General features: G+C 57.4%; 109 protein-coding genes and 1 tRNA gene (1 of these 110 only partly in view). 51 read left to right on the top strand and 59 right to left on the bottom strand.

The window, feature by feature from the left end; all coding sequences use genetic code 11:
* On the bottom strand, positions 1–272 hold the start of the coding sequence (locus RRF56_RS07810) for a hypothetical protein (RefSeq protein ID WP_317037074.1). 367 nt of this gene lie to the left of the window's left edge; the window shows 272 of its 639 coding nt (coding positions 1–272); it begins with the start codon at positions 270–272; the stop codon falls past the left edge of the window.
* A gap of 223 nt (positions 273–495) precedes the next feature.
* Positions 496–1149, bottom strand: a complete 654-nt coding sequence (locus tag RRF56_RS07805; RefSeq protein ID WP_410510547.1) for a sigma-70 family RNA polymerase sigma factor — start codon at positions 1147–1149, stop codon at positions 496–498.
* A gap of 288 nt (positions 1150–1437) precedes the next feature.
* On the opposite strand from RRF56_RS07805, the gene RRF56_RS07800 reads away from it, so the two are divergent.
* Positions 1438–1520 (top strand) — tRNA-Ser (locus RRF56_RS07800).
* Between the two features lie 48 nt (positions 1521–1568).
* Here the strand turns inward: RRF56_RS07800 and RRF56_RS07795 are convergent.
* Positions 1569–3005, bottom strand: a complete 1437-nt coding sequence (locus RRF56_RS07795) for an ion transporter (protein ID WP_317037072.1) — start codon at positions 3003–3005, stop codon at positions 1569–1571.
* Positions 3006–3155: 150 nt separating this feature from the next.
* A complete protein-coding gene (locus RRF56_RS07790; protein ID WP_317037071.1) occupies positions 3156–3344 on the bottom strand; it encodes a CPXCG motif-containing cysteine-rich protein in 189 nt (62 codons plus the stop codon).
* A 218-nt stretch (positions 3345–3562) separates the two neighbouring features.
* Between RRF56_RS07790 and RRF56_RS07785 the strand changes: the two genes are divergently transcribed.
* Entirely contained in the window at positions 3563–4114 is a 552-nt protein-coding gene (locus RRF56_RS07785) for a hypothetical protein (RefSeq protein ID WP_317037070.1), read from the top strand.
* A gap of 333 nt (positions 4115–4447) precedes the next feature.
* Here RRF56_RS07785 and RRF56_RS07780 read toward each other — a convergent pair whose 3' ends face one another.
* Positions 4448–5452 (bottom strand): phosphoribulokinase, encoded by a 1005-nt coding sequence (locus RRF56_RS07780; protein WP_317037069.1) that lies wholly within the window; start codon positions 5450–5452, stop codon positions 4448–4450.
* 747 nt (positions 5453–6199) lie between these two features.
* Between RRF56_RS07780 and petH the strand changes: the two genes are divergently transcribed.
* The 4 genes from petH (at position 6200) to RRF56_RS07760 (ending at position 12116) form a co-directional block, all read left to right on the top strand.
* A complete protein-coding gene (petH, locus tag RRF56_RS07775; protein WP_317037068.1) occupies positions 6200–7462 on the top strand; it encodes a ferredoxin--NADP reductase in 1263 nt (420 codons plus the stop codon).
* 181 nt (positions 7463–7643) lie between these two features.
* Entirely contained in the window at positions 7644–8954 is a 1311-nt protein-coding gene (locus RRF56_RS07770) for a homoserine dehydrogenase (protein WP_317037067.1), read from the top strand.
* Between the two features lie 521 nt (positions 8955–9475).
* A complete protein-coding gene (locus RRF56_RS07765; RefSeq protein WP_317037066.1) occupies positions 9476–11254 on the top strand; it encodes an ABC transporter ATP-binding protein in 1779 nt (592 codons plus the stop codon).
* A gap of 142 nt (positions 11255–11396) precedes the next feature.
* Positions 11397–12116: an ABC transporter ATP-binding protein gene (locus RRF56_RS07760; protein WP_317037065.1), complete on the top strand. Its 720-nt coding sequence runs from the start codon at positions 11397–11399 to the stop codon at positions 12114–12116.
* A gap of 99 nt (positions 12117–12215) precedes the next feature.
* On the opposite strand, the gene RRF56_RS07755 is transcribed toward RRF56_RS07760, so the two are convergent.
* A complete protein-coding gene (locus tag RRF56_RS07755; protein ID WP_317037064.1) occupies positions 12216–13112 on the bottom strand; it encodes a LysR family transcriptional regulator in 897 nt (298 codons plus the stop codon).
* Positions 13113–13281: 169 nt separating this feature from the next.
* On the opposite strand from RRF56_RS07755, the gene RRF56_RS07750 reads away from it, so the two are divergent.
* Entirely contained in the window at positions 13282–13986 is a 705-nt protein-coding gene (locus RRF56_RS07750; protein ID WP_317037063.1) for a pirin family protein, read from the top strand.
* A 202-nt stretch (positions 13987–14188) separates the two neighbouring features.
* Positions 14189–14425, top strand: coding sequence for a CDGSH iron-sulfur domain-containing protein (locus RRF56_RS07745; RefSeq protein WP_317037062.1), 237 nt, complete (start codon positions 14189–14191; stop codon positions 14423–14425).
* 142 nt (positions 14426–14567) lie between these two features.
* Here the strand turns inward: RRF56_RS07745 and RRF56_RS07740 are convergent, their stop codons facing one another.
* From RRF56_RS07740 to RRF56_RS07730, 3 genes are all read right to left on the bottom strand, one after another.
* Positions 14568–14753 carry a hypothetical protein gene (locus RRF56_RS07740; protein ID WP_275334725.1) on the bottom strand — a complete coding sequence of 62 codons (186 nt, stop codon included), beginning with the start codon at positions 14751–14753 and terminating at the stop codon, positions 14568–14570.
* A 383-nt stretch (positions 14754–15136) separates the two neighbouring features.
* Positions 15137–15604 carry a hypothetical protein gene (locus RRF56_RS07735; protein WP_317037061.1) on the bottom strand — a complete coding sequence of 156 codons (468 nt, stop codon included), beginning with the start codon at positions 15602–15604 and terminating at the stop codon, positions 15137–15139.
* 528 nt (positions 15605–16132) lie between these two features.
* Entirely contained in the window at positions 16133–16648 is a 516-nt protein-coding gene (locus tag RRF56_RS07730) for a hypothetical protein (protein WP_317037060.1), read from the bottom strand.
* Between the two features lie 562 nt (positions 16649–17210).
* Between RRF56_RS07730 and RRF56_RS07725 the strand changes: the two genes are divergently transcribed.
* Positions 17211–18125, top strand: coding sequence for a branched-chain amino acid transaminase (locus tag RRF56_RS07725; RefSeq protein ID WP_317037059.1), 915 nt, complete (start codon positions 17211–17213; stop codon positions 18123–18125).
* 79 nt (positions 18126–18204) lie between these two features.
* On the opposite strand, the gene RRF56_RS07720 is transcribed toward RRF56_RS07725, so the two are convergent.
* The 4 genes from RRF56_RS07720 to RRF56_RS07705 form a co-directional block, all read right to left on the bottom strand.
* Positions 18205–19533: a phosphatidylserine/phosphatidylglycerophosphate/cardiolipin synthase family protein gene (locus RRF56_RS07720; RefSeq protein WP_317037058.1), complete on the bottom strand. Its 1329-nt coding sequence runs from the start codon at positions 19531–19533 to the stop codon at positions 18205–18207.
* A gap of 114 nt (positions 19534–19647) precedes the next feature.
* Positions 19648–20934, bottom strand: a complete 1287-nt coding sequence (gene codB / locus RRF56_RS07715) for a cytosine permease (RefSeq protein WP_317037057.1) — start codon at positions 20932–20934, stop codon at positions 19648–19650.
* Between the two features lie 164 nt (positions 20935–21098).
* Positions 21099–21794, bottom strand: coding sequence for a PspA/IM30 family protein (locus RRF56_RS07710; protein ID WP_317037056.1), 696 nt, complete (start codon positions 21792–21794; stop codon positions 21099–21101).
* Positions 21795–21946: 152 nt separating this feature from the next.
* Positions 21947–23413: an SPOR domain-containing protein gene (locus RRF56_RS07705; protein WP_317037055.1), complete on the bottom strand. Its 1467-nt coding sequence runs from the start codon at positions 23411–23413 to the stop codon at positions 21947–21949.
* Between the two features lie 230 nt (positions 23414–23643).
* Between RRF56_RS07705 and RRF56_RS07700 the strand changes: the two genes are divergently transcribed.
* Positions 23644–25971 (top strand): ComEC/Rec2 family competence protein, encoded by a 2328-nt coding sequence (locus tag RRF56_RS07700; RefSeq protein ID WP_317037054.1) that lies wholly within the window; start codon positions 23644–23646, stop codon positions 25969–25971.
* Between the two features lie 85 nt (positions 25972–26056).
* On the opposite strand, the gene RRF56_RS07695 is transcribed toward RRF56_RS07700, so the two are convergent.
* The 3 genes from RRF56_RS07695 to hisH all read right to left on the bottom strand — a co-directional run bounded on the left by RRF56_RS07695 (position 26057) and on the right by hisH (position 27999).
* Entirely contained in the window at positions 26057–26551 is a 495-nt protein-coding gene (locus tag RRF56_RS07695; protein ID WP_317037053.1) for a hypothetical protein, read from the bottom strand.
* A gap of 236 nt (positions 26552–26787) precedes the next feature.
* Positions 26788–27351, bottom strand: a complete 564-nt coding sequence (gene rsmD, locus RRF56_RS07690; RefSeq protein ID WP_317037052.1) for a 16S rRNA (guanine(966)-N(2))-methyltransferase RsmD — start codon at positions 27349–27351, stop codon at positions 26788–26790.
* Positions 27352–27354: 3 nt separating this feature from the next.
* Positions 27355–27999, bottom strand: a complete 645-nt coding sequence (gene hisH, locus RRF56_RS07685; RefSeq protein WP_317037051.1) for an imidazole glycerol phosphate synthase subunit HisH — start codon at positions 27997–27999, stop codon at positions 27355–27357.
* A gap of 64 nt (positions 28000–28063) precedes the next feature.
* Here hisH and RRF56_RS07680 point away from each other — a divergent pair, with 64 nt between their 5' ends.
* Positions 28064–28570 carry a hypothetical protein gene (locus RRF56_RS07680; RefSeq protein WP_317037050.1) on the top strand — a complete coding sequence of 169 codons (507 nt, stop codon included), beginning with the start codon at positions 28064–28066 and terminating at the stop codon, positions 28568–28570.
* A gap of 50 nt (positions 28571–28620) precedes the next feature.
* Here RRF56_RS07680 and trxA read toward each other — a convergent pair whose 3' ends face one another.
* The 3 genes from trxA to RRF56_RS07665 form a co-directional block, all read right to left on the bottom strand.
* The gene (gene trxA, locus RRF56_RS07675; protein ID WP_317037049.1) at positions 28621–28968 is read right to left on the bottom strand and encodes a thioredoxin; all 348 of its coding nucleotides are present in this window, start codon (positions 28966–28968) and stop codon (positions 28621–28623) included.
* A gap of 119 nt (positions 28969–29087) precedes the next feature.
* On the bottom strand, positions 29088–29459 hold the full coding sequence (locus tag RRF56_RS07670) for an alr0857 family protein (protein ID WP_317037048.1): 372 nt from the start codon (positions 29457–29459) through the stop codon (positions 29088–29090).
* A 340-nt stretch (positions 29460–29799) separates the two neighbouring features.
* Positions 29800–30111, bottom strand: a complete 312-nt coding sequence (locus tag RRF56_RS07665) for a hypothetical protein (RefSeq protein WP_317037047.1) — start codon at positions 30109–30111, stop codon at positions 29800–29802.
* 327 nt (positions 30112–30438) lie between these two features.
* On the opposite strand from RRF56_RS07665, the gene RRF56_RS07660 reads away from it, so the two are divergent.
* From RRF56_RS07660 to RRF56_RS07645, 4 genes are all read left to right on the top strand, one after another.
* Entirely contained in the window at positions 30439–30768 is a 330-nt protein-coding gene (locus tag RRF56_RS07660; protein ID WP_317037046.1) for a hypothetical protein, read from the top strand.
* A 147-nt stretch (positions 30769–30915) separates the two neighbouring features.
* Positions 30916–31353: a secondary thiamine-phosphate synthase enzyme YjbQ gene (locus RRF56_RS07655; RefSeq protein WP_317037045.1), complete on the top strand. Its 438-nt coding sequence runs from the start codon at positions 30916–30918 to the stop codon at positions 31351–31353.
* Positions 31337–32308 carry a GTPase Era gene (gene era, locus RRF56_RS07650; protein WP_317037044.1) on the top strand — a complete coding sequence of 324 codons (972 nt, stop codon included), beginning with the start codon at positions 31337–31339 and terminating at the stop codon, positions 32306–32308. The genes RRF56_RS07655 and era overlap by 17 nt, the downstream gene beginning before the upstream one ends.
* 298 nt (positions 32309–32606) lie before the next feature.
* A complete protein-coding gene (locus RRF56_RS07645; protein ID WP_317037043.1) occupies positions 32607–33122 on the top strand; it encodes an NAD(P)H-dependent oxidoreductase in 516 nt (171 codons plus the stop codon).
* A 5-nt stretch (positions 33123–33127) separates the two neighbouring features.
* Here RRF56_RS07645 and RRF56_RS07640 read toward each other — a convergent pair whose 3' ends face one another.
* The 3 genes from RRF56_RS07640 to RRF56_RS07630 form a co-directional block, all read right to left on the bottom strand.
* Positions 33128–34372 carry a DUF445 domain-containing protein gene (locus tag RRF56_RS07640; RefSeq protein WP_317037042.1) on the bottom strand — a complete coding sequence of 415 codons (1245 nt, stop codon included), beginning with the start codon at positions 34370–34372 and terminating at the stop codon, positions 33128–33130.
* Positions 34359–35114, bottom strand: a complete 756-nt coding sequence (gene ubiE, locus RRF56_RS07635; RefSeq protein WP_317037041.1) for a bifunctional demethylmenaquinone methyltransferase/2-methoxy-6-polyprenyl-1,4-benzoquinol methylase UbiE — start codon at positions 35112–35114, stop codon at positions 34359–34361. Before ubiE ends, RRF56_RS07640 begins: the two co-directional genes overlap by 14 nt.
* Before the next feature lie 77 nt (positions 35115–35191).
* The gene (locus RRF56_RS07630) at positions 35192–35710 is read right to left on the bottom strand and encodes a type IV pilin protein (protein ID WP_317037040.1); all 519 of its coding nucleotides are present in this window, start codon (positions 35708–35710) and stop codon (positions 35192–35194) included.
* A 387-nt stretch (positions 35711–36097) separates the two neighbouring features.
* Here RRF56_RS07630 and RRF56_RS07625 point away from each other — a divergent pair, with 387 nt between their 5' ends.
* Entirely contained in the window at positions 36098–37099 is a 1002-nt protein-coding gene (locus RRF56_RS07625) for an NAD(P)-dependent oxidoreductase (protein ID WP_317037039.1), read from the top strand.
* A 4-nt stretch (positions 37100–37103) separates the two neighbouring features.
* Here RRF56_RS07625 and sppA read toward each other — a convergent pair whose 3' ends face one another.
* From sppA to RRF56_RS07600, 5 genes are all read right to left on the bottom strand, one after another.
* Complete coding sequence (gene sppA / locus RRF56_RS07620) at positions 37104–38930, bottom strand: signal peptide peptidase SppA (RefSeq protein WP_317037038.1); 1827 nt, start codon at positions 38928–38930, stop codon at positions 37104–37106.
* A 44-nt stretch (positions 38931–38974) separates the two neighbouring features.
* Entirely contained in the window at positions 38975–39172 is a 198-nt protein-coding gene (gene tatA / locus RRF56_RS07615; RefSeq protein ID WP_317037037.1) for a twin-arginine translocase TatA/TatE family subunit, read from the bottom strand.
* 123 nt (positions 39173–39295) lie between these two features.
* Positions 39296–40498 (bottom strand): aspartate aminotransferase, encoded by a 1203-nt coding sequence (locus RRF56_RS07610; RefSeq protein WP_317037036.1) that lies wholly within the window; start codon positions 40496–40498, stop codon positions 39296–39298.
* The gene (locus tag RRF56_RS07605; protein WP_317037035.1) at positions 40495–41658 is read right to left on the bottom strand and encodes an iron-containing alcohol dehydrogenase family protein; all 1164 of its coding nucleotides are present in this window, start codon (positions 41656–41658) and stop codon (positions 40495–40497) included. Before RRF56_RS07605 ends, RRF56_RS07610 begins: the two co-directional genes overlap by 4 nt.
* Positions 41659–41747: 89 nt before the next feature.
* Positions 41748–42260 (bottom strand): Ycf51 family protein, encoded by a 513-nt coding sequence (locus RRF56_RS07600; protein ID WP_317037034.1) that lies wholly within the window; start codon positions 42258–42260, stop codon positions 41748–41750.
* Positions 42261–42746: 486 nt separating this feature from the next.
* Between RRF56_RS07600 and RRF56_RS07595 the strand changes: the two genes are divergently transcribed.
* From RRF56_RS07595 to RRF56_RS07570, 6 genes are all read left to right on the top strand, one after another.
* On the top strand, positions 42747–43328 hold the full coding sequence (locus RRF56_RS07595; RefSeq protein ID WP_317037033.1) for a hypothetical protein: 582 nt from the start codon (positions 42747–42749) through the stop codon (positions 43326–43328).
* Positions 43329–43370: 42 nt separating this feature from the next.
* Positions 43371–43511 (top strand): hypothetical protein, encoded by a 141-nt coding sequence (locus RRF56_RS07590; RefSeq protein WP_317037032.1) that lies wholly within the window; start codon positions 43371–43373, stop codon positions 43509–43511.
* Between the two features lie 510 nt (positions 43512–44021).
* Positions 44022–44951: a heterocyst differentiation control protein gene (hetR, locus tag RRF56_RS07585; protein ID WP_317037031.1), complete on the top strand. Its 930-nt coding sequence runs from the start codon at positions 44022–44024 to the stop codon at positions 44949–44951.
* 84 nt (positions 44952–45035) lie between these two features.
* Positions 45036–46571, top strand: a complete 1536-nt coding sequence (gene crtD / locus RRF56_RS07580) for a C-3',4' desaturase CrtD (RefSeq protein WP_317037030.1) — start codon at positions 45036–45038, stop codon at positions 46569–46571.
* Positions 46572–46836: 265 nt separating this feature from the next.
* Positions 46837–48099, top strand: a complete 1263-nt coding sequence (locus RRF56_RS07575) for a hypothetical protein (protein ID WP_317037029.1) — start codon at positions 46837–46839, stop codon at positions 48097–48099.
* Positions 48100–48337: 238 nt separating this feature from the next.
* Positions 48338–49909: a glycosyltransferase family 39 protein gene (locus RRF56_RS07570; RefSeq protein WP_317037028.1), complete on the top strand. Its 1572-nt coding sequence runs from the start codon at positions 48338–48340 to the stop codon at positions 49907–49909.
* Between the two features lie 2 nt (positions 49910–49911).
* On the opposite strand, the gene RRF56_RS07565 is transcribed toward RRF56_RS07570, so the two are convergent.
* On the bottom strand, positions 49912–50952 hold the full coding sequence (locus RRF56_RS07565; RefSeq protein WP_317037027.1) for an LD-carboxypeptidase: 1041 nt from the start codon (positions 50950–50952) through the stop codon (positions 49912–49914).
* 57 nt (positions 50953–51009) lie between these two features.
* On the opposite strand from RRF56_RS07565, the gene RRF56_RS07560 reads away from it, so the two are divergent.
* Together RRF56_RS07560 and RRF56_RS07555 are read left to right on the top strand one after the other, a co-directional pair.
* Positions 51010–51639 carry a methyltransferase domain-containing protein gene (locus RRF56_RS07560; RefSeq protein WP_317037026.1) on the top strand — a complete coding sequence of 210 codons (630 nt, stop codon included), beginning with the start codon at positions 51010–51012 and terminating at the stop codon, positions 51637–51639.
* 100 nt (positions 51640–51739) lie between these two features.
* On the top strand, positions 51740–52408 hold the full coding sequence (locus RRF56_RS07555; RefSeq protein WP_317037025.1) for a HEAT repeat domain-containing protein: 669 nt from the start codon (positions 51740–51742) through the stop codon (positions 52406–52408).
* Positions 52409–52516: 108 nt separating this feature from the next.
* On the opposite strand, the gene RRF56_RS07550 is transcribed toward RRF56_RS07555, so the two are convergent.
* From RRF56_RS07550 to RRF56_RS07525, 6 genes are all read right to left on the bottom strand, one after another.
* Positions 52517–53311, bottom strand: coding sequence for an amino acid ABC transporter ATP-binding protein (locus RRF56_RS07550; protein WP_317037024.1), 795 nt, complete (start codon positions 53309–53311; stop codon positions 52517–52519).
* A 117-nt stretch (positions 53312–53428) separates the two neighbouring features.
* Entirely contained in the window at positions 53429–54352 is a 924-nt protein-coding gene (locus RRF56_RS07545) for a transporter substrate-binding domain-containing protein (RefSeq protein WP_317037023.1), read from the bottom strand.
* Positions 54353–54466: 114 nt separating this feature from the next.
* On the bottom strand, positions 54467–55117 hold the full coding sequence (locus tag RRF56_RS07540) for an amino acid ABC transporter permease (protein ID WP_317037022.1): 651 nt from the start codon (positions 55115–55117) through the stop codon (positions 54467–54469).
* 45 nt (positions 55118–55162) lie between these two features.
* Positions 55163–55837 (bottom strand): amino acid ABC transporter permease, encoded by a 675-nt coding sequence (locus tag RRF56_RS07535; RefSeq protein WP_317037021.1) that lies wholly within the window; start codon positions 55835–55837, stop codon positions 55163–55165.
* A 70-nt stretch (positions 55838–55907) separates the two neighbouring features.
* Positions 55908–56108, bottom strand: coding sequence for a hypothetical protein (locus RRF56_RS07530; protein ID WP_317037020.1), 201 nt, complete (start codon positions 56106–56108; stop codon positions 55908–55910).
* Positions 56101–56427: a hypothetical protein gene (locus RRF56_RS07525; protein WP_317037019.1), complete on the bottom strand. Its 327-nt coding sequence runs from the start codon at positions 56425–56427 to the stop codon at positions 56101–56103. Before RRF56_RS07525 ends, RRF56_RS07530 begins: the two co-directional genes overlap by 8 nt.
* A gap of 277 nt (positions 56428–56704) precedes the next feature.
* On the opposite strand from RRF56_RS07525, the gene RRF56_RS07520 reads away from it, so the two are divergent.
* The 7 genes from RRF56_RS07520 (at position 56705) to RRF56_RS07490 (ending at position 62508) form a co-directional block, all read left to right on the top strand.
* Positions 56705–58318 carry an RNA-directed DNA polymerase gene (locus tag RRF56_RS07520; protein WP_317037018.1) on the top strand — a complete coding sequence of 538 codons (1614 nt, stop codon included), beginning with the start codon at positions 56705–56707 and terminating at the stop codon, positions 58316–58318.
* A gap of 327 nt (positions 58319–58645) precedes the next feature.
* Complete coding sequence (locus RRF56_RS07515; protein ID WP_410510546.1) at positions 58646–58810, top strand: DUF2442 domain-containing protein; 165 nt, start codon at positions 58646–58648, stop codon at positions 58808–58810.
* Between the two features lie 103 nt (positions 58811–58913).
* On the top strand, positions 58914–59144 hold the full coding sequence (locus tag RRF56_RS07510; RefSeq protein WP_317037017.1) for a DUF433 domain-containing protein: 231 nt from the start codon (positions 58914–58916) through the stop codon (positions 59142–59144).
* Positions 59141–59473, top strand: coding sequence for a DUF5615 family PIN-like protein (locus RRF56_RS07505; protein WP_317037016.1), 333 nt, complete (start codon positions 59141–59143; stop codon positions 59471–59473). Before RRF56_RS07510 ends, RRF56_RS07505 begins: the two co-directional genes overlap by 4 nt.
* Before the next feature lie 137 nt (positions 59474–59610).
* Positions 59611–61263, top strand: coding sequence for a SpoIID/LytB domain-containing protein (locus RRF56_RS07500; protein WP_317037015.1), 1653 nt, complete (start codon positions 59611–59613; stop codon positions 61261–61263).
* 273 nt (positions 61264–61536) lie between these two features.
* Positions 61537–62130 (top strand): hypothetical protein, encoded by a 594-nt coding sequence (locus RRF56_RS07495; RefSeq protein ID WP_317037014.1) that lies wholly within the window; start codon positions 61537–61539, stop codon positions 62128–62130.
* Between the two features lie 39 nt (positions 62131–62169).
* The gene (locus RRF56_RS07490; protein ID WP_317037013.1) at positions 62170–62508 is read left to right on the top strand and encodes a hypothetical protein; all 339 of its coding nucleotides are present in this window, start codon (positions 62170–62172) and stop codon (positions 62506–62508) included.
* Between the two features lie 172 nt (positions 62509–62680).
* Here the strand turns inward: RRF56_RS07490 and RRF56_RS07485 are convergent, their stop codons facing one another.
* From RRF56_RS07485 to RRF56_RS07475, 3 genes are all read right to left on the bottom strand, one after another.
* Positions 62681–63655, bottom strand: coding sequence for an IS110 family transposase (locus RRF56_RS07485; protein ID WP_317033747.1), 975 nt, complete (start codon positions 63653–63655; stop codon positions 62681–62683).
* Positions 63656–63893: 238 nt separating this feature from the next.
* Positions 63894–65432 (bottom strand): NAD(P)/FAD-dependent oxidoreductase, encoded by a 1539-nt coding sequence (locus tag RRF56_RS07480; protein WP_317037012.1) that lies wholly within the window; start codon positions 65430–65432, stop codon positions 63894–63896.
* 128 nt (positions 65433–65560) lie between these two features.
* A complete protein-coding gene (locus RRF56_RS07475; RefSeq protein ID WP_317037011.1) occupies positions 65561–66064 on the bottom strand; it encodes a hypothetical protein in 504 nt (167 codons plus the stop codon).
* 166 nt (positions 66065–66230) lie between these two features.
* On the opposite strand from RRF56_RS07475, the gene cbiT reads away from it, so the two are divergent.
* Positions 66231–66830, top strand: coding sequence for a precorrin-6Y C5,15-methyltransferase subunit CbiT (gene cbiT / locus RRF56_RS07470; protein WP_317037010.1), 600 nt, complete (start codon positions 66231–66233; stop codon positions 66828–66830).
* Between the two features lie 471 nt (positions 66831–67301).
* Positions 67302–68339, top strand: coding sequence for a ParA family protein (locus RRF56_RS07465; RefSeq protein WP_317037009.1), 1038 nt, complete (start codon positions 67302–67304; stop codon positions 68337–68339).
* A 209-nt stretch (positions 68340–68548) separates the two neighbouring features.
* On the opposite strand, the gene RRF56_RS07460 is transcribed toward RRF56_RS07465, so the two are convergent.
* Complete coding sequence (locus RRF56_RS07460) at positions 68549–68905, bottom strand: hypothetical protein (protein ID WP_317037008.1); 357 nt, start codon at positions 68903–68905, stop codon at positions 68549–68551.
* A gap of 239 nt (positions 68906–69144) precedes the next feature.
* On the opposite strand from RRF56_RS07460, the gene RRF56_RS07455 reads away from it, so the two are divergent.
* From RRF56_RS07455 to RRF56_RS07410, 10 genes are all read left to right on the top strand, one after another.
* Positions 69145–70155, top strand: a complete 1011-nt coding sequence (locus tag RRF56_RS07455) for a beta-fructosidase (RefSeq protein ID WP_317037007.1) — start codon at positions 69145–69147, stop codon at positions 70153–70155.
* 119 nt (positions 70156–70274) lie between these two features.
* Complete coding sequence (locus tag RRF56_RS07450; protein WP_317037006.1) at positions 70275–71693, top strand: proton extrusion protein PcxA; 1419 nt, start codon at positions 70275–70277, stop codon at positions 71691–71693.
* A gap of 600 nt (positions 71694–72293) precedes the next feature.
* Positions 72294–72791 carry a DUF2231 domain-containing protein gene (locus RRF56_RS07445; protein ID WP_317037005.1) on the top strand — a complete coding sequence of 166 codons (498 nt, stop codon included), beginning with the start codon at positions 72294–72296 and terminating at the stop codon, positions 72789–72791.
* Complete coding sequence (locus RRF56_RS07440) at positions 72791–73375, top strand: DUF2231 domain-containing protein (protein WP_317037004.1); 585 nt, start codon at positions 72791–72793, stop codon at positions 73373–73375. Before RRF56_RS07445 ends, RRF56_RS07440 begins: the two co-directional genes overlap by 1 nt.
* A 15-nt stretch (positions 73376–73390) precedes the next feature.
* Positions 73391–74353, top strand: a complete 963-nt coding sequence (locus RRF56_RS07435) for a cytochrome c oxidase subunit II (protein ID WP_317037003.1) — start codon at positions 73391–73393, stop codon at positions 74351–74353.
* Positions 74346–76031 (top strand): cytochrome c oxidase subunit I, encoded by a 1686-nt coding sequence (gene ctaD / locus RRF56_RS07430; protein ID WP_317037002.1) that lies wholly within the window; start codon positions 74346–74348, stop codon positions 76029–76031. Before RRF56_RS07435 ends, ctaD begins: the two co-directional genes overlap by 8 nt.
* Complete coding sequence (locus RRF56_RS07425) at positions 76018–76623, top strand: heme-copper oxidase subunit III (RefSeq protein WP_317037001.1); 606 nt, start codon at positions 76018–76020, stop codon at positions 76621–76623. Before ctaD ends, RRF56_RS07425 begins: the two co-directional genes overlap by 14 nt.
* Before the next feature lie 106 nt (positions 76624–76729).
* A complete protein-coding gene (locus RRF56_RS07420) occupies positions 76730–77146 on the top strand; it encodes a XisH family protein (protein ID WP_317037000.1) in 417 nt (138 codons plus the stop codon).
* A complete protein-coding gene (locus tag RRF56_RS07415; RefSeq protein WP_317036999.1) occupies positions 77134–77469 on the top strand; it encodes a XisI protein in 336 nt (111 codons plus the stop codon). The genes RRF56_RS07420 and RRF56_RS07415 overlap by 13 nt, the downstream gene beginning before the upstream one ends.
* An 82-nt stretch (positions 77470–77551) precedes the next feature.
* Positions 77552–79063, top strand: a complete 1512-nt coding sequence (locus tag RRF56_RS07410) for a GMC family oxidoreductase (protein ID WP_317036998.1) — start codon at positions 77552–77554, stop codon at positions 79061–79063.
* Positions 79064–79076: 13 nt separating this feature from the next.
* Here the strand turns inward: RRF56_RS07410 and RRF56_RS07405 are convergent, their stop codons facing one another.
* The 13 genes from RRF56_RS07405 to RRF56_RS07345 all read right to left on the bottom strand — a co-directional run bounded on the left by RRF56_RS07405 (position 79077) and on the right by RRF56_RS07345 (position 91892).
* Complete coding sequence (locus RRF56_RS07405) at positions 79077–79796, bottom strand: carbonic anhydrase (RefSeq protein WP_410510545.1); 720 nt, start codon at positions 79794–79796, stop codon at positions 79077–79079.
* A gap of 11 nt (positions 79797–79807) precedes the next feature.
* Positions 79808–80119 (bottom strand): P-II family nitrogen regulator, encoded by a 312-nt coding sequence (locus tag RRF56_RS07400; protein WP_317036996.1) that lies wholly within the window; start codon positions 80117–80119, stop codon positions 79808–79810.
* 4 nt (positions 80120–80123) lie between these two features.
* Positions 80124–81092 (bottom strand): sodium-dependent bicarbonate transport family permease, encoded by a 969-nt coding sequence (locus RRF56_RS07395; protein WP_317036995.1) that lies wholly within the window; start codon positions 81090–81092, stop codon positions 80124–80126.
* 507 nt (positions 81093–81599) lie between these two features.
* Positions 81600–82286 carry an isochorismatase family cysteine hydrolase gene (locus RRF56_RS07390; protein ID WP_317036994.1) on the bottom strand — a complete coding sequence of 229 codons (687 nt, stop codon included), beginning with the start codon at positions 82284–82286 and terminating at the stop codon, positions 81600–81602.
* Positions 82287–82387: 101 nt separating this feature from the next.
* Entirely contained in the window at positions 82388–82732 is a 345-nt protein-coding gene (locus RRF56_RS07385; RefSeq protein WP_317036993.1) for a cupin domain-containing protein, read from the bottom strand.
* A 93-nt stretch (positions 82733–82825) separates the two neighbouring features.
* Positions 82826–84370: an ABC transporter ATP-binding protein gene (locus RRF56_RS07380; protein ID WP_317036992.1), complete on the bottom strand. Its 1545-nt coding sequence runs from the start codon at positions 84368–84370 to the stop codon at positions 82826–82828.
* Positions 84371–84409: 39 nt separating this feature from the next.
* Positions 84410–85225, bottom strand: coding sequence for an ABC transporter permease (locus tag RRF56_RS07375; protein ID WP_317036991.1), 816 nt, complete (start codon positions 85223–85225; stop codon positions 84410–84412).
* Positions 85222–86013, bottom strand: a complete 792-nt coding sequence (locus tag RRF56_RS07370) for an ABC transporter ATP-binding protein (protein WP_317036990.1) — start codon at positions 86011–86013, stop codon at positions 85222–85224. The genes RRF56_RS07375 and RRF56_RS07370 overlap by 4 nt, the downstream gene beginning before the upstream one ends.
* Positions 86014–86156: 143 nt before the next feature.
* On the bottom strand, positions 86157–87191 hold the full coding sequence (locus tag RRF56_RS07365; RefSeq protein ID WP_317036989.1) for an ABC transporter substrate-binding protein: 1035 nt from the start codon (positions 87189–87191) through the stop codon (positions 86157–86159).
* 122 nt (positions 87192–87313) lie between these two features.
* On the bottom strand, positions 87314–87994 hold the full coding sequence (locus RRF56_RS07360; protein ID WP_317036988.1) for an isochorismatase family cysteine hydrolase: 681 nt from the start codon (positions 87992–87994) through the stop codon (positions 87314–87316).
* Positions 87995–88205: 211 nt separating this feature from the next.
* Positions 88206–89135 carry an ABC transporter permease gene (locus RRF56_RS07355; RefSeq protein ID WP_317036987.1) on the bottom strand — a complete coding sequence of 310 codons (930 nt, stop codon included), beginning with the start codon at positions 89133–89135 and terminating at the stop codon, positions 88206–88208.
* A gap of 103 nt (positions 89136–89238) precedes the next feature.
* Positions 89239–90336: an ABC transporter permease gene (locus tag RRF56_RS07350; protein WP_317036986.1), complete on the bottom strand. Its 1098-nt coding sequence runs from the start codon at positions 90334–90336 to the stop codon at positions 89239–89241.
* A 395-nt stretch (positions 90337–90731) separates the two neighbouring features.
* A complete protein-coding gene (locus RRF56_RS07345; protein ID WP_317036985.1) occupies positions 90732–91892 on the bottom strand; it encodes a BMP family ABC transporter substrate-binding protein in 1161 nt (386 codons plus the stop codon).
* Positions 91893–92296: 404 nt separating this feature from the next.
* On the opposite strand from RRF56_RS07345, the gene RRF56_RS07340 reads away from it, so the two are divergent.
* Together RRF56_RS07340 and sipA are read left to right on the top strand one after the other, a co-directional pair.
* Complete coding sequence (locus tag RRF56_RS07340; RefSeq protein ID WP_317036984.1) at positions 92297–96052, top strand: NB-ARC domain-containing protein; 3756 nt, start codon at positions 92297–92299, stop codon at positions 96050–96052.
* 113 nt (positions 96053–96165) lie between these two features.
* Entirely contained in the window at positions 96166–96417 is a 252-nt protein-coding gene (gene sipA / locus RRF56_RS07335; RefSeq protein WP_317036983.1) for a regulatory protein SipA, read from the top strand.
* Positions 96418–96446: 29 nt separating this feature from the next.
* On the opposite strand, the gene RRF56_RS07330 is transcribed toward sipA, so the two are convergent.
* Entirely contained in the window at positions 96447–96803 is a 357-nt protein-coding gene (locus tag RRF56_RS07330) for a hypothetical protein (RefSeq protein WP_317036982.1), read from the bottom strand.
* 254 nt (positions 96804–97057) lie between these two features.
* Complete coding sequence (locus RRF56_RS07325) at positions 97058–97234, bottom strand: hypothetical protein (RefSeq protein WP_317036981.1); 177 nt, start codon at positions 97232–97234, stop codon at positions 97058–97060.
* Between the two features lie 301 nt (positions 97235–97535).
* On the opposite strand from RRF56_RS07325, the gene RRF56_RS07320 reads away from it, so the two are divergent.
* The 4 genes from RRF56_RS07320 (at position 97536) to guaD (ending at position 102154) form a co-directional block, all read left to right on the top strand.
* Positions 97536–98009 carry a hypothetical protein gene (locus RRF56_RS07320; protein WP_317036980.1) on the top strand — a complete coding sequence of 158 codons (474 nt, stop codon included), beginning with the start codon at positions 97536–97538 and terminating at the stop codon, positions 98007–98009.
* Between the two features lie 162 nt (positions 98010–98171).
* A complete protein-coding gene (gene glgA / locus RRF56_RS07315) occupies positions 98172–99647 on the top strand; it encodes a glycogen synthase GlgA (protein WP_317036979.1) in 1476 nt (491 codons plus the stop codon).
* Positions 99648–99850: 203 nt separating this feature from the next.
* Positions 99851–100705, top strand: coding sequence for a tetratricopeptide repeat protein (locus RRF56_RS07310; protein ID WP_317036978.1), 855 nt, complete (start codon positions 99851–99853; stop codon positions 100703–100705).
* 87 nt (positions 100706–100792) lie between these two features.
* On the top strand, positions 100793–102154 hold the full coding sequence (gene guaD, locus RRF56_RS07305; RefSeq protein WP_317036977.1) for a guanine deaminase: 1362 nt from the start codon (positions 100793–100795) through the stop codon (positions 102152–102154).
* 79 nt (positions 102155–102233) lie between these two features.
* Here guaD and kaiC read toward each other — a convergent pair whose 3' ends face one another.
* The 3 genes from kaiC to RRF56_RS07290 form a co-directional block, all read right to left on the bottom strand.
* Positions 102234–103790 carry a circadian clock protein KaiC gene (gene kaiC / locus RRF56_RS07300; RefSeq protein ID WP_317036976.1) on the bottom strand — a complete coding sequence of 519 codons (1557 nt, stop codon included), beginning with the start codon at positions 103788–103790 and terminating at the stop codon, positions 102234–102236.
* Between the two features lie 234 nt (positions 103791–104024).
* Entirely contained in the window at positions 104025–104339 is a 315-nt protein-coding gene (gene kaiB / locus RRF56_RS07295; RefSeq protein ID WP_017301921.1) for a circadian clock protein KaiB, read from the bottom strand.
* Between the two features lie 75 nt (positions 104340–104414).
* Positions 104415–105305, bottom strand: coding sequence for a circadian clock protein KaiA (locus RRF56_RS07290; RefSeq protein ID WP_317036975.1), 891 nt, complete (start codon positions 105303–105305; stop codon positions 104415–104417).
* Positions 105306–105486: 181 nt separating this feature from the next.
* On the opposite strand from RRF56_RS07290, the gene RRF56_RS07285 reads away from it, so the two are divergent.
* Both RRF56_RS07285 and RRF56_RS07280 read left to right on the top strand, forming a co-directional pair.
* Positions 105487–107574 (top strand): HAMP domain-containing sensor histidine kinase, encoded by a 2088-nt coding sequence (locus tag RRF56_RS07285; protein ID WP_317036974.1) that lies wholly within the window; start codon positions 105487–105489, stop codon positions 107572–107574.
* Positions 107575–107711: 137 nt separating this feature from the next.
* Positions 107712–111389, top strand: coding sequence for an EAL domain-containing protein (locus RRF56_RS07280; RefSeq protein ID WP_317036973.1), 3678 nt, complete (start codon positions 107712–107714; stop codon positions 111387–111389).
* A gap of 73 nt (positions 111390–111462) precedes the next feature.
* Here RRF56_RS07280 and trpA read toward each other — a convergent pair whose 3' ends face one another.
* From trpA to ndhL, 3 genes are all read right to left on the bottom strand, one after another.
* Complete coding sequence (gene trpA, locus RRF56_RS07275; RefSeq protein WP_317036972.1) at positions 111463–112257, bottom strand: tryptophan synthase subunit alpha; 795 nt, start codon at positions 112255–112257, stop codon at positions 111463–111465.
* 132 nt (positions 112258–112389) lie between these two features.
* Complete coding sequence (locus RRF56_RS07270) at positions 112390–112695, bottom strand: DUF3007 family protein (RefSeq protein ID WP_317036971.1); 306 nt, start codon at positions 112693–112695, stop codon at positions 112390–112392.
* A 6-nt stretch (positions 112696–112701) separates the two neighbouring features.
* Positions 112702–112944 carry an NAD(P)H-quinone oxidoreductase subunit L gene (gene ndhL, locus RRF56_RS07265; protein ID WP_410510544.1) on the bottom strand — a complete coding sequence of 81 codons (243 nt, stop codon included), beginning with the start codon at positions 112942–112944 and terminating at the stop codon, positions 112702–112704.
* Positions 112945–113017 lie beyond the last annotated feature (73 nt).

The following is a 113017-nucleotide window of genomic DNA, read 5'->3' as shown; positions in this document are numbered from 1 at the left end:
TCCTTTAACCAGCACAACACTTGCTGGCGCTCGTCAGGAGTGACTTCACCGTCTAAGTAGGCGCTCAAAAGTTCGAAGCGATCGCGCTTAGTCGCATCTAAGTCACGATCCCGAGGCGCAACAGGCCGAAATACTTCGCCGTTGTCCTTAAAATGTTCAGAAGAAAATTGCTGAACCTGATTAGGCGTGTAAGGAAAGGTAGTCATACCAGAAACAACACCTGAGTAAGCAACTAAACAACGACCGAGGCAGCCAATGGCCTGATCGGGCAATCGCTAGATCAGGTATTTTCACTGCCGCTACTGATCATAATGCCAACGCCTTAAAATCGGTATCCTCTTAGGGGTATTTATAATCAATAAAACATACGTCCCCTGAGAGAGGCTCAAGGATTTACACAAAGGGGCGATTCAGCACAAAATTTCTGAGTCACTTGGTTCATTCCCCCTATGTAGGGTTGGCAGAGCACCCTCTGTATGACTTTTACCTAGCGCTTTAGTGGCCCAAATAGGGTTGGAGGTCGGTCTGCAAGCGTTGTCGAGCACGGGCAATTCGAGACTTGACCGTACCCAAAGAGACGCCGGTCATATCGGCAATCTCCTCGTAGGACAGCCCTTGAATCTCGCGCAACACAATAGTGGTGCGAAAGACTTCCGGGAGGTCTGCAATAGCGCGATGGAGTTGATCGTAAAACTCCCGAGTCATCATGGTGTCTACCGGACCGGGAGCATTGGCCGGAACATCCCAATCAATGGTGCCATCCTCTAGGGTCAGAGGGGCATCGAGAGACAGGGTGGCGCGGTTGCGCTTGCGTCGCCGCAGTTCATCGTAGAACAGGTTGGTGGTGATGCGCCCTAGCCAGCCTTTGAATTTAGCGGGGTCGTTTAAACGACGCATGTTGCGATAGACCCGAATCCACACCTCTTGGGCCAGATCGGCGCGATCGGGCCAGTCGGGAGCCAGGTGGTAGAGCAGTTTATCTACATGGCTTTGGTAGCGACGCAGAAGTTCAGCAAACATTATTCGCTCAGGCCGTAGCCGTTGCTGGCAAAGGGCTACCAGTTCTGTGCTGGTCAACTGTTCAGGCTTGACAGCAGACTTAGGGGCACTAAGGGAAACAGGCCAGGTCGAGAACATGGATTGACTCATAACTTCTATGTAGTAGGCCGATATCTCATGACCACCAACAAACCTCTGAGGCAACCCTCAAAAACTTGTATAGAGGTGGCGCTGTGGCTCCAAAGAAACGCGTGGTTAATGTGAAACATTGTGACGAAGAGCCTTACCTTCTTTGCTCCCCCTTGTGCCTGTGAATTGTCTGGCACACCGTCAGCGGGCAGGTGGTCTAGCTATAGGCAGGTAGATCCCCTGTCAGGTGGGGTCGCTGGGGTGATATAACAGTGAAGGACGCTGCTGCTATGGCAGTCATCCCCCTTTGGAGAGGTGGCAGAGTGGTCGAATGCGCCCGACTTGAAATCGGGTGTGCGCAAGCACCGAGGGTTCGAATCCCTCCCTCTCCGTATCGTGATTTCAGGCTTTCAGGGCTACCTATCCGAGATCTGGCTCATTCAGTTTTCGGTAATTTTTGGCATCCTTCGTGCGATTACCACGAGCTGATCTTTACTGGCCAACCGGTAGTCGGATGGGGGGTTAACCAGGGTACGACGCTGGGGCTGACCCACTTCCACCGCGATGGGCAAGGCGTCTTGCTGTTGCTTAAGGCGATCGACTGCTTGCCAAAAAGGCAGATCGACCCAGCTGGGCGGTATCGGTATTTTGTAGATCTGGTTGCCTACCTGCACCGTTAGCAACTCGGCCAGCACCTCAATCGATCCCTGGGTGCGGGCCGAGGCGGCGATCATGTGGCTGGTGATCTCATCGGCTACGATCACATCGTCGACTCCGGCTACCTTGAGCTGCACGTCATTGAGGCGATCGAGCAGTTGGGCGCAGGTGTATACCGCCGGATTGAGCTTTTCTATGGTGAGGGCTGCCAGCACCGTGCGGGCATCGATGTCTTGGTCGCTACGGGGGCGCGAGGTGTCAGCTAGTAAGATGGCCCGGGCAGCGTGCACAATATTGATAGTTTGCAGCACATCAATGCGAGTGTAGTCGGCGGTGTGAAAGTATAGATTTGATAGATTGAGGTGGTGTAAGGCCTGCTCAGGAGTTTCAGTAAACTCTGCCACAACGACTATGGGGTGGTTTTGCATGTCAGGATCAAGCAGCATCTCTTCTACCACGTGGGCACCGTTGCGGTTCCAGCCGCAGATCACCGTGTGGCCCGATAATTCATCTAATTCCATTGAGCGAAACTCCCTTGTAGAACCCAGCCGCTGCACCATAATGGCAGAGACTAGACCGGTCACTACTGCAAACAGCGTCAATCCTCCCAACATCAACATTAGGGTTAAGCCACGCCCAATCGGGGTTTCAGGCTCAGCCCCAATGGGTTCGGCTGCTACTAAGGTCAACAGACTCCACCAAAAGGTTTTCGTCAGGGTATCGGCATCGGGGTTCTCACTGCCTTCAATGAGGTAAAGCCCTAGGGTTCCGGTGAGAACAATGACCCCTAGGCTCGACAGCAGGCCGATTTGGGCCCTCACCCCCAGGGCCAGAGCGGGTGAAAACCGCGCTAGGTTACGGTTCATCAGCGTGCTAACTCGCAGCAGTCGCAGCAGCCGCAGCAGCCGCAGCACCGTCAACTGTGATGGAAACGGCACTACCGACAAAATATCGACCCAGTACAGACTCAAAAATCGTCGTCGGTTGCTGGCGACCCAGCAGCGGGCCGCTAGCTCTAGCCAAAAAATCGTGGTGAGTCCTGTTTGCAGATGCAGTATTCGCTGGTGAAAAAGGCGATCGCTACTAGTACCCACCTCCATAAAAATCAGCAGCACCGACAGCAAAATCAGCCCAATCAGCACAAATTCTGTGGTTGGAGCATAGAGCAATTTGCTCAATTGGGCTTTAAAGGCGGGCCGAGATGGGGAAGAATCAGGCATGGGTCACAAGCCAAGACTTTGAGCAGAGAAAAGCCCCAAGGCTGTCCAGGGAAGCTAGCTCCCGACAGCTCAGATTTTTTTCATACCCCGTAGTTTACTGAGACTACGAGATAGAAGTGCCCAAGAAAAAACAGACTATGATGGCAGTATTTACTCCAGATAGTCAGTGGCAATTTCAATATCAAGAGAAATGTCATCGATCGCGATGTAGAGCTGGTTAGGGCGACAGCATACCTGGCAGTCTTCGATGTAGGTCTGGGTTAGCCCGGCTGAAATATCAATGAATGTGGTGCTGGTTTCGCCACAAAACGCACAGGTGTAGTCAGCGGTAGATTGCATAGTAGTGCCCAACTCAGGCAGGAACATTCAAATACTCAGCCCGTCTTCATCTTTGATGGGTGAAAGCTGGAGAGCGGCTCTGAGTAGGCGAAACTCTAGAGTAGGCGTATTAGGCCAGTACATCACCATTGACGACAAGCTTGGCTTGCGCCTTTACCCTAACCCTCAGATTAGCTCTGTTCCTTCGAACAGCTGATTGTATCCCTCCGGAGGTCGTGATGAAAGTAACTCCTTTGGCCGCTCTAGCCATCACCCTGATGCCGACGGCTGGCTTTGCCCTGGCCCCTAGTGCTCAGGCTCAGCTGTTTGTGTCGTTGCCGATTCAGGCTATTACTCCCAATAGCGAAACGCTGTACCTTAACACGGACGCTACCGTGGAGCAGACGCTTCAAGTGGGGGCCGCCACCAACCTCAATGGTCGGAGTATTCCTGCTGGGGCTGTGTTGCGAGGTCGATTTGAGCCTGCAGAGGGCGGTATACGCTATGTGGCTACGGCTGTTGAAGTCGGTAACCAAGTCTATGCAGTTAATGCCGTATCCGAGTTGCTGCGCGACATTAAAGATCCTCGCCAAACTACCACAGGGGCTATTCTGACCGATGCTGGCATTGGGGCTGCGGGGGGCGCGGCTATAGACGGCATTTTACGAGGTCGCGTTTCGGTGGGTAGTATTATCGGCGGGGCCGCAGCTGGGGCCATTATTGGCAATACGACGGCCCAGCGGGTGGTCGTGGTTGAGCCTAACCAAACCCTGACGTTGACCTCTCGCTAACGCTGCCCTCTGGGTGTCTCTGGATGCATGACTGCGCTGGCGAGAACTTGTTCTATCTCCCTGGCGTGGTCTTTGAGAGGGTGCGTGTGCGGCAAGGTTGGCCAGTTTTGCTGCGATCGCCGGATTGCCGGCGTCACATTTATCAAATGATGTTAGCCGTAGCCTCGTCAGCAGCTGCGATAAGTATTGCCACAAAAAAGAGAGAATATCTAACTCGATACCCTCTCCCTGGTTAAGCCAGATAGATTTGATGGAACCGGGGTTTGACTTCAGGTTTTGAATTCAGGCCTAGCTCGAATTCAAAACCTGAAGTCTTAATGCCGGCTTTGTTCCCTAGGCTGTGGTTGCCACTTCGCGATCGGCAGAGATTAGCCGCTCATAGGTAGCGCGCATTTTGAGGCCCACCAATACCTGGAACAAGCCACTACCGTTGGTAGAGCCGGGATACTCACGGTGCTTGAGCAGTAGCTCGGTCATTTCACCGTAGTACTTGGTGGAGGTGTTGCTGAGGTGGCTTTCGATGTAGATCAGCTCTTCGAGGCGATCGAACTGACCGTCAACCTCTAGTACTGAGACCTCATGGCCATAGTAAGAATCGGGGCCGTAGTGCATGCGAATGCCGGGGTAAGAGCAGGTAAGCTTCCGACCACAGGGAATCCAGTCGATGGTGGAGCCTTCGTCGAAGAGGTAGACGGGATCGAAGCCTTCGATGCCCTCCCGCTGCATGAGGCGCACTCGTAGCACCTTTTTCTCTTCGTCGTTGGGGATTAGCTGGGTGGGCAGAATTTGAATAACGACATCGGCGTACTGCTTTTGGATGTCGATATAGGCTTCAAAGTCGGGCCGGCGGGCGTTGATGGAAGCCAGCACATCTTCGTAGGTGTGGCCACGCTCGGCCATATCGCGCTGAATTTTCCAGGCAATTTTGACTTCGTCACTGATATCGAGATAGACGCTGAAGTCAAGCAGGCCACGTACGCGCTCGTCGTAGAGGGGGTGTAGCCCTTCGATCACAATGATGCGGTTGGGGTCAACGCGTTCGGGAGGGTCGAGCTCGCCAGTTTCGTGGTTGTAGATTGGCTTATCGATGCTGTTGCCTTCCTTCAAAGCCTTGATCTGTTCGTACATCAGATCAAAGTTGTTGGCCTTGGGGTTGAGGGCCGTGACTCCGGCAACCTTACGCTGCTTGCGATCGAGGCTGTGGTAGTCATCTAGACAGATAACGGTCATGAATTCAGCGCCGAACAAGTCGCTCAGTCGCCGTAGAAATGTCGATTTGCCACACCCAGAGTCGCCGGCGACACCAATTAGAACTACCTTATCTGGCTTGCTGATCATAGGTTCCCTCTTAACAACTTTCTGTAAACACAACCCAGCGCTGCAACGCAGCAGGAGAGGGCCATTCCAAGACCTTTAACCTGGTCTGACCGTGCCCCAGCACCCTAGAATAAAACCCCTCTAAGGTGAATAACTTGCGAATGTCGCGCCGATGAAGCCGGAGATGCTCTAGCGTGGGAGAACACCTACAGCCTCCCCTAGCATCTTGCATACTACCGCTCGCCCGTCGGAAAGTTGGCTTTCCAGATAAGCATCGACTCTTCTTATACTCCTCTCAAGCGGCTGAATGGCCGAAGGCACAAAGCTGCCTAAGAGGATAAGTATTTCTACCGCAATTAGCCCCATCCTATCAGAAGCTAGTATCCTTCACAACAGTTTTTGGTGGGGGATCGCTCAAGCGTTTATGTTCCGATTATTTACCAAGAGAGAGATTTTAGATTAACTTAACGCCTGCTGCTGCAACGGACACAGTCTTTCCCGCAGGATATGACTAGAGTGCAGACATTCACTGGGGTATAGGTCAGGTTGGGCATGGAGTGAAATGGGCTGCACAGCCTGTGATCTCTCTTAGCCATCGGCATTACATCGTCTTACAGTGATACCCTAAGCTAAAAGTATTTCTAGTGCTGCCGCCTTTAGATTGGCCATGGGCCATCTGAGTTGGATCATTAGGAGGTAATGCGACGGGTCATGACGGTGTGCCTCCGTCGCACTTAGTTGGGTCTAGAGAGTCAAAAGATTTTAGATATGTACAATCCAAGTGTGAGCGGCGGCAACGCCAGTACTGAGGCCGGAAGCCGTTTGTTTTTATACGAGGTGCAGGGTCTGCGCCAGAGCGCGGAAACCGACAATATGGCCAATCCCATTCGCAAGAGTGGCAGTGTGTTCATTGCGGTGCCCTATACCCGTATGAATCAGGAGATGCAGCGGATCACCCGTATGGGCGGCAAGATTGTGAGCATTCGACCCATGGAAGACGTGGGTACCGTGAGCAATGCCGAGCCTACGCCGATCACTGCGCCTGTGGTTGTGTCTGCCGAAGCTGCTACCCCAGCAGGAACCGCACCCACCCAAACCACTGAAAAGCCCATGACTCAAGCCGCACCTAAAAAGGCCGCTGCTAGCGTGCCTGTTAACCTCTATAAGCCTAACAGCCCCTACGTCGGCAAGGTGTTGTCGAATGAGCCCCTGGTTCGAGAAGGCGGGACGGGTATTGTGCAGCACATTACCTTCGACCTGTCTGAGGGCAATCTGCACTACGTAGAAGGCCAGAGTATTGGCATTATTCCCGACGGCACTGACGATAAGGGCAAGCCCCATAAGCTGCGCCTGTACTCTATTGCCTCGACTCGCCATGGCGACAATATGGACGACAAAACCGTGTCGCTCTGTGTGCGCCAGCTAGAGTACAAGCATCCTGAGTCGGGGGAGACTGTCTATGGCACCTGCTCGACGTTTCTATGCGGCATTGAACCTGGGGCCGATGTAAAGATCACCGGGCCAGTTGGCAAAGAAATGCTACTGCCCGATGATCCTGATGCCACCATCATCATGTTGGCAACAGGCACTGGTATTGCTCCCTTCCGCGCTTATCTCTGGCGTATGTTCAAGGATGCCGAGCGTCAGGCCAACCCTGACTATCAGTTCAAGGGCTTAGCCTGGCTGATCTTTGGGGTGCCCTATACGGGCAACGTCCTCTACAAAGAGGAATTGGAGCAAATGCAGGATCAGTATGCTGATCACTTTAAGCTCACCTACGCCATCAGCCGCGAACAGCAAAATGCTGAGGGAGGACGCATGTACATTCAGCACCGGGTGGGTGAGCATGCCGCCGAACTATGGGAGCTGATGCAGAAGCCCAACACCCACACTTACATGTGTGGTCTGAAGGGGATGGAAGATGGTATCGACGAGGCAATGGCGGCAGAAGCTAGCAAGCACGGTGTCGACTGGACCGAATTCCGTAAGCAAATGAAGAAAGACCACCGCTGGCACGTAGAGACCTACTAAGGTTGAGCTGCTGACGGAAAATATCGGGTCAGAGCGGGCTATTGTTCGCTCTGACGTTTAGAGAAGGAAGGGTTTTGGCCCTTCCTTTTTTGTAGCCATCGGTATCGGTGACTGGGGTGAGCAACAATACCCTTTACAATTGGGCATAGCGATCGCAGTTAAGGAAGTCAGGCCATTGTTTATGCGTGTCGGTTTGCTGGGGCTGGGAACGGTGGGGTCGGGGACGGCTAAGATTTTGCTCGATCCGGCCCATCGCCACCCGCTGGTGGGGCAGATTGAGTTGGCTCGGGTGGGGGTGCGCAGTTTAGATAAGCCCCGATCGATCGCCATTGAGCCGGATCGCCTCACTACCGATCTAGAAAGCATTGTGGCTGACCCCACCATTGACGCGGTGGTGGAGGTGATGGGAGGGCTAGAGCCGGCGCGATCGCTGATTCTCAAGGCGATCGCCCACGGCAAGCACGTGGTTACCGCTAATAAAGCGGTGATCGCCCGCTACGGCGACGAGATCTTTACCGCTGCCAATGAGGCGGGGGTCTATGTGCTGCTGGAGGCGGCGGTGGCAGGGGGCATTCCGGTGATTCAGCCGCTAAAGCAGGCCCTGGGGGTGAATCGCATCCATGCGGTGACGGGGATTATCAACGGCACCACCAACTACATCCTGACTCGCATGCAGCGGGAGGGGGGCGACTTTGAGCCGATTTTGGCCGATGCCCAGCGGTTGGGCTACGCCGAGGCTGACCCCAGTGCCGATGTGGACGGACTGGATGCGGCTGATAAGATTGCAATTTTGGCGTCGCTGGCCTTTGGTGGCCGGATAAAACTCTCTGAGGTCTATAGCGAGGGGATTCGCCAGGTGACGGCGGCGGATATTGCCTATGCCGATCGCCTCGGGTTTGTGATTAAGCTGCTGGCGATCGCCCGTCGTGAGGGGGAGTTTGACGAGACCTCCGACCAGGCGCTGGATCAGCTTCAACTGCGGGTACATCCCACCCTGGTGCCGGTGAGCCATCCGTTGGCTTCGGTGAACGATGTTTACAACGCGATTTTGATTGAGGGCGACCCGATTGGCCAGGTGATGTTCTTTGGGCCGGGGGCTGGGGAAGGGCCGACAGCAAGCGCGGTGGTGTCTGACCTGCTGAATTTGGCGGCGAATCTGCAAGCAGGGACGACGCCTCAAGCTACCAACCCACTGCTAGCCTGTAGTCATCAGCACTACTGCAAGGTTAGCCCCATGGCCGACATCGTCAGTCGGTTCTACGTGCGGCTGCTGGCGGAGGATGCACCGGGGGTGATTGGCAAGCTGGGTACCTGTTTTGGCCGTCACCAGGTGAGTTTGGAGTCGATGGTGCAGATTGGCCAGCATGGGACGCGGGCGGAGATTGTGATTGTGAGCCACGAGGTGACGGAGGCGAATTTTCAGACGGCGCTGGATGAGCTGCGGGAGTATGCGGAGATTCACAGCGTGGCTAGCGTGCTGCGAGTGCTGTAGGGCGCATAGCGCCAAGGGCGCGGCTTTGCCTACGCGGCTGGAATCCTGCCCAGGCGCTGACCTAAGATTTGGGGCCGCAATTCACCATCCACGATATCGGGTATCTCGCATAGGCTAAGCGGCGCACAATTGAGGTCAAGGCCAAATCTGCTGCTGGGGCCATTTCGCTGGCCCCAGACCCCCATCGACCAGGGACGTTCCGCCGCCCTGGACCCGACGGAAAGGATTGGCTGATCATCGGTTTAAACCTCTGTTCTGCAAATTGACTGGTTGGCGGCTTTGATCAAGCGCCTTGGCTGATCGTAGGGTGGGCATTGCCCACCTTATTTACGGCATTGCCCACCAGTCAAGGGGTATGGCCTTGAGCTTAGCCACATGGGCATTTCGTTGCGCCGTTGAATTTTCCCCTTCACCCTACGACCTGTGATCAGCACAGGGGACATGGCCTACCCGATAGGCGGCACAGTCTTTAACCTGAGATCATCAGGCTGCTGATTTTTTGTCCTTTGTGCTTTTGCTTTATGGCCAGTATTCAATCGGCGCGGCATCCCCTACAGAGGCTCTTGCGCTATGGGCGCAACTATCGACCGCAGATCGGGGGGGCGATCGCCAATTCCATTCTCAATACCATCTTCGACCTGGCTCCGCCCTACCTGATTGGGATCGCCATTGACGTGGTGACCAATAACGAAAGCTCACTGATTGCTCGGGTGGGCATCACCAGCATTGCGGGGCAGTTGGGGGTGTTGTCGGCGCTGACGTTTTTAATCTGGAGTCTGGAGTCGCTGAGTGAGTATATCTATGCCAAGCTGTGGCGCAACCTGGCTCAGAATCTTCAGCACGACCTGCGGCTTGACACCTACAGCCATCTGCAAAGCCAGGATCTGAGCTATTTTGAGGACCGCAGCACGGGCAGTTTGCTGTCGATTCTCAACGATGACATTAACCAGCTAGAGCGGTTTTTGAATACGGGTGCCCACAACCTGCTGCGGTTTTTTACCACGGTGCTTTGGGTGGGGGCGACGTTCTTGATCCTGGCACCGGGGGTGTCGTGGATGGCGATGCTGCCAATTCCCTTTGTGCTGGGGGGATCGATCGCCTTTCAGCGGCGGCTGGCCCCGCGCTACGCTGAGGTACGCGATAAGGCGGGGTTGATCAGCGGGCGGCTGGCCAATAACCTATCGGGTATTGCCACGATTAAGAGCTTTACGGCAGAGGGCTATGAGCGCGATCGCGTCTCCCAAGACAGCGATGCCTACCGCCGCAGCAACCGTCGGGCGATCGCCCTCAGCGCCGCTTTCATTCCGCTGATTCGAATTTTCATTTTGGTGGGCTTTACCGCCATGCTATTTTTGGGCGGCATGGCGGTGGCCGACGGCACCCTGTCGGCGGGCACCTACGGCTTTATGGTGTTTATCATTCAGCGACTGCTGTGGCCCTTTACCCAGCTGAGCGAAATTATGGATGAGTACCAGCGGGCGATGGCCTCGGTGCGGCGGGTGCTGGGCCTGCTGGATGAGCCGATTGAGCTAGTGCCGGGGCGCAACTCGCTACCGGTGGAGCAGGTGAGGGGGGATGTCCGCTACGAGAATGTCAGCTTTGCCTACGCCAACCGCCAGCCAGTGCTGAAAAATCTCTCGCTGCATATTCCGGCTGGGCAGAGTATTGGCGTGGTGGGGGCCACCGGCTCGGGCAAGAGCACCCTGGTGAAGCTGCTGCTGCGCTTTTATCAGCCCCAGCAGGGTCGCATTTTGGTCGATGGGCAAGCCATTCAAGACTTGCTGCCCCAAGACTTACGCCGCTGCATTGGCCTGGTTAGCCAGGATGTATTTTTGTTCTCAGGTACGGTGGCGGAGAATATTGCCTACGGCAGCTTTGACGCCACCTTCGACGAAATCCTCCACGCGGCCAAACTAGCGGAGGCCCACGAGTTTATTGTGCAGATGCCGGAGGGCTACGACACCATTGTGGGCGAGCGGGGGCAGAAGCTCTCGGGCGGGCAGCGGCAGCGACTGGCGATCGCCCGCGCCATTCTCAAAGACCCGCCAATTTTGGTGCTGGACGAAGCGACCTCGGCGGTAGATAACGAAACCGAAGCGGCGATCCAGCGATCGCTAGCGGTGATTACCCAAAACCGCACGACCCTGGCGATCGCCCACCGCCTTTCTACCATTCGCCACTGTCACTGTATCTACGTGATGGCCCAGGGCGAAATCGTCGAGCGGGGCCGCCATGAAGAATTGCTAGCGAAAAACGGTATCTACGCCAGCCTGTGGCGGGTGCAGTCAGGCCTGCGGTAGGGCATCCCAACTCCTAGGTCAGTGTCATCGCCTGCATTTACGCTGGACGCCTACGCTAACCTGGACTTAAGCTCACCCCTTCACCCCTCCACCCTTCACCCCTCCACCCTTCACCCCTCCACCCATCCACCCTTCATCCCTCATGCCCACTCCCCTGATCGAATTTCGCCAGCTGCAAAAGGTCTACGGCTCAGGCAACACCGAGGTGCGGGCGCTGTGGAACGTGGATCTATCCATTTACCCCGGTGAGTACTGCGCCATTATGGGGCCATCAGGCTCGGGCAAATCGACCGCCATGAATATGATCGGCTGTCTCGATCGCCCCACCGCTGGAGAATATTTCTTCGACAGCCAGAATGTTGCCAGCTTAGAGGACGACGCCCTGGCCCACATCCGCAATCAAAAAATTGGCTTTGTCTTCCAGCAGTTTCACCTGCTGCCCCAACTCACCGCGCGGGAGAATGTAGAACTGCCGATGATCTACGCGGGGGTGCGCAGCGACCTGCGCCGCCAGCGAGCTACTGAAGCGCTAGAGCGGGTGGGACTGGGCGATCGCATCAACAACAAGCCCACCCAGCTCTCGGGCGGCCAGCAGCAGCGGGTGGCGATCGCCCGCGCGATCGTCAACCAGCCCTTGCTGTTGCTGGCCGATGAACCAACGGGCGCACTCGATACCCACACGACCGACGACGTACTCGGTATCTTTGCCGACCTTCACGCTGCGGGCATTACGGTGGTGATGGTCACCCACGAGCCCGACGTGGCTCGCGCCAGTCAGCGCATCATTTGGTTCAAAGATGGCGAAATTCTCAATGACCACCTCAGCCCCGAAGATTTGGCCCAGTCCATCGCCGTTCGGTAAATGCCTAGCCCCTCTCTGATATGGCCCTAGGCCAAGGCCAGTTGCGCCTACAGTTGACCCTGATGGCCAGGGTTGTGTGGTTTAGCTGTGTGGCTTCAGTTAGGTATTAGCCTGCACCGCAATTTTCTCCGTTAAAAACTCTACTAGCCGCGTCACCTTGGCTGACAGATGGCGATTGACGGGGTATAGGGCATAGATAGTGATCGCTGGAGGCGGATAGTCAGCGAGGATGGGATGCAAGCGCTCTGCCGCTAAATCTTTTGCCACCATGAAATTGGGCAGGATGACAATACCTAGGCCCGCGATCGCCGCTGCCCTTAGCACTTCGCCGTTGTTGCAGCACAGCGGCCCTTTAACCGTAACGGTGTGCGGTTCATCGCCCACCAAAGTCCATCTGTTGTCTTGGGCACGGTGGCCGTAGTGCAGGCAGGCGTGGTGGGTGAGCTGGTCGGGATGGGTGGGGGTGCCTTGGCGCTGTAGATAAGCGGGAGCCGCGCACACCACCAGCGGGCAGGGGGCCAGGGGGTGGGCAATGAGCCCTTGGCCAGAGGTCTCAGCGGCAATGCGAAGGGTGAGATCAAAGCCTTCTTCAATGGGGTCGATGAGGCGATCGTTGAGCACTAGCTCGACGTAGAGATCGCGATACTGGGCCATAAACTCCACCACCAGGGGAGCCAGATGCAGGGTGCCAAAGGTCATCGGCGCGTTAATTCGCAGGCTGCCGCGCGGCTCTTGCTGGAGGCGGGTGAGGGCTAGCTCGGCCTCTTCGAGATCGGCCAGGATGGCCAGGCAGCGATCGTAGTAGGCCCGGCCCGCATCGGTGGGGGAGACTTTGCGGGTAGTGCGGTGCAAGAGCTGGGTTTGCAGATGATCTTCGAGAGTCAACACCAGCTTGTTGACCTGCGATCGCGACAGACCCATCTGGCGGGCGGCGGCGGCAAAGCCCCCAGCTTCCACCACCTGGGTAAAGGCACGCATACTTTCGAGTTTGTCCATAGTGAGGGGGCTGGGGAGAAGGGGGCGCTTTCCGGGCATCGCCACAGTACTGTCTTTATTTGGGCGACAATGTGTCTATTAAACTGATTATTGTCGTTTTATTCAAGCCAGTATATCGTGAGTGTATTCGGATGTTTCTCATCCACCGACACTTCAGGAGGTGTCTCTAATGATTACGATTCGTCCTGCCCATGAACGCGGTGCCGCCAACTTTGGCTGGCTCGATTCTCGTCACACCTTTTCGTTTGGCAACTACTATGACCCTCGCCACATGGGCTTTGCCAGCCTGCGGGTGATCAACGAAGACAAAGTGACACCGAGTGCAGGGTTTGGCACCCACGGCCACCGCGATATGGAAATCATCACCTACGTGCTGGATGGCGCACTGGAGCACAAAGACAGCCTGGGCACGGGGTCGGTAATTCGCTCTGGCGATGTGCAGCGAATGACAGCGGGTACGGGCATTCGTCACAGCGAGTTCAATGCTTCAGAGCAAGACTCGGTGCACTTTCTGCAAATTTGGATTTTGCCTGAGGCTGAAGGCCTTGAACCTGGCTATGAACAAATTGCGATCGCAGCAGCGGCCAAGCAGGGGCAACTGCGCCTGGTGGGCTCTCGCGATGGCCGAGATGGCTCGGTCACCATCCACCAGGATGTGAGTCTCTACACCACAAGTTTGGCTGCTGGCGATCGCGTTGAACACACCCTGGCCGCTAGCCGGGTGGCCTGGGTGCAGGTGGTGCGGGGTGCTGTTGACCTCAATGGCCATGCCCTCACCGCTGGCGACGGGGCCGCTATTCGCGATCTCGATACCCTGAGCCTACGCGGGACTGCCGATGCCGCCGAGGTGCTGGTGTTCGACATGGCGGCTTAAGCCAGAGATAGCTAACACTGAATCCTGTTTGATGACCCCTGAGGGAAATGGGGGGATGTGATGCGGATTTGACGGCTACGGTATATCCGTGCAGCAATGCACGTTAGCCGCCAATATCAACTACACAAGCTTGCGGCGGCAGGTGTTGTCCTGCCGCCGCTGGATGTCCGTGCTACGAAATAACCTAAGAGAGGATCGATCGATGGCTGAACCGATAATTGCCGATACCAAGCCCGTGGTGATGGAGTTGGAGGCGGGCGACCACTACTGGTGCACCTGCGGTCAGTCAACCAACCAGCCCTTCTGTAATGGTGCCCACAAAGGCACCGAATTTGTGCCGTTGAAATTTACTTTGGAGGAGAACAAACAGGTAGCCCTATGCGCCTGCAAGTACACCCAAAACGCCCCCTTCTGCGACGGTAGCCACACCAAGCTGTAGAGGTAGGTGCTAGGGTCTCCCCCTAATTAATGAGGTCTAGGTAGGTTGAATAGAGCGATCGCAAAAGTCACGGACTTGGGCCTGCCCGGTTCTGCGATCGCTCCATCTGACATGAAAGGCCGTGGGGGCCAAACCGGGGAATCTAATAGTTTTGCCGGAGTCGACCTCGGGTGCGGCCACTGAGTCGCTCAGACACCAGGTCGCGGTCTTTGTCGCTGAGGCCGCTGATACGCTGTTGGGCCTGGTTAAGCTGATGGTTATCAGACAGACGGTTAATCAAGTCAGCTTCGTAAGAACGCTGACGCGGGCTGAGACGAGACTTTCCCATGGGTGAGGTGCTCTGGATTGAACTTAAAGCGAGTATGTCTTCTCAGTGTAAATTTAAACCGAGCTGCTGGAAACGTTGGAAAGCCTTAGCAAGGAATTGTTACTAGGAGCTGTAACCGCTGAGAGCCCAAGCAGCAGTCGTTACAGCCCCTAGCCTAGGTTTTAAGTTGAGCGTGGCAACGCTCAACATATAACGCCCATGGAATATATAGCGTGGCCATTGTGCTAGGACGAACCCTGGCTACGGTTGAAAATTGAGACAGCGCAACGGCGTATAGCTATCGCTTCAAGCGTATCAGTCATGTCCTCACCGTTCTGGCGGTGGCTATAAGATGATCGCCAGGCTTAATCCCACGCTTTAGGGTAGGCGATCGCGCTAAAGCCCTAAAGACCGGTATCGAGGGCTTCAGTTAACTTGTCGAGATAGATCATCATCAAGTTGCTCTGGTCGCTAGGTAGGGTGGTGCGCACTTCTTCTTTGAGCATGCGATAGGCGGCGACGCAGGCATTTTGGTGATGAAAGGCCCGAATGATATTTTGCATCCACACCAGGTACTCTTCCATAAACCCATCTTCGTCTTGGAGCAAGATGCCCTTAGACACGTATTCCAGGGTAAACAGCATGTCGCGCTGACATTGCTGGCCATGCTCTTGCACCACTTGCCGGTGGGGGGTTTGCATTAGCCGCCGCAGCGCATTGAGCACCAACTCTTTGCCGTGATCCCTAATCTGGTTGTAGAGGGTCATGCGAACCTGAAACGCATCCATCATGGTGTTGAAGGGGCGCAGTTCGGCATCGGTTAGGTAGCGACCGTCGGCTTCGCGGATAGAAGCGAGTAGAGCGTTGTTCATAGCAATTAAGGGCGCGATCGCGCGGCCTGAATGGGTTCTTCTCCAAGGTTCCCAGACGATTTGGTGTGATCTACGATACCTCAATAATTCTTCGCACTTAGAGTTGTAGCCAGTCTGGGTAAGACATTTTCCCGGAAAACGTTTGAACGTTTCTAAGGTATCTGGATGTCCTAACCCAAGTGACTATGGCTATAGAAGCTCGGGGTCGGTGAAGAGAGCTGTAAACGGCTTACTGTTCGCGGCCCAGCCCAGCTGGTCTGCCCTATCTTGAGCTGCCCGAGGTACAGTCTGGCCACGCCGACAACCCGATCGCGATGCTGCGCACCCTCCACACCGAGGCCCAGACTACTAGCCGTCGTTTCGCTAGAGCATGCCCAGCTAGCTATCGGTGCTCCAGCAAGATGCAGCCATGTGGTTGCCTAAGGCTGTTTAGCTTGAGGACCTGGTCCTTAAACCCCAAAAAAGTGCACCATGTGCTCTACGGCAGTTTGGCTACGCGGCTTAGAGATGGCCGAGCCGCAGCGATCGCTAGGGAGATGTCAGCGAGCCGCCAGTAAGACCGGAACTTGGTGAATCTTCATTGACCTGTTGGGATCCGCAATACTGCTCAAATTGCCCAACCACCTCAGATATTTCGTAAGACATCACCTGCATATTGCCATAGGCCGTCTCTGCTGCTGCCTGATCTCCTCGCTCGGTTGCCTCCAGATAGTCAACCATACTGTCACGAGTAAATATGATGCTACCCAGCGCCTGCTGGTAGAGAGCTTGGAGCGTCGTATCTGCAAAGCTCTGCTCTTCTAACTGCTGAATTTCCTGATCGAAAACTGCAACCAGATTTTCTACTATCGCCTGCTGACTATCGCGATCATTTTCCCGTGCCGTAAAACGCTCGTTAAAGCTTGTCAGGCCAGCGTTAAACCGTTGGCATTGAGCTTGGGTGGATTCGCTACTGAGAGAAGACTGATTATCTGCGGCAGTATTTTGCCCAGCACAACTCACCATCACCAAAGCTAAAATCAGTAAATAAAAACGAGTTTTCATAAGGAATTAGCGAAAGCAACACTAAACTTAGATCAGGCTTGTAGAAAATTTAACCACCCATTTCAACCCTTAATCTTGCCTGTCAGTCAGTTTTTTAACTGGTCTATAATAATCTGGCATGATCGGTCAGAAAGCCGCCCTAGGGCATCAAGACTTTGAGCCTGAGAATGCTGATAACGGAGGGCAATTCTCAGCTAGATCAAATTTCTGGTATAGATTTTACTGCGTACTTGATGAAGTTTTGGGGTTCGTAGAGGGTAAGGTTGCTAGCTGCTGATCCCTATTTTGATGCCGCAAGAACGATGGCATGATTATTACTTAGTAAACACTTGTGATACACATCGCTTCGTCGAGAGGAGCTATAGGTGCCACAAGGCAAGTCTTTTTGGAGGTGGTAAAAACAGGAGATTTCGCCCCAAACGGCGATCGCCAACGAGCGAACCACCCAACGGCCCCCGGCCTCTGTCAACGTCATCGACAGCTAACTTGAAGATCGTTAACTTAATAAGGCTGTCTATTCGGTCTATTCTTGTAGGATGCCGTGTTCAGCCCAGCCGTAGCCATGCACAACTTTTTACCCGTCGCCTACTTCGAAGGCCAGTTTTGCGACTTTAGCGACGCCAAACTCTCCATTGCCACCCACGCGCTGCACTACGGCACCGGGGCGTTTGGCGGGCTGCGGGGGATTCCCGACCCGGCGGGGGGCGATCGCGTGTTGCTGTTTCGCCTCGATCGCCACTGCCAGCGGCTTAGCACCAGCGCCCGCTTACTCAACTATGACCTGCCCGCCGACAAAATTCAGGCAGTGATCACTGACTTTGTGCGTAAAAACAGCCCCGATAAGTCGTTTTACATTCGCCCCTTTGTCTATACCTCAGACCTGGGTATTTCGCCCCGGCTGCACAACGTTGAGAAAAGCTTTTTTGTCTATGGGCTAGAACTAGGCGACTACCTCTCGCCCGAGGGCGTCACCTGCCGCTTTAGCTCGTGGTACCGACAAGAAGACCGCAGCTTGCCCCTGCGCGGCAAAATCAGCGGCGCTTACATCACCTCATCGCTGGCCAAAACCGAGGCGGTGGAGTCGGGCTTTGACGAATCGATTCTGATGAATGCCCAGGGCAAGGTCAGCGAAGCCTCGGGCATGAACGTGTTTATTGTCCGCAACGGCAAACTGATCACCCCCGGCTACGAGCAAGACATTCTTGAAGGCATCACCCGCGACAGCATTCTTACCCTGGCCCGCGATCTGGGAATTGAGGTAGTTGAGCGTCCGGTTGATAAGTCAGAGCTGCTGATCGCCGATGAGGTGTTCCTCAGCGGCACAGCGGCCAAAATTACCCCGGTGCGCCGGGTTGAGTCGTACAGCCTGCCCGCCCATCGTCCGGTGACTGACCAACTGCGTGACCGGCTCACCGCCATCACCGAAGGCCGCGACGCCGTCTACAAAGACTGGGTGTTTGCGATCGAGCTTGGCTAGCCTAGATCCCTGGGGTCTGCACCAACTCTGGCCCTAGGCAGCGGGCTACCGCTAGACCCCTGGGATCGGTCTATGCCATCTACAGCAAATTCTTAAATAGCAGTGCGGCGCGACCTTTGACGGTTTCGAGCCAGGGGCGATTTTGCCAATCCTCGTAGGTGAGGCAGTTGCTGTCAGCTAGGGCATCGGTAAAGAACTGTTCGATCTCTTGGGCCAGTTCGGGGTAGGACCCAGAAATATTTAGCTCGTCGTTGTGGAAGTAGCTGCGGGGATCAAAGTTGGCGCTGCCGGTGCTCACCCAGGCGTCATCGACCAGCACCAGCTTGGCGTGCATCATGCTGGGCTGGTATTCGCAAATGGCAATGCCTGCCTCTAGCAAGTCGCCGTACAGCTCGCGGCTGGCCCTGTGCACCATGCGCTTGTCGGTGGCGGCGCTCATGGTGAGCACTCGTACGTCCACGCCGTTTCCGTGGGCGGTGAGCAGGGCCCGAGTGGTGTTGGCGTCGGGCACAAAGTAGGGGCTGCCAATCCACAGGCGCTCTTGGGCAGTCAGCATACTGAGCTGCATCAGCAGCCGAATGGAGGATTCATTCAGGCTGGAGGTATCGTCGGTAATGTAGAGGTCAACCGGGGCGTCGGATTGCACCAGCCGAATTTCGTCTGAGAGGTTGAGCTGCCCCCCTGAGTAGGCCCAGTTTTGCAAAAATTTGCCCTGGAGCAGGTTTACCACTTCACCTTCGTAGGCCACTTCAAACTCCAGCCAGGGGGCGGTGTCGTGGTCAAACTCGGTACCATCCCAATAGTCAGAGGTGCCTGCGCCGCCGATCAGCGCCTGTTTTCCGTCAATGATCAGTAGTTTGCGATGCGATCGCGAATTGTACTCCAGCGGCCTGCGCCAGTTGGGTTTGCGAAAAAACTGAAGCTCAATCCCCAGATCGCGCAGCCGCTGCCAATAGTCGTCGGGCATGGCCTCGGTACCATGGTGGTCGAGCAGTAGCTGCACCCGTACCCCAACCTGGGCTCGCCGGGCCAGCGCCTCGGCAAAATCGTCGGCCCGGCGGCCTGGGGTCATAAAGTAAGTTTCGTACTGAATCAGTCGCTCGGCCCCGTCGATGGCGGCTTGGCGGGCCGCATAAACTGCATCGACCTCGCGCCAAAAGCCGATCATGTGTCCGCTAGTCGCGATGGAGCTAGTCAACCCCACCAGGGTGAGGTCAAATCCCGGTTCGTCGAAGGCAGGAACGTTGGCGATCGCATAGTCAGCTTCGGCTCGAAATACCCCCCGCAGGTAGAGAAAGCCGCCGATGCCCAGAACCAGCCCCACCAGCCCGGCCAGCCCCACCAACCAGGGCACCGGAGAAGCCTGGCGCTTATTAGCTTTGTCTTGAGGCAGAAAAGAACGACCCATGGGCGGCAGAGGAGAGAACAAGCAAGCGCCCCAGCATAGCTCTCAACCGGGTTAAAGGTATCCATCTGGAGGGAGGGATGACACTAGGCCATGATTGTGCCTAGCGTCTGCCCCTTATCCCCGCGCTGGTAGCACCCGGCTTAGCCCCACGTAGAGCACCAGGGCCGACACCACGCCGTTGATCGGCACAATGCCCCAATCGGCTTCGCCGGTAAAGTATGCGATCGCCGAGGCCCCCACGTAGGCGATTACCCCCGCCCAGTTAAAAGCGGGCTGCGAATCTACCAGGGCTGGAAACTGCCCCCGGCGATTGATCCAGTAGTCGGCCATGATGATGCCGCCAATAGGTGGAATAAAGGTGCCGAGCAAAATCAGGTACTGCACCAGCCCTTCGTAAATGCCGCCCCAGGCCATAAACAGCGCGATCGTCGCGCCGCCCAAGACGAACAGGGTGCGGCGGCTAGAGCGAAACATGTTGGACCCGGCGATCGAGAAAGCGTAGATGGTGTTATCTTGAGTGGTCCACATATTCAAGAAGAACAACACCAGACCGCCGACCAACAGTCCCTGTTGGGCCATCACCTGCACGATGTCGGCTTCGCCGTAGACCTTGGCGCAAAACGCCCCCGAAAAAATTAAAAACCCGTTGCCCAAAAAGAAGGCAATCAGCGTAGCAACAAACCCAACCTTCCCATTCTTGGCAAAGCGGCTCCAATTGGTGGCCTGGGTCCCCCCCGATACAAAGGTGCCAACGATGATGGTGATGGCGGCACCCAGAGGCAGCGGATCGGCGATCGTCGCCGCCTGCAAGCCCGCAAAGCCGCCAATATCGCGCGAAGCTACCGTCAGGCTCATGGCCATCAGTAGCACCATGGCGGGCACGGCCACCCGGCTCAGCCAATCCATGGCCTGGTAGCCAAAGTAGGCGGTCGAGCAAAAAGCGTAGGTAAAGAAGAGAATAATCAGCCAATTCCACGACTCGGGCACCCCGGCTAGGGTATTGAGCAACTGCGCCATCAGTGCCGAACCCCACGCATACCACCCAATTTGGGTAAAGCCTAGAATAAAATCGACCCAGCGCGACCCCACATTGCCAAAGCTGAACCGCGCCATGAGTACCGTAGTCAGCCCGGTTTCTCCGGCGATGTAGCCTAGCAGTGCCGCATACAATCCCAAGATCAAGTTGCCAACTACAATCAGACCCATCAGGTTCGGCCAAAACTGAAACGACGGCCCCACTAGCCCCCCTGCAAAGAGAGTCCCAGAGTAGAGGGTGAAACCCACTAGAATGGGAGCCAGGGAAATCAGCGATCGCCGCGCCGCCTCGGGTACCGGACTGAGTGGATAGTCTTCGGAGCCACGACTTGGGGTGTCGATGGGAGATTCGGTAGTGGTAGACATGGGTTCAAAAAGCGCATTGGGCCGATTGTAAGGATACGCTAACCAGCAAAAAGTGTTCCTTAAAACATTCAAACGAACCCCTAACCCCTAGATAGCGCTTTCCCCCAGGTTCCCTGCTTGAATGGGAAGCGCGCCTAGCGGCTGCCATGACCGTACCCCCCCAGCTAGGAGGGCGGCAGGCGATCTTGGCTACCGCCCTGGCCCGCCAGCCGGTTTTTCATCGCGGCCAGCTCGCTATCTACTGTGGCTGAGCCCCCTTCTAGGGCAGCAAACTGGCGCTCTAGGGGGTCGCCGCTGAGTTCTTCGAGGGCTTCTGACTGCGCCTCTAGCTCCATCACCCGCTGCTCCATTTGCTCAAAGGCGGCAATAGAGCCCCCTGTACCGGTTTGGCCCAGCATAGTTTGAATGCGCTGGGAGGCCTCAGCCGAGCGAGCGCGGGCAATGTAGAGATCCTTTTTGGTGCGAGCATCGGAAATTTTGGCCTCTAGCCGCCGCATGTTGTCTTTGAGCCCTGTGACCACATCCCGCTGCTGGTTCAGCTGGGCATCCATGGCCTGGGCCGATTGCAGATAGGTTTGGCGGCGGGTTAGAGCCTGGCGGGCTAGATCTTCTTCGCCCTTTTGAATGGCCAGCTCAGCCCGGTTATACCACTCGTTAGCGGTGGCTTTGGCCTGGGCGCTCTGGCGCTCGGTGCGCTTTTGGGTGGCGATCGCCTGGGCTACCGCCTGCCTGAGCTGAATCAGGTTGGCCTGCATATCGGCCATGGCCTGCTCCAGCACTTTTTCAGGATCTTCAGCCTGGTTAACCGCACTACTGAGGTTAGCTCGCAGAACTCGCCAAGTCCGATCAAACAGCCCCATTGAGTGATCTCCAAATACTGTGCCCTGCTTCAGCATAACAGGCGGCTAGGGAGGTGTTGAGGCCCATGGGGGCGGTAGAGACCACAAGAGGCAGGGCACAGCCCTCGATTGAATGTCCCAGGCGCTCGGTTCTCCCTCCCCTCGGCTTGCCCCTAGGGCGAAATCACCTGTGCCGGAATTCCCTGTCCCTGGAGCTGGTTGACCAGGTTTTGAGCGGCTGACTGCTGGGAAAATGCGCCCATTTGGATGCGGGTGCCGCTCGAAAAATTGCGCACGTAGGCGTCGCCCACGGCACTGCGAGCCGACTCTAGCGACTGAGCCCCATTGTAGTCAGTCACTACGTAGTAGCTGGGGGCTGCCTGGGGCGGGGCCTGGGTGATAGGGGCCGGGGGAGCAACGGCGGCGGGGGGAGCGATGGGGCGGGGCGGAGCGGGGGCGCGATCGAGGGCCAGGGGCTGGGGCGGCTGAGCGTTGGCGGCGGGCGGAGCCATTTGCAACGCCGGGGGAGCTGCCATCGGGGACGCTGGGGTAGGCGCTGGGGCGCGGGTGGCTGCCGGAGCTGGGGTGGGTGTAGCTGAGCTGGGGTTGGGTGCGGGCCGGGTTGCCGAGCTAGGGGTGGGCGCGGGCCGCACGGCTGGGTTAGGGGCGGCGACTATCTCGGCCCTGAGAACGGCGGAGCTGCTGTTGCCTGCCGCCGTTGGCACGCCGGGCCGGCTTGGGGGAGGAGTGGCGTCGTCGGGGCGATCGCCCGTCAGGGCAGGGCTTTGCCCGTCACCGGCTGGAACCTGAGCCGGTACGACCCGACCCTGGCCCGCCCTGGCAGCATTGGTTGAGGGCAAGGTGCTGATGTTGTTCAAGTCTAAGGACATGAACTCTTTTTCGGACAGGTCTGGCCCCTGGGGCCTAAACCCAGAACTGGCCTGGGCACCCCCGTCCTCTAGGGCGATGGCCCCTTCAATATCGCCTTCGGCAGGGAGGGGATCACCCTTCAAGCGCCGGACAATGGGGTTGTCGGTGAGGTGGCGCACAGACTGCGGCGAGGTGACCAAATAGCCAAAGCTGGCGCTACCGACCAGCAACAGCAGCAGCGCCCCTACCCCCAGGGGGGTAGAGAGGCGCTCAACCAAAGTTGGTGCATAAGCTGGATCGGCGGGGACTTTCGCTCCCTTGGGCAGACTGCCCAGTAAGGCCTCGGTGCTTTCTAAATAGTCTTCTGGGGCGGAGCGGTAGGTGGTGAGGGTGCCGCCATGGCTGAGGCGCACCTGGTTAATGGCGGCAGGCGGGTAGGTCTGATGGTTGGGCAACGCCGCTTGACCGGTCAGCTCTTGCCGCCGGGCGTTGGGCGGTGGTGGCGGCGCAGCGGTCGCGGTGGTGGCGGCGGCGGCAGCAGCGGGCTTAATGGAGATTAAATCGATGGGTTTGCGGGGGGTGCGCAGCTGTAGCCGCGCCGGCGTGACCGGCAGCGGGTTTTGACCAGAGCGACTTTGACGATAGCGGTAGAGCTCGTCATCCAGGTTGAGGTTGAGACTTTCTATCGCCCGTTGCAGGCGTAGGCTGGACTCACCTGAGGGGGCAAAACTCTCAGGCCTGGTGGATAGACCAGAGGGCAATTGCGTCATGGTTATCATCTCCCTGGATGTAGCACTGATTAATACTACTGATTTCTTGCAAGTTGGCAACTGTTCACTGGGTAGATCGGTAGAAAATGCAACCTACCAAAGGCTAGGGTGACTAGGCAGAGCCGCCGTTGATAGGGCTCGTCGCCGGGGTGATTGCTGGGATGGAGTGCTGTGATTTAGGCGTTGATATCGGGCTTTCTAAGCTTAATCACAGGGTGTAGAAAACTGGTATGGGTGCGATCGCGGGCTCGTTATGGGCGGGTGCCTACTGCGCTGGGCTGCTTTGGGTCAGTATTTTGGTTCGTCATCTGGGGCTGAGCCCTTGGGTGGGGGTGGCTGTCGCTAGTGTCGGAGTGCTGGTGGTGGCAGGGTTGGCCGCTGGGCTGCTGCCCCGACGGTGGCCCAGGGGACCGAGCGCGGCGCTTTGTCTGGGGGCCGGGGCGATCGCCGTCGTTGCTGCCCTCAACTATGGCCTGCGCTACCCCACCCCTGGCCCCCTCGACCTCAGCCATCGACTGGCCCAGCCCGAGATCGCGGGGGCGCACCAGGTGGTCTGGGGCGAGGTGCAAGCACTACCTCGCCTCACCCGCAATGGCCGAGGCCAACTGTGGCTCACTACCAGCCAAGTGCGTCTGCTCGATGCCAATCACCATCCGCTGGGTGCGCCCAGCCTGGCGCGGGGCAAACTCTATGTCACCCTGCCTGCCGACCAGATTGCCGGTCTGTTTCCGGGGCAGCGGGTGCAGGTGCAGGGCCAACTCTATGTCCCAGCGCTGCCCAAAAACCCCAACGCTTTCAACTTTCGGGCTTATCTGGCCAGCCAGCGCTGTTTTGTCGGACTTGCCGGTGAAACAGTCACTCCAGACCGAGGGCAGTCTCCGCCACGGTTTGCCCTGTGGCAGCTGAGAGAACGCATTGCCCAGGCCCAGGCTCAGCGCTTGGGCACCCCGGCAGGGCCGCTGGTGAGCGCTATGGCCCTGGGCCGTAAAGCGGTCAACCTACCCTACGAGATTCAGGATGCCTTTGTGCAGGCGGGGATGGCCCATACTCTGGCAGCCAGTGGGTTTCATGTGTCGCTGGTGTTGGGGGTGGTGCTGGCGGCGATGGGGCAGCAGGCGATCGCCGCCCGATTCGCCAACCCGGTGAGAGCCAAGGTGATCGCTGGAGCGCTGGCCCTGGGGGGGTATGTGCTGATCACCGGAGGGCAGCCCAGTGTGATGCGGGCCGCCGTCATGGGGGCGGCGGTGCTGATCGGGCTAGCCCTAGAGCGCAGTGTCAAACCCCTGGGTTGTCTACTGTTGGCGGTGACCCTGCTGCTGCTGTTGCACCCCGACTGGGTTGACGACGTGGGCTTTCGCCTCAGCGTGATGGCCACCCTGGGGCTGATGGTGGCGGTAAAGCCGATTGCCGAACGGCTAGAGTGGCTGCCGACCACGGTGGCGGCGATCGCCGCAGTGCCCTTGGCCGCCTACCTGTGGACCATTCCTTTGTCGCTTTACTATTTCAATACCCTCACCACCTACAGCATTCTGCTCAACATCGCGGCCACCCCGCTGGTGCTGGTGCTCAGCCTGGGGGGCATGGTCAGCGGGGCGATCGCGGCGGTCTGGCCCTGGCTGGGGGCTCAGGCGGCATGGCTTCTCTGGCTGCCTGCCCACCTGCTGATTGCCCTGGTGAAATGGGAAGTTGGCCTGCCCGGCAGCGCCCTGGCCACGGGGCATATTTCCCTGGGGCAGATGCTGGGCCTCTACGGTCTCTACGGTTTGTGGGGCTGGGGCGAGCAGATCTGGCGACCGTTGCGGCGGCGCGGCATGGTGACGCTGCTGATCGTGGCTCTCGCCCTGGGGCCGTTGCTGTATCGCGGGGCCACGCTGTCGCAGGTTACCGTGCTGGCTGCTGGGCAAGATGCGGTGATGGTGGTGCAAGATCGCCGATCGCCCCTGGTCGTCAACAGCGGTACCGACAAAACTGCGTTCTATACCGTGGTGCCCTTTTTGCGTCAGGCGGGCATCAACCAACTCCCCCACGCCATCCACGGCGACGACAGCGATCGCGACAACTGGCACACCATTGCTGAGAAATCGCCAATTCGCACGTTCTATGGGGCCAGTTCGGCTTTGGGGGTACTGCCTCCCGGTGGCCGGTTTCAACCGCTGACGCCGGGCCAAAGCCAGCCGGTGGGTCGGCAACAGGTGCACTATTTGCAGGAGGGGGCTCGGGGGCTGCACCTGAGCCTGCTGCATCGTGACCACTGGCTGCTGTTACCGAGGCTGACGCCCGCGCAGCAAGAACCCTGGGTGCAGGCTCAGCCGGGGTTGCCCAATGATGTGCTGTGGTGGCACGGCGAAGAACTGACGACAGAGGTCCTAGATGCGATCGCGCCTACAGTAGCGATCGCATCAGGGCAGCGCATTCATCCTGCCACCGAGGCCCTGCTCAAGCAGCGCGGCATTGAGGTTTTTTGCACCGAACGCGATGGAGCCGTGACCTGGACCCCTGGGCAGGGGTATCGGGCTCATCTGAGGGGCCGACAGTCATCCCTTGCGTTCCTCGAATAGCAGCCGTTCAGAACCAGGGTTTGGGCAACCAGTCTGGGGTCAACAGGGAACGACTCGCCACCTCTAGCTGGTTGACTGCACCAACTTACTGCACCAACAAATTGAGCTGGTAGTTAATGCGGCCGGTACCGACGGTCTGTTGCTGTACTACCGTATTAGGGCCGTTGAAGGCGATCGCTACCGAGGCCGAGGGAGGCGAATAGCTGCCCATGATGGTCACCTGGGTAATTGACTCATTCAGGTAGGGGCTGACATCCACAAATTCTGACGTGCTGCTCAAGGGCACGCGGGTATGGCCATCGATCTCAATATATCCCTGGAGAGTTGCCCCCGCAGGTACACTCACCGACAGCAGATGGGGCTCGTCCAAATTGGCGCGCTCTAGACTAATGGTGTTGGTCTGGCGTTGGTACGAATCCATAACATCCTTAGCGCTGGCCTGAGACAAAATTGTGCTGAGGGCCTGATAGGTGACCCCAAACGCCTGATTACCGTTGGCCGAGGAAGGCCCCACTGCCGCAGTAACGGCTACCAAAATCAATAGAGCAACCCCAAGGGCCGATGGATGTTTCATAGCCATGACGACATCTCCAGGAAAATGGGGTGAACTGCACCACAGTTGAATCGCTACCTCCAGCGGAGGTTTAGGGTGCTGACGCCATTACTATCAAGTTGTCGATAGCGTGACCCTGACGATCCACTTGGGCAACCCCAACAAACATGGCTACAGGACACCCCCTGGGGTCAGCAAGTTCCCCCCAGCCGCCAAAAAATTACTCTGCCAATGGTGCTGAAGGTCTCCAGGGCAGTTGAGCCCTAGGGAGTAACGGCGATCGCCTGGGGGGCCAGCTGGTAAAAAGCCAAATGGCTAATGCCGTACTGCTTTTGACGCACCAACTCTAGGCCAGAGATGGAAGCCGCTACCCAGGACTCAGGGCGGTGCTCGACGGCAATTTCGCCCGATTCGGCCAGCAGATTGAGGCTCACCACCCGCTCCAGCACTGGCTTGTAGAGCTCACTGTCGTAGGGCGGGTCGAAGTAGATGCAGTCGAAGGGTTGCCCGCGCAATCGTGAGAGTTGTTTGACCACATCGCCTCTGAACAGGCTAAAGTCCTGGTCGGGCTGGGCTACCTGCTGCCAGTTTTCGCGGGTAATTTTGTAGGCATCGGGGGAAAGTTCTATGCCCACGACCTCTGCGGCTCCTCGACATAGGGCTTCGGCCCCCATGGCCCCGCTGCCCGTGCATAGGTCGAGCCAGCGGCAGTCAACGATGCGCCCCTGCCAAATGTTGAACAGCGCCTCGCGTACCCGCGCCGAGGTGGGCCGAGTCTCTAAACCGGGCAGAGTTTTGAGCGCGCGGTTGCCGTAAATACGCAGCATAGGCTAGGCCACAGCCACGGGAGATTGGGCGTTGACCAAATTGACAAAGTTGGCCAGCATGGTCAGGCCAGCGGGAGCCGATTTTTCGGGGTGGTACTGCATGGCCATAATGTGATCGCATGCGATCGCTGCGGTGACGGTCTGAGACCCGTGGGTCGTCGTGGCGGCATTCACCGCTGGGTCGCTGGGTTCAGCATAGTAAGAATGCACAAAGTACACCCAATCGCCATCGGCAATGCCCTGCCACAGGAGGCAGTCTGGCTGGGTCAGCGTCAGCTGATTCCACCCCATGTGGGGAATGGCGATATCGGGTTCTTTCCGAAATTTTTTGATGCGTCCGGGAATGAGTCCCAGCCCTGGCTCGATGCCTTCGTCGCTCCCCTCAAAGAGCAGCTGAAGACCCAGACAAATACCCAAAAAGGGCTTGCCCGCCGCAATCTCTCGCTTGATCGGTTCGATCAGCCCTTTTTCGCGTAGGTGTCGCATCGCCGGGTCAAAGGCTCCATCACCGGGCAGCACCAGGGCATCGGCGGCGTGCAGGTCGGCCACCACATCGGTAATGGTGGGCGTAGCCCCGGCCAGGGCTAACCCCTTGCAGGCTGAGTGCAAGTTGCCCATGTCGTAGTCAATCACGGCGATGTTGGCCATACGCGCTCCAGCCCTCTAGCATCGGAATTCATCCAGACTTTATCCTACTTCCTCCTGCGTTCCCATGCTGCTTACCACCTTTGCTCCCTGGCGTGCCCACCAGATCTCTAATGCTGCCGATGACTTGATTGTTCATCTTCAGCGACAGCAGCAAATTCCGGCTGGCACCACTGTGCTGCGTCAGATTCCGGTCAGCTTTGAGCTGGCTCCGCTGCGGGTGATGGCTAAGCTGGTTGAGCTGCGGCCCCCAGTAGTGGTGTGCTGCGGTATGGCCGAAAAGCGCTCGTATCTGCACCTAGAGCGCTACGGCAAAGGCGAGGATGGGGCTTTAGAGACGTCTTTACCCCTAGACTCACTGCTAGTAGATACGCACGTGACGGCCATCAGTGACTGTGCAGGCACCTACGTCTGCAACCACTTGTATTACCGGCTGCTGGGGGCGATCGCCCAGTACCACTGGCCTACCCAGGCGCTATTTGTGCACATTCCCCCGCTAACCCCGGTGACCCAGCCCCTACTGGCCCACGACCTAGCCTTGATTTTGCAGCGTCTGGGGTCGCTCAAACCCTAAACCAAAAAATTGGGCCTCAGCGGTGCCAAGGCCCAGAAAAGAACCGTCGTCTATGCGGCTGAGTTGGCCGTCACCAGCGACTCTAGCCGGGCCACCAGGTCGTCTTTGGCGACAACGCCTTCAATGGTGTCAACCCGCTCCCCATGCTGAAAAAAGATCAGGGTGGGAATGGCCATAACGTGGAACTGAAGCGCCAGAGCGTCTTCTTCGTCAACGTTGAGCTTGGCGACCTTGGCTCGACCCGCAAAGGTTTCAGCCAGTTCTTCGACAATCGGGTTCATGATGCGGCAGGGGCCACACCAGGCCGCCCAAAAATCGACTAGCACTGGCACATCACTTTGCAGCACCTCGGCCTCAAAGTTGTCGGCGGTAAGGGTGAGGTAGGTTGCATCAGCCATGGTGAATGTCTCCTTGTCTAGTCGAGGTTTAGGTTGCAAAAAAGATTGAGAAAAGCGATTGGCCCCTGATGTCTACGGTACTGCAAAGGCTGGGCGATAGAGACATCAGGAACCCAAATTCAACCTCCCTGGGAGCAGGGAGCCGCTACCCAACTGAGGCTTCGTTGCCAAAGGGCCGCGATTTGCCGCTCTAGGGCAGCGCCTAGCTCAACGACCAAAATGCCCTCGGCACAGGCGCTGTCGTCGCTGAGCCAGGTGCCTTGCAACGTGATCTCTAGCCAGCCATAGTCGCAGGGGGCCATCTCTAGCCCGCTCTCGGCCAGGGGCGAGGCCAGGATAGCCGGGAGCGCAAACGACCCCGCGCCGGGTTGCACCATCAGGGGCCGCCCGGCCCGCAGAGCCACAATGCTGCGCTGGGCTACCATCGCTTCTACGCTGAGGTTTAATTGTTCAATTAATAAATCTGCATCGGAATAGGTCAGTTTCAACATGATCCCTCATGCCTTGAGTACTTGTGAATGAGTTGCGAATGAGTTGCGAATTAAATTAGCGTTGCGTTTAAGTGCGGTTGTGCCGGGGCGGCGATCGCCCCCAGGGTGGGTCTAGCGCTGCGCTAGGCGGCGCTCGGGCTAGAGGTGCGATCGGGCCTGCTGTCGGCGATCGTTGCCGCCTGCCCTTGGTTTTCTGACAAGACACCAATGGCAGCGGCCAGACCGCTGTCAACCCAAACCTAGAGCCTCTAAATAGCGGGATCGGCCAACAATGGCCGTCCCCAGGCGGCAACCCTTGAGGCTTTAACCTCCAAGGCCGTAGACCAGTGCGGCTGTCGGGTTAACCCTGAGACACAAAATGCTGGCAAAAGGGGTGAAAATACTGCCCCACAAAGTCGATTCTGAAGCCGATTCTGCGGTCGCCTAGCCACCCCAACCGATCTCGCCCCAGGAGATGATCGCTCCTACGGGCGTTATTCCGGGCTCGATCAGGGGTGAGAAAACTGCCTAGGGCAATTCCACGTCTAAAGTGAATTAGTCGACTAATTCGGCCCATCAACCCATCGAACCCCGCCACCATGCTTAGCTGGCCAGCATTGCCGGAAGCGGCGGCAGTATTAAATGCGGTGCCAGTAGACATGTTCCGTACCATGGCGGAGTTCCTCAAGCGTAAAACAGCAAGGCTTAGGGAGAAATCGAGGGTATGGTCTAGCTCAGCAGCGTTTAACAGTCACATGTTGGTTTTAAGACGATCCAACGCTGAGGCTTGACGGATACGCTCGAATAACGTTAATACTACACTCGTAATACAAACGTGTCTAGTCTGTCTAAACTGTTAGTTAGTGACTGAGCGGGTTCCGTTGTGATAGGTCCAAAGATGACAGGCTGTAAGCAATCGTGAGTTCAATTCGTCGTCACGACCCGCAATGACCGACTCGGCCCCCGTTGTTCCCCGTTCTTTTTGGAGGTGTGCCCGCCGATGCCAACCCTAACTCGCGTATCAACCACTGAAATGGAAGTTACCAGCATTCGCCTAGAGCGATCGCTGAAGGAAAAACTTAAAGCCCTGGCCGGTAGCCGGGGCTATCAGGCGTTGATTCGCGATGTGCTTTGGCAGTATGTCGAGCACAGCCCCACCGAAGGCGAAACCCAGCTTCAGCCCAGCGATATCTGCGCTAGCTTTGGGGCCGTAGCCGAACAAGACCAGGTCTGTGCGCTGACGGGCCAGCCCATTCCCCTTCATGCCCCTATGCGCTTAGGGCTGACCACCCAGGGCCGCCTGGTGCCGCTGAGCGTAGATAATCTGTAGAGAGCGTTAGGGGCCGGTCTGGGGGTGTGGTGTTGGACAGTCTGACTTTGCCCTCAGATCCCCCTTAGGTGTAGAAACATCAGGTAATTTTTCATAGAGGGATTAATTCTGACAGAATAGAAACCGGTCTATTCTGAGCGTTGGTCAATGACACCTCCTACCGCTACCACCCGCCACTATCAGCAGCAGCTGACCCTGCGATCGCGGGGCAAGTCGCTCCAGCGCTTCACTGCCGAGGTAGAGCAGGTCGTGCGGGCTTCGGGGGTTGAAACTGGCCTCTGTACGGTGTTTTTGCGCCACACCTCCGCCAGTTTGATCATTCAAGAAAACGCCGATCCCGACGTGCTGGTCGATCTGGAAAACTTCTTGGCTAAGCTGGTGCCTGAGGGCAACCACTACATCCACAGCACCGAAGGCCCCGACGATATGCCTGCCCATATTCGCACGGTGCTAACCCACACCAGCGAAACGATTCCGGTGGTGGGGGGGCGGCTGGGCCTGGGCACCTGGCAGGGCCTTTACCTGTGGGAACACCGGGCGCGGGGTTCGGCCCGCGAGGTCATTGTTCATGTCACGGGCTATTAGTATGGTGGATTCCTTTGACCCGGTTGGCTACAGCGCTATTCCTACCCCGCCGGAGGGGTTTAAGTCGGGATTTGTGGGCATTGTGGGCCGTCCCAACGTGGGTAAATCGACCCTGATGAATGCCCTGGTGGGCCAAAAGGTGGCGATTACTTCCCCCACCGCCCAGACCACCCGCAACCGTCTGCGCGGCATTTTGACGAATGACCAGGCGCAAATTATCTTTGTCGATACCCCCGGCATTCACAAGCCCCACCACGAGCTGGGCAAAATTTTGGTCAAAAACGCCCGTATGGCGATCGACTCGGTGGATGCCACCCTGCTCGTGGTCGATGGCAGCGTAGACATGGGGCGCGGCGACCAGTTTGTGGCGGAGCTGCTGGCCCACACCAGCCGCCCGGTGATCTTGGGCATGAACAAAGTGGATCAGCAGCCAGAGGATGAGGATGCGATCGCAGCCCTTGACGCCAGCTACCAGGGGTTAGCTGACGCCCACGGCTGGCCCCTGGTCAAATTTTCGGCCCTGCACGAAACCAGCCTCGACACCCTGCTGGCCACCCTGATCGACCAGCTCGACCCCGGCCCCTACTACTACCCGCCCGATCTGGTCACCGATCAGCCCGAGCGCTTCATTATGGGCGAACTCATCCGTGAGCAAATTTTGCTGAATACGCGGGAAGAAGTGCCGCACTCGGTGGCGATCGCCGTCGATCGCGTGGAAGAAGACACCAACATCACCCGCATTCTCGCCACCATCCACGTCGAGCGCGAGTCGCAAAAAGGCATTCTGATCGGCAAAAAGGGCAGCATGCTCAAGGTGATCGGCTCCGACGCCCGCCAGCAGATTCAAAAGCTGGTGATGGGCCAGGTTTACCTAGAACTCTTTGTCAAAGTCGTACCCAAGTGGCGACAATCCCGCAGCCGCCTCGAAGACTTCGGCTACCGGGTCGAAGAGTAGGCGCGCGAAGACGAGAAAATCAGGCTGTCGTAGGGTGCACCCGCGCAGCGATGCACCATCACGAAGACCATAGGTAGCAGTGCGGTGCGGCTAGCAAAGGGGTTTGCAAAAGGCTGGGCGATGTGGGGCCGCGACGGCACCCCTACGATTGAATGCGTTGCAGCCAAAAGCTTAGGCCAACAAGGCTACCGTGGGGTGTATCTGTGCATCGATGCACCGTCACCCCGCACCAAAGCAGTATCGATGTTAGATTGAAGGCATGACCCGTTTGTAAACTAACGTTAACTTTTGCTTCCCAATGCTGATTCTCTCTGCCACCAACGGCACCAACCTCGACCTGGCCAACGCCTTTGCCGCTGAAGCCACCAAACAGGGCCTAGCCGCCGAGGTGATGAGCCTACCCGATCTGCAATTGCCTCTCTACGACTCGCTAGTGAGCGAAGCTGGCCCAGGGTTGGCCAAGCTAGAGCAGGCGCTCAAGCAGCACCGGGGCCTGGTGATCTGCGCGCCCGAGTACAATGGCTCCATTCCGCCAGTGGTCAGCAATGCGATCGCCTGGTTGTCGGTCAGCACCGATGACTTTCGTGCCCTGTTCAACGGTCGCCCGGTGGCCTTGGCTAGCCACAGCGGCGGCGGCGGCAACAAAGTGACCCTGGCCATGCGGCAGCAGCTCTCGCACCTGGGCAGCATCGTACTGGGGCGCGAAGTAATTGCCACCTCGCAGAAGGCGGCCAATCCCGATGCGATCGCCGCTCTCGTCACTCAACTCACTGCCCTCGAACCCAGCTATGCAGGCGTTCCGGCCAAGGTCTAACGCTTTTACACCCCGCCCGCCCGCTGCCAATAAAAAATCGCCGCCTGAAACACCCCGATCGTAAACCCTAAAATGCCGCCTAGGTTGACGATCGCCTGCAGTTCGTTGCGCACAATCCCTTGAATGGCCATCTCTAGCTCACGGGGCGACGTGCCGCGCACCCGGTCGATAATCACCTGATCGATATTGAGAATAGGGATGATTTGGGCGACGAGAGATTCTAAATCACGCTCCAGGTAGCGCTCTAAAATTAGCGCCAGTTCTTCGCTCACCGGGTCTAAGGATTGAGTAATTACATCTGAATTTTGTAGACGGTTAAGCAGCTGAGTGGCCAGCATTTCCCAATTGATCGAAGCCCCCATGCCGCGCACAAACTCTGGCCCCAGGGTGCGAATGTAGCCCTGCACTGACTCGCGCAGATTGCCGCGCACCTGACGCACCGTCGACACCGGCAGGTTTTGCAGCGACACCCGTTGCAGTGACTCTTGCATGCGTTTTTTAAGCTGTAGCGCCACAATCAATTCTGAAATGCGGGCATTGCTCACCTCGCGCTCGTCTAGGCAAAAGGCCCGCAGGCGGCTCAGAGCATTGCGCACCCCAAACAGGTTGGCCACTACCCAGTAGGTGCCGCTGGTGCGCTCCCGAAAGATCGTGTCGATCACTTGAATGTTGCGATCGGTGAGAAAATCGACCACCAGCTGCCGCATTTTATCGGGCGGAAACACGCCGCTGAGTAGCCAGGTGGCAATCTGGTCGGCCTGCTCGGGGGTGAGCTTAAAGTCGATCAGCACCTGGTCAAACAGCTGGTTTAGCTGGGGTTCGAGAAAGTCGTCGCGTCGCGCCCAGACGCGAATCAGCCGAGGCAGCGACTTGCCAAACAGGTCTTTTAGAATGGCCCCAGCAATTTTAGCGGTGCGATCTTGGGCGCGGCTCTGCACCTGGTCAAGGGCCAGCTGCAACAGCCACTTGATCGCCGCTTGGGTGCGATCGGTCTGCAACAGCCGTCGGGCCAGATTTTGCAGCTCTTCGGGGGTGAGCAGCGACCCCATAATGGTGTCAGAGATGCGTTGGGCCAACCGCTCCTGGTTGCTAGGTATTAGCCCTGGGGTAAAGGGCAGCCGCCGCTTGCCCAGATATAGCGCCCGATAGGGGCGAAACAGCATTTTGATGGCGATGTCATTGGTGAAATAGCCAATCACACCCCCCACCACAGGTGGAGCCAGCAGTAGCCACAGATCAGACCCGGTCATGGCAGCCAACCACAAGCACGCCCATCAGCCCACCGGCAATGGGGTAGTGAATGGCCCGCGCAAACCCAGCCTGATGGGCCAGCTCAACCTGCTCAGGCCCAGTGGGGAACCGCTCAACGCTGGGGCCAATGTAGGCATATTCATCGGAGAGACCCATCGACTGGGCCGTAGGCACGACCAGCGTATCGAGGTACCAGCGCTGAAATTGCTGGGCTAGCCCTCCTTGGGGACGATGAAAGTCGAGAATAGCAGCACTGGCCCCAGACTTGAGCACTCGCCGTAACTCGGCTAGCCCCTGGGGAATATCGGTGAGGTTGCGCAGACCATACCCCATGGTAGCGGCATCGATACTGCTGTCCTCAAAGGGCAGGGCCAGAGCATCTCCCCGCACCCAGTGGATCTGGTTGGGGAGCTGGGTTGGGTGCTCAAGCCCCGGTGGGCAGATTTTGGACCACCGCTTCGCCGCCACCCCCAGCAGCTCTGCTGAAAAATCTAGACCATAAACGGTACCGGTGGACCCCACTGCCCGGGCTAGCATGAGTGCCAGATCGCCACTGCCGCAGCATAGGTCTAGGGTTGTGTGCCCTGGGGCTGCGCCGCTCCAGCGCACGGCCATCCGCTTCCAGACGCGGTGTAAGCCAAAGCTCAGGCGTTCGTTCAAGCTGTCATAGACCGGGGCAATGCGATCAAACAGGCCCTGAATATCGGTGGCAGTTGGCGATGATGGTTGGGCAAGTCCCACGGCAGTACAGCTAAAGAAGATCAACCTTTACTGTAACGCTGCCCCTGACCCTCAGCTACGGTATACCGTAGGGTTTGTTACATCTGCTGGCAATTGGTAATCTGTACCTCATTCCCCACCGTCTCCGGTGTTGGCGTTGGCGCGGTGTCTGCCGTACCCTGGCAAATCATCGCCGCTAACTGAGCCTCGCCTGTGGAGTTGAGGGTCGTAAACACGACCCCCGCATAGCCTCGCAACGCCGGATTAGTCGGTATGGCCCGGGTGCTGGTGCTGGCTAAACCGGTGGTCGTAGACGTGACGATGTAGGTATAGTCGGCTGGGACTGGGTTGGCGGCCAAGCCCAGTTCATTGGTGGATGTGGCAAAGCGGGCATGCTCGACAAAAAAGGCTTGCTGGGCGCGGTTAACCATGCCAATGTATTTCAGCGCTCCAGCCTGCTTAGCCCGAGCCACCTGATTTAAAAAACTGGGTAGAGCAATGAGCGACAACGCGCCTAAAATCACGATCACCACCAACAACTCTATCAGCGTGAACCCCTGCGAGTTGGGGACGGCAGAGATAAGACTGGGCCTGAGCCAGGAGCGGTGATTAGCCATAGCAATGGAAAATCCGATGGAAAGTCGCCCTTCCTTCTACGCAGTTTTACGGGTAAACCCGGATCGCTCGGGGTTAGCTTCACCGGGACTTTAAATACATCCAATACACCCTGCATCAGCTCAGTCGGGAGGCCCATATCGCTAGAGACTTGTTGTCCTATGAGCGCACAGCCAACGCAGCGTAACCCACCCTAGACCTTGCTTTACTCGATCACGGCTAGGCCTAGCAGGGCCTAAATTAGCTACCCTGGTCTTACTGATGACGATCGCTTTAGGGGGCGCACGTCAGTCTTGGCCCTGGCCTTAGCACCTGATGAACCGCTTAGCTCGGCCAAAACGGTCTAAACTGACAGACTATACCTATTGAACCTGAACGATTTGGACACCGTGCCCTCTCTCCCCCACAGCCCTACTCCCCTACGTGTCTTTATGACCGGGGCCAGCGGCTGTATTGGCCACTACATTCTCGAACTGCTGCTAGAAAGCGATCGCTACGAGCTGTTTTTGCTGCTGCGCCACCCCGAGAAGCTGCGGTTGCCGGTGCAAGACAACCCTAGAGTGCACATTCTGCTCGGCGGGCTAGAAGATATCACCCCGTTTGAGGCGCTACTGGACACCATCGATATCGCTATTTTTACTGCCGCCGCCTGGGGGGGCGATCCGGGCTACGTAGACGCGATCAATGTGGGGGCCAATTTGGGATTGATGGGCTACCTCAACCCCGATCGCTGCCAGCAGGTGATTTATTTCTCCACCGCCAGCATTCTGAACCAGCGCTGTGACCCTCTACCGGAAGCCGGGGAGATTGGCACGGATTACATTCGCACTAAATATGACTGCCACCACCGGCTGCGCGATCTGCCGGTGTATGACAAAATCACCACGGTATTTCCTACCCTGGTGTTTGGCGGCGACAAAGACAAACCCGCCTCGTTTATTTCGGCTGGGTTGCAAGACGTCACCCGCTGGATGTGGCTAGTGCGATTCTTTAAAGCCGACGCAGGGTTTCACTTTGCCCATGCCCAAGACATTGCCACGGTGGTTAACCATCTAGTCGAGCACCCTTCTACCCAAGGCTACCGCGAGTATGTGGTGGGCAACCCGCCGCTGACGGTGAACCAGGCAGTCGAGCAACTGAGCGACTACTTTGGCCAGCGCATCTGGTTTCGCGTGCCGCTGTCGATGTGGCTGGCGGATGTGCTGATCAAGGTGTTTCGCGTGCAGATGGCCCCGTGGGACTATTTTTGTCTGCGCTACCGCCACTTTGTCTATGCTGGGGCGGTTAACCCTGGCAGCTTTGGCATGGAGCCCTACTGCTCAACCCTGGCAGACCTGATGCGGGTGCACGGCATTGACGGGGTGAAGCGAAGCAAGAAAATCAGATCCTGATTTGCTACTTCACCTCAAACCGATAGGGCATTAGGGTATAGATACCCCGGGGGTCGTTGAGGGTGCGAATTAGCTGGGTGTCGTCGAAGAAGCGCAGCACCTGAGTGGTGAGGGGGTCTTGGGCGGTGGCCTGGGTGGTTTCGGTGCTCAGGAAAATTCGCAAAAACCGCTGCCATTCCCCTGGCTCGGGGTACTCTTTTAGCCGCCAGTCATCGCCGAGGTTGGCTAGCTCGGCAGCGGTGGCGATCGCCGGGCTTAACCCCCCCAATTCATCTACCAGTCCTAGTTCTAGGGCCGACTGCCCCGACCACACGCGCCCCTGGGCCAACTCTGCCACGACGGGGCGGTCTAGGTCGCGCCCTGTGGCCACCCGGTCGAGAAAGCTGTCATAAATGGTGTCAACGGCCCGCTGCAAAATGGCTAGTTCAGCCTCGGTTTTAGGACGGGTGGTAGAAAAAATATCGGCCAGCTCAGCGGTTTTGACTCCCTCCCAGTTGACCCCTACCTTGGTGCCCAAGTTTTCGAGGTTGAGAAAGATGCCGTAGACGCCAATGGAGCCGGTAATTGTGGTGGGCTGGGCCAAAATGGCATCGGCTTGGGAGGCGATCCAGTAGCCGCCGGAGGCCGCCACATTGCCCATCGACACCACCACGGGTTTGCCCGCTTGCTGCACCAGCTGCATCTCTCGCAAGATTACCTCTGAGGCGGTGGCGCTGCCACCGGGGCTGTTGACCCGCAGCACCACGGCTTTGACATCGTCATCCTGGCGCAGTTGGCGCAGCTGACCAGCTAGGGCATTGGCGGCAATCACACTGCTGGGGCCAAAGTCGCCGTCACCACCGTCGACAATGGGGCCTTCGGCATAGACCAGGGCCACCTCGTTGCCAGAGCGGCGGCTGAGCAGGGGGTCGTCAACGGTGGTGGCGTAGCGGCCCAGGCTAATCTGGCGAAAGTCGAGGCTGTCGTCGCTGTCTTCTAGCTCGCCCGTGATGTCGCGCAGGGCGGCGATCACTTCATCTTCGTAGGCGATCGCATCGGCCAGGTTCTGATCCTTCGCCTCGCTCCCGAATAAAAACCCCTGAGTGTTGGCAATGGTTTGTAGCTGCTGGGGCGATAGCTCTCGCGGTTCAGCGGCGCTGGTTAGCAGGGTTTGCCACACCTCCCCTAGCAGCCGCTGGGTTTGCTCCCGCTCTTCGGGGCTCATGGTGTTGCGGGTGAGGGGCTCAACCGCCGACTTGTATCGGCCCACCCGCGTCACCTGTACCCCCACTCCCAGCTTCTCCAGCGCCTCGGCCTGGAACATGGTTTCGGCGTAGAGGCCATTCATCTCCACTTCGCCAAAGGGGTTGAGGTAGATCGTGTCGGCCAAAGCGGCCAGGGCATACTCCCGCTCGCTCCAAGACAGGTTGTAGGCCAGGATGGGTTTATCGGTGGCGCGAAAGGCCTCCAACGCCTGCTGAATTTCCCCTTGGCTGGCCAGGCCGGTGCCTAGGCCGCCGCCACCTTTGAGATAGAGAGCCACAATGCGATCGTCGGTGGCGGCATGTTCTAGCGCCAGCACCGCCTGGCGCAGGGTCAGGGCACTGGGAGTGTTGCCACCCAAGACGATCGCGCCGGGGTCAATGGCCTGGGGCGAATCGGGAATAACCGTAGACAGGTCGTAGACCAGCACTGTGTCGCGTTCGACGGTGGGGGCATCGTCCCGCGACAGGCCCGCCATGAGCACCCCTACTAGCCCCACAGCCCCCAGGGCGAGCAAAAACCCCACCAGCAAAAAGAACAAAATCGACCCGGTCAAACTGGCCAGGGTGTACTTCAGAAATTGCCGCATGGGAGTTATTTAGGGTTAGGGCGTGAGGAGATTAGGTTGCCAGTCTAGCGGTACACGTCGGCATCTTCGGCATCGTCGTAGGTGTCGATCGCCCCTTCATCGGGGGTCTGGCTCATTTCTTCTTTAAAGCCGCGCAGGGTTTTACCCAAAGCGCTGCCCAGCTCAGGAATTTTTTTGGGGCCGAAAATCAGCACGGCGACCCCAATGACGAGAGCAACTTCAGTCCAGCCGAGGTTAAACATGGCGTTACGGGGTTGGAGGTTTGTTTAACTATACAGCCTGGGGCGAAAGCAGCAGAGCGCCAGGTCGTTGGTTAGTCAACAACTTGAATGGTCCTAGCCCAAGACCTGATTCTGCTGCTTTGGCTATACCACGGCTGTTTCGGGGGCAAAGCGAAAGCCTGCCTGGCGAATGCGATCCATGGCGACGGCTAGGCGATCGCAGTCGGCAATTAGGCTGACGCGAATGTAGCCCTCGCCACCGGGGCCGAAGGCGTTGCCGGGGGTGACCACGACTCCGGTTTCTTGCAGCACCCCTAGGGCAAAGTCAGTGGAGGTGGTGTCGGGGGGGCAGGGCACCCATAGGTACATGGTGGCCTGGGGTTTCTCCACCGTCCAGCCCAGGGTGGCAAACTCGTCGATTAGAAAATCGCGCCGCGACGAGTAGCGCCGCTGCACCTCTTCTAGATAGTGATCGGGTAGCGACAGGGCCTTTTCGGCGGCCCGCTGCAGTGCCGCAAAGATGCCGTAGTCGAGGTTGGTTTTGAGGGTGCGCAGCCCCTGAATAATATGGGAGTTGCCCACCACAAAACCCACCCGCCAGCCTGCCATGTTGTAGGTCTTTGACAAGGTGTGAAACTCGACGCCGACCTCTTTGCCACCGGGAATCTCGAGCAGACTGGTGGGCTGGTAGCCATCAAAGGCCAGCTCGGCGTAGCAGAGATCGTGCACCAGCAAAATCTGGTGCTGGTGGGCAAACTCTACCGCCCGCTCAAAAAACTCGCGGGGAGCGGTGGCGGCGGTGGGGTTGTTGGGGTAGTTGAAAAACAGCGCCTTGGCCCGCTGGGCGACCTCGACCGGAATGGCGTCGAAGTCAATTAGCCAGTTGTTGGCGGCGGTGAGGTGCAGGTTGTAGATCTCAGCGCCTGCGATCGCCGGACCGCGAAAGTGGGCCGGGTAGGCTGGGGTCGGCACTAGCACCAGGTCGCCGGGGTTGATAAAGGCCATTGCTAGGTGGGTAATGCCCTCTTTACTGCCCAGCAGCGGCAGAGCCTCGGCAGTGGGGTCGAGCGCAACGCCGTAGCGCCGGCCGTACCAGTCGGTAATGGCGGTGCGAAAGCTAGCGGTGCCCTCAAAGGGGGGGTAGCCGTGGGTAGACACATCGCCGATCGCCTCGCGGGCGGCTTCTACCACAGGCGACGGAGTGGGGCCATCGGGGTTTCCCATGCCCAGGTCAATCAGATCGAGCCCCTGCTCCCGCGCCCGCGCCTTGAGTTCATCGAGGCGGGCAAAGACGTAGGGGGGTAGGGCACTGAGGCGATCGGCAGTGGGCATCCAGTCGAGGGTCATGGCTGCACCTCCGGGGCAACGCGAGAAGAAGGACGAACGGGGAGAGCTGAGCGCGATTTCTCGCGCAGCTCGGGACAGAGCGGTGACACCATCGCCGCCATTACCGCCTCGGGGGCCACAGTAAAGGGCAGATGATGAATATCAGACCCCTCGCGGCAGGCAAATTCTGCCGCCTGGGCTAACTGGTTTAGGGTGATGTCTCCCAGACCCAGATCGGCTAAGGTTTGGGGTAACCCCACCGTCTGATAAAACGGCAACAGCTGCTGGCGGGCCGCTCGGGCCAGGGCCGCATTGCCCCCCATTTCTTCGAGCCGTAGCTGCACCAAAATGCCGTAGGCCACCTTCTCCCCGTGGAGAATGCCGTGGCAGGCAGGCAGCTGGGTGAGGCCGTTGTGTACCGCGTGGGCGGCTACGGTGCGGCACTGGGCTCCGCCAATGCCGCCAATCACCCCAGCCAGCAGCACGGTGGCATCGACGACTTCTTGCCACTCGGGGCCGCCCCACTGACTGAGGGCGGCGGGGGTCTTTTGCAAGAGAATGTCGCGCAGCACGCGAGCCTGCTGCACCGCTGCCACTAGCAACGTTTGCTGGCTGGTGCCGCTGCTAATGGCCGCCTCGTACCACTTGGCTAAACCATCGCCAATCCCCGCCACCAGGGTGCGCCGGGGGGCGGTACGCAGCAGGTCGTAGTCCAAAATCAAAAGACTGGGGCAGTTGTCTAGGGCGACATCGTAGAGAAAGGCCCCCTGGTCAGAATAGACATTGGACAGAGCAGTCCAGGCGGCGCAGGTCGCCCCCGAGGTGGGCACGGTGACCACCGGGCAGCGGAGTTGGTGGGCCAGCAGCTTTGCCGCATCGAGGGCTTTGCCGCCGCCCAGGCCAATCACGACATCGGCCCGATGCTCGGTGGCGGCAGTCCGCAAATGCTCCAACGCTGCTTCGCTACAGTCGCTGCCGTAGTTTGCTGTCTGCGTTGCCAACCCCTGCTGCTCTAGAGCGGCCATTAGCGGATCGGCTAGCTTTAGGCTGCTGGAGCCGCCCACGACCAGCGGGCGCTGCCCCAAACGGGCGATCGCACTGCCCTGGCCGACTAAAATACCATCGCCGCGAACGACCTGGGCCGGGGCGATGGCAAGGGTAGGTAGTTGAGAAAGGGTCATAGAAATGGGGAGGAGATAGGGAATAGGTGGGGAATCCGGTGGCAGAGCGGAGTCGTGGCCTAGCCTCTTAGCGGCCTACCATGAGGCGCTTAGCTCTCGGTAGGCAGAGTTGGCCAATGATCGCGCTCAATCTTGACGATAAACCCTTCCTCTGAACCCTTGGGGGCGGGCTGAATTTGGCCCAGGTAGAGGAGCCGAGAGACGCCGTTGGGCTCGTGGGCAATAGTGCGGGCGCGAATGGTGGCGATTTGCCCCGGCAGGCCCAGACGGTAGGGCTTAAACAGGTTACTGGCGGCCTGGTTCAGGGTGGCGTCTAGGGTTTCGGGGGTAATGGTCGGAGGTACCGTAATCACGATCTGGCTGGCCCCCGAGTCGTAGACCGTGGCGTAGGGAATAGCACCGGGCACCGCCGTGCGGCTGAACGGTTCAAAGCTGAGACCCAGCAGGCCCACCGTCAGTACCCCGGCGAACCCTGTGGCTCCCACCAGTCGAAACCGAATGCCCCACTTGAGCACGAAGGCGAGCACAGTCAGAGCCGCCAGGGCCAGGGTACCAATACCGCCCCACTGGGTGGCCACTAAAAAATCACTTGGGCTGAGCATAGGGCAATGACAGGGTTATAAACTCAAAGACTCAGGCAGCTAGACTACTCAAGATATCGCAGAAGCCCTTTGCTAATCAGGCTCACTCAAACTGAATGGCCCGAAACAGAGAGGCACTTGCCCCGGTGACTCAGGCCCCGAGTTAACGTGCTCCCTGGGTGCAGATGCCCCTGGTATCTAGCAATACTCTTTGCTAATTGATCCTATCAGCAGTTTTCCTGTCTTTGCGCGAGGCCGTCACAACTGAGGTGAATTCTGGCGCAAACTTGTCTGCCTATTTGTCTCAAACTTGGAGACAAATAGGCAGACAGACGTTGGCGATCGCAACGTTTGCCAACAGCACTGGGGCCTCAGCGCGCGATCGTCCCGCCTCGCAGCCGTCTCTACCCCCGGCTACAGCCCGATCAAAACTCAATAAATTTAGGTTGTAAACCTAACCAAGACACGGTAAAACTTGAAGCCGTAGCAATAACAACGGCGGCAGTAATGACACAGGTAGCGGAGACAGGCAAGGGTAGATTCCGACTGCGGCATGGTGCTCGTACGGCAGGGCTTTTGCTGCCGCTGCTGTTGCTTGGTTGCGGATCCTCTAAGGTCGCCCAGTGCAATCAGCTGGCCGAGGTGGTCAACCAGACCCAGGGCTTCATGCAAGAATTCGAGACCGAGATTCAAACCTTTAGCGAGAGTGCTGCCCAAGTCAAAAACCTAGACGATATTAAGCTAGCTGCCAGCCAATACACCACCGCCGTCGATAAGGTCGTCGCCAACCTCGATGGTCTCGTGGGCGACCTCCAGGCCACCACCCTACGCGATGACGATTTAAACCAGTTTAGAGATAGCTACGTCGGCGTGGTTCAGGGGTTTAGCAGCGCCCTCACCGACGCCCGCGAAGCCATGGAACTCGTGGTTCAAGTCGAGTCTGAGGCCGAACTGCCCGCCAAAATTGAGGAGTCGCAGCAGCAGACCATGACCGCCGTAGCTGCCATTGAAAATCTCTCCCAAACCGAATCTCAGCTGATCAACGAGGTGAACGGCTACTGCGGCGCGGCCCAACCGACTGACCCCTAAGGCTGAGCGGCCCTAAGGCGACTTCTGGAAAATAGTTGCCCCATGGCGGGCATTGCCCACCCTACAGCCGCTACAGTCGCTGGATTAGAGGCGGTATCTGCTTGCCTAGAAATCTCCTCAATTTGCTCTCCGGGGGGCACCCCAGAACAGACCGTGTGCCGCCCCGATCGCCACTGCCGCTAGTGCCTACTAGAAACGGAGTGAAACCCCCAAAACCCTATTTTCAAACAGTTGACTGGTTTTGGCGGGCTGCAAGGGGCGATCGCAAGTTGTTTGATTATTCTTAAAAACTGCGCTGAGATCAACAAGACAATCCTCTGAAAATCAACAGGTTGGGTAAATATCCGGCAATGTGGAGCATTTTTTAGAACTAAACCTATACTTTTAATCTGTAAGAGCCGCTCGGCCTCAAACCTTTCAAGCTTCTGGCGCTTAGACTATCTCCATGACGTAGTCGTTTGCCGTAGCCAGGTTTTATGCGCCGAGATGCCGGTTGTTCTGAGGTTTAGATCTAAGTGCCGAGCCCCTGGTCTGACTAATCCTCGGCGGGTCTTTGATGGCTTGAGGCAGTACGTTGAATTAGCTTCAGTAACCCGTTTCCGTAGTGCTGCCACCGTGTTTAAGTTAGTTCCACCCTTCGTTGCTGAAGCTTAAATAGCTCGTAATTTACCTAGCCTGAGATCTCTCTACCCCGTGTCCTACCAGTCCCAAGTTCCGCCCGATTTGAAACAAGACCTGCTGCGAGCCGTAGACAATAGCCCCGCAGATTGGATTTTGCTAAACCTAGCTCTCAGCACGATGAAAATGGGGGGGCATCGCTACGGGGCATTTCTAGATGCAGCGACCACCGCTGCCAAGCTAGCGATTTACAGCACCTTTATTGAGCAAGGCAACAACATTCGCAAAACCGGCTTTTTGTATCACGTTGAGCCCAAGCGAGTGAAGGCTATCGTGCATGAAATTCAAGACGCCTTGGCAGAAGGGCAAAGCCTCAAGGTCCTCAACTCCAAGGAACCCTATTACCTGATTGCCCTACCCTTTCTCTGGCAAGAGCACTTTCCCTGTCGGCTGGGGGAAGCTCGAGTCCGCATTCAGGGGCTCACCCCTGGCGAACGCAAAAGCATTGAGGAGAGCTTGCCCGCCGGTACTCCCCAAGCCCGGATTTTGGACCAGGTGGAGTTTAACGAACTGATGGAACTCCTCCATCAAACCTCCCAAGAAGAACTGCCGGAGAGCCAGCGGATGCCCTTCAGCGACGCGCTGATGTCTCACATTAAGTTTCGGCTGCTGCACTCGGATACGGTCATTCAGATCGATTCTCCTCTGGTGGATATTCCGCTCTATGCCCTGGCCAGCGAATCCTATTCGCCCAAAGGGGAGCAGGAACGGGTCTTTGCCATGATCGACGACGTAGCTCGCTACTTTGCCCTTCTGCAAGCCTGGGTGCGAGAAGAAGTCGGGGTGCTGCGGGGGGTCGAGGTCTTTGACGTCGCGCCCCATCTCCGCCAGGAAGCGCTCCAAGAACTCGACGAAATGCTGCGGGTCTGGGCCGACAAATACCACCAGGATGGCGGCTTGCCCATGGTGCTTCAGTTTGCGGCAGGTCGCCGAGAGTACGACTGATACCAAAACGCTAGCGCTCTACTCCGCCGCTCGGTTCTCCCGGTTTGGGCTAAGCTGAGAATGATGTAACGAAATGTAACTTGCATGGGCCGTGCTGCTTCATCCGTTGGGCGCAGGGTAGTGGTGATTGGCGCTGGTATTGGCGGCTTGACCGCTGCTGCGTTACTGGCTCGCCGGGGCTATGGGGTCAAGGTGTTTGACCAGGCTGGGGTGGCTGGGGGCTGTGCGTCAACCTTTAAGCGTCGGGGGTTTACCTTTGATGTCGGCGCTACCCAGGTGGCGGGCCTAGAGCCTGGGGGCATTCACCACCAACTTTTTGCTGAGCTAGAGCTGCCCCTGCCTGAGGCCACGCCCTGCGATCCAGCCTGTGCCGTATTTTTGCCGGGCGAAACCAAACCCATTCAGGTGTGGCGCGATCCCATGGCGTGGCAGGCCGAACGCCAGCGTCAGTTTCCTGGCAGTGAGCCATTTTGGCAGCTGATGCAAACGCTGTTTCAGCCGAGCTGGCGATTTCAGGGGCGGGAGCCGGTGCTGCCCCCCCGTAACCCCTGGGATCTGTGGCAACTGGTGCAGGCCCTGCGCCCCGACACCCTGGTGACAGTGCCCTACACCTTTGCCACCGTAGGGCAGGTGCTAGAGCGGCTGGGCCTGGGAGGCGATCGCCGCCTAAAGACCTTTCTCGACCTTCAGCTTAAGCTTTATTCTCAGGTGAGTGCCGACGAAACCGCCCTGCTCTATGCGGCCACGGCGTTGAGTATGGCCCAAGCACCCCAGGGGTTATGGCATCTCCACGGCAGCATGCAGGTGCTCAGCGACAGTCTTGCAACAGCGCTGGTGCGTGATGGGGGAGTGGTAGCGCTCAACCACGGGGTGCAGCAGGTGCACCGCGATCGCCGTGGCGTGACTGGGGTAACGGTGCAGAACCAAAAGACGGGGGAGGTCTGGCTAGAACCCGCCGACCACGTGGTCGCCAACGTGACGGTGCAGAATTTGGTGCAGCTGCTGGGCGATCGCGCTACCGCACCAGGGGCCAACTCTGGCGGGCTGGGGGGGTATCGTCGCCGGGTGGCGGCGCTGCCCCAGGGCAGCGGTGCGTTTGTGCTGTATCTGGGGGTTGAAGCGGCGGCAATTCCGCCTGACTGCCCGCCCCATCTACAATTTTTCTACGACTACGATGGCCCGATTGCCGAAAACAACACGCTATTTGTGTCGGTTAGCCGCCCCGGCGACGGACGAGCCCCCGAGGGGCGGGCCACGATCATTGCGTCTTCGTTTACTGACCTGAGCCCCTGGTGGCAAACCGATGACTATAACGCGATGAAGCAGGCCTACACCGATAGCGCATTGCAGCGGCTGGCGGGCTACTTTGATCTGCGCCGCGACCATCTAATTCATGTGGAGGCGGCAACCCCTCGCACCTTTGCTCGGTTTACAGGCCGCGATCGCGGCACTGTGGGTGGGCTGGGTATGCGGGTCAGCACCTTTGGCCCCTTTGGCTTTGCCAACCGCACGCCGATCGCGGGCCTGTGGCTGGTGGGCGACTGTACCCATCCTGGCGAAGGCACCGCAGGGGTAAGCTACTCGGCGCAGACGGTGGTGAAACAGATTGAGGCCGCTTAGCACACGGTATACAGACCAAAATCACAAAAAATCTATAAAAACTTTAAAAATTGCATTTTAAATAGCGGAGAAAACCAGCCCTTACCTAGGTATTATTGACAGAACTATGACCGTACTACGGAATAGTCTAAGTAGTATTCACTACTGGTGGACTGCTTAGGCGATCGGAGTCGGGCTCCTTTCCAGGGTCTGGCTTTTAGTGCGTAGCATGGTCTCTCGGATATGGTGTCTCCGGTTCCTCCGCCTCTACAATCAGGTCAGCAGCATGAGTCCCTGGGATTCTCTAGATTCGTGGTCAAACTACTCTAGTCGTCCGCCGGCTAGCCTAGAAGATCAGCTCTACCAGCACTGGCAATATTGGCGCAAGCAAGAGTCTCCCCAAGCGCTAATCCAGCGCTTTCGCCAGCTATTTTTGGATGTGGCTAACTACCCCGACGGTGCGATCGCCAACGCGCTGCTGCTCTTATCTGAGCAAGACACCGCCGAGCGCGAGTTTAAGTATGTTCTCAACCGCTGCTGCTATACCCTAATCAATCTCTGGTACACCCAACCTCGCGACCACTGGGCCATTCCAGAACTGGTGCAGTTGTTTAACGACTTGCCCCCGGCCCCTCTCTCTAACCCTAGGGCTAAGCAGGTCTACAGTCTGGTTCAAGACTTTGCCCAGACCGAGCAGTATGCGTCGCTGGTGCGGCTTCAGCAGATTATGACCCCCCAGCGTGAGCCGGGTGCCCCGGTCAGCGTGGTGATTGAAGAGCAGCCCCTGGCCCATCGCATTCGCCACTACCCATTTCTCTACGACAGCAGTTTGCTCACTAAGGACAGTGGGCAAGAGCAAAAGCAGAATATCAGTGATCTGCGCCGCCGGGCCGAAACCGATCTGGGTATTCGGCTAGCGCGCTACCATGCGCAACACCACGTTCTCGATAAAGCGGGCCAGGCCATCAACCCGACGCTGTTAGATGCGGCAGGGCTGAACGAGGCGCTCAGCTTTTACACCGGCAAAATTGATGGCCGTACCCACCGTGACCAGGCCCGCTGGTTTGCCACCTATAGCAAAACCGTGCGATCGTTCCGCGACTTTAAAGATGAGTTTGTCGACTATCTGATTCACCCAATCGCGGCGGCAGAACCCAAGTACAGCGGCAACCACTTTACCCGCAACCTGCGCCAGTATCTGCGCGAAACCCTGACGGAGTTTGACAATCAGCCTCTAAACAGCTTTATTTTGGTGGAAACCTGTCGCCGCCTGCTCAACTTTTTAGTGGTCGATAGTCCCCAAAAGCCAGTGTTTCGCAATTTTCGCCACCTGGTTAACGATGTTGGCCACACCCTGACCATGGGGCTATTGCTGCGGCTAGTGCTGTTTTGCTCGGCGGCTAAACCCTGGCTAGAGCGCTGCTTTTCGGTGCTGTTTAACGTGCATGAGCGCCGCACCTGTAAAGAGGTGCCCTGGCTGGTGACCAGCTTAGAGCATGCCAACGTGGCGCTGATCACCAACTTTGGTGACGTGGGCTATCAGTTCTAGCGATCGCAGGGGCGATCGCTCGGCAGACTTGGGCGACTGCTGGAAAATTGTTTCCTTAATGGTTAATGGTGGGCAGTGCTTACCCTACGGTCGCCATTACGGTGGCTATAGTTGCTGGATGAAAGGGAATCTGCTTGTCTACAAGTCTGCTTAGCCATTGGCTGCGCTGGACATTAGCCGTGCTAGGCAACAGAGGTTTTCCTGGGTGTTAGCGCTTAGGGCCAGGGAGAGGGCAGGGTTGGCACAGAACTGGAGTTGGGTTAAGCGGGTTGCGATCGCCGCTGTAGCGATCGGCCTGGTGTTGCGCTTTGCCAACCTAGATCGCAAGGTCTATTGGCACGACGAGGTCTACACCAGTCTGCGGGTGGCGGGGTATGTTGGCCCGGCGGTGGCGGCGGCTGTGAGCGATCGCCCTGACCTGACGGCGGCAGACCTACTGCGCTATCAGCAGATGCCCCCGGCCCCTTCGCTCACCGACTGCTGGGACTCGCTGTCGGCCAACCCCGAGCACCCGCCCCTTTACTACCTGCTAGCCCACGGCTGGGGTCGGCTGTTTGGCGCATCGGTGGGGGGCTACCGGGCGATCGCGGCGGTGTTTGGGGCGATCGCCCTGCCGGTGATGTTTTGGCTGGCGCGGCAGCTGTTTCCGCTACCGTCGCCGATTCCCTGGGTGGCGACCGCCCTGCTGGCTCTGTCGCCTGTGCAGCTGATCTACAGCCAGGAGGCGCGGGAATATACCCTCTGGATCGTCGGTCTGCTGCTGGCCCACGGCACCCTGGTGCGGGCGCTACAGCAAAAAACGGCCTGGGCCTGGGTGGCCTACGGGTGGGCGATGGGGCTGACCTGGTATGGGTCATTGATGACGGTGCTGCTGGGGCTGAGTCACCTGGTGTTTGTCGCGCTCAGCCAGCGATCGCGGCGATCGTGGCTGGGGTTTGGGCTGGCCCATGGCCTGGGCCTGGGCCTGTTTTTGCCCTGGATCGTGACCATTGTGAGCCAGTGGGGACGACTGCAAGCGGTGACGGCCTGGACCCGTGAACCCAGGCCCCTAGGGTTTTTGGCGCAGTTGTGGGGTCTGCACTACAGTGCCGCCGTGGTCGATTTTAATCTTCCCCTAGACCACCCCTTTACGGTGGCGGGGCCGACTTTGGTCTTGGGGCTGGGGGCGGTGGGGCTGGGCTATCTGTGGCGCAACTATCCGCGATCGACGGTGTTATTTTTGGCCTGTGGGCTGCTGGTGCCGCCGCTGGTGCTGATCGGCAGCGACATCGTGAGGGCGGGGCAACTCTCGCGCAACACCCGCTACTTTTTGCCGTCGCTGGTGCTGATGCCCCTGGCGATCGCCCCCCTGATCACCCATGGGCTGACCAGCCCCCAGCGGTGGATGAAGGGGGTGGGAGCCACCCTACTGGCCCTTCTGCTCGCTCTAGGCTTAGCCTCGGGCATGGTCAACAACCGCGCCTCCACCTGGTGGAGCAAGGCATTTAGCTCCTCTAATCACTCTATAGCTGCCTACCTAAACCAGGTGGAGGCCCCGGTGTTGATGCTTGAAGAAACCGGTATTGCCCTGGGGGAGGCGATTTCTCTAAGTCACTACCTCCGACCCGAAACGACTATTTGGCTACTGCCAGATCGGTCGTTGCCCACTTCAACCCAGCTTCAGGCGGCCTACCCCCAGGGCACGCTGATCTTGCTTAGGCCCACCCCCACCCTGCTCGAAACGGTGCCGCCAGGGTGGCAGACCGCCCCGGCCACCGATGCCACCCAGTTTGCCCCCACCGACTTAGTCAGGCTAACGCCACCCGGCTAGCTCTAAAGGACGGCCGCCGCCTGCATTTGCAGCGTGCCCGCCGCCGCATCCATCGTCACTACGCCACCGATGGGCAGCGTCCAGATCGGCTCCACATGGCCAATCCACGCGCCCGCGTAGGCGGGAATGCCCAGGGGACGAATGTGGTCTTGCAGAATCTCTTCGAGGGTGAGCGAACCATAGCCCGCGCCGGGGCCGCAGGCGGTGCACTGGCCAAACACAAACCCCGCCAGCCCGTCGAGCACCCCCGCCAGCTTTAGCTGGGTCAGCATGCGATCGATGCTGTAGGGCGGCTCACCCACGTCTTCTAAAAACAAAATTGCCCCGGTGGTGTCGGGCATATAGGGCGACCCGACAATGCCCGAAATCACCGAAAGATTACCCCCCAGCAGTGGCCCTGTCACCCGCCCCGGCGCAATGGTGTGAATGCGGCCCTGGTCGCGCATTAGCCGATCTTGGTCGGCCCCCAGCAGCGGGTTGCGGTAGGTCAGCGCGGCCCCCTCCATCAGAATTTGGCGCAGCGGCTCCACCTGCCCTTCTCGCCAGGAGGTAATGCCGTGGGGGCCGTGAAACGTGACCAGACCCGTCTGGGCATAGACCCCCAGCAGCAGGGCCGAAATATCGCTGAACCCAATCACCACCTTGGGGTTGGCGCGAATCAGATCGTAGTCGAGGTAGGGCAAAATGCGGGCGCTGCCCCAGTCGCCGCGAATCGGCAGCAGCGCCTTCACCGTCGGGTCGGCGAACATGGCGTTGACATCGGCGGCCCGCTCAGTGTCGGTGCCTGCCAGGTAGCCGTAGCGGGCCAGGGCGTGGGGGGCAACGCGGGGCACAAAACCCAAGGCTCTGACGGCGTCGATCACGAGATCGAGGCGATCGCGTTCAAAGGTCGCCCCTGCCGGGCTGACAATCCCAACTACATCCCCCTCCCGCAGCCGTGGCGGCAGTAGCCTAGGCCGATCTTGAGCTGGGACAGACTGCTGCCCCAGCGCCATTCCCGCCGTCGCCACCCCCAGCCCGCCCAATAGCTGTCGCCGCCGCATACGCGCTACCTTTTGAAAAGATCAAAACACCACGCCGAGCATACACCGGAGCCACCTGTGACCGCACAAACCCCCTCTGCTCAAAATTCTGGCCAAGATTCTGCCCTGAGCGCTGTCGCCTGGGAACAGCGCTACCAATCGGGCACCCCCCTCTGGGATCTGGGCCAGCCCGCCCCCGCCTTTGCCTCGCTGCTGGCGGCGGAGCCTGCGCCCCAGGCCGGATCGGCCATTGTCCTCGGTGCCGGACGCGGCCACGACGCTCTATTGTTTGCCCAGCAGGGGTTTGCCGTCACCGCCGTAGACTTTGCCCCCTCCGCTATTCAGGCCCTAGAGGCCCAGGCCCAGGCTCTACCGATACAGCTGTTGCAGAGAGATATTTTTGAGCTGGTACCCGAGTTTGCTGGGCAGTTTGACTATGCGATCGAACACACCTGTTTTTGTGCGATCGATCCCTCCTTGCGCCCTGGCTATGTTGCTTTGGTGGCCGAGTTGCTCATTCCTGGGGGCGAACTGCTGGCCGTATTCTTCACCCACTCGCGCTCCGGTGGCCCGCCCTTCGGTACCACCCCAGCAGAAGTGCGCCAGCGGTTTGAACCCCACTTTGAGATCGTCACCCTAGAACCTGTGGCCAATTCTGTCTCATCCCGGCGGGGGGAGGAGCATTTTGGGCGACTGCGGAAGCGGTAGGTGGGTAGGTGGGTAGATGGGTGGATGCCCCTGTCCACACATCCACCCGCCCACTCCATCTCCTTATACTGAAGAAGATTGTTCACACCGCACCTTTCCCATGGATCTAGAGCAGATTTCTGCCCAGCTCAAAAGCGAAGACTCGAAAGACCGCATGCTGGCTTTGGCCTCTTTGCGCGATGTGCCAGCGGCCCAGGCAGCACCGCTGATTCGGCAGGCCCTCAACGATGAAAATCTGCAAATTCGCTCGATGGCAGTGTTTGCCCTGGGCATTAAGCCTGACGAAGAGTCCTTCGACATTTTGATCAATCTGCTCACCTCTGACCCTGACTACGGCATACGCGCCGACGCAGCAGGGGCGCTGGGCTATCTTGAAGATCCCCGCGCCTTTGAGACGTTGGTGCGGGCGTTTTACGAAGATACTGACTGGCTGGTGCGCTTTAGTGCGGCGGTTTCCCTGGGCAATCTCAAAGACCCCCGCGCCCACGATGTGCTGATGCAGGCGCTGCAAAGTGACGAGGCCGTGATGCAGCAGGCGGCGATCGCAGCGGTCGGCGAGATCGGTGACATTGAAGCGGTGGACGAAATTCTCAAGTTTGCCCAATCGGAAGACTGGCTGGTGCGCCAGCGCTTGGCCGAAGCTCTGGGCTATTTGCCCACGCCCAAGACCGAGCCCGCCCTGCGCTACCTAGAGAAAGATTCCCAGTTTCAAGTAGCTGAGTCGGCGAGAATTTCGCTCACCCGCCTGCACAAGCGTAAGGATGGGTAGGGGCACTTGGGGGCAGTCTAGAATCTAACCCAGCCCCAAAAAACAACCCAGCTGACGTAGGCCAGGCGCTCCCAGCATCTCAAGTTTTGGGCAACTGGTCTTAGTGCATCAGTGCAAGATCTGGGAGAGAAACTGACGGGTACGATCGCTCTGAGGGTTCTTGAAGAACTGATTGGGCGTGCCCTCTTCGACAATCAGCCCGTCGGCCATCAGCACGGCGCGATCGGCCACCTCGCGGGCAAAGCCCACCTCGTGGGTGACGCACACCATGGTCATGCCGTCGGCAGCCAGAGTTCGCATTACGTCTAGCACCTCCCGCACCATCTCGGGGTCGAGGGCGCTGGTGGGTTCGTCAAACAGCATTACTTTGGGCTGCATGGCCAAAGCACGGGCGATCGCCACCCGCTGCTGCTGCCCTCCCGAGAGCTGACCGGGGTACTTCTGGGCCTGACTGAGAATGCCCACCCGCTCCAGCAGTTCGCCCGCTTTGTCTTTGGCCTGGGCCTTTTTCCAGCCCCGCACCTCCATCGGGGCCAGCATCACATTTTCGAGCACCGTCAGGTGGGGGAACAGGTTGAACTGCTGAAACACCATGCCCACCTCCCGCCGGATGGCCTCGACGTTGCGCATCTTGGGGGTGAGCACAGTGCCGTCGATTTCAATGCGGCCCTTCTGGTAGGGCTCAAGGGCGTTGAAGGTGCGAATGAAGGTGGACTTGCCGGAGCCCGACGGCCCCATGATCACCACCACCTCGCCCCGGCGCACCGTCAGGTCAACGCCCTTGAGCACGTGGAAGTTATTGGCGTACCACTTTTCAACCCCCTCAGCGATGATGATGGCATCGGAGGCAGAACCAACGGTCTGGGCGGCAGCGGTGGCCGGGTCAAGATAGGGAGAGGTCATAGCTCAGGATGAATGAACGGCTAGATGTAGGGTGCATTCGCGGCTCCTCAACCCAAGCCAACCGCACTAGACTGTAGCTTGAAGCCGCAATGCACCGCTTTTGTAGAAGGTATGTCCCTACACGCTGGGCAGCTCCAGGGGTTCGCCAAACCACTTCTCCGACAGTTCGTCGAGGGAGCCATCTAGAATCTTGGTCGTGACAAACACATTCAGCCACTGAACCATGTCGAGGTCACCGCGCCGCACACCGATGTAGCAGGGTGAGTTGCGCATCACAAATTTGTTCTCCAGGTTGCGGCCTGGATTTTCCTGAATCACCTGGGCGGCGATGGTGTTGCCCACGGCGATCAGATCCACCTGGCCCGCCAGCAGGGCCGACACTGTGGTGCTGTTGTCGTCGTAGCGCTGAATGGTCATGCCCTCTGGCCCCCGGCCCGACAGATCTAGATCTTCGATCGCCCCCTGGGTAACGCCTACCCTGAACCCTGCTAGGTCATCGTAGGAAGAGACATCTAAATTGGTCGCCCCGTAGATGCCAGAGAAAAACGGGGCGTAGGGCCGCGAGAAGTGGATCGACTTGGCCCGCTCCGGGGTAGCCCCCAGGCTGGAGATCACCACATCTACCCGATCAGTTTGTAGGTAGGGAATGCGGTTGGTGCTGGTGACCGGCACCAGTTCTAGATCCACCTCTAGGGCTTCAGCTAAGAGGCCCGCCACATCGACGTCGTAGCCCTGGGGCTGCATATCGGCCCCGACAAAGCCAAAGGGCGACGAGTCTTGGGGCACCGCCACCCGCACCGTGCCCCGGCTGAGAATATTGTCGAGGGTAGCGCCAGCGGTCACCGGGGCACTACCCTCGGCTGGGGCCTGGGCAGTGACATCCCCCGCTACCGACTGGCCGGTGATTGAGCCGCCACCCCCGCAGGCGACCACGCCGATGACCATGAGGAGGGAGATCGCGATCGCAGCCCAGGGCCGTCGCCAAGCTGCCCAAAACCGCTTGGGTCTGAGATTTTCAGGGGAATTGCGCTTAACAGTCATCGTCTATGTCCTTGTATTCTGTGTACAAAAGTTGTGCAAGGAGAAGCTTTTTTCTGCGAGGATCCTTGATGGTGCATTGCTGCGCGAATGCACCCTACGCCCCCGACGGGAGGGCTACTGGAAGGCAAACTGGCGCTCTAGGCGCTTGCTGAGCAGCGACAGGGGAAAGCAGAGGCAGAAGTAGATCACCGCCGCCATGGAAAACACCAAAAACGGCTGAAAGGTGACATTGCTGATCGAGGCCGCCGATCGCGTCAGCTCTACAAAACCAATCACCGAGGCCAGCGACGTGCCCTTCACCACCTGCACTGCAAACCCGACCGTCGGCGGCACCGACATCTTCACCGCCTGGGGCAGAATGATCTGCTTCATTTGCTTACCGTAGTTCAGCCCCAGGGCGCGGGCTGCCTCCCACTGGCCCTGGGGGATCGCCTCAATGGAACCGCGCCAGATATCGGCTAAAAAGGCGCTGGTGTAGGTGGTCAGGGCGATGGTGGCAGCTTCCCAGGCCGACAGGTTGACCTGAAACAGTACCGAAATGCCAAAGAACACGAGAAACAGCTGCATGATCAGCGGCGTTCCCTGAAAAAACTCGATGTAGACCACGCTGGGCAGCCGCACCCAGGCCAGGGGCGAAATTCGCATCAGCATCAGCAAAAAGCCCACCAGGCCACCCCCTACAAAGGCAATCAGCGACAGCACAATCGTCCAACGGGTGGCCATCAGCAGGCTGTAGGTAATGTTAGTGAGGGTGAAATCTTGCATAGAGCAGAACCCAAGATTGGTGAGAGCAATAAACCTACAAAACCCTCAGCGCACGTAGCGCATGAAGCCAAAAAAGCGGCGCTGAACCAGGTAGGCGGCCAGCTTCACGATCCACACCATGGCCAGGTACAGCAGCGAGATAAAGAAGTAGATCTCAAAGCTGCGGAAGGTGCGCGATTGTAGGTAGCTGCCCACAAAGGTCAGCTCCTCGGCAGAAATCTGCGACACCACGCTGGTAAACAGAATGGCGATCACAATCTGGCTTACCAGGGAAGGGTAAATATTCCCCAGGGCGGGCACCAGGATAATGCGCCGAAAGATCTGCATTTTTTTCAGGCCCAGGGCCATCCCCGCCTCCACCTGGCCTTTGCCGATGCCCTCGATGCCTGCCCGCACAATCTCGGTGGAGTAGGCCCCAAAGTTGATCGCCAGTGCCAGCACCGCCGCCTGCCAGGCGCTCATGCGCAGGCCCACGCTGGAAAAGCCAAAGTAAAAGAAAAACAACTGAATCAGAAACGGCGTGTTGCGAAAAAATTCCACGTAGGCGACGGCGATACCGTTCAAAATGCGGTTGCCGGAGGTGCGGCCCAGGGCACCTAAAATACCCAGCACCAGACCCAGCGCGATGGAGGTCATGGCTAGTTGCAGCGTTGCGATCGCCCCCTGGATGAAAAAGCCCAGGTTATTAAAAATGACAGAATAGTTGGGCGTGTATCCCATGGGTTGAACCGCTCTTGAGGACTGGAATGCAACGGGGTGTTAAGGCAAAACCGCTAAATTTACCCACGGTTTATACCCCGTCAGCCCAGGGCTGTTTGTTGTCCTCGGCACATTTGGTTATGGATAGTAGGGGTGCGATCGCACTGGGGTTGTGAAAAAACTGGTTGGGTGGGGCCGTTTCGTCAGTCCATCCGTCGGCCATCAGCAAATTACTTCGCAGCCCCCGACGGCAATGGGTAGGCCGTCGGGGGCGGGCGGGGGCGTTACTCAATCAGCACGGTTTTGGTGGCGATTGCCATCCAGATTGTTCCTGCTGGGGAGGTTGGGCCAGGGGTGCTGCTGGTGGGCGGCACGGGGATGGGGTCGCTCCAATCGTTGGGGTCGGTGTAGCCGAGGGCGTGGAGGATTTTGATGGTGCGGTCTATGGCGGCCAGGCTGCCGTAGAGCATGTGGCGCACTTTCTCGGGGCTGAGGGGTTTTAGGGACCGGGTCCCTCGGTCGTTGCCCCCTGTCCCATGCGATCGCGGCAGGGACCCGGTCCCTGGGTTGTCTTGGTCGTCGCTGGCATCGGGTTCGAGATATTCAAACATCGGTTCTGTCTCCATGTGTGGTTGAGGAAGACAGAACGCGAAAACCCTAGCTACCCGCAGTTTAAGTGCAAACTGAGGTGGCTAGGGTACCATGACCTTAGCCTCGCAATCTGCTGGTTAGATTTGCGGGGTTAGCTGTCTGTTGGTGGTGACACACCTTCAGGCAGCGCCAAGATTTTCGAGTTCTGCGTGACCACCGTTCTGCTGAACGGCTTAATGTAAAAGAGTACTGATACAGACGCTTGGCGTCAACTGTGGGTGGCAGTAAAGACTTTATATGGTAAAGCAGACACATATCCGGAACTTACTTCTCAACAAGGGCTTTTTCCCTGAAGTCTTACCACCTTGCTTCGATAGTGAGAATTTAGCTTCAAGCTTTAAGGGAAAGATACAAGATATAGATAAGCGAAAGTTCCACAAACGGACAACAGATTACGTTCGCTACAGTGGTACAAAGCATGATGGACATCGGAGAGCTTATGGAACAGTGAATCCTATTCCATATTTCAACACTTGCCAGTTTATCTCCAGCAATTGGGAAATATTTGAAACCAAATTTAAGTCTTCGAAACTGTCCTTGGACAGGATCAGGTTGGGCCGTGATACGGAAGATCGAGCTATCATTGTTCCAGCTTTAAGCGAACTAACGGAACGAATATCTTCTCAACTTCGTTTTTCACCGTACATATTAAAGGCTGACATTTCGCAATTTTTTCCAAGCATCTATACTCATGCGGTATCTTGGGTAGCTCATGGTCGTGACGTTGCCAAAGCCAATCTTACGCATAACTCTACTGTTGCAACATTCAATGCTTTTGATTGGTTCACTCAACAGTGCCAAAGCGGTCAAACTAGAGGAGTAACAATTGGCCCTGACGCGTTCAGAATTTTTGCTGAATTTATAAGTTGTGAAATCGACAATCAACTCCTCAGTCGGACAGGTGAAATAGATCCAAAAATAATTATCGGGGGTGTTCGTCACGTCGATGACTTCTATATTGGAGTAAGAAGTGAGGTCGATGCGTCAGTAGTTTTGTCAGTTCTACGCGATGTTTTGCAAACATATGAACTCCAGATCAACGATACTAAAACGAAAGTAATTAGCGGCCTTGAGGCCTTTGACGACGTATGGGCCCAAGAACTTAGAGCTATATCTCTTGAAGTATGGTCATCAGACAAATTCTCGTATGCAATTGACAAAGCGCATGAAATTTCAAAGCTGGTCAAATCGCAGAGCCCGATAAAGCTAATTCTACGTCGTCTTGATACAGCAAAATGTTATAAATCAAATTCATGGGAAAGCATTGAAGCTATGCTTCAACGTGTTTTATGGCATTATGATCATTGCACTGACTATGTTTGCCTTCTACTAACTAAGAGATTCGCGATACAAGAGGGCTATGATCGACAGGGCTGGTCAGAGACAGTATCTATGTTGATAAAAAGACACCTAGCATTTAATCAGCATCATGAAATAGCCTGGCTTTTGTGGACAGCTTTTGTGTGTGATTTGCAGCTTGATGAAGACCTCATATCCCAAGTGAGTAAAATGCAAAATTCACACCTACGTGCGCTGATAATAGCTGCTTATCAAAAAGGCAAGCTAAATAAAAAACCACCAATTCAACTAGGCATTAGTCTTTCGACGTCTGATTCAAACTGGCTTCACAACCTTGTTGGAAGATCATCAGGTTATTCTAAAGCCAAATTCTCGGGTACTTTTGCAGATGAATTTGAACATCTAGCAGAGAAAAATGTCGATCTTATAAACTTTGATAAGCATATGAAATCTGTCTCGAAGTTCAACAAAGCAGCGATAAGTTCGTCGAAGTATGGCTATGATGCTCAGGAGGATGCAAGCGAAGACAATGAGTATATTATTCCATTCTAGTGCGATCACAGAGAGTGATCGCAGATCTTTTGTAGGTTGGGTTGACAAAGGAAACCCAACTCCCCTGATATTTTTATTGCCCAGTAACCTAACCCTAAACGCACAAATTCCTTCACCCATCCATGCGCGGTCGCTGCGCCCAAACCCCAAGAGCCACCTACTTCTTCACCGTCGTCACCTGCGACCAGCAACCCCTACTCCATATTGGAGGCATGGCATGACTACTTTGGTACTTGAGACAGAACCCCTAGCAGCACAAATCAGAACGACAGATGAAAGATTAATCGTAGATTTGGTGGATGGACGAAGCTTAGTTGTTCCTCTATCTTGGTATCCCGTTTACTCCACGCCTCTCAAGAAGAACGGCAGAACTGGCAACTTTTAGGCGATGGTTACGCCATTGAGTGGGCCGATTTAGACGAACATATTGGCATCGAAGGCCTGTTAGCCGGTAGACAGAGTGGCGAAAGCCATCAGTCTTTTGAACGCTAACTAGCAACACGAGACACAGTAGCGTAGTAGTAAGCACTATCATCTGTAAAAAAGTTGAAAATGCAACCTCAATGTTGAAAATACAACCTCAATAATTTCAACCATGGACTACCGAAACTACATTACAATTGAACCAAACAAGCGCAGCGGCAAACCCTGCGTACGCGGTTTGCGAATCACCGTCTACGAAGTCCTTGAGTACCTAGCTTCCGAGATGACCGAAGCCGAAATTCTCGACGACTTTCCCGACCTAACGCGAGAAGACCTAAAAGCCTGCATCGCCTATGCCGCTGATCGCGAGCGTCGGTTTATGACCGCTCCTCTATCTGCATGAAATTACTTTTTGACGAAAACCTGTCGCCCAAACTATCAAGCCGATTGAGCGACCTTTTCCCAAATTCGCTTCACGTTCGCGACGTAGACATGAAAGCAACGATTGACCCAATAGTCTGGGATTTTGCCAAAGACAACAATTTGATGATTGTCTCAAAAGATGCAGATATGCACGATCTGAGCCTCGTACTTGGCAATCCACCAAAGGTCATTTGGCTTCGCCTTGGCAACTGCTCAACACGGCAAGTTGAAAACGTGTTGCGTCGAGATTTTGACGCGATCAAATTGTTTTATGAAGATGAGAGCTTGTCACTGCTTGCCTTATCATAATGCGCGAAAACCCGAGCCAGAAAAAGTGCGATCGCAGCTCTTTTGTTAGGGTTAGGTCATAAAGGGTCTGAAGCCGCTAGAATCTCTTTGACCCGATCGCACAAACGGCGGGCAGTACCCTACTTCGTTAGAGCGCTATGGCTACGCTTTCCCTGCCCCGACTTCAGTTTCGGCCCTTGGGCAATCGGCGATCGCGATGGTTGGGTACCGTAGGCGGCATGGCGATCGCCCTCACCACCACCCTGTCCGCCCCCGCCCCCGCCGCCCTCAACCCGGTGATTCAGGTGGGCATCGTTCAGCGATTCGGGGAAGACATGCAGGATCGCATCGTCCTAGAAGCGCTCCAGGGCGAACAACTCACCCTCAGCTTTGACACCAACGGCCAACCCCAAACCGTCACCGCCACCCGCGTGGTAATTGGTCTGGCCCCTGAGCAACTGCCCGAGGCCGCCCTGAACGAGCGCATTGTGCTCGGCAACCACCGCAGCTTTGAAACCGCCGAATACAATGCCCAAGAGTGGCGCGATCGCGGCATTGAGCCCGAGATCGCCCAGCCCGGCAGTTGGGAAGTGTGGGCCAACCGCGAGACCTACGACAACCCCCTGGTGCGCCGCCTACTGGTCAAAAATCTCCAAGACCAGGGCTTTAGCGAAGTCTTTCTCGACAGCCAGGTGATCGGCCAAATTCCGCGCACCTACTTTGAAGCCAACGGCTACCGCTACAACCGCAACAGCTTTGACATTCGCGCCAGCGGGGGTCGGGTGCGGGTGACCCAGCCCGGCGAACCCCCCGTCACCCGCGTCTATGGCGGCACTCTGCGGGTACAGCCCAACACCTACGGCACCTACACCCTGGTCAACAGCGTGCCGATCGAAACCTATTTGCGCGGCGTGGTACCCCACGAGATTGGGGCCGGTGCCCCGGTACCCGCCATTCAGGCCCAGGCGGTGCTGGCCCGCACCTACGCCTTGCGCAACCTGCGTCGCTTTGCGATCGACGACTACGAACTCTGTGCCGACACCCAGTGCCAGGTGTACCGGGGGCTGACGGGCACAGCGACGGTGACGGACCAAGCGATTACCGCCACCCAGGGGCAGGTGCTCACCTACCAAAACGAGCTGGTAGACGCGCTTTACTCCTCCACCAGCGGGGGCATTACCGCCGCCTTTAGCGACGTGTGGGATGGGCCAGATCGCCCCTACCTGCGCCCCGTAGTTGATTCGGTACACGGCTTGTGGAATATCAACCAGTACCCGCTGAATTCTGAAGAAGCCTTTCGGCGATTTATCTCGCTTAACGAGGGTTTTAACGAGGTGGGCTGGCAGCTATTTCGCTGGCGCAACGAAGGTGCTCTGAGCGAGATTACCGCCGACCTCAAGGGCTATCTGGGGCGCAGGCAGCACCCGCTGGCGGGGTTCACCCAGGTGAAGTCACTGCGGGTGGCTGAGCGGGCCAACTCAGGCCGGGTGCAGCTAGTCGAGGTAGAAACCGACATCGGCACGGTAGAACTCCGTAAGGATGAAATCGTTCGCGTGCTGCGCCCCCCCCGTAGCCTGCTGTTTTACATCGAACCGATCTACAGCGCCGGGGCCGAGGGGGCATCGGGACAGCTCACCGGCTATCGCTTTGTCGGCGGCGGCTGGGGCCACGCCGTGGGGCTGAGCCAGGCGGGGTCTTACCGTCTAGGCAACCTGGGCTGGAACCATGGGCGAATTCTTCAGTTTTACTACCCCGGCACGATGCTACAGCCGATCAGCGAGAATCTAACGTTTTGGCGCGAGCCAAGCTGAGACTAGATGGGTGGATGGGGTTGGTAGGGGCAAACGGTGGTTTTCCCTCAATCAGTGCGACATCGCCGCACCATCCATAAAGGGGGGTAGACGTAGCGTGGGTCAGGGCCGAAGCTCTAGACCTTGCCACCCACCAATTTCCAGACCCACGTTTCCACTCATGGGAAAGCGATCTCAGTGCCAACTGGTAATGATTGATCTGTCTGCGGGCGAGAACGTTTCGGGAATCCTAGCTTTGGCCTTGTAGTCATAATCGGATTCCTACGCTCTCTAATGCCTGCACTATTGGACAAGCTGCTTCATTTTGCCGTAGGTATTGCTACTGGCGTTGGTTTTTGGTGGGTGCTAGAGCGCAATCACCGGGGCGCAGCGGCGACCATCAACCCAATCTGCTTTTTAGTCATGGTGATCTGGGGGGCTAGCGGCCTGTTTTTCTTTCGCAAGCTAGGGGTGCCGCTGCTCAGCGGTACCTTCTTTTATATGGCCTTCCCCGATTGGGATATTCCCCTCTACAAGGCCACCGGGCTACGGTTTCTAATTCACCGGAGCTGGTTGTTTCACTCGGTACTCATACCGATGGGGTTGCTCAGCGGATGGATTTGGTTTGTCCAGCATCCGGCCCTGGCCGCCTGGCAAAAAACAGCGGCTAACCTGGTGCGAGACGGGGCCATGGGCCTGTCGGTGGGCGTCAGCGCCCATTTGATTTGGGATACGCTACTGTCGTCAACCCGCCGAGGTTTCTATATTCACGGGTTTGGTGGCCCTGCCTCCTATGGGTGGCTGCTGCTGAATTTGGCGATTGGGCTGGGAGTGCCGCTGCTGATTGCCTGGAGCTTGAACCGGGCTGGAGGACCCCTCGAAGACTAAAGAATTTGGGTGTGCTGAACTGTACTGACGAGGTTAACTATGCGGCTATTGACTCCCCTGATTGGGTTTGCCCTAATGATTTTAGGGATTTACTTTTTGGGTAAGAATATTTTCTTTACTACGTCGGCTTATCCCTGGTGGCGCGGCATTGCGGCTGATTTGTCAGTGCTGTCGCTAGCGGTTGGGGTGTTTATGCTGGTGTTTTTGCCCTCTGGGGCGAAGTCGGCGGGCTGGGTGGCGATCGCATTCGGCATTCTCTGTGTCTTTGCCAGTAGTCGTGCCATTCTCAACCCCACCAGCCTGTGGCAATTTCTGGTATCGCTGCTGGCCATGGGCTATGGCTACCAAATGCTCACCACCCGCAGGCTACCGTTTTGAACCCAGCCCGCTTGGTTAACTTAGGGTGGACTGTCACTGAAATAAGCTATTAAGCTGCCGTAGCGATTATCTTCTTTGTCAAGCTCATCCTGCTATGCGATTAGCCTCGGCGGGATGGCAGCGGAAATCAAGCCAGGAGCCCTGCCTGCATCAGACAGAGTCTTGCTGTTCCTTATGTGGCGGCGGGCAGGGAGCAAGCCGGAGCCTGCCAGAGGGTGTCATGTTCTACCATGGCATTGAGAATAATCACCAGTTTGTGCATGCAGGCCACCAGGGCAACCTTTTTGAGTTTTCCCCGCTGCAGCAGGCGCTGGTAGTAATCGCGAATGACCGGATTATGGCGAGTGGCGACTAACGCGGCCATGTAGAGGCCTGTGCGCACGGTGGCTCGACCGCCGCTAATCATCCGCTTACCCCGCATCTGGCCGCTATCGCGGTTGAACGGGGCGAGGCCACACAAGCTGGCTAGGCGCTTCGCTGAGATCTGTCCTAACTCGGGGAGTGAGGCCAAGAGGAGCCCCGTCGTCACAGCCCCAATACCCGGCACACTGGTGAGGATCTCGCGGGTGCGCTGCCACTGATCGCTCTGGGCGATGAGCTGCTCAATCTGGGTATCGAGGTCTTGGATCTGTTGCTTGAGCCAGTCAATATGCTGCTCAATGCTCTGACCCGTCCTGGCTCGTGCTGAGCGTTGCCGGGCTTTTTCGGCACTCATCATCTCGACGAGTTGCTGCCGTCGCGTGACGAGGTCTTGAAGGTGTTGACTGGCCTCACTCGCCATCGCCCGTACCTCTGGACGGATGGCATCGGCAAAGTGAGCCAACACCTCGGCATCAATTTTGTCTGTTTTAGCCATGCGCCCCGTGGCCCGGGCAAAATCACGCACTTGACGTGGATTCACCACAACGGCGGGCCAGCCCTCCGCCATCAACGTTCGCGCCGCCAGGGCTTGATAGCCCCCGGTCGCTTCCAGCACAATCAGACTCGTCTCGCGACGAAACGCCGTTAACGCCTGTAGCAACTCTCTTAAACCAGAGTCACTGTTGGCCACCTGAACGCTTAATCCAAGTGGACGGACGTACACATCTAAGGTGCGCTTGGATACGTCAATGCCAACCCATTGATGCGCTTGTGATAGTTCAGTCATGGTTGTATCCACCCGTGTAGGAGGTTAATCTGACATCACTCGTCCTTGCTCGATACGGAGTCTAAGCTCCTGGCGATTTTGCGAGTTAACTTCAGAGGTGTGCAGCGACCCATGCTACGTTCGGTTTTGGACAACCTAGGGTGGGACGGTCTGCCACACACCTCTAAAGATACAAGGGTGGGCACTGCCCACCAGCCTGAGTTTAGGGCACTGCTCACCAGCCTGAATGTAATGACATTCATCCCAGGGCATCTCTGAGCATCGCCCGGTGCTGGCTGACAGAGGCCAGGGTGTTGGCGGTGATCAGCCCGCAAGCCGCCACCGCTGGCAGACCAATTCCCGGAAACGTGGAGCCGCCTACGCAGAGTAACCCCTCAAGCGGGGTCTTTGGCCCTGGGAACAGACCATCCTGAACCGAGATGGCGGGGCCGTAGCTGCCCCGGTGGCAGCGCAAAAAGCGCTCGTGGGTGAGAGGTGTGCCCACCAGTTCGACCTCTACTCGCTGGCGCACGTCGGGGATGATGCGCTCTAGGGCCTGCCAGAGGGGTTCTGCCCGCGTTTTCTTCAAGTCTGCATACTCAGCACTGCGGCGATCTAACCCCTCCCACAGGTCGTAGGGCTCGGTGGCGGGGGTATAGACATGGATCGTATGTTTGCCCGGTGGAGCCAGCGACGGGTCGAGCACCGTGGGAATTGACATGACAATCAAGTTTTGGGGGGCATCAATGCCCCGTTCCCAGTCTTCCACGGTGATGTAGTGGCAGGCTAGGTCGGGCGGCAATCCTTCGCCGTCAATACCCAGGTGCAGGTGTAGAAAACTGGGGCAGGGGGTAGTGGCCTGACGTTCTGTGACGAAGTCTTGAGGCAATGCGCCCTCCGGCACCAGCTTGAGCGTGTCCCAAATCGAGGCGTTGGCGATTATGGTGCTGGCTCTGAGCACTTCTCCAGACCGGAGGGTAACTCCGGTGGCGCGCCCGTGGTCTACCAAAATTTTTTTCACGTGAGTGCCCAGCCGCAGGGTGCCGCCAAAATTTTTCAGGCCCCGCACCAGGGCATCAACCAGGGCCGCGCTGCCGCCGATGGGGTAGTCGAGGGTGACGCCGGGACGGTACCACTCGGCAAACATAAAGGCCATTTCGGCAGTGCTGGTGCCCTCGGCGGGTAGGCCCGAGAGTAAAAAGCAGAGCAGATTCATCCAGTGGCGAATGAAGGAGTCAGTAGTGGTGCGATCGAGCACCGAGCTGAAGGGATTGCTCGACTGAGCTAGGGCCGGGGCGTTGCGCAGCAGGTTCCAGGCGTAGGGGGCAACGGTTTGCCATGCGCCCCCGTCTAGCCGCAGGGCGGCGGCAGGTAGAGCGGTGGCGGCTTTGCCTAGGGGCACCATCGCGGCTTGTAGACGACGCCATTCTTCCACGGCGGCCTCGCCCCGTAGGCGGTGCAGCACCTCGGCAAACTGGTCATTGCCCACGGTGGTGTCAAAGTCGCCTTCGGGCAGGCGCACACCCCAGGTATCGTAGTTGGCCCAGGTAACGGTGTCGCCTTCGCCTACCGCATCGAGCACGTGGCGCAGGGGGTTGGTAGACCCTCGGTAGGACATACCCGAATAGAGCGACGGCCCCGAATCGAAGGTATAGCCCTCGCGCTCAAAGCCGTGGGCGGCTCCGCCTGCAATCGTGTGGCTCTCACAAACCGTGACGCGGTAGCCGTAGCGGGCCAGCAAGGCTCCACAGCAGAGGCCACCAATGCCGCTGCCGATGATAATGACGTCTTTGCTCATGGGGGACATTGGAGACACCTAGCCATTGTCCTATAGAGGAGCGGATGAGGGGCGCAATCGAGTAAACAGCCCTTGGCCCCTGGGGTAGAACGACCCGCTGAGCGAGAGGTTTTGAGCGGTAGATTACCCTAGCGTCCTGCATAGCCCTGAATGTTTTCGGGGCGAAACTTGCGCAGAATGGGGGTGGCCTGGCGCACCACTGCCTCGGAGCCGCGCACCACGACTAAAAATTTGCCATCGTTGAGCCGGTTGCGGTAGGAGAGCGCATCGCCACTGCCGAGAATGCCCATGCCGCCACCGATAAAGTAGGCTCCCATGGCTCCGCCGCCAGCGCCTAACAGCCCGCCGAGAATCTGGTTGCCCAGCCGGCCCGTAAAGGCGAAGGTGTCTAACCCGGTGATTAGGTTGAAGCTAAACCCGGCAATAAAGCCAAAGGGCACTAGCCAGATCATCATGAGGCGAATTTGCTTCCAGGCCTGGTCGGCGGGGTCGATCAGACCAAATTCATCGGCGGTTTTAAAGCCTTTGCCCAAAATGTCGATGTTGTCTTTGGGCAGGCTGGCCTCTTCTAGGGCGCTATAGGCTTCTTCGGCTTTGATGCGGTTGTCTAAGACAGCTACCAGGTAATTCATTGAAGGGGCACGATGGGGCAAGACAGGCTAGGGACCGTTGGCTTAATCAGCCAACCTGAATCTTTACCCATTATGCCTTGTTGGTGAGCCTGTCTGGCTTTGCACTGTTGCCGCGATCGCTTGACGCCATAGCGATAATAGAGCCAGCGCTGTTCTTTCACGTCCTATGGTTAACCTTTGGCCCTACGCTACCCCTGGCATTCCTGACCATTTGTTTGAGCAGTTGCCCGGCATTCCTCTCAGCTGTCGGGAGGTGCGGATGCTGCTGCTGGGCTACCTGCGGCTCAAGCCCAAAGACGTGCTGTGGGATATCGGCGCGGGCACTGGCACCCTGGCGATCGAGGCGGCGCTGATGATTCCTGGGGGCCGGGTGGTGGCGGTCGAACGCGACGGCGATGTGGCGGATTTGATTCGGCGCAACTGCGATCGCTTTGGCCTCTCCAACGTGCAGGTGATTCAGGGCAGCGCCCCCGACTGCCTAGACGAACTGCCCCACCACCCTGACTGCATTTTTGTGGAGGGTGGGCGCAACCTCAAAGACATTTTGCTCGCCGCCTGGGACTACCTGCCCTCGCTGGGCCGAGTGGTCGTTACCGCCGGTAACCTCGAAACCCTTTACACGGTATCTGAAACCTTTGCCCACCTGCGCGTGCGCAACATTGAGGCGGCGCAACCCGCCGTCAATCGACTGGAGACCAAGGGCAACTACCAGGTGTTTACGGCGGTCGATCCGATCTTCATTCTCAGCGGCGAAAAGTACGAGTAAGGCTCCACTTGCACCAACTGAGACTGTCATGAGTTTTCTGCACCACTAAGTTGTCAGTCTCGGAAGCACTGACAGATAGCACTAAGATTTTCGAATTCTACATGGCCACCGTTCGAGAAGAAGGGCGTAATGATAAAAAATACCGGTATAGGGCTCCCCGTCAACCCTGGGAAATCATAGAGGTAAGGTGATAAAAAATGCTGAAAATAACTACATATATTTCTGAACTAGAGAAATAGATTAATTATTGGGATGAATAGATCCTGCTAAGTAAAAATTTCCCTCGAAGTTATCATTTTAGGATTTTCACAGAAGACATCATTTTATTCCATTCTTAAAGAATAAGAATGTTCTTTACAAGGAATTCACTGTAATTCAGTCATACAAAAAGAAATTTAAGTAAACAAGGTTCGTTTGATTTATTGATATAAAATATATTTAAGGTAGCTCGAACGAATTTACAGGTATATCATGACAAAAATCATCTCTTTATTTAATCATAAAGGTGGCGTAAGTAAAACAACTACCGCTTTTAATTTAGGATGGGCTCTTGCCGATTTAGGCTACAAAACCTTAATCGTAGATGCAGACCCACAATGCAATCTAACAGGTTTGGTTTTAGATTATAACGCGGTCGAGGATTTTGAGGTATTTTATTCAGAGCATCCAGGATGTGATTTATACACTGCGGTTCAACCAGTTTTAGATGGTCAACAACGTCCATTAGAAGCAGCTTCTCCCATACCCACTCAAAATCCAAATTTGCATCTTTTGGCGGGAAACATCAAGCTGTCAGAGTCAGAAACCCAGATATCAGTTTCATTAGGCACTGGAAAAACAATACCTGCACTTAGGAACATTCCTGGAAGTTTTGGATTTTTGCTTCGCGAAACAGCAAGAAAACATGGTTTTCACTATGTACTTATTGATATGAGCCCAAGTATTGGAGCTCTTAACGAGTGTCTATTGATGGCAAGCGACTACTTTATTGTCCCAACTTTTCCAGACTTCTTTTGCCAGCAAGCAATAAAGTCGTTATCCGCTGTATTACCTCGTTGGAATAGCACTATCAAAGAATTTCGTGATTCCTCCTTGCTGTATCCAATTCCAGCTTCTCCACCAGTTTTCATAGGTTTTATATCTCAAAAGTATCGTCCACGTAGTGGAGCACCAGCAAGTTCATTTCAAAGATGGATTGATCGCATTAAAGAGACTGTAGATAGTCAGCTAGTTCCTGCTCTATCAAAAGAGAATATGGTGATTCAAAAACAAGAGTTTCAAGAGCATGTTTCTGCCGACACGCCATATAACTTGGCAAATATTGCTGATTTCAATTCATTGATGGCTCAGTCACAGAAGCACAATGTTCCTATCTTCGCTTTATCGAAAGAGCAAATTGAACAGCAAGGGATTATTCTCGAGAGTATGATAGAAAGTCGAGATAATTTTTTAAAGATCATCAGCGACTTCGCAAAAAGTGTTATTGCTTTAACTCCAGAAAGGATCTAGAAATTGCAGCTTTATGGTGAATTGAAAATTGACTTCATTCTCCATAAAGCTGCATTCAGCGCACTACTTAAAGCGCGAAATTTTTACCAAAACTAGAGTTTTAGACGCTTTCATCTTTTACTCAATTCTGAACACGACCATTCTACTCATGAAGCGATCGCCTATCATTCAGCCTAAACAAAAATTTCTCTTGTCAATTATTGCCGTTATCACGCCTCCAGCACCCGCTGAATCCGGTGCTCGAGCTGGTCGAGATCGAGGCCGCCCTCGTCACGGCTGATGCGGCGCACCGTCGAGTTGACCTTTGACAAATCCTCTAGCAGGTCGGTCAAAATCTCCTGCTGCTGCCGCGACTGAATCACCTCGCGGGGCTCCTGCACCAAATCGCGCACGATGGTGTCCTCGGCCCGCGAGGCCACAATGGGGTCAGTCTGCCCTTCTAGATACACAAACGTCCGCCGTCCGGGGCCGCGCTCCTCCTCAACCGGCTGTAGTGAGGTCACCTGGTCCGATCGCACATATTTTCCAAAGCCTAAATGAACCAATACCGAGGATTGAATCTTCATACTGCCTGTGTCTGTACCTCATAGTACCCATCATAAAGGGTGGTCAGAAGGGCTAAAAGCAAGGCCAGGAGAGGATTCTACGGCATTTGAGGTAGAGGTTTACGCCGATGTTTTGGGCGGTGGCAATCGGGTCAAAGTGGCTTCGGTAGAATGGAACCGTTCCGGCGATCGCTGACCCCGCCTTTGAGCAAACCTTAGCTATGGCCGTTCCTGCCGCATTCCCTCTGGCCTCCTTTCCAATGCCCCCTGCTGTACGCCATCCCAGCCGCCACGTGTGGGATTTTTGGTACCACTTTGACCACGAGACTCAGCTGTTTCATCTTTTTTACTTAAATGCTGATCACGGTTTAGTTTCAACGGCTCAGCATCACTATGCCGCCTGCGTGGGCCATGCCACCACATCAGACTTTGTCACCATCGACTGGGGCGACGACCAGAGCTACGACGTGCTCCACCCGCCTGCCAACCACTGGGCCAACACCTGCCTCTGGAGTGGCGATGTAATTCAGCTCCACAACGGCTATCTGATGTTTTACACGTCACGCGATCGCCACCAAGACGATGGCCTAACCCAGAGCATAGGAGTGGCCTACACCGACGATTTGTGGTCTCACCAGTGGCAGTTTTTTGACACCCAGCTCAAGCCAAACTTTGGCTATCAAACCAAAGGGGTTGCCGACGATCTGACCATTCATGCCTGGCGCGATCCATTTTTGTTTCGCCACCGCGACCGGGGCCAAATTTTTATGCTGGTGTCGGCTAAGGCGCTGAATGGCCCCCTCGGCCAGAGCGGTGTGGTTGGCCTTTTGCAAGTGGCCGATGACCACTTTACTGAGGTAGTGCGCGGAGCCCGCGAATGGGAGTATCTCACCCCTCTCCTAGAGCCCTGTGGCTACGCCGAGATGGAAGTCCCCCAGCTCTATCGGCAGGCCCAGGGCCGTTATGAGCTGGTGTTCTCCTGCTGGGCCAAGTACGATTTTTCTCCGGGAACCGGGGGGGCTGGTGGGCTTCACGGCGTCACGCTGCCCCAGTTGTGGACCGCAAATTGCGATCGCGCTAAGGTGCTGCGATCGCACCCCGCCAACTACGTGCTCTCCCCCGAGGCTCAGGGGCTCTACGCCTGCCGCATCGTGCCTGAGCTGGGCGGTGAGATCATTGGCTTCGACAGTCAGCAGGGCGGCATTCGTCGCAGTGGTCTGCAAACGGGGTGGGCTGCAATGGATCGTAACTTTTCTGATTTGGCGGTTTAGACCGGGTGCGATCGCCTTCTAGGTTTGGCTGGAGTTAGACCTGACCTACTTCTCTGTGCTCCCCCTCGCCCCAGCCGACTGTAGTAGGATCTGGACTATCCAGCGCCAACCCCCATCTAATGCAGAACTCCGGCTTTTTTCGCAGTGCCCAGCGGTGGTTTTTTCGCACGCCCGATCGCGCCCTCAACCAAGCCTACGAAGCGGCCCAAATGATTGTGGCGATCGAGCGCGAGTATTTTGGCGGCAACCCAATTTCGGCCCGCTACGGCAGCTACGGCGACAGCGCCATGGAGTATTTTCAGAGCGAGCTGAAGAAATACCTCAACTTGATCAAGGTGCGCATGGTCGAGTTTCGGACCAGTCGCTCAATAGTGCGAGTGAGCGATCCACGCATTCTAGAGGTGCAGGTACCCGTGACGGAGGCTGACGAACTGGCGGTCAATGTGATTGACCAGCAGGCGTTGTTTTTTCGTAAGCTGCGGCTGATCGATGAGGTGCAAGCCCGCTATGCCAGCCTAGAGGCCAGCCCCGAGCGAGTGATTACCCTAGCCAACGGAGCCAGCGGTGGCCTAGAGCCTGCCCCCTCGGCCCAGGTCTTGAGAAGTCGAGCCAACCAGGCGCGTAGTGATCAACCTGGGTCGGGGCAGCCTAATGGCGCGTTGCGCGGCCCTAACCCAGGGGGGCTGGCGGCTAACACCAACGCCTCCGACCCCGACGGCACGCGGGCTGCTGGGCTCTCTGAGCGGGTCAATGTGCTACCCCGCTCCATTCTGCGTACCGTCGATCGCATTCGCCAAGACCTCGACCCCAACGCCGAACAGGAGGTAGTCAAAGAGTTTCGTAGCTCTAAATCTAAAACCACCGCCGCCATTCGGTTTTTGCTGCTGCTAGTGATTGTGCCGCTGCTGACCCAGCAATTTACCAAGGCGTTTTTAGTCGGGCCGGTAGTTGACCGGGTGCGGGCCGGAGCCGAACCCGCCGACGTGTTTCTCAATATTGAAATGGAGGAAGAAGCCCTCCACGAACTTCAGCAGTTTGAAGAACGGCTGCGGTTTGAGGTGCTAATTGGTAAAGCCCCACCCCTCTCAGAGCTAAGTATTGAGCAGCGAGTGCGCACCAAAGCCACCGAAATTGAGGACGAATACCGCGATCGCAGCGCCAGCGCCGTCAAGAATGTCTTTGCCGACATCGCCGCCGTCGTCGCCTTTGTGCTGCTGCTGCTCTACCGCAAACAGGACGTAGCCACCCTCAAATCCTTCATGGATGAGATTGTCTACGGCCTCAGCGACAGCGCCAAAGCCTTCATCATCATTCTGTTCACCGACATCTTCGTCGGCTTTCACTCTCCTCACGGCTGGGAAATCTTGCTAGAAGGCCTGTCGCGCCACCTGGGCTTCCCCGCCAACCGCGACTTTATCTTTCTATTCATCGCCACCTTCCCCGTGATCCTCGACACCATCTTCAAATACTGGATCTTCCGCTACCTAAACCGAATCTCGCCCTCGGCAGTCGCCACCTACAAGAATATGAATGAGTAAGGGAGTGGATGGGTAGATGAGTGGATGGGTAGATGGGGGACTGGGAGAGTGTGAAGGGTGAAAGCCTTAGAAGATCAGGGCTTTGGGCATTAACCTCACCGCAGCTCCCAAACGGCCCATTGGCAGAACGAAGGTTTAAACCGATGATCGGCCAATCCTTTCCGTGAGGTGCAGGACGACGGAACGTCCTGCTCGATGGGGGTCTGGGGCCAGCGAAATGGCCCCAGCGGTAGATCTGGCTTTTGACCAAAATTGTGCGCCGCGTCGCCCGTGGGGTATCCCTGATTTATCGCGACAGATATTGCCCTAGGTGCATGCCATGCGCCCCTACAGAGGTGCGATCGCGCCCACCCCAACCCGCAAACCACCATTCTCCCCCCAGGAATTAACATTTCATAAAAATCCGCCCGGAACCCGCTTCACCAGTGAGAGAATCTGCCCACACCTAAGCTGGCCCTAGCCATTGCTAGCTGTGATACCTACCCTATAGAGAGCCGCTTGTTATGCTCAGCCTGCTGCCAGCACAAGAACGGCCTAGACGCTAGACTCTAACCGTGTTGTTCTCTCAGCTCAAGCCCCCTACCCCCCAAGGAAAGCTCTGTGTTTGAGTATCTGCCCCCACTCAACGACCATAATCTGCCCTACCCCGACACCATTCACCCCATCGTGGTGCACTTCGTCATCGCCATGGTGCTGTTTGCCGTCGTCTGCGACCTAGTGGGCTACCTCACCAAAAACACCCGCCTGTTTGAGGTGGGCTGGTGGAACATGGTGTTTGCCACGGTCTCTATCTTCATCGCCATCATCTTTGGCCAGATCGAAGCCGGTCTATCCGAGCCCTACCCCGCCGCCGTCAGTGACTTGAACCTACACACCCTGATTGGCTGGTCACTCTCCGGCATCATCGCCGCCCTGACCGGCTGGCGCTATATCATTCGCATTCGCACGCCAGAACAACTGCCCATCCCTTACCTGGGCCTAAACGCTCTGCTGACGGTGATTGTGCTATTTCAGGTGTATCTGGGCGACAAGCTGGTGTGGGTCTACGGGCTGCACAGCGAACCGGTGGTCGAAGCCACCCGAGGAGGGCTGCTGTAATGATGAGTCCTCTGATTGCGGCGGGAGCCAACAACCTGCCCTACAGCATTCCCATTCATCCCAACCTGGTGCATTTGACCCTCGGTCTGTTTATTGTGGCGATCGGCTTTGATATCGTCGGGGCACTGTTTCCCTTAGAAAAGCGGGTGTTTAAGTTTTTGGCGATTCCGGCCACCCGCTCCAATTTGTTTGACGTGGGTTGGTACAACATGGTGGCCGCCGCCATCATCACCTTCTTTACCGTAGCGGCGGGCTTCTACGAGATTTTGATGGCCGATATGGCCGTCGATGGGGTCAGCGACTGGGGCCTGGGGTTCAAAGACACGATGATCTGGCACGGCTTGGGCGGCGTGTTGATTTTGACCATGATCGTAGGGATGACCATCTGGCGAGGGTTTCAGCGCTACCTGTGGCGGCAAGACCGCGCTCGTCAGGTGCAGTGGAGCTATCTGCTGGTGGGGCTGGCGGTCTTTGGGCTGATGTTTGCCCAGGGCACCCTGGGCGCTCACCTGGGCGGTGAGTTTGGAGTGCATGTAACGGCGGATCAACTGCTGCGATCGGGGGGCAACCCCAACCAGCTCTAGAGGAACTACAGCGATATGACCACACCGACAACATCAAGAGAACCTCGCAGTCTTTCGTTTCGTACCGTTGCCCAGCTGATCGCCCTGGCGATCGCCGATGCCGCCGTCAGCCTCTGGGTCGGTCGCCAGGCCTACCTCTGGATGCCGCCCCAGGCCTCCGCTGAGGCCCTACTGGTGGATGACCTATTTGGCTTTTTGACCACCATCGGCAGCTTTATCTTTATCGGGGTGTCGGCGGCGCTGCTGTACTCGGTGCTGTTTCAGCGGGCCGACAAGTACGACACCAGCGACGGCCCTCCGGTGGAAGGCAACCTGCTGGTCGAAATTCTCTGGACCACCATTCCCCTGGGGCTGGTGATCTGGATTGCCACCTACAGCTACCAGATCTACGACCAGATGGCCATTCTCGGCCCGATGGAGCACATGAACCACGTGCCCAGCCTGGGCCTGATGCCCGCTGCCGAAGCGGCGACTCTGCCGGCGGTGCCCGAGAAAACCCCGATCGAAGTCCATGCCCGCCAGTGGGCCTGGGAGTTTTACTACCCCGACCAAAACATCACCAGCACCGAGCTGCACCTGCCGGTCAACGAGCGAGCTAGGCTGGTGCTGACTTCTGAGGACGTGCTGCACGGGTTCTACGTGCCCGCCTTTCGGGTCAAGCAGGATATCATTCCCGGCAGCTCCATTGACTTTGGCTTTACCCCCATCCGCGAGGGGCGCTACCGGCTGCGCGACTCCGACTACAGCGGCACCTACTTTGCCGCCAACCAGGGCACCGTGGTGGTTGAGTCGGCGGAGGCTTACCAGCAGTGGCTGGCTGATGCCGCCGCCCGGCCCCTCACCGAGGCCAGCAACCGCGCCTTCCGTGAGTTCACTAAAGCGAGCGATCGCCCCATTAGTCCGGGCTGGAAAACCGTCGAGCCGGCCTCGCCCCCCCGTGTAAACTTCGCCAGCGCTGAGGAAGATAGCTATGAGTAATGCGTCGCTCGATGCGATCGCCGCCAAGAGCGGTCAGCCATTCCCCGGTGCTCCCAACAACTGGCAGCGGTTTTTCAGTTTCAGCACCGACCACAAAGTGATCGGCATTCAGTACATCGTCACCGCCTTTGTATTCTTTCTCATTGGCGGGCTGCTGGCCATGGTGATGCGGGGCGAGCTGATCACCCCCGAAGCCGACCTGGTCGATCGCACCGTCTACAACGCCCTATTCACCATGCACGGCACCATCATGCTGTTCATGTGGACATTTCCGGTACTCAACGGCCTGGCCAACTACCTGGTGCCCCTGCAAATTGGGGCGCGAGATATGGCATTCCCAAGGCTCAACGCCGCCGCTTTTTGGCTAGTGCCGGTGTTTGGCACCCTGCTGATGGTCAGCTTTTTTATACCCGGCGGGCCGTCACAGTCGGGTTGGTGGGCCTACCCCCCAGTCAGCCTGCAAAACCCCACCGGCAATTTAATTAACGGTCAGGTGCTGTGGTTGATAGCGGTGGCCCTCTCGGGGGTGTCGTCAATTATGGGGGCGGTCAATTTTGTCACCACCATCTTTCGCATGCGGGCTCCCGGCATGGGCTGGTTTAGAATGCCAGCCTTTTGCTGGACAGTGCTCAGCGCCCAGATGATTCAGTTGTTTGGTCTACCGGCACTGACGGCGGGAGCGGTGATGCTGCTGCTGGATTTGACGGCGGGCACCAGCTTCTTTGACCCGGCCAAGGGCGGCGACCCCGTGCTGTACCAGCACTTCTTCTGGTTTTACTCCCACCCGGCGGTCTATGTGATCATTCTGCCGGTGTTTGGCTTTTTCTCCGAAATCTTTCCGGTCTACGCCCGCAAGCCCCTGTTTGGCTACAAGTTTGTGGTGGTGTCGTCGGTGGTGATTACCGTGCTCAGCGCCATGGTGTGGGTGCACCACATGTTTGCCAGCGGCACCCCCAGCTGGATGCGGATGTTGTTCATGTTCTCGACCATGCTGATCTCGGTACCCACTGGGGTAAAGGTGTTTGCCTGGGTAGCCACAGTGTGGGGCGGCAAGCTGCGGCTCGATACGCCCATGCTGTTTGCCCTAGGCGGCCTGGTCTGTTTTCTATTCGCGGGCATTACCGGCGTCATGCTGGGGGCGGTGCCCTTCGATATTCATGTCAACAACACCTACTTTGTGGTGGGCCACTTCCACTACGTGATTTATGGCGCGGCAGTGATGGGGGTCTACGCCGCCATCTACCACTGGTTCCCCAAAATGACCGGCCACATGTACTACGAGGGCCTGGGCAAGCTGCACTTTGTGCTCACCTTCATTGGCGTCAACCTCAACTTTTTCCCCATGCACCCCCTGGGGCTGATGGGCATGCCCCGGCGAGTGGCCTCCTACGACCCCGAGTTTGCCTACTGGAATGTGATCGCTAGTCTGGGTGGTTTTTTGCTGGGGGTTTCGACCCTGCCCTTCATTCTCAACATGATCAGTTCGTGGATCTTGGGCAAGCGAGCTCCGGCCAACCCCTGGAATGCAATTGGCCTGGAGTGGATGATTCCCTCGCCGCCACCGGTCGAAAACTTTGAAGAAATTCCGATTGTGGTGTCTGCCCCCTACGGCTACGGCTCCGACGAACCCCTAGTTGCCAACAACCCTGCTGGAGAGTTGATCAATGAGCACAGCTAACCTCGACCCCACCCTCAACACCCACAGCCCCCACGCCGCCGAGCACGAAGAAGAAGACCATCGCATGTTTGGCTTCATCGTCTTTCTGCTGTCGGAAAGCGTGATTTTCCTCAGCTTTTTTGTGGGCTATACGGTCTACAAGACCAATATCACCGACTGGCTGCCCGCTGGGGTTGAGGGCCTGGAAGTACGCGAGCCGCTGATCAATACCATCGTGCTGGTGTCGAGCAGCTTTGTGATTTACTTCGCTGAGCGGTTTTTGCACAAAGAAAATCTCTGGGGCTTTCGCGCCTTTTGGCTGCTGACTATGGCCATGGGCAGCTTTTTTCTCTACGGCCAGGCGGTGGAGTGGATGGGGTTGCCCTTTGGCTTTACCGACGGCGTCTTTGGCGGCACCTTCTACCTGCTGACCGGCTTCCACGGTCTGCACGTGATGACCGGCGTGCTCTTGCAGGGGATTATGCTGGGACGATCGTTTTTGCCGAATAACTACGCAGGCGGCGAGTTTGGCGTAGCAGCCACCTCGCTGTTTTGGCACTTCGTCGATGTGATTTGGATCATCCTGTTTCTCTTGATCTACGTTTGGCAGTAGGGTTTCTCCAAGATCCCAGGGTTCTTCTACGGTTTCTCAGACTGCCTACGCCTTTCCTAAGAACCCTGGGATCTGCTTAAGCCAGCTTTGCACTAAATGAGCCACTATGCCTGCGAAGGATATCTACCACAATGCTGTCAAAACTGCCCTAATTAAGGACGAGTGGACAATTACTCAAGATCCTCTGAGTTTACGCATAGGTAAAAAAGACCTGTTTATTGACTTAGGTGCTGAAAAACTGCTGGCGGCGGAGAAAGGCCCCAACAAAATCGCTGTTGAGATCAAGAGTTTTGTTGGCCCTTCAGAAATCCGTGATTTAGAAAATGCCCTAGGCCAGTTCGTTCTCTACCAAAATGCCTTGAGCCTGATCGAACCAGACCGAACTCTGTACCTAGCCATTCGAGAAGCGGTATATCTCGACCTGTTTGAAGCAGAAATTGGCAAAATGCTTTTAGAGCGAAAGGTTATCAAACTGGTGGCGTTTAACCCTGAGCAGGAGGTTGTTACTCGATGGATACCTTAGACGGCTACCGTCAGATCATTCGTGCAGTTTTAACTCCCTACACCCACCTTGTCTACGCCAATGTCGATGTTCGTAATCTTGCTGCCTTTGACGCGGATACCGACCAATACGTCATTCTCTCTGAGGGTTGGAACGGCCAACGCCATCACCACGGTTGTCTGATTCATATTGAAATTCGCCATGGCAAAGTTTGGGTACAACGCGATGGTACTGAAGACGGCATCGCCACTGAACTGGTGGCGGCAGGAATACCTGAAGCAGATATTGTTCTTGGGTTTCAAGAACCTTCGGTCAGACCCCATACAGGGTTTGCGGTAGTTTAGCAGTGGATGCACTGTACCCCCTCAATCCTCTCTAGCCCCGATCAAGCCAGCTTATTTTCCTAGCCCCCAGTGAGGAACCGCTATGATTATCGATGACCAGCACTACGACGTGATCATTGTTGGCACTGGGGCGGGGGGCGGCACCCTGGCCCGCAAGCTGGCCCCGTCGGGTAAGCGCATTCTGCTGCTAGAGCGTGGCGACGCCATGCCCCTTGAAGAGCAAAACATCAGCGATGTAGATATTTTTCAGAAACAGCGCTACCACGCCCCTGAGCAGTGGTACGACGGCGACGGCGAACCCTTCACGCCGCAGATGAAGTATGCGATCGGTGGCAACACCAAAATTTATGGGGCCGCCCTCCAGCGCATGCGCGAAAGAGACTTTGAAACGGTGAATCACCAGGACGGCACCTCACCCGAGTGGAGCCTTAAGTACAGCGATTTTGAGCCTTACTACACCGAGGCGGAGTCGATGTACCAGGTGCATGGCCAGGGGGGTGTTGACCCGACAGAACCGCCCCGCAGTGGAAATTTTGCCTACCCGGCGATCGCCCATGACCCCACCATTCAGCCCGTGGTCGAGGGCATTGCCAAGCAGGGTTGTCACCCCTACCCGCTGCCGATGTCGCTGTCGCTGCGAGACGATGACCCCACCGGGGATGCCGAGGTGTTTGGGGTTGCCCCGGCTTTAGATTTTGGCAACGTGACTCTCAAAACCTCAGCCCAGGTGACCAGCGTTCTGACCAACCCTGCGGGGACGGCGGTCAAGGGCGTGCAGACCAATATCAATGGTCAGCCCTACATCTTTATGGCTGATATTATTGTGCTGGCCTGCGGGGCCATTAACTCGGCGGCGCTGCTGCTTCAGTCGGCCAACGAGAAGCACCCCAACGGGTTGGCGAACAGCTCTGATCAGGTGGGCCGCAACCTGATGAAGATTCAGCTCAGTTCGATCGTGCAGGTCACGACTCAGTCTAATTCGGGTAAATTTCCGCGATCGGTGGGCATCAATGACTACTACTGGGGCGACAGTCAAGTTGACTATCCCCTAGGCCACATTCAAAATATGGGCGGGGTGCTGCAAGACGCGATTTTTGCGGAGTCGCCCCCGGTGCTATCGCTGGTGACCAAGTTTATGCCTAACTTTGGGCTAAAGCAGTTGGCGACGCGATCGATCGCCTGGTGGGCGATGACCGAGGTGTTGCCCGACCCCAAAAACCGGGTGGAGGTGAAGAACGGTAAGCTCTACGTCAACTTCTCTGCCAACAACGCTGAGGCCCACGATCGCCTGGTGTATCGCTGGCTAGATGTGCTCAAGTCTGTCGAAAAAGATAGCAGCGTGTTTTCGCGATCGGGGATGCACCCCCGAGGAGAGGTGCCCCTGCCGGTGATGGCCTATCAGTGCGGCACCTGCCGTATGGGCACCGACCCCACCACCTCGGTGCTCGACACTAACTGCCGCGCCCATGAGCTAGACAACCTCTATGTGGTAGACAGCAGTTTCATGCCCTCCAGCGCCAGCGTGGGGAATGCCCTGACGGTAATCGCCAACGCCCTGCGGGTGGGCGATCATCTGCGGGAACGGCTGGGGTAGCGGTTCACAGAAATTAGGTAACTAAGGTGACGGTGCCAGTATCGAGGTCGTAGCGGGCACCGACCACCTGGAGCTGGCCCGACTGCTGGCGATCGCGGATTAGCTGCGATCGCATCAACTGCTCCGTTTGGTAGCGAACGTTGGCGGATACTGCGTTGTCCACCGCATCGCCCGGCTGCCCCTTCACCTGGTTGACCGCTGGCAAGATGGCCTGCACAAAAGTGCCAATTGCGCCGGGAAGGGGGCCATTTTCCACCGCTGCGGTGACGGCTCCACAGCGCTCGTGGCCCAGCACCATCAGCAACGGCGTCCCCAGCAGTTCTACAGCATACTCAATACTGCCCAGCACCTCCGGCGTGGCAATGTTGCCTGCCACCCGCACATCAAAGATGTCGCCTAACCCCTGATCAAAAATGATTTCGGCGGTAACCCGCGAATCGGCACAGCTTAACACCGTGGCAAAGGGGTGCTGCGCCTGGGTCAATTCCTTTACTCGGTCTTCTGACTGGTCGGGGTGCTCTAGGTGGTGCTGAGTAAATCGTAAATTACCTTCTATCAGTCGATTCAGCGCTTCCTGGGGGCTGGGCATCGCCACCCCCACAGACGCTAGATTGGCGGCAGCAGCCGATTTTGCCTGTCCAAAGACTACTTTCCCAGTGGCTAAGCCCAACAGTCCACCGCAGCCTAGCTTTAAAGCGGTCCGACGATTTAGATGGCTGACATTGTGCTCCATTACCCCATTTCCTATAGTGACGCCACACATTTCACAGAGCGAATTTCCATGACATCGGAGATGTAGCAGGTGCCCCCAAATTTGTTCAGCAGCGGACGCACATTTTCGGCCACGGTTTTAATTTGCTCAGGCATGCAAAAAGCAATGATATAGACGTTGTCGCCCATAGTCATATCTAAATCTTCGCTACCGCCGCGTAGCCCTTCGCCCTCCACATTGCGAATCACCGCATGACCATGAACGCCTGACTTTTTTAGGCTGTCTAAAATTTTGGCTAACTCAAACGAATTGGCAATGATCTCAATCTTTTTGACAAGGTGCATGGGCTTAGCTCCACAACAGGTTGATGCCGTACAGATAAAGGGGAATGCCGACAATGATATTGAAGGGAAACGTTACCGCTAGGGCCGTAGACACGTACAGGCTGGGGTTGGCTTCGGGCACCGTTAACCGCATGGCCGCAGGCACTGCAATGTAGGAAGCACTGGCACACAGCACCGCAAACAGCAGGGCATCTCCCTGGGGCATGTTGATCGCCCTGGCAATCAGCAACCCAATGCCAGCGTTGAGGATTGGGATCAGTATGGCAAAGGAAATCAAGAATACGCCGGTTTTCTGTAAGTCTTTAATGCGTTTGGCGGCGACTAAACCCATATCGAGCAGGAAGAAGGTCAGGACGCCATAGAACATATCTTGGGTAAAGGGCGAGAGCACCTCCCAGCCGTGCTCACCAGTCAGCATGCCGATGATTAAGCTGCCCACCAGCAAAAAGACCGAGCTATTAAGAAAGGCATCGCGCAGCACCTCAGACCAGACAAATTCACGCTTTTCATCTCTGGCAAAGAAATTGACGAGAATCAGCCCCACAATGATGGCGGGAGATTCCATTAAGGCCAAAGCGGCCACCATAAAGCCATCAAAGGGCATGCCTAACTCGGTCAAAAAGGCGCTGGCGGTAATAAAGGTGACGGCGCTGATCGAGCCGTAGGTAGCGGCTATCGCAGCCGAGTCGTAGGTATCGAGCTTGAGCCGCAGAATAAAGAAGGTGTATAAGGGCACCGCGCAGGCCATCATGATAGCGGCTAAAATAGTCAGCACCACCTGCTGATTAATGCCGCTTTTAGTCAGCTCAACGCCTCCTTTAAACCCGATCGCTAGCAGTAAATAAAGCGAAAATAGCTTAGGAATTGGCGGTGGAATTTCTAAATCAGATTTAACGAATACGGCTAGCATCCCCAAAAAGAAAAATAGCACTGGGGGGTTCAAAATATTGGACATGATCAAATTGGCGTTCATGTCCATCTCTCCTGAGGCCAAAAAAGCCAAAAATTCAGAAATCTTTGCATTCTATAAACTATTATTGCCTGTGATCATGATGTATCGTGCTGAATCGCCCTCTGTCAATGGTTTCGTCAGAATCTTTGTCAAAGGGATGGCTGTAGAGTCGAGCCCGAGTCCCTGGGGCTGAGCAAAGCTTCTGGTTCAAAGAAAACTACGGAACGGCCTTATTTGCTTAAATTAATCAATATTTTTTGCGGTGGAAGTCTGAAATTCTAAATATAGCCATAGTCACTTGGGTTAGGACATCCAGAAACGTTTGAACGTTCAAACGTTTTTAGGGGAAATGTCTTAACCAGACTGGCTACAGCTATAGCTCTAGAAGTTCAGGACGATTGACCTCTTAAAGTCATGGCATTGAATGCTTAAAGCAGAACCCAGGGTCTTTAAAAACCCTGGGTTCTATAGCGATGATGATTTTGATGAGGGTATTTAGGCCACAGAGGTCTACAGTGCTTAGCTGCCCTACGCCACTACCTGAACACTGAACTGAGCCGCTAGGGCGCTCAACACTGCCTCAGTCGCCCCCGTCCAGCCGATGATGCCGTCCTGGGCACGCACCATCTCTAGGGTGGCCTGCTTAAAGGCGGGAAAGTAGCTCTCGGTGGCATCTTCGACCAGCAGGCACTCGTAGCCGCGATCGTTGGCTTCGCGCATGGTGGTCTGCACACAGACCTCGGTGGTGACGCCGGTAATAATCAGGTGGGTAATGCCCTGGGCTTTGAGGTGCGCTTCTAGCTCAGTGGCATAAAAAGCTCCCTTGCCGGGTTTGGGAATAATCACTTCTCCTGGCAGCGGCGCAAGTTCGGGAATGATGCCGTTGCCCGGTTCGCCCAGCACCAGAATGCGCCCCATAGGGCCGCGATCGCCGATTTTGAGTGAGCTAGAACCGCGATCGCGCTTCGACGGCGGGCAGTCCGACAGATCGGGCAAATGCCCCTCCACGGTTTGAAAAATCGGCAGGTTGTAGTGCCGAAACGCCTCCTGCAAGGCCTTCACTTGGGGAATGATCGCCCGCAGCAGGCTGACATCGTTGCCCAGAGCATCGCCAAAGCCGCCGGGCTCAATGAAATCGCGCTGCATGTCGATGATGAGCAGCGCCAGGCCAGTGGCGGGTAGGGGGTAGGGATAGGGTTGGGCGGGGATGGGCATGATGGGTGGATGGGTAGGGGGTGGATGGGTAGGGGCAGACGGCGTCTGCCCAATTCTCGCTATAGGAGATGTTAAAGACGAGAGGATGAGTGAGATCAGCCCTATTCCTCTATCTCAACAGGTTTGGCCCAGATGGCGAGGACGATGCAGCCCTCGGAGCTGCTGACGGTGTGGCGGGTGCCGGGCGGATTGACTACCAGCGTGCCAGCGGGGTAGGTACCGTTGGCGTCGGTTTGAGAGCCCGAGAGCACAAAAATATGTTCAAACCCGGTATGCAGGTGGCGGGGAACCGAGGCCCCCGGCTGGTAGCGCAGCAGCGCGGCAGCGGCCCCGTCGGGTTCAGCCGGGTAGAGCCGGTGGATATCGACGCCGGAGCGAAAGGGCTGCCAGTCTAGCTCTGGGTCAGCCGCCATCGCCTTCAGGTCAGGCCAAACAATCGCTTGCATAATAACTCCTAGCTCATCTACCCATCACTCTAGCCAGGGTAGATACGTAGGTCTGTCCCTACCCATCCACCCGCCTACCCGCCCACCCATCCACTAATGCCCAGCCATCTTCTGGCCTAGCACCTTGATGTCCGCCTCAGCGGTAGGGCTTTCGTAGACCAGCTCGCCGTCGCTGATTACGAAAATGCGATCGCTCAGTTTTAGCAGCTCGTCCAGGTCTTCGCTGACCAGCAGCACCGCCACACCGCGATTGCGGGCAGCGAGGATCTGGCTGTGGATGTAGTCTACTGCCGAGAAGTCGAGGCCAAAGCAGGGGTTAGCGGCAATCAGCAGGTTGATATTGGTAGAGGACAATTCTCGGGCCAGCACGGTGCGCTGCACGTTGCCGCCGGAGAGATGGCCCACGGGGGTATCGACCGAGGGCGTTTTGACCGAAAACACCTGCACCAAGCCCTCCGCCATGCGCCGAATGTTGCTGAGACTGAGCAGCCAGCCACGCCGCGCCTGGGGCGGGCAGTCAAAGGTGCGCAGGGCCATGTTTTCGGCCACGCTCATGTGGGGTACACAGGCGTTGCGCAGGGGTTCTTCGGGCAGGGTGTAGACCTGGTGGCGGGCCATTTCCTTGCGGGTCGACTGGTAGGGGGTGCCGTTGACCAAAATGTCGCCGCTGTGGCGGGGGCGCTGCCCGGCCAGCACCTCCACCAGTTCCCGCTGGCCGTTGCCCGACACACCGGCAATGCCGACAATTTCACCACTGTTGACGATCAGGCTGGCGCTGCGTACGGCGGGCAGGCCATTGTCGCGATCGGCGCAGAGGTCTTTTAGCTCCAGCACCGGGCGGGTATCAGGTATGGTAACTTTTTCCACTGGGGTGGCTTCGGTCTTTTCGCCCAGCATCATGTGGGCCATGTCATCTACGGTAAGGTTGCGCACGTAGCCGTGGCCCGCCAGTTTGCCCTTGCGCAGCACCGTCACTTCGTCGGTAAAGGCCATCACCTCGCGAAACTTGTGGGAAATCATCAGCACGCTGAGGTGGCCAGCGGTAACTTCTTCGCGCAGCAGGCCCAGCACTTCGTCGGCTTCGTCGGGGGTGAGCACTGAGGTGGGCTCGTCGAGAATCAGCACTCGGCTATTCAAGTAGAGCTGCTTGAGAATTTCCAGCTTTTGCTTTTGGCCCGCCGCCAGCTGGGCGATCGGGGTGCGTAGGTCGATCTGAAAGGGCGAGCTGGCCATAAAGGCATCAAGGCGCTCATACTCAGCCTTCCAGTTGATCCACTGGGGGCTGTCGTAGCGCGAAAGCACCAGATTTTCGGCCACGGTCATCGCAGGCACCGAGGTGAAGTGCTGGTAGACCATGCCCAGACCATAGTGGTGAGCATCCTTGGGGCTGGCGATCGCCCGCGATTGTTTACCCACCAGCACATCGCCTGAAGTGGGGGTGTAAAAGCCCATGATGCATTTCACCAGGGTGCTTTTACCCGCCCCATTTTCTCCCAAGAGGGCGTGAAAACTGCCGGGCGTGACTTTGATCGATACCTGGTCGAGGGCGGTAAAGGTGCCAAAGCGTTTGGTGAGGTTGATCACTTCTAGCTCGGGTGGGGCCGTCTTGGTTTGGGGTGCAATGGTAATGGTTTTCATGGGGAAGATGGGGAGATGGAGGGATAGGGGGATGGGACGTTATTTCCCACTCCAGTGGATGACCCGTTTTTCAAACATCAAAAACAGCATATTGAGGCTATAGCCCAGTAGGCCGGTCATCAAAATAGAGGCATACATGTCTTTGACGTTGAGGATTTGTTGCGCGTCAATAATGCGTTTTCCTAACCCCTGCTGGGTGCCAATGAACATTTCCGCCACAATCACAATCACCAGGGCAATGCTGATACCGCTGCGCAGGCCAATAAAGGTTTGGGGCATACTTTCCCAAAGCAGCACATCTTTAAAGACCTGCCAGCGGTTAGCTCCCATTACCTTAGCTGCCAAAATGCGCGATCGCTTGGCATTCATCACCCCATAGGCGCTGTTAAACAAAATCAGCAATAGGGCACTAAACGCCGCAATCACCACCTTTGAAATGTCGGACACTCCAAAGAACAGGATGAACATTGGAATTAAGGCGCTGGCGGGGGTTGAGCGGAAGAAATCAATCAAAAACTCAACGCTGCGATAGACCCGTTCAGAGCTGCCTAAGGCAACGCCGAGGGGGACCCCAATTATCGCTGCCAACACAAAGGCCTGGAACGTGCGTGCCACCGTGGCCATAAAGCTGGTCAGCATGGTGCCGGTAAAGACAGCCGACACCAGGGTTTGCAGGGTAGCCCAGGGGGTAGGTAACAGCACCGGGCTGACCCAGCCAGAAACCGAAATCAGCCACCAGACCGAAAACAGCAGCAGTACCCCTACCAGGGGCAGTAGGCTATCGAGCCACAGGTTGAGATCAAGAGAAGCACGATGCCCCAAGGGCTTGGGCAATGTCTTGGTAGGGGTGATCATTTGCGCATCTCCTCTTGAAAGATGTCGAGACAGTGGCGACTAATTTTTACAAACTCCGGCGAGGAGAGAGTATCTGGGGTGCGGGGCCGGGGGGCCTCAAAGTTAACCTCGGCCACCAGATGGGTGGGGCGCTTGCTGAGCAGCAACACCGTATCGGCTAAATACACCGCTTCCTCTAGGTTGTGGACTACCATCACCATGGGCAATTTAGCAGCCATGAAAATCTCTTGCAGTTTGTCGCGCACAAACAAAGTGGTTTCAAAGTCTAGGGCCGAAAAGGGCTCGTCTAGGAACAACACCTCGGGGTCAGCCACTAGGGCTCGCAGAATTGAAATTAGCTGCTGCTGTCCGCCGGAAAAACTATAGGGATAGCGGGTTAAATCGAGACGAATGTCAAAGGTTTTGATCAGGTTTTCGACAATGTCGTGGCACTCTTTGGTTTTCATCCCTTTGACCTGCAGGGGGTAGGCAATGTTGTCAAAGGCCGTCATCCAAGGAAACAGAGAATCGCGATAGTTTTGGAAGACATAGCCAATGCGCGATCGCCGAATCGGTTTGCCATTGATGGAAATACGACCCGAGTCAAAGGGAGTCAGTCCACTGATCATATTGATCAGGGTAGATTTGCCGCAGCCGTTGGGTCCAAAGATCGAAACGAATTTATCCCCGGGCAAGGTTAGATCAAAGCTGTCGTACAGTACCTGATTCCCAAAGGACTTGGATAATCCTTCGATTTGGATGCAGTTTTCTGGCGGAGCAATGGTTTGGGGTAAACCTAGCTTAAACATAACGACCTCGATAGGTAAGACAACTAACCCTAGGTGATGGATTGAGACTACAGGTGACTGGGGTAAGTGATCTGTTCAGCCAAAGATGACTGGTTAGTCAGGGTGCATGGTTTGCGGTGCACCGTGCCCGCAAACCATGCACCCTAAGCCGGACGATAAATCAATGGTTCAACCTCCACCTGGCGAGAAAACACCTCGCTCTCGGTCATGAAGTCAAAAAAGGCCTGGAAATAGTCGATATCTTGAGGGGTAAATTCATCGAATAGGGTGTAGCCCACCAGGGGAACGCGATCGACTAGATCGCCCTCAATGGCGGTGTAGCCCACCAGGTACTGCCGGGTAGAATCTGGATCGGTGCGAATGTCTTCAATCGAGCGGCGATAGGCCTCGGCATAGATTTTGGCTGCCTCGGGGTAGGCCTCAATAAATTGGGTGCTGAGGGTGGCAGAACCTCCAAACCAGGGGGCCTGGGGGTCGCCCAAAATGTAGGTTGAAACCACGCCATTTTCAAGAATGCGTGTAATCCCGTTCATATCACCGACGGTACCGGTGGGCTCCAGGGTGTAGGCGGCGTCAATTTGGCCCGCTTCTAGGGCCGCCACATGCTGACGAATTTCTAGCTGTTGGATCTCTACACCTTCGATGCCATTGGCTTTGAGCACCGCTTCGGCAATCACCTTATTTTGAGCCCCGGGGCCACTGGCGACGCGCTTACCCATCAAGTCAGCAATGGATTCAAAGGGGCTATCTTTCGCCACAATAAATTGCTCAAGTTTGAGTTCGACATTGCTGGGGTTGGCCGCCAAAATTTTGAACAGCCCGGGGGAAGCAATTTCAGCCAGCCCCAGGGCTCCGGAGGCAGTGCCATTGCCGGAACCCTGCAAACGTCCGGCAATGATGCCTTCGGCCACCTGTTGGGCGGAGGCAAACTGCACCGCTTCAACATCTAAGCCCGCCTCTTTGAAATAGCCCCGTTCTACCCCCAGAAACAGGGGTAGCCCAGCGGCTACGGGCCAAAAGCCAATGGAAATTTTGCCCGGATCCTCCCCGCCAGTCGCTGAGGCGGTGCTGGAGTCTGGGGTGGTGGCATTATTAGAGGAGGTGGCGCAACTGTGGAGGGCTACGGCGAGGGTAGCGCTAGCGCCAAATTCGAGGAAGGTACGGCGGCGAAGGGGCATAGTGTAACTCCAGGTGGGTAGAGGATAGCGAGAGGTGGGGGAGAAAATTTTGAGTTTTCAGCTTTGAGTTGCAGCTAGTTAACAAGAACTAAACATTCAAAATTCAAAATTTTGAGTTTTCTCTAAACCAACGCCTCGATCAGCGCTTCAGAGTAGGCCACCGCGCCAAACACGCCGCCCTGCATTTTGACCATCTTCAGCGCCGCCAGGTGGTTGCCGTAGTCGGTGGCCCCGGTGCAGTCAGACAGCAGCAGGCACTCGTAACCGCGATCGTTGGCGTCGCGCATGGTGGTGTGGACGCACACATCGGTGGTGATGCCCGCCAGAATCAGGTTGCGAATGCCTTTGCGGGTGAGGATTAGGTCTAGATCGGTGGCGTAGAACGAGCCTTTGCCGGGTTTGTCGATCACCACCTCATCGGGCAGCGGTTGCAGCTCAGGGATGATCTCCCAGCCGGGTTCGCCGCGCACCAAAATGCGCCCGCAGGGGCCGGGGTCGCCAATGCCCGCGCCGATCTGCCGCGATCGCCACTGTTTATTCTCCGGCAGGTCAGCTAGATCGGGGCGATGGCCCTCGCGGGTGTGAATGATGGTGAAGTTGCGATCGCGCATCACCCCCAGCAGCTTGGCAATCGGGGCGATCGGGGCGCGGGTGAGCGACAGGTCATAGCCCATTTTGTCCACATAGCCGCCGATGCCGCAAAAATCGGTCTGCATATCGATCACAATCAGCGCCGTATTGTCGGGCTGCAGATCGCCGTTGTAAGGGTAGGGGTACGGCTCAGCTTCAACAAAAATTCCCATGGTGGTTCTCCAATGTCACAGCAAACGGCAGCGGGCAAATGTAGGGTGCATTCGCGGCTCGCCCCCTGAGCTAACCTCCCCAGACTGGGCCTTTTAGCCGCAATACACCACTTTCCGTATGGGTCTGCCTCTGTTGGGTTGCACTGCGTTTCACCCAACCTACAGTGCGAAACGTCCCTACAAAATGCTTTATAAGGACGGTGGCAAACGGTTACTCCTGAGCCTGGCCCAGGGCACCGGGCGCACCCGTTAATGTGCGCTTTGGCGAGCAGGTAATCACCATAATCAACAACGTCAAAATGTACGGTGACGCATTGAACAAATAGTAGTAGGCGTCGATGCCCACCGATTGCAGCGCCGGGCCGATCGCCTGGGCACCGCCAAACAGCAGCGACGCGTAGAGACACTGCACCGGATTCCAGCGGGCAAAAATTACCAGGGCCACCGCCATCAGACCCTGGCCGCTCGAAATTCGCTCTGACCAGCTGCCGGGGTAAAACAGCGACAGCGACGCCCCGCCAATCCCGGCTAAAAAGCTGCCTGCCACAATGCTGGCCATCCGTACCTTAAAGATCGAAATGCCCATGGCGCGGGCGGCATCGGGGCTGTCGCCCACGGCGCGAATCAGCAGGCCCCAGCGGCTAGAGCGAAAGAACCACTGCATTAGGGGTGCGATCGCCACTCCCAAAATAAACAGCGGACTAATTTGCAGCGCCGACTGCACCTGGGGCATCTGGCTCCAGGCCCCTAGCGCAATCACCGGCAGCTGCGGGGCCGAGGGCTGAATAAACGGCTTGCCCAAAAAGAAGGCCAGGCCGCTGCCAAAGATAATCATGGCAATGCCCACCGCCACATCGTTCACCCGAGGCTGCTGCGAGAGCCAGCCGTGAATCAGGCCCAAAAACATGCCCGCGATGCCTGCCGTGACCACCCCCAGCCAGGGCGACCCGGTCAGGTAAGACACAGCGTAGGCGCTCATCGCCCCCATCAGCAGGGTGCCTTCCAGTCCCAGGTTGATTTTGCCGCTTTTCTCGGTCAAACATTCTCCCAGGCTGACAAACAGAAAGGGGGCGCTCCCCCGCAGGGTTCCGGCAAGAATGGCGAGGGGAATGCCCCACCAGCCTAAAGCTTCACTGGCCATGGTTCTCACTCTCCGTGGATGTGTGGATTTGACTAAAGCACGATGGTTTGGGTAGGGGCACAGCACTGCTGTGCCCCTACGGTAGATTCTTCATTCGGCCAACCTAAACCGGAGTGGCTGTTGCCACTGGGGGTGTGGGCCGCACCTTGGGCGGGCGGGCCTTAAAGATGGGCAGCTTGCCGTAGAGCGAATCGCTGTAGAGCACCGAGAGAAACACCAGGCCCTGAAACACCATCACCGTGGCGTCGGGCAGGCCGTGGCTGCGCTGGAGAATGCCGCCGCTGGCGAGAATGCCTCCCAGCAGCAGGGCAACGAGGCTGGCCGCGATCGGGTTGTGGCGGGCAATAAAGGCCACCAGCACACCGCCATAGCCGTAGTTGGCATTCAGCGATTCGTTGGCACGACCGTGGACAGCGGCGACTTCGACCATGCCCGCCAGGCCCGCGCAGGCCCCGCCCAAAAAGCAGATCGCCAGGGTGAGCTTGCCCACGGGCAGCCCCGCTACCCGCGCTGCCCGCACGTTGCCCCCGGCGGTACGCGCCGCAAAGCCAAATGTCGTGCGCTGAATTAAAAAGTAGGCCAGCCCGCAGGCCACCAGACCCAGCACCAGGCCGTAATGCACCCGGCTGCCGGGCAGCGTGCCCAGCATGTGCATATCCGGGATGGGATAGGTCGAGGGCTTATTGAGGGAGGCCGGATCTTTCATCGGGCCATTGACCATGTGGTTGAGCAGTGCGATCGCAATGTAGTTCATCAGCAGGCTGCTAATGGTCTCATTCACCGCCCGATAGTGCCGTAGCGCCCCGACGATGGCAATCCAAATGCCGCCCGCTGCCATGCCCGCCAGGGCCATACCCAGCTGCACCCCAGGGGTGGGCAATCCCCAGCCGCCCAGGGTGAGGCCACCCGCCACCGCTGCCAGCCCCCCCAGCACCAGTGCTCCCTCATTGCCGATAATCACCAGGCCCAGCCGTGCCGGTAGGGCGGTACACAGCGCACTCAGCATCAGCGGCGACGCCTGAATCAGCGTGTTTTGAAACGAGCTCCAGCTGCCAAAGGCGGCTCGATAGATCGAGTAGTAGACCCCAAATGGGTTGGCCCCGGCCAGGGCGCAAAACAGGCCAAAGATCACCAGGGCTGCCACCAGCGCCCCCACAGGAATACAGATTTTTTCGAGAAGATTTCGCCAGCGATCGCTCATGATTCTGCTCCTTTGCTCACCAAATTTTTAATGGTTGGGTGTGTTGAAAGGGACGGGTACCCGATTGGGATGTCATGGATAGTGGGCAACAGCGACCAACGCTTAGCGGTTGGTCAAAGGTTATTAGGGGATGGTGGGCAATGCCCACCCTACGGCAGCTACTTCACCTCTTCACCTCTTCACCTCTTCACCTCTTCACCTCTTCACCTCTTCACCTCTTCACCTCTTCACCTCTTCACCTCTTCACCTCTTCACCTCTTCACCTCTTCACCTCTTCACCTCTTCACCTCTTCACCTCTTCACCTCTTCACCTCTTCACCTCTTCACCTCTTCACCTCTTCACCTCTTCACCTCTTCACCTCTTCACCTCTTCACCCCTTCACCCCTTCACCCCCCTACCCCACACTCCCCATCACCCCTTCCGCCAGCCAGTTCATCTGCTCTAGCTCTACCGCTGTCTGCCCCAGCTCCTTGCCGCCAGCAATCACGGTTTTGCCCTGGTTGTCTTTAATCTCGCCTTTATAAATCACCAGCTCTCCAGCCATCAGCTGGGCTTTAGCCGCCTCTGCCGCCTGCTGGGCCTCAGCACTCACCGCCGAGCCAAAGGGCGACAGCTTCAAAAAGCCGTCCTGAAAACCGCCCCGCACCAGGTGGGGAATGCCGCCGTTCATCAAGGTTTTGCCCTCCTGCAGCAGGGTGACGTAGTTGGTGTACACGTTCGACCAGTCCCACTCGGCCCCAGTGAGGTAGCCCTGGGGAGCCAGTTCGGCCTGGTTAGCGTGGTAACCCGAGGAAAAAATGCCGCGCCGTTCGGCAGTTTCAATCACCACCTTGGGGCTATCGACGTGGCAGGTGAGCACGTCAATGCCCTGGTCGGCCATGCTGTTGGCGGCCTCGGCCTCACGTACCGGGTCGGCCCAGTCGCCGGTAAAGATCACCTGGGTGGTGATGCTGGGGTCGATGCTGCGAGCCCCGAGGGTAAAGCTGTTGACGTTGCGCAGCACCTGGGGAATGGGTTTGGCGGCAATGAACCCCAGCCGCTTGCTGTTCGAGGCATGGGCGGCGACCACCCCGGCCACATACTGGGCTTCGTCGATGTAGCCAAAATAGCTGCCGACGTTATTGGGGTGTACGCCCTCCTCATAGAGCCCGCCGCAGTGGAAGAACTGCACCTCGGGAAAGTCTTTGGCCAAAGTCAGCACGTGGGGGTCGAAGTAGCCAAAGGAGGTGGCAAAAATCGCCGTGGCCCCATCCAGGTCGATCATGCTGCGGATGGTTTCTTGCACCGCGTTGGTCTCGGGCACGCTGGCCTCCTCGGAGGTTTTCACTCCGGCCATGCCATCTAGGCTGGCGCGGCCCTCGGCGTGGGCCTGGTTGTAGCCGTAGTCGTCTTTGGGGCCAACGTAGATAAAGCCAGCGGTCAGGGTGTCGCTGCCGCCCGCTGCCGTGGGGGCATTGCCACAGCCGCTGAGCTTAACCGTTAAACCAAAGGCACCCGTGGCCAGCAATCCCCGAATTGCCTGGCGACGGGTCACCTGAAACGTGGGTTTCCGCATGGGGATTCTCCTGAATTGAGGGCAAAGCAGAGTCAAGTCAACGCGCGCTAGCCTATCCCCGGTCCCGTACTTCTGGAGAAGTTGGGCTGCTCAGATAAGGCACCGCCGTTCTTTTCGGAAGCGGGGCAAAGATCAGGACTTTGAGCGCGGGCTAATTGAGGTGGGACGCTGTCGAACGTTAAACAGAGACTATCAATGGGGCCTAGAAACCGAGGTTCGAGAAAGGTGCGGCAAAGGTGCGCTGTTGACTGGGCCGACCTGGGGGATGACCTAAAATGTGACCTAATGTACAAATTTGGGGGGAGTGCTTGGCTACGATGGCAGCCATCAGGTTTGCTCTAGGCCTTGTGCCGCTTTAGTTTTAGGCCAGCCGGTAGCATTGAATACAGGCCCATAGCCGCACCATGACCGCAGATGACGCCCTAGCCCTGGTTGAGCGATTACTGGCCGCGCGCGGGGCGAGTGGGCTGAACTCGATTCAGGCGACCCTGCTGCGGCAGACCTGGGGCGATCGCACCTACCAGGCCATGGCCCTAGAGCTGGGCTACGAGGTTGGCTACCTCAAGCAAATTGGCTCTGACCTTTGGCAGAGCCTGTCGGACACCCTAGGCGAAAAGGTGACCAAACGCAATCTGCGCGAGGTGTTGGCCCGTCAGCAACAAACGCTATTTACAGCAGAGGTTGGCCGGGTTTCCCATTCCCCTGGCGGAGGCCGCTGCCGCGACTGGGGCGACGCCGCCACCGCCACCGCGTTCTATGGGCGCACCGAGGAGCTAGATCAGCTGCAACGCTGGGTGCTTGGCGATTCTGCTGCGCCGGGGCCGGGCCAACGCTGTCGGCTGGTAGGGCTGTTTGGCATGGGCGGCATGGGCAAAACCACCCTGGCGGTGAAGCTGGCCCAGCAACTGCAAGACCACTTCGAGGTGGTGATCTGGCGATCGCTGCGCCATGCCCCCCCGGTTAACGACCTATTGCGAGACCTGCTCGGGGTGCTGGTGGCGGGAGCCGATACTGCCACCAGCGATTTTGCCGCCGACTTTGATGGCCTGCTGCGATCGCTGCTCGACCAGCTGCGCCTGCGCCGCTGTTTGCTGGTGCTCGACAATGGCGAAACGATTTTGCAACCCCGCGATCGCACCGGCACCTACCAGCCCGGCTACGAAACCTACGGCCAGCTCTTCTACAGCCTGGGCAATGTCGATCACCAGAGCACCCTCGTGCTCACCAGCCGCGAAAAGCTCAAAGAAATTGCCCAGCAAGAAGGGGAAGCCCTGCCGATTCGATCGCTGCGTCTGAAGGGGCTGTCGCCCAGGGTGGGGCAGTCGATCTTTCAGGCCAGGGGCCAGTTTAGCGGTACGCCCACCGACTGGCAGCAGTTGGTCAACCACTACGCGGGCAACCCCCTGGCCCTCAAAATGGTGGCCGCCGTGGTGCAAGACTTTTTTGACGGGCAGCTAGGGCCGTTTGTGCAGATTTTGGCCCAGGGCGACTCGGTGTTTGGCGACATTCGCGACCTGCTGGCCCACCAGTTCGACCGGCTCTCGCCCCTAGAGCAGCAAATTATGGCCTGGCTAGCCATTCACCGCGAACCCGTCACCCTAGCCCAGGTGCGATCGCACCTGGTAGACCCCCTGGCCCTGGGCGACTTGATCGAAGCCTTTACTAGCCTGGAGCGGCGATCGCTGATCGAGCGCGATACCCCCAGGGCCACTAGCCCCCGCAGCACCCGCTTCACCCACCAGCCCGTAGTGATGGAATACATCACCGACTGGCTGGTGGAGCAGGTCAGCCAGGCGATTCTGGCTGAGCCCACCGCTGCCAGCCCGCTGCACACCTACGCTCTGATCTTGGCCCAGGCCAAGGACTACCTGCGCGACAGCCAAACCCGACTGATTTTGCAGCCGGTGCTCCAGCGGCTGCGGCTGCGGCCCAGCGATCTGGCCTGCCGGCTGCGCCACCATCTAGACGCCTGGCGGGGGCAAACCCTGGCCAGCTACGCCTGCGGCAATCTGATCAACCTGCTCCACCAGGCCGAGATCTCACTCCAGGGCTGGGATTTTTCGCACCAGACCATCTGGCAGGCCTACCTGCAAGACAGTACCCTGCACCAGACCAACTTTACCCAGGCCGACCTGGCGCGATCGGTGTTTAAAGACACCTTTAGCCAGGTGCTGGCGATCGCCTTTAGCCCCGATGGCCAGTTGCTGGCCGCCAGCGATGTCAGCTACGAAATTCACCTGTGGCGGGTCAGCGATGCCCAGCCCGTGCTCACCCTGCACGCCCAAGACGGCTGGTGCTGGGCAGTGGCCTTTAGCCCCAACAACCAAACCCTGGCCAGCAGCGCCAATGGCACCATCGACCTGTGGGATCTCAAAACTGGCGATCGCTACGGCCAGCTCAAAGACTCCTCCAGCCGGGTGTTTTCGCTGGCCTTTAGCCCCGATGGGCGCTGGTTGGCCAGCGGCTGCGAAGACCATCAAATTCGGGTTTGGGATGTACGCAGCGGTACCCTGGTTCACAGTCTCCAGGGTCATACCGACGAAGTGCGATCGGTGGCTTTTTCTCCCCAGGGCTATGTGCGCGGCGGGCTGGCCCTCAGTGCTGCTGCTAGCTACCACCTGGCCAGCGGCAGCTATGACGGCACCCTGCGCCTGTGGAACTTGGCCAGTGGCGACAGCAGCGTTCTAGACACCGGATCGCCTATTTGGTCGGTGGCCATTCACCCGGCCCTGGGCTATACCCTGGCCACCGGGCACCACGACGGCAGCATTGGGATTTGGGACGGGGCCGCCCAGACCCCGGTGCGATCGCTCCAGGGCCACGCCCAAGCGGTGCGATCGATCGCCTTTAGCCCCGATGGTTGTCAGCTAGCCAGCGGCGGCGACGACCAGACCATTCGCCTGTGGAACTGGCAGAGCGGCCAGGTAGACTGGGTGCTCAAGGGCCACAGCAGCTGGATCGCCAATGTTGCCTTTAGCCCCGTTCGCGGTGTCTCGACCGATGCGATCGGCTACACCCTGGCCAGCGCCAGCGAAGATCAGTCGGTGCGCCTGTGGGATAGCCAGACCCACCAGGCTCTGCGAGTGCTGCGCGGCCACAGCAGCGGGGTGTGGTCGGTGGCCCTGCATCCCCAGGGCAATTATTTAGTCAGCGGTGGCCAAGATCGCCAGGTGCGGCTCTGGCCCCTCACCGATCAGGCCTCCCCCAGAGCGTTTTCAGGCCACGACGGCTGGGTATTTGCCGTGGCTATCAGCCCCGACGGTCAGTGGATTGCCAGCGGCGGCGAAGATCGCACCGTGCGGCTCTGGGCCAGCAACAGCGGCACCTGCCAGGCCACCTGGGCTGCTCACCGCCACGAGGTCTGGGCGCTAGCCTTTTGCCCCCAGGGCGACCTGCTGGCCAGCGGCAGTCTCGACGGCACCATTCGCCTGTGGGATATCCACCGTCGAACGAGCTGTGGTCTGCTGACGGGCCACACCAGCGGCGTTTGGACGGTGGCCATTAGCCCCGACGGTCGCCGCCTGGCCAGCGGCAGCCAAGATCAAACCGTGCGCCTGTGGGATTTGGAGACTCAAACCTGTCTGCAAACCCTGCCCTGCGAGGGTAGCTGGGTGCGGGGGCTGGCCTTTAGCCCCGACGGTCGGTTTCTTTCTAGCGGTGGCTCCAACGGCTACGTCATGCTGTGGGATCTCAAGCTGGGCCACCGCACCGTCATTGGCACCCACCCCAGCCTGGTGCTGGCCGTGGCCTTTAGCCCTGATGGCCAGTGGCTGGCCAGCTGCGGCGGCGACACCACCATTAAGCTCTGGCACCTGCCTAGCCGTCGCTGCCACCAGACCCTCTCTGGCCACGATAAGTGGGTGCGCTACATCACCTTTAGCGCCGATGGCGATCGCCTGATTAGCTGTAGCCAGGACGAAACCATTCAGGTCTGGGGCAAGTGCGTCACCCCCGACGGCTTCATCTACTGCCACCAGCAAACCCTGCGGGTGCCCCGCCCCTACGAAGATATGGCCATTGCCGGGGTAACCGGTCTGACTGAGGCCCAACGGGCAGCGCTAATTAGGCTGGGGGCGAGCGAAACCCCTATCGGTAAAGAGTCCAGTGCAGCCATGCATCCTCCGCATTTCCCGGCCAAACCAACGCTAGGATCGCTTTAGACTACACTCCAGATAGAGTCAACCCTGGCCTCACTTTTAGGCCTGCCCTTTTGGTAGGGCGGTTTGAGGAGATTGGGTTAGGGCTGTATTGAGACGTTGACCCAGAGTTTGCTATGACCGCTGAATTTGCCGTGGGCGATCGCGTTCGGTTAGCCGCCGCCCCACCCTACCTCAAAACCGCCGACCCCATGCCTATGCTGCGCCCTGCCGATACCCTCCCAGTGGGGGCTGAGGGGGTGATTCTCAGCCGCCGCCCAGGAGGATATTGGGGCATCAAGTTCGACAAAGGTGCCTTCTTGCTGGATAGCCAGTTTCTAGAACCGGCAGAAGCCCCAGCAGACCAGGCTGCCGGAGCTTCTGAGTAAGCTCGTTTAGAGCTAGAGCCATCGCTATATTAAGCCGAGGGTGCTTCGGCCTCGGGCTCAGCCGCTGCGGGAGATACCTCGGTTGCGTCAGCAGCCGGTTCTGCCCCGGCTTCGTCGGTGACGGCTTCGTCGGTGGACTCTGCGGGCAATTCTTCAGGCACTTCTTCAGCCTTAGGCTTGGGCTTGGGGCCGCGCATCAGGGCCAGTGGCACTGCGGGGGGCCGATCGCGCTCATCGCGATCGCGACCTCGTCCTCCCCCGCTGCGTCGGCCCTTGCCGCCACGGCGCTCCTCGCTGCCGCCGCCGCTATTACTGCCTTCAGTTACGCCCACCGTGATAATTTTTTTCTTGGGCTTCTCAGGGGAAGTTTCCGGAGTGTCTGCCATGACTTTACAGTAGTTAACGTCGTGGAGATCTTACCGTGAATTTGGTCTGGGTTTCGAGAAAGCCTAACTCTCCGGCCTGCACAAATCAGCCTCAAAAGCACTCTCTTGCTGAAATCGAGAGTTCAGGATAGCCTCTCCCTCCGCTAGGGCGATCGCGGCTTTCCGGGGCAGAAAACCACTGGTGCGACGCTATGCCGCCTAGCCCGCTTAGGGTTAGACTCTAGCGGTCTTAGCGGAGGGGCACGTTAGGTGATCTAATCAACAACTCGCAGTCTTCCCTGACTGAGAGCATCATAAAGCCGGTTGATGAGCGCTGCATCCTTAGGGCTTAGATCGCGCTGAGAAAACATGGCCATCAACTTCTGCTGATCGCTGCGGGTCAAGCGGCGGGCTGCGAACATTCTTTCGATGGTCTGCTCGAGGTTTGACATGGTAGCGCACTTTGATTGGTCAATCGTAGTCGCTGGAGGGACTACACACCAGTTTGGGGCGTTTCCCCAGAAACTATAACGCTTGTATAGTAACCTGATTCTAAAATCCGACAAGGGAAGATGCCATCGGCGAGATAACTTATTAATTCACCCAATCTGCACGATCGCTCGATGACAGACTAGTATTTTTACGGTCCCCCTTGCCCAGCGGGTGCTTTGTCGGGCTTGTGGCCCGGTATTCCCCTAAAACATAGATTGCACCGAGTATACTCGTGCTGTGGAGGTATGGATTCCATCGCTAATGCAATATCTGGCAAAGGTTCAAAAAAAAGCCTTCCTCGGCGGTGCAGAACTTTTGCTGCTAGCCGAACAGACCTCTGACTCGACTTGGTCGTTGCTGTCTTCGGAGCGCATCGTCGAGACTACCCGATTGCTGGCCTTTCAAGAAGGCAATTTGGTCCTGATTGAGCTAGATAACCTCAACCAGATCTCGACGGTGCAAGATGCCACCCCCTGGGTGTTGGGCTTAGTTGAGCACTACCTGGCCTATGGGGTTACCCCAGAGGCTCTAGAGCAAGAAATTGAGCGCGCCGAGCGCTGGCGACAGTCGCTTACCCTCAAAAGCCAGGAGGTAGACCGCCGTGCCCTCGAAACCGCCGCCCGCCGCGATGAGATTCAAGAGCTAGAACGCAATCTGAAGCAAGAGCGCGAAGAGCTAGAAACCCGTTGGCAGGCCCTGGAGCAGATCCAGCCGGAGGGGAAGACGGAAGAGTAATCGGTGATAGGGGGATAGAGATGATTCCCGCTTCGGTTTCGCCATCCACCCCTTTACCCATCCACCCCTCTCCCCTCAGATCTCTCCCCAGACGCTTGCCTCTGCCCCAACATCCTGATTGAATAGGGGCATCAAAATGAGCTTTGATCACGGGGAGACCTCATGTATATCGTGCAGATTGCTTCGGAATGTGCTCCTGTCATCAAGGCTGGTGGTCTGGGCGATGTGGTCTATGGTCTCAGTCGGGAGCTAGAAAATCGAGGCCACTGTGTCGAGCTAATTCTGCCTAAGTACGACTGCATGCGGTACGACCATATTTGGGGACTGCATGAGGCCTACTGCGATCTGGTGGTGCCTTGGTATGGCACCGATATTCGCTGCGACGTCTTGTGCGGCTGGGTGCACGGGCGGCTGTGTTTCTTTATTGAACCGAAGTCGTGGGAGATGTTCTTCAACCGGGGCTGCTACTACGGCTGCGACGATGATCCTATGCGGTTTGCCTTCTTTAGCAAGGCGGCGATGGAGTTTTTGCTGCGCAGCAATAAGCGCCCCGATGTGATTCACTGCCATGACTGGCAGACCGGGCTGATTCCGGTGATGCTGTTTGAAATTTATAAATACAACGGCATGGAGTTTCAGCGCACGCTGTACACCATCCACAATTTCAAGCACCAGGGCTTTGGCGGCAACGAGATTTTGGCGGCCACGGGGCTAAATCGGCCTGAATATTACTTTCAGCCCTACCGACTGCGTGATGACTTCAACCCCTTTGCGATCAACTTTATGAAAGGGGGAATCACCTACGCTAACCATGTCAACACGGTGTCGCCCTACCATGCCTGGGAGGCACAGCATACCGATCAGGGCTTTGGCCTGGGGCATACGCTGCATACCAACCAGCATAAGTTCTCGGGCATTCTCAACGGCATTGACTACGAGGTGTGGAACCCTGAGGCCGATCGCTACATTCCGCACCACTACGGTCTAACAACCTTTGAAGACAAGGCGCTAAATAAGAAGGAACTGCGCGATCGCCTGCTGCTGCGCCAGAGCGACAAGCCTCTGATCGCGTTCATTGGCCGTCTAGACGACCAGAAAGGCGTTCACCTGGTGCACCATGCGATGTACCATGCCCTGGCGCGGGGAGCCCAGTTTGTGCTGCTGGGGTCAGCCACGGAGAAGGGCATCAACGACTGGTTCTGGCACGAAAAGCTCTTCCTCAACGATAATCCAGACGTGCATTTAGAGCTGGGTTTCAACGAAGAACTGGCTCACCTGATCTATGCCGGGGCCGACATGATTGTGGTGCCTAGCAACTTTGAACCCTGTGGGCTTACCCAAATGATCGGTCTGCGCTACGGTACTGTGCCGATTGTGCGCGGTGTGGGGGGGCTGGTGAACACGGTGTTCGACTGGGATTACGATGCCCTCCATGAGCCCGATGAGCGCAACGGCTTCGTCTTTTTCCAAAGTGACAATGTTGCCCTAGAGTCGGCGATGAACCGCGCCCTCGATACCTGGGAGAATGCGCCCGACACCTTTCGCCGCATTGCTCAGCAGGGCATGGAGTATGACCTGTCGTGGAAGCATCCTGGGCAAGACTATGTCAACCTGTATGAGTATGTTCGCCATAAGTAACCGGCAATGGGCGCACCCGTAGTGGGCTTTCTCCTTGGCGTAGCGATCGCTACGGGTCGCCAGCCTATCTCCTCCGTAGATTTTCCCTGAGGAAAAATACTGACTTGGTTGGGCTAGGCCTGTGACAGCAGGTTGAGCGAATGGCGATCGCCCCTGTGAAATGGGCAACCTGGGCTTAAGCCCACCACTGGGAATCGTTAGCGATGCCCCCTGATCGAATGTCTGCCAAAACTGACATTACTCTGTCTCAACTGACCCGCGCTGAACTGCTGCGGGGCCAAGGTCATGCTCTCTATGCAGTTGGTCGCTACAGTGATGCCCTGGTGCGGTTTCAAGCCGCCCTTGCCCTCAACGATCGAGATCATGAGGTCTGGACGCTCCACGGGTTTTGTCTGGCGGCCCTCAAGCAGTTTGAAGCGGCGATCGAAAGCTTTAACCAGGCCATGGCTCGGTGCCCCCGCCACAGTCTGGCCTGGCACGGCAAGGGCCACGCCCTGGCCAAACTCAGCCGCTTTGAAGAAGCTGTCACTCACCTAGAGCAAGCGGTAAAACTCAACCCCGACGACAACAAAGCCTGGTATAACTTGGGGACGGCCCAAAACCAGCTGCGGCGCTACAAAGATGCCGTCACCAGCTTTGAGCAAAGTATCAGGCTCAACCCCCAAGACCACCGAGCCCGCTATAACCAGGGAGTGGCCTTAGGCGGTCTGCACCGCTACCCGGAGGCGCTCCAGGTGTTACAAAAGGCCCTCGACCAAAAGCCCAATGCTCACTACATCTGGAATCAACGGGGCACGGTGCTCATTCAAATGGGGCGCTACACCGAAGCCATCGCCAGTTTTGATATTTCCCTTAGCCACCAGGCCGACAACCCCAACGCCTGGTACGGTAAGGCTCGTACCTACGCTATGGTAGGCAACCTCGAGCAAACCCTAAAAAATTTGTACCGCACCTTTGTCCTCAGCCCCTACATGTACCGGGTGATGGTGCAAATCGATGCTCATTTCGATGGGCTGCGCTATCACCCACGCTTTCAGCAACTGATCGATACTCAGTAGCTCATCCCTGCTGGCTGCCGTTAGTTTGGCTGCTCAGAGTATGATCAATCGGCATTACTAATTGGGCATCGCCAAAAGGGCAACACTATGGAGCATCAACCGGAACGGCCAGTCAGCCAGGGTACTGTCGCTATCCGGGGAGCGTTGCTGGACTGTATTGGAGATCCGTTTTACCAGCCAGAAGACCAGGCCGTCCGCTATTTTGCCGATGGGTTGCTGCTGGTGCGCGAGGGCCAGATTGAAGCAGTAGGGGCTTACAAAGCCCTAGCGGACCGGGTGGGCGATCGCCCCTTGATCGACCATAGCGGCAGCCTGATCATCCCTGGCTTGATCGACACCCATATTCACTACCCCCAGACGGGCATGATGGCATCCTACGGCGAGCAGCTGCTGGAATGGCTAGAGCGCTATACCTTTCCCACTGAGCGTAAATTTGCCGACCCGGCCTACGCTCGGCAGGTGGCAGACCTCTTTTTAGACGAACTGCTTAAAAACGGCACCACCACCGCCCTGGTGTTTGCGGCGGTGTTTCCGGCATCAGTCGATGCTTTTTTTGAGGCGGCTGAGGCCCGTCACCTGCGGATGATCAGCGGCAAGGTGATGATGGATCGCAACGCCCCCGATTATCTCTGCGATACAGCCCAGTCCTCCTACGAGGAGTCGAAGGCGCTAATTGAGAAATGGCACGGGCGTGGGCGATTGCTTTACGCGGTTACGCCCCGGTTTGCTGCCACCTCCACCGAAGCTCAGCTCAAACTGGCGGCCAAGCTGCTGGATGAGTTTCCCGATGTCTACCTGCACACCCATCTGTCGGAAAACGTCAGCGAAGTCGCCTGGATCAAAGAACTGTTTCCCCAGTATGACGGTTACCTGGATGTGTACGACCAGACGGGGTTGGTGCGATCGCGATCGCTGTTTGCCCACGGGGTGCAACTCACCGACGATGAATTCCGGCGGCTCTCCGAGGCCAAGGCGGCGATCTCGTTCTGCCCCACCTCTAACCTGTTCCTCGGCAGCGGCCTGTTTCGCCTTGAGCAGGCCAAAAACCCTGAGCACCCAGTCAAGGTGGGCCTGGGCACCGACGTGGGCGCAGGTACTAGTTTCTCCCTGCTGCAAACCACTAACGAAGCCTACAAGGTGGCCCAGCTGCGAGGGCAAAAGCTCTCGGCCTTTAAGGCGCTGTTTCTTGCCACCTTGGGCGGAGCGAGGGCGCTGTGCCTAGAGGATAAACTGGGCAGCTTTGACTTGGGCAAAGAGGCCGACTTTGTGGTGCTCGACCCCCAGGCGACACCGCTGCTGGCCCTGCGCAATCAGGGAGGTATTCCTCAAACGTTGGCAGCCCTGGAAGATCTGCTGTTTTCGCTAGTGATTATGGGGAGCGATCGCGCCGTTGCCGCCACTTATATTATGGGAGAGCGGGCCTACTCGTCTAAGGTGGCCAGCCTGTAGAGACAGGCTTATGGCATAGCCGTCCTGCTGTCTCCCCTCTCCCCTATGGAGTGGTGGGCATTGCCTCCTATTGCCCATCCTACAGATCTGAGTCGCCCTGCACGCCCTGAATAATCCGTGATAGCTCGCTCTTTTCATCCACCGAGATCCGGGTGGGCGAGCCGCTGATGATCCGCTCCAGGTTGCGGAAGGAGTCTTTAATATCTGGCCCCTGGCTGTTGATGGTGTACTCGCGAATGCCCTTGTCGTGCCACGAGCCGCGCATCTTAAACACGTTGATTGCCCGCGACAGTTCGCCCCGCACCTCGACGTATTGCAGCATCAAAATGGTGTCGGTAATGGTCGAAATGTGCGACTCGGTGATCGAGTGCAGCCCCATAAACTGCTCGGTGGTGTTGGTGAAAAAGCCCGTGATCTCCTCCTGCTTAGCAAACCCCGTTACGCCAATCACAAACTGGCGGAAGGAGTTGTTGCTGACGCCGCGATCGAGCGCCGAGAGCGAGTCGATCGCCACCCGGGAGGGCTTAAACTGCGAGATCTCAGTCTTAATGATTTGCAGGTGGTCTTCAAGCCCCGCCGATTCCGGGTAGGCGCAGATGATTTTCAGTAGTCCCTGCTCCTCCATCGCCTCAAAATCAACCCCCCAGGAGTAGGCGTTGCGGGAGAGCTGAGCGCGGGATTCTTCGTAGGCAAACAAAATCGCCCGCTCGCCGCTCTTGCAGCCATCGACTAAAAACTTGCTCACCAGCAGGGTTTTGCCCGTGCCCGTGGCCCCAGTGGCGAGAATGATTGAGTCTTTGAAGAAGCCGCCGCCGCACATTTCGTCCAGCGTCGGCACCCCCGACGACACCCGCGCATTGGACGATCGCTGGGTCAGCTGCATGGCCCCCAGCGGGAAAATATTGATGCCGTCGTTAGTAATGGTAAAGGGGTACTCGCCTTTCATGTGGGTAGTGCCCCGCAGCTTGAGAATCTCAATGGTGCGACGGCGACGCTCCCCCTCTAGGGCGTTGCGCACAATCACTACGTTGTCAGAGACAAATTCTTCAACGCCAAAGCGGGCCACCGGGCCGTACTCGTCGAGGCGTTCGGTGGTCATGACCGTGGTCACCCCCATTTGTTTCAGGCGAGCCACCAGGCGAAAAATTTCGCGGCGCACCACGGAGGCGGCGTCGTACTGCTGAAACACGGCCGTCACCGAGTCGATGGAGACGCGCCGGGCCTTGTACTTGCGAATGGCGTACTGAATGCGCTCAATCAGGGCTGAGAGGTCGAAGTTGCCCACCACGTCCTGGCCCTCGGGGTCGGGAGAAGCATCGAGGATGAACAGCCGCCCCTCATCGACTAGACGCTGCAAATCCCAGCCAAAGCTGTAGGCGTTTTGAATAATGTCTTCGGGCGACTCTTCAAAGGTAACCAGTACCCCAGACTCGTCAAACTCAGTAATGCCGTTGTAGATGAACTGCACCGCAAACAGGGTTTTCCCCGTCCCTGAGGTGCCGCTAACCAGGGTCGATCGCCCTGCTGGCAAGCCACCGTGGCTAATGTCATCGAAGCCTTCCATCATCGTGCGAATCTTTCGCACACCGGGAGGATGGGAAGAAGGCTGCAAATCGTTCTGGTCAGAGTCTGTCATGGGAGGTGATTTAACGTTGTCGGGCAGGAAACCGCCCTTAATAAAGTACTAGACATCCTGAGGAATAAGCATACCCCGAACCGGTTGATCCATCGGTTTTAAGCCAACTGCCGCCCCCTGGCCCGTAGACCGCTGGGCGCAACCCAGACTAACCGTGGCCCTGCGGCTGCGCATGCTGTCTGGTCTACTGGCCCTCAGCTCTGGCGCTCAGGGCGATCGCCTCATTACCCTGGCTTAACCGTAGATGTCGTCTTCGCGCAGCTCATCGTAGAGCAGATCGAGGCCAATTAACACTCGCTCTCGGTCAGACAAATCGCCGATGATCTTGCGCACCGGTGGCGGCAGAATTTTGGCTAAGGTGGGGGTGGCCAAAATCTTGTCTTCTTCCGCCAGCTGGGGGTTTTTCAGGACGTCGATCACCTTGAGGGCGTAAACTCCCTGAAACTCTTCTTCCAAAATGTTGTTTAACGTCTTGAGGGCTCGAATTGAGTTGGGAGTGTTGCCTGCGACGTAGAGCTTAAGGATATAGGTCTTTTTCACGGAACTCATGGAACGCTCTGGGTACAGGGACAAAACTGAGAGTCTCGAGTGATTATATCCAGTTATTTGGGGTGACTTTGGTGTTTAAGGCTCGCGGGGAATTGAACGTCGATACATTTCGCACAGATGAGCGATCACATCGATCAGGGTGAGGCGGTAGTCCAGCAAAATTTCTTCACTGCGCCCTTCGAGCTTAAGCTGCTTGGCAAACTGATCCATCAACTCCATATGAATTTCAACGATTTGGGCCACCGAGATGTCGGCCATAAACGCCTCATCCACAAAGTCATCGATCAGCTGATTGAGCTTAATTTTGGGGTCTTTAGCAAAGTAGCCCAAAACAATGATGCGGTAGTTGGCCTTGAGCTCACCTAGAAACGCCCGGCGATCCTCCTGGCTCATATGGCGCAAAAAATGGCTGGAGTTACGCTTATAGTAGATGCCGAGATACCCAAGTCGGTCCTTAAGTTTTTCCGTCAAGCGATGTTGCTGGGCGCTCAAACTATCTGACAGGGCAGCCGGTTGATCAACCGGAGTGGAGGTTGGTGCAGCCTGTTGGGGTTGGGGTAGCCGTAGAAATTCTTGAATCGCGTTTTGAATGACTCGATCGAGCTGAGAGATCACCTTGTCAGCGCGATGCACTACGGCTCCAGGGTAGGCCTCAGCTCCGGTGATAGGTATTGCGTCAATCTCGGAAGATGCGTCGCTTGTAGGGGTATCTGCCTGGCCAATCAGCACAACCACCGGCAGTTTGAGGCCAAGCTGCATGAGTGCCGGGCGCAGCGCCTGCTCCCAAACCTGTCCATCAACCACCAGGCAGTCAGGCAGATCGGGGCGACTCTGTAACCAATCGAGGGCGTCATCAAGCACAGTGGTTTGATGGACGACGTAGCGGCTCGAGTCGAGATTTAACTCAGGAACCTGCTTAACCTGATCACCGTGGGTCAGGATATAAATCTGAAGGGGAGCAACCAAGGGGCGATAGATAATGAGCAGGACAGGGAAATGCCAGGGCAAGATGGCTAAGAACCGATCTCGGTCAGCCCAGACTACACCAGCCTAGGAAGTATCGGGATATTGTCAATTGTAAAGGGTGGTTGTCAGAATACGGCCTGCCCCTTCAACCTGGAACCAACCCTTTAGGGGAATTGAGCCGATGGCACTGCCGCCCCTTGACTATTTTTTGATTGCTGTACCGGCCTATGCTCTGGCCGCCCCGATTGGCAAAATTATTCAGACCCTAGAGCAACCGGAGACCGTGGCGTTAAGTCACATTGTGGTGATCGATGACGAGCATCGTCCGCTGGGGGCGATCGCCCTGGGGCGGCTGTGGGTCGAACACCAGAGCCGGTTGACGACCCTAGAGGCTAATGCGGCGGAGCTGCGGCTGTTTGACTGTCAAACCTGGCTAGAGCCGGTGATCGACGTAGCGGTTAGTCAGACTGTAGAGGTTTCGGCCTTGGCGGCCCTGGCGGCGTTAGCCCAGGCCACGCCGACGCCAATGCTAGTTGTTGTCGATGCCGATGGGCAGTATCTGGGGGTGCTCAATCTAGTGCGGCTGCTGGGCTGGCTGGCAGAGGGTGCCAAAACCCAGGGAGGAGCTGCCACAACTTCTTTGACCCCGGCCCAAAATACACCGAGCCTAGCTCAGGTGCAGGGAGCGCAGCGGGCTTGGGTGCTGGAGCTGAGCCATGCGCTCAAAACCCCGATTACGACACTATTGGGGCTGTCTACCCTGCTGCTAGACCATCGGGTGGGCTCCTTGAGCGATCGCCAGTTTCGCTACGTCAGCCTGATGCGCCAGGCTATTCGCAAGCTCACGAGCCTGGTCAACCTACTGCTCGACTGGATGCGGCTGGAGTCAGACCAGATTCACCTCAGCCTGGAGCGGGTGAGCCTTCAGCCCCTAGTCGATGACCTGGTGCCCAGTTTTCTCAATGCTCAGCTAGAGGCCGCAACGCCCTCCTGGAGCCAACGCTTTAAAGTGTGTCTGGCCAGTACCCAGGGCTGGGTGATGGCCGACCCCCTGCGCCTGCGCCAGAGCCTGCACTACGGTTTGAGCTATCTGCTTGCCCACGGGGCCGAGCCCGGTGGCCTAGTTATCGAGCATTGGGGAGCCTGGTTGGGGTTTACCCTTTGGAGCCACCAGTGCGCCTCTGGGGTAGCGCTTTCTTTAGATACCGGTTTGCCTAGCGAAGCGCCTCTCCAAAATGTCTTCCAAAACGACCCCCAGGCCGACCCCTGGGTAGACCCGCAGACTCTCCAGGGGCTTGGGCTCAGCCTAGCGCAGCGGCTGAGCCAACTCCACGGGGGCGAGGTCAGCAGCCTCAACACGCCCACCTGGGGCTGCCGCATCACGGTGTTGTTGCCCGCTCCTATTGCCCTAGATAGCTCTGAGACAACGGTACTGGTGCTGCTCGCCTGTGCAAGTAAGACGGTGGTTGAGCAGGTCTACGGCAGCCTGCGGGGCACCGATTACCGCCTAATAGTAGCCCCCTGTTGTCAAACGCTGATGACCATGCAGGCTCGTCTGAAACCCCGATGCACCCTGCTGCATTGGGAGTCATTGCCCGATGCTCCCGCCAGCGCTGCGGCTCGCCAGGCTCTAGAGCAGCGGCTTGGGGTCGGAAAACCTGTGATCTTGCAGTCTTCTAGGGGTGGGGCGGAGGCCGATCGCTCGGGACCAGAGGAGGTTGAACCCGAGCACCTAGACCCAGAGGCTCGGACGGTGATCGATGGGGCGACACTGCCGGTCACCACGCTCTTGACAGAGACCATTGCCCAGGGGTTGCGGCCATTGCTAGATCAGCATTGTCAGCCGTCGCCCTTGCCGCCGCCGCCCACTGGACTAACCATGCTGCTGCTGCGTCCTTTGGGGGCTGGCGATGTCTCCAGCGCACTGCCGACTCCGGTGCAGATCTGGCTCCAACGCTACCGTTGTCGCCTGCTTCAGGTCGATGACCTAGAGCAGGCCAGTCTCCTCAGCCGAGTGTGGCAACCTCACGCCCTAATTTTAGACAGAACTGAACCGGCATCTCTAGGTGATTTGCAGGCCCTGGCCCGCTACGCCGATCTGGCTCATCTGCCCCTAGTGAGCCTGGTCACCACCAACCTCGAGAACGCCGCTGGGGCGCTGGGGCTGAAGCTGGTGTCATGTCCCGAGGTGCTCAACCAGCCGCCGGCCCAGGGAGGCATGAGCTTAATTCAAGCGATCGCTCTGCTTCAGACCCCCGCACAACGCTAGGGCCTACCGTCTAGTTTTGCCGCTCAGGCAGAATTTAGGGCTAAAGGGTAGCGTGGGTCATCATTCTCAGCGGCAACTTTGGGCATATTGAGACCACTGCCGTGGGGCATCGCTCTCGCCACGCTACGCAGACTACCATGCAAGATCCCGAGTTCCCCTGTCCTAGCGCTCCGATCGCTGGCCTCCCCCCCCAGGTTGCCCCAACGGCATCTCCGCTCAACCCAACTATTGCCCTCGGTTTGCAGCCAGGGGCAGCGGCTTCTCAGCGACTGATTGATGTGCTGCCGGGTATTGTATTTCAGGCCGAGGGCGATGCGGCCTGGTCAATGCGCTACCTCAGCGCGGGCTGCCAGACTCTGACTGGCTATTCTGCCGCCGAGCTGCTGTGCCCAGACCATCCTGTGTCTTACAACAGCATGACCCATCCTGAAGACCTACCTCGGGTGTTAGCGACCATCCAAACGGCGATCGCAGGCGAGCAGCCCTACGAAGTGGAGTATCGTATTCATCCCCGCAATGGTAGTGAGAAGTGGGTTTGGGAAAAGGGCTCACCCATGCTTGATGCCCAAGGTGGCGTCAACGGCATCGAGGGATTTATTACTGACATTACACCCCTCAAGCAGTCAGAGGCCGCCCTGCGCCTGGCCGAGCAAACCCTCAAAGCCCGCGAAGACCTGCTTGAACTGGTGCTTGATGGCATTCCTCAACCGCTGTTTTGGAAAGATAGCCAGGGGCGCTACCTGGGGTGCAACCAGGCCTTTGCAACGGCGGTAGGGTTGGCGACCCCTGGAGAGATTGTCGGGATGACTGACACCGATATTCCTCATTTAGGCGCTAAGGAGGCGGCCTACCGTACCGCCCGCGATCGCCTGGTGATGGCCCAGGGCCAAGCCGACCTCCATGCGATCGAGCCCTATCTCTATCCCGATGATCGTCAGGGCTGGGTCGATTCCAGTCGCTTACCCATATATGACCAGACGGGATCTGTCATCGGCGTGCTCTGCACCTTTGCCGATATCACCGCGCAGCTTGCTGACCAGCAGACCCTGCGGCGGCGAGAGCAAACCCTGGCCACCCTGGCCGAAATTCAGCGGCAGCTTTTGGCCTGGCAGGGAGACTGGCAGGATGGCCCGATCGCTCAAATGTTTGCCACCCTAGGGGAGATCTCTGGGGCCAGCCGTGTTTACTACTACGAAATTGAAACAGGCAATAGTCAGGAGGGCGAAGCTCAGGAGCTTTACCAGCGGATCGAGTGGTCAGCCCCCGAAGTGGTCGCGACTAGCGACATCCCCGGTTTTCAGGTGATGCCGATCGCGCCACTCTTCCTCGACTGGTACGCCCAGCTCAGTCAGGGGCAGGTGATCAATCTGGTGGAGCGTGACTTTTCTGACCACCAGCGCCAGGTGTTGGTGGCTCCGCCTAGCGGAGTACAGTCGATTTTGCTGCTGCCCCTGCTGATTCAAAACCAGCTTCAGGGGGTGATGGGGTTTAGCAACTGTACCGCCCCCCACCCCTGGGGCGAGGCCGAGGTAGACCTGCTGCGGGTGGTGACCGCCGATTTGGCCCTGGCCCTAGAACGTCGCCAGAGCGAGCTGTCGTTAAAGCAAGCTGAGGCAAAGTACCGCAGTATTTTTGAAAATGCGGTAGAAGGCATGTTTCAAAGCACCCTAGACGGCCAGTATCTGACCGTCAACCCTATGCTGGCGCGGCTCTACGGCTACGCATCGCCTGAAGATTTAATTCAAAATCTCACCGACATTAACCATCAGCTCTACGTCCAGCCGAGCCGTCGCCAAGACTTTATCGATCTAATGCGAGCCAGTGAGGCCGTGCTGGGTTTTGAGTCGGAGGTGTACCGCAAAGACGGGGCGATTATCTGGATCTCGGAGTCGGCTCGGGCGATCTACAACGGCAGTACCCTAATTGGCTATGAGGGGACTGTCGAAGATATCACGGCTCGAAAACGAGGCGAGGCAGCTATTTTGCGCCGCGATCGCCTGCTGCAAGGCGTGGCCGAAGCCAGCCAATGTCTGCTCACGACCGCCGATGTCCACCAGGCCATTCCCCAGGTGCTGGCCCTGCTCGGTGCCGCTGCCACCGCCGATCGCACCTATGTCTACACCCACCATCCCCAGTCGGCAACGGGGGAACCGGCCCTGTCGATGCGCTATGAATGGACTAGCGCCAATACTACGCCCAGCCTTGATCAGCGCCACTGGCAAGGCCAGAGCTACCGGGCGCTGGGCCTAGAGCGGTGGTACGCCATCTTAAAAACTGGCGAGTCGATCTGCGCCCTGACCCAAGACCTACCCCCAGCCGAACAGGCTCTGCTATTGAAAGACAATGTGTTGTCGATTTTGATGGTGCCTATCTTTACTGACGCCAAACTGTGGGGCTACATTGGCTTGGCTGCCTGCCACGAAGCCTGGGAGTGGAGCACCAGTGATGAGTCAATTTTACTGGCGGTGGCCGCCAGTTTGGGGGGCGCACTCAAACGCCAGAGCACCGAAGCCCAGATGTGCTACCAGGTCTACCATGATGCCCTGACAGGGCTCCCCAACCGCGCTTTTTTTGACCAGCATCTTCCCCAAGCGATCGCTCGCACTAGCCAGACTAAGCAAATGCTGGCGGTGCTGTTTCTTGACCTAGACAACTTCAAGACTATCAACGATACCCTCAGCCACGCCGTTGGCGATCTGCTGCTTCAGCAGGTGACCCAGCGCATCAGTGCCGCCCTGCGCGGTGAAGACATTGTTGCCCGCTGGGGTGGCGACGAATTTACGCTAATTTTGCCAAACCTGGCCAGCTCCAGCGATGCCGCTAATATCGCTCGTCGCATTGCCAACCAGCTGACCTCGCCGTTTTTGCTGCACAACCATGAGCTGCACGTCACCGCTAGCATTGGCATTGCCCTGTTTCCCGGAGACGGCCAGGATATGACCACGCTGCTGCAAAATGCCGATGCCGCCATGTACCGTGCTAAGCAGCAGGGGCGCAACAACTATCAGTTTTACACCCAGAGCCTGAGCACCGAGGCAGCCCAACGACTCAAGGTAGAAAGCTATCTGCATCATGCTCTGGGGCGGGACGAATTCACCCTCTACTACCAGCCCCAGGTGAATACCATTACCGGAAATGTGGTGCAAATGGAGGCCCTCTTGCGGTGGCAACACCCTTTGCTGGGTCTGGTCACCCCAAGCCAATTTATTCCGCTAGCTGAAGAAAACGGGTTGATTGTGCCCATTGGTGAATGGGTATTGCACACCGCCTGTGCCCAAATCATGGCCTGGTATCGAGTGGGGCTGCCGCTGATCAAGCTGGCGGTCAATCTATCGGCCCGGCAGCTTCAACATCCTAAACTGGTGGACATCGTCACCCAGGTGCTGGCCCATACCGGCCTGCCCGCCACTCATCTAGAGCTAGAAATCACCGAAACAGCCGCGATGGCTGACATGGCTGCTTCCATTGAGCGCCTGCGAGAGCTGCGTCTGCTAGGGGTCAAAATTTCGATGGATGACTTTGGTACCGGCTACTCGTGTCTCAGCCACCTCAAGCAGTTTCCCCTCGATGGTATCAAGATCGATCGCGCCTTTGTGCAAGATCTACCCCATAGCCCCGCTGACCAGGCCATGGTCAAAGCCATTATTGCGATGGCCGAAGGGCTGGCCCTCAGCGTGGTTGCCGAAGGGGTGGAAACCGTCGAGCAACGTGACTGCCTGCACCAGCTGGGCTGTAGCGAAATGCAGGGCTATTTGTTCGGTCGGCCCCAGCCAGCAGATACAGCCATTACCCGTCTGGGTTTGGTTCAGGCCTAGACGAGCAACCGCATGCCCAGAATAGGGTCGGAGGAAATGAGGAGGCTGGAGTCAGGGCTGGCTGGGGACGCTGCTAGGCCAAGGCTGCCTTGAGGCTGCGGCAAAAGTCGCCAATGTTGTGCAGAGCCGTCTCGGGCGGATCGGCTACCAACCGTTTCACAAAGGCGCTGCCAACAATCACGCCGTCGGCTCCCCAGGCCTTGAGCTGACTGGCCTGGTCGGGGTCAGAGACGCCAAAACCCACCCCGATGGGCTTGTCGGTGGTTTGCTTGAGGCCATCAATCAGGTCTTTGACGCGGCTTTGTAGTTCGCTGCGCACCCCGGTCACACCAGTGACGCTAACCAGGTACACAAACCCCTGGGCCTGGGCTGCGATCGCCTGAATTCGGTCCTGGGGTGAGGTGGGGGCCACCAGCAGGGTGACGTCAATGTTCGCCGCTGCCGCTGCGGTCAATAGCCCTTCGACTTCTTCGAGGGGCAGGTCGGGCACCACTAGCCCCGCTACCCCGACCGCCCCAATATCGGCCATAAATTGCTTAATGCCCCGATTCAAAATTGGGTTGTAATAAGTAAACAAAATTAGCGGCGCACTGAGCTCCGGGCTGAGGGTTTTGACCATAGCCAACACGGCATCAAGGGTGACGCCTTGGGCCAAAGCACGGGTAGCCGCCGCCTGAATCACCGGGCCATCGGCCAGGGGGTCTGAATAGGGCACCCCCAACTCAATAAAGTCGGCTCCGTTTTGGTCGAGCACCCGCAGAGCCGCCGCCGTGGTTGCCAAATCGGGGTCGCCAGCGGTCACAAAAGGAATCAGGGCGCACTCGCCCCGGGCTTGCAATTCACGGAAGCGATCGGAAACAAGGGCCATAGCGGGTACCGAAGGTCTCTCTCCATAGGGGGTGGGCCAACCATCAGCCCAATAGAGCACTCTAGAGCAAGAGGGAGATTACGTCTATGGCCGATGGAGGGCGGGGTTGGGGTTTAGGACTTGAGGCGTTGTTTACTTGCCGTTGTCTTGGTCGAGTTTTGCTTGCAGGTCGGCTAGCTGCTCGGGGCTGAGTTCGTCAAGGCGACGCTGAAGCACGGCTGACTCGTAGTCATCCATTTGTTGGTTGAGGGTCATGTTGCGGGTGACAACTCGTAGCAGGTAGCTGGCCAGCCAGGCCACGACCCCCCCCACCATCACGGCCTGACTCCAGATGCCGGCTGAAATACCGTCTAGGCCAAACAGCCGAAAGCCGACAAACAGCCCGCCTCCAGCTAGAAAAATGCCAATGCCAATGGCAATTACATCAATGCGTCGCATGGCCCCTCAAGAGTTTAGATCGCGAGGCTGGGGCCGGAAATTCAAAAATGGGCTAAACAGCAGCATGCCTGGGAAGAAGGCAAACACCAGTCCGTAGAGCAGGGTGCGTTCGATCGAACCGGCGATGTACCAGCGCTGCCTTGCGTAAAAAATTAGCGCTAGGGGGACTACCAGCAGGTAGACGCCGGCGATACCAGCGTAGACTCCCGCCGCCAGTAAAAAATCATTTGATAGGGCTGGCATGGTCATTAGTGATGTTTCCCTAACCTGTCTTGCAGAGCGCGACGTGACTTCAGCACCCCGCTTACTCCAAATCATAGTG

This window comes from Nodosilinea sp. E11, assembly GCF_032813545.1.
In the GTDB taxonomy this organism is placed as follows: domain Bacteria; phylum Cyanobacteriota; class Cyanobacteriia; order Phormidesmidales; family Phormidesmidaceae; genus Nodosilinea.
Note: the sequence above shows the minus strand (reverse complement) of the source record. Positions and strands in the feature narration are given on the sequence as shown.

Bases quoted from the DNA above. Each gene is read 5' to 3' on its own strand.
- RRF56_RS07805 (WP_410510547.1), bottom strand. From the start codon at position 1,149: ATGAGTCAATCCATGTTCTCGACCTGGCCTGTTTCCCTTAGTGCCCCT.
- RRF56_RS07795 (WP_317037072.1), bottom strand. From the start codon at position 3,005: ATGCCTGATTCTTCCCCATCTCGGCCCGCCTTTAAAGCCCAATTGAGC.
- RRF56_RS07790 (WP_317037071.1), bottom strand. From the start codon at position 3,344: ATGCAATCTACCGCTGACTACACCTGTGCGTTTTGTGGCGAAACCAGC.
- RRF56_RS07785 (WP_317037070.1), top strand. From the start codon at position 3,563: ATGAAAGTAACTCCTTTGGCCGCTCTAGCCATCACCCTGATGCCGACG.
- RRF56_RS07780 (WP_317037069.1), bottom strand. From the start codon at position 5,452: ATGATCAGCAAGCCAGATAAGGTAGTTCTAATTGGTGTCGCCGGCGAC.
- petH (WP_317037068.1), top strand. From the start codon at position 6,200: ATGTACAATCCAAGTGTGAGCGGCGGCAACGCCAGTACTGAGGCCGGA.
- RRF56_RS07770 (WP_317037067.1), top strand. From the start codon at position 7,644: ATGCGTGTCGGTTTGCTGGGGCTGGGAACGGTGGGGTCGGGGACGGCT.
- RRF56_RS07765 (WP_317037066.1), top strand. From the start codon at position 9,476: ATGGCCAGTATTCAATCGGCGCGGCATCCCCTACAGAGGCTCTTGCGC.
- RRF56_RS07760 (WP_317037065.1), top strand. From the start codon at position 11,397: ATGCCCACTCCCCTGATCGAATTTCGCCAGCTGCAAAAGGTCTACGGC.
- RRF56_RS07755 (WP_317037064.1), bottom strand. From the start codon at position 13,112: ATGGACAAACTCGAAAGTATGCGTGCCTTTACCCAGGTGGTGGAAGCT.
- RRF56_RS07750 (WP_317037063.1), top strand. From the start codon at position 13,282: ATGATTACGATTCGTCCTGCCCATGAACGCGGTGCCGCCAACTTTGGC.
- RRF56_RS07745 (WP_317037062.1), top strand. From the start codon at position 14,189: ATGGCTGAACCGATAATTGCCGATACCAAGCCCGTGGTGATGGAGTTG.
- RRF56_RS07740 (WP_275334725.1), bottom strand. From the start codon at position 14,753: ATGGGAAAGTCTCGTCTCAGCCCGCGTCAGCGTTCTTACGAAGCTGAC.
- RRF56_RS07735 (WP_317037061.1), bottom strand. From the start codon at position 15,604: ATGAACAACGCTCTACTCGCTTCTATCCGCGAAGCCGACGGTCGCTAC.
- RRF56_RS07730 (WP_317037060.1), bottom strand. From the start codon at position 16,648: ATGAAAACTCGTTTTTATTTACTGATTTTAGCTTTGGTGATGGTGAGT.
- RRF56_RS07725 (WP_317037059.1), top strand. From the start codon at position 17,211: ATGCACAACTTTTTACCCGTCGCCTACTTCGAAGGCCAGTTTTGCGAC.
- RRF56_RS07720 (WP_317037058.1), bottom strand. From the start codon at position 19,533: ATGGGTCGTTCTTTTCTGCCTCAAGACAAAGCTAATAAGCGCCAGGCT.
- codB (WP_317037057.1), bottom strand. From the start codon at position 20,934: ATGTCTACCACTACCGAATCTCCCATCGACACCCCAAGTCGTGGCTCC.
- RRF56_RS07710 (WP_317037056.1), bottom strand. From the start codon at position 21,794: ATGGGGCTGTTTGATCGGACTTGGCGAGTTCTGCGAGCTAACCTCAGT.
- RRF56_RS07705 (WP_317037055.1), bottom strand. From the start codon at position 23,413: ATGACGCAATTGCCCTCTGGTCTATCCACCAGGCCTGAGAGTTTTGCC.
- RRF56_RS07700 (WP_317037054.1), top strand. From the start codon at position 23,644: ATGGGTGCGATCGCGGGCTCGTTATGGGCGGGTGCCTACTGCGCTGGG.
- RRF56_RS07695 (WP_317037053.1), bottom strand. From the start codon at position 26,551: ATGGCTATGAAACATCCATCGGCCCTTGGGGTTGCTCTATTGATTTTG.
- rsmD (WP_317037052.1), bottom strand. From the start codon at position 27,351: ATGCTGCGTATTTACGGCAACCGCGCGCTCAAAACTCTGCCCGGTTTA.
- hisH (WP_317037051.1), bottom strand. From the start codon at position 27,999: ATGGCCAACATCGCCGTGATTGACTACGACATGGGCAACTTGCACTCA.
- RRF56_RS07680 (WP_317037050.1), top strand. From the start codon at position 28,064: ATGCTGCTTACCACCTTTGCTCCCTGGCGTGCCCACCAGATCTCTAAT.
- trxA (WP_317037049.1), bottom strand. From the start codon at position 28,968: ATGGCTGATGCAACCTACCTCACCCTTACCGCCGACAACTTTGAGGCC.
- RRF56_RS07670 (WP_317037048.1), bottom strand. From the start codon at position 29,459: ATGTTGAAACTGACCTATTCCGATGCAGATTTATTAATTGAACAATTA.
- RRF56_RS07665 (WP_317037047.1), bottom strand. From the start codon at position 30,111: ATGGTACGGAACATGTCTACTGGCACCGCATTTAATACTGCCGCCGCT.
- RRF56_RS07660 (WP_317037046.1), top strand. From the start codon at position 30,439: ATGCCAACCCTAACTCGCGTATCAACCACTGAAATGGAAGTTACCAGC.
- RRF56_RS07655 (WP_317037045.1), top strand. From the start codon at position 30,916: ATGACACCTCCTACCGCTACCACCCGCCACTATCAGCAGCAGCTGACC.
- era (WP_317037044.1), top strand. From the start codon at position 31,337: ATGTCACGGGCTATTAGTATGGTGGATTCCTTTGACCCGGTTGGCTAC.
- RRF56_RS07645 (WP_317037043.1), top strand. From the start codon at position 32,607: ATGCTGATTCTCTCTGCCACCAACGGCACCAACCTCGACCTGGCCAAC.
- RRF56_RS07640 (WP_317037042.1), bottom strand. From the start codon at position 34,372: ATGACCGGGTCTGATCTGTGGCTACTGCTGGCTCCACCTGTGGTGGGG.
- RRF56_RS07630 (WP_317037040.1), bottom strand. From the start codon at position 35,710: ATGGCTAATCACCGCTCCTGGCTCAGGCCCAGTCTTATCTCTGCCGTC.
- sppA (WP_317037038.1), bottom strand. From the start codon at position 38,930: ATGCGGCAATTTCTGAAGTACACCCTGGCCAGTTTGACCGGGTCGATT.
- tatA (WP_317037037.1), bottom strand. From the start codon at position 39,172: ATGTTTAACCTCGGCTGGACTGAAGTTGCTCTCGTCATTGGGGTCGCC.
- RRF56_RS07610 (WP_317037036.1), bottom strand. From the start codon at position 40,498: ATGACCCTCGACTGGATGCCCACTGCCGATCGCCTCAGTGCCCTACCC.
- RRF56_RS07605 (WP_317037035.1), bottom strand. From the start codon at position 41,658: ATGACCCTTTCTCAACTACCTACCCTTGCCATCGCCCCGGCCCAGGTC.
- RRF56_RS07600 (WP_317037034.1), bottom strand. From the start codon at position 42,260: ATGCTCAGCCCAAGTGATTTTTTAGTGGCCACCCAGTGGGGCGGTATT.
- RRF56_RS07595 (WP_317037033.1), top strand. From the start codon at position 42,747: ATGACACAGGTAGCGGAGACAGGCAAGGGTAGATTCCGACTGCGGCAT.
- RRF56_RS07590 (WP_317037032.1), top strand. From the start codon at position 43,371: ATGGCGGGCATTGCCCACCCTACAGCCGCTACAGTCGCTGGATTAGAG.
- crtD (WP_317037030.1), top strand. From the start codon at position 45,036: ATGGGCCGTGCTGCTTCATCCGTTGGGCGCAGGGTAGTGGTGATTGGC.
- RRF56_RS07575 (WP_317037029.1), top strand. From the start codon at position 46,837: ATGAGTCCCTGGGATTCTCTAGATTCGTGGTCAAACTACTCTAGTCGT.
- RRF56_RS07565 (WP_317037027.1), bottom strand. From the start codon at position 50,952: ATGCGGCGGCGACAGCTATTGGGCGGGCTGGGGGTGGCGACGGCGGGA.
- RRF56_RS07555 (WP_317037025.1), top strand. From the start codon at position 51,740: ATGGATCTAGAGCAGATTTCTGCCCAGCTCAAAAGCGAAGACTCGAAA.
- RRF56_RS07550 (WP_317037024.1), bottom strand. From the start codon at position 53,311: ATGACCTCTCCCTATCTTGACCCGGCCACCGCTGCCGCCCAGACCGTT.
- RRF56_RS07545 (WP_317037023.1), bottom strand. From the start codon at position 54,352: ATGACTGTTAAGCGCAATTCCCCTGAAAATCTCAGACCCAAGCGGTTT.
- RRF56_RS07540 (WP_317037022.1), bottom strand. From the start codon at position 55,117: ATGCAAGATTTCACCCTCACTAACATTACCTACAGCCTGCTGATGGCC.
- RRF56_RS07535 (WP_317037021.1), bottom strand. From the start codon at position 55,837: ATGGGATACACGCCCAACTATTCTGTCATTTTTAATAACCTGGGCTTT.
- RRF56_RS07525 (WP_317037019.1), bottom strand. From the start codon at position 56,427: ATGTTTGAATATCTCGAACCCGATGCCAGCGACGACCAAGACAACCCA.
- RRF56_RS07520 (WP_317037018.1), top strand. From the start codon at position 56,705: ATGGTAAAGCAGACACATATCCGGAACTTACTTCTCAACAAGGGCTTT.
- RRF56_RS07510 (WP_317037017.1), top strand. From the start codon at position 58,914: ATGGACTACCGAAACTACATTACAATTGAACCAAACAAGCGCAGCGGC.
- RRF56_RS07505 (WP_317037016.1), top strand. From the start codon at position 59,141: ATGAAATTACTTTTTGACGAAAACCTGTCGCCCAAACTATCAAGCCGA.
- RRF56_RS07500 (WP_317037015.1), top strand. From the start codon at position 59,611: ATGGCTACGCTTTCCCTGCCCCGACTTCAGTTTCGGCCCTTGGGCAAT.
- RRF56_RS07495 (WP_317037014.1), top strand. From the start codon at position 61,537: ATGCCTGCACTATTGGACAAGCTGCTTCATTTTGCCGTAGGTATTGCT.
- RRF56_RS07490 (WP_317037013.1), top strand. From the start codon at position 62,170: ATGCGGCTATTGACTCCCCTGATTGGGTTTGCCCTAATGATTTTAGGG.
- RRF56_RS07485 (WP_317033747.1), bottom strand. From the start codon at position 63,655: ATGACTGAACTATCACAAGCGCATCAATGGGTTGGCATTGACGTATCC.
- RRF56_RS07480 (WP_317037012.1), bottom strand. From the start codon at position 65,432: ATGAGCAAAGACGTCATTATCATCGGCAGCGGCATTGGTGGCCTCTGC.
- RRF56_RS07475 (WP_317037011.1), bottom strand. From the start codon at position 66,064: ATGAATTACCTGGTAGCTGTCTTAGACAACCGCATCAAAGCCGAAGAA.
- cbiT (WP_317037010.1), top strand. From the start codon at position 66,231: ATGGTTAACCTTTGGCCCTACGCTACCCCTGGCATTCCTGACCATTTG.
- RRF56_RS07465 (WP_317037009.1), top strand. From the start codon at position 67,302: ATGACAAAAATCATCTCTTTATTTAATCATAAAGGTGGCGTAAGTAAA.
- RRF56_RS07460 (WP_317037008.1), bottom strand. From the start codon at position 68,905: ATGAAGATTCAATCCTCGGTATTGGTTCATTTAGGCTTTGGAAAATAT.
- RRF56_RS07455 (WP_317037007.1), top strand. From the start codon at position 69,145: ATGCCCCCTGCTGTACGCCATCCCAGCCGCCACGTGTGGGATTTTTGG.
- RRF56_RS07450 (WP_317037006.1), top strand. From the start codon at position 70,275: ATGCAGAACTCCGGCTTTTTTCGCAGTGCCCAGCGGTGGTTTTTTCGC.
- RRF56_RS07440 (WP_317037004.1), top strand. From the start codon at position 72,791: ATGATGAGTCCTCTGATTGCGGCGGGAGCCAACAACCTGCCCTACAGC.
- RRF56_RS07435 (WP_317037003.1), top strand. From the start codon at position 73,391: ATGACCACACCGACAACATCAAGAGAACCTCGCAGTCTTTCGTTTCGT.
- ctaD (WP_317037002.1), top strand. From the start codon at position 74,346: ATGAGTAATGCGTCGCTCGATGCGATCGCCGCCAAGAGCGGTCAGCCA.
- RRF56_RS07425 (WP_317037001.1), top strand. From the start codon at position 76,018: ATGAGCACAGCTAACCTCGACCCCACCCTCAACACCCACAGCCCCCAC.
- RRF56_RS07420 (WP_317037000.1), top strand. From the start codon at position 76,730: ATGCCTGCGAAGGATATCTACCACAATGCTGTCAAAACTGCCCTAATT.
- RRF56_RS07415 (WP_317036999.1), top strand. From the start codon at position 77,134: ATGGATACCTTAGACGGCTACCGTCAGATCATTCGTGCAGTTTTAACT.
- RRF56_RS07410 (WP_317036998.1), top strand. From the start codon at position 77,552: ATGATTATCGATGACCAGCACTACGACGTGATCATTGTTGGCACTGGG.
- RRF56_RS07405 (WP_410510545.1), bottom strand. From the start codon at position 79,796: ATGGAGCACAATGTCAGCCATCTAAATCGTCGGACCGCTTTAAAGCTA.
- RRF56_RS07400 (WP_317036996.1), bottom strand. From the start codon at position 80,119: ATGCACCTTGTCAAAAAGATTGAGATCATTGCCAATTCGTTTGAGTTA.
- RRF56_RS07395 (WP_317036995.1), bottom strand. From the start codon at position 81,092: ATGAACGCCAATTTGATCATGTCCAATATTTTGAACCCCCCAGTGCTA.
- RRF56_RS07390 (WP_317036994.1), bottom strand. From the start codon at position 82,286: ATGCCCATCCCCGCCCAACCCTATCCCTACCCCCTACCCGCCACTGGC.
- RRF56_RS07385 (WP_317036993.1), bottom strand. From the start codon at position 82,732: ATGCAAGCGATTGTTTGGCCTGACCTGAAGGCGATGGCGGCTGACCCA.
- RRF56_RS07380 (WP_317036992.1), bottom strand. From the start codon at position 84,370: ATGAAAACCATTACCATTGCACCCCAAACCAAGACGGCCCCACCCGAG.
- RRF56_RS07375 (WP_317036991.1), bottom strand. From the start codon at position 85,225: ATGATCACCCCTACCAAGACATTGCCCAAGCCCTTGGGGCATCGTGCT.
- RRF56_RS07370 (WP_317036990.1), bottom strand. From the start codon at position 86,013: ATGTTTAAGCTAGGTTTACCCCAAACCATTGCTCCGCCAGAAAACTGC.
- RRF56_RS07365 (WP_317036989.1), bottom strand. From the start codon at position 87,191: ATGCCCCTTCGCCGCCGTACCTTCCTCGAATTTGGCGCTAGCGCTACC.
- RRF56_RS07360 (WP_317036988.1), bottom strand. From the start codon at position 87,994: ATGGGAATTTTTGTTGAAGCTGAGCCGTACCCCTACCCTTACAACGGC.
- RRF56_RS07355 (WP_317036987.1), bottom strand. From the start codon at position 89,135: ATGGCCAGTGAAGCTTTAGGCTGGTGGGGCATTCCCCTCGCCATTCTT.
- RRF56_RS07350 (WP_317036986.1), bottom strand. From the start codon at position 90,336: ATGAGCGATCGCTGGCGAAATCTTCTCGAAAAAATCTGTATTCCTGTG.
- RRF56_RS07345 (WP_317036985.1), bottom strand. From the start codon at position 91,892: ATGCGGAAACCCACGTTTCAGGTGACCCGTCGCCAGGCAATTCGGGGA.
- RRF56_RS07340 (WP_317036984.1), top strand. From the start codon at position 92,297: ATGACCGCAGATGACGCCCTAGCCCTGGTTGAGCGATTACTGGCCGCG.
- sipA (WP_317036983.1), top strand. From the start codon at position 96,166: ATGACCGCTGAATTTGCCGTGGGCGATCGCGTTCGGTTAGCCGCCGCC.
- RRF56_RS07330 (WP_317036982.1), bottom strand. From the start codon at position 96,803: ATGGCAGACACTCCGGAAACTTCCCCTGAGAAGCCCAAGAAAAAAATT.
- RRF56_RS07325 (WP_317036981.1), bottom strand. From the start codon at position 97,234: ATGTCAAACCTCGAGCAGACCATCGAAAGAATGTTCGCAGCCCGCCGC.
- RRF56_RS07320 (WP_317036980.1), top strand. From the start codon at position 97,536: ATGCAATATCTGGCAAAGGTTCAAAAAAAAGCCTTCCTCGGCGGTGCA.
- glgA (WP_317036979.1), top strand. From the start codon at position 98,172: ATGTATATCGTGCAGATTGCTTCGGAATGTGCTCCTGTCATCAAGGCT.
- RRF56_RS07310 (WP_317036978.1), top strand. From the start codon at position 99,851: ATGCCCCCTGATCGAATGTCTGCCAAAACTGACATTACTCTGTCTCAA.
- guaD (WP_317036977.1), top strand. From the start codon at position 100,793: ATGGAGCATCAACCGGAACGGCCAGTCAGCCAGGGTACTGTCGCTATC.
- kaiC (WP_317036976.1), bottom strand. From the start codon at position 103,790: ATGACAGACTCTGACCAGAACGATTTGCAGCCTTCTTCCCATCCTCCC.
- kaiB (WP_017301921.1), bottom strand. From the start codon at position 104,339: ATGAGTTCCGTGAAAAAGACCTATATCCTTAAGCTCTACGTCGCAGGC.
- RRF56_RS07285 (WP_317036974.1), top strand. From the start codon at position 105,487: ATGGCACTGCCGCCCCTTGACTATTTTTTGATTGCTGTACCGGCCTAT.
- RRF56_RS07280 (WP_317036973.1), top strand. From the start codon at position 107,712: ATGCAAGATCCCGAGTTCCCCTGTCCTAGCGCTCCGATCGCTGGCCTC.
- trpA (WP_317036972.1), bottom strand. From the start codon at position 112,257: ATGGCCCTTGTTTCCGATCGCTTCCGTGAATTGCAAGCCCGGGGCGAG.
- RRF56_RS07270 (WP_317036971.1), bottom strand. From the start codon at position 112,695: ATGCGACGCATTGATGTAATTGCCATTGGCATTGGCATTTTTCTAGCT.
- ndhL (WP_410510544.1), bottom strand. From the start codon at position 112,944: ATGACCATGCCAGCCCTATCAAATGATTTTTTACTGGCGGCGGGAGTC.